Genomic DNA, 115,343 nt, shown 5'->3' on the forward strand with positions numbered 1-115,343 from the left:
CACCGCCTGAGCCCAAGCCCCGCGCGCCGGCGCCCAAGATCCCCGCGAGACACCAGAAAGAGCCCGGTTCCGGGTCCGAATGCTTGCCCCTTCTGGCTACTCGCGGCGATCTTGCGGGTCCGACGGAGCCGTCGAGCGCCACGATCACCGCGAGCGGGCATTTGTGGCGCGTGTGAGCTGCCGATTTGCGCCACGAATGCGTACTCGCGGGGATCTTGGGCCTGCGGCCGGTTAGGCAGAGCGCAGCGGGTTCTCCGCGCGGTGCCCGTCGGTGGCCGCCCGCGTGCCGCGGCGGGACCAGGGAGCGCCCTCGGACCCGCTACCCCAGTCCAACTTTGCCTACCGTCTAAATAGGGTATGCTGGCCGGGTGTTCGAGTGGCTGGATCCGGCGTTGTCCGTCGGCGGTCTGCTGGCGGGGCTTCTCGTCGGCCTCACCGGCATGGGCGGAGCTGCCCTCGTCACCCCGATGCTGGTGCTGCTGTTCGGCGTCCCCGCGACCGCGGCGGTCTCGTCAGACCTGGTGGCCTCGGCGGTCATGAAGCCCGTGGGTGCCGCGGTCCACGCGAAGCACGGCACCGTGCACTGGCGCCTTGTCTGGTGGCTGTCCGCCGGCTCAATCCCTGGGGTGCTGGTCGGGACGTGGGCGTTCGCCAAGGTCGTCGCCGGTACCGAGGCGGAGTCGGTCATCCGCACCTGGATCGGCGTCGTCCTCCTGCTCGCGGTCGCCGCGATGCTGGCCCGCGCCTGGGTGTCCGCCCGAGCCCGCCGCAAGAACGGCCCGCCGGAGCTGCACGGCCCGCACGCTCCCGTGAAGGTCGTCCGCACCGTGCTGCTCGGCCTGGTCGTCGGCGTGCTGGTCGGGATGACCTCGGTCGGCTCCGGCTCGCTCGTCATCACGACCCTGCTGCTGCTCTACCCGCTGCTGCGCCCCTCGGTCCTCGTCGGCACCGACCTCGCCCAGGCCGTGCCCATGCTGGCCGTCGGCGCAATCGCGCACGCCGGCCTCGGCGACGTCGACTGGGCCGTCACAGCGTCACTGCTGATCGGCCAGATCCCCGGCGTGTGGCTGGGCGCGCGCATGTCGTCGCGGTACGACGGCCACGCGCTGCGCTGGCTGCTGATGGTCGTGCTGGCCGCCACGGCGCTGAAGTTGCTCGGCGCTCCCGCAATCGTCGCCACGGCAGTCGCGCTCGGCGGCCTGGTCGTGGTCGGAGTCGCCGTCGCACGGGAACGCCTGGCAGCACGACGCAGCGACGACGGACCCGGCTCACCCGAGAAGAACGACATCCACGGCGAACTGGCCGCCGCGGCGGAGCCTGGCCCGGAAGCCGCGCGAGTCAGCTGACAAGGTCAGCCCTGCCGGGTGGAGAAGGCCGCCTTCCACGACACGTTGGTCTGCCCGTCGACCTCCAGCCACCACTCGAAGCGCTGGCCCCCCGGCAGCGGAAGGTTCGGCACGTTCACCGCGAGGGCGAACGGCAGCGGCGCCCCTTCCACGTGCTCCTGGACGCTCTCGAACTGGAACTCGGTGGCGACCTCGATGGCCTGGACGGAGCCGTCCGGCTGCTGGATCTGGACCAGGCGCCCATCCGCGTCCGTCAACCGAAGACGAAGGGCGTGCGCGCCGCCCCGCTGGTCCCACGGAACCTCGACAATCACCCCAATCCCTGCCGTGATCGGACCTGGCCCAGCGACGGTCCAGCCCCCGCCGATCACGTCGAGCTTGCCTTCGGACACGCGGGCGTAGTCGCCCAGGATCAGGGACGCCTTCATGACGCCATCCTCGCTCATGCGGATGCCGCGGGGAAACTCATGTCCATGGCGCATGGGCGGCCCGGGCCGCGGGGCCAGGGAGGCGGAGGGCAGCCGATAGCCTGGCGCCTCGACGCGGGGCCCACTCGCCCCCGGCTGGACCGACAGCGCGAGGAGCGAACGGACGTGGGCGACCGGCGCCGAGCACTGATCACGGGCATCACCGGTCAGGACGGCAGTTACCTAGCCGAGTTGCTGCTCGCCAAGGGCTACGAGGTTCACGGCCTGGTCAGGCGCTCCAGCTCCTTCAACCGCGGCCGCATCGACCACCTCTACCGTGACCCGCACGATCCGGAAGCACGACTGTTCCTGCACTACGCGGATCTCACAGACGGGTCCCGCTTGGTCACGCTGCTGGACCGCATCGAACCGTCGGAGGTCTACCACCTGGCCGCGCAGTCCCACGTGCGGGTCAGCTTCGATGAGCCCGACTTCACCGGAGACGTGACGGGGCTCGGGACTACCCGCCTCCTGGAGGCCATCCGGATGACTCAGGCCCCCGTGCGCTTCTACCAGGCGGGGACCAGCGAGATGTTCGGCGCCGCGCCGCCGCCGCAGCACGAAGGAACGGCGTTCCACCCGAGGTCGCCGTACGGCGCGGCCAAGCTCTACGCGCACTGGATGGTGCGCACCTACCGGGATGCCTACGGGTTGTTCGCCTGCAACGGGATCCTCTTCAACCACGAGTCACCCCGTCGCGGGGAGTCGTTCGTCACTCGCAAGATCACGATCGCCGCTGCTCGCATTGCGGCCGGGCTCGAGGACGAGCTCTGGCTCGGCAACCTGGAGGCGCGCCGTGACTGGGGATACGCACCTGAGTACGTCGAGGCGATGTGGCGGATGCTTCAGGCGGACGAGCCGGACGACTACGTAGTGGCCACGGGGACCTCGTACTCCGTCGAGGACTTCGCCCGGCTGGCCTTCGCGCACGTGGGCCTCGAGTGGGAGAAGCACGTCCGCTTCGACGACCGCTTCCTCCGACCCACGGAGGTCGACGACTTGGTCGGTGACGCGTCCAAGGCGAAGGAGCAGTTGGGCTGGACTCCGCGGGTTCTGACCCCGGAGCTGGCCGCCATCATGGTGGACGCCGACAGCAGACGCGTGCAGCAGCAGCTGCGGGCCGCCGGGCCCTGAGCAGTGACCACCGCACTCATCACCGGAGCAGCCGGTCAGGACGGCGTCCTGCTCGCCCGGGAGCTGGTATCGCTCGGGTACCGAGTCGTCGGGGGCGTTCGCCCCGGTACCGGCCAGGCCGCCCTGCTGGCCAACGTGGCCCCCGGCGTGGAGCCTCTCGACCTGGATATCACGGACGAGGAGTCCGTGGACCGAGCTCTCGGCGACGTGCTGCCGGACGAGGTCTACCACCTGGCCGGGGTTTCCTCCGTCGGGGCATCCTGGCGAGAGCCCGTTCGAACCATGCAGGTGAACGCTGTCGGAACCGCCGTTGTCCTGGAGCGCGCTCGTCGGTCCTCGTCGGGTCCTGCCGGAGACAATGGTCCGCGCGTGGTTCTCGCTTGCTCGGGTGAGGTCTTCGACTCCGACGCAGGGGTCGCATCGGAGGAGACCCCCTTTCGCCCGACGTCTCCGTACGCGGTCTCCAAGGCCGCGTGCTGGCAGCTCGGCCGCACCTACCGAGACGCCTACGGGATGCACGTCAGTACCGCGATCCTGTTCTCCCACGAGAGCCCGCTCCGGGACCCGGCGTTTGTCACCAGGACGATCACCAAGGGGGTCGCCGAGCTCGCCATCGGGCGCCGGCAGCGGCTCACGCTGGGCAATCTGGACGTGGTCCGCGACTGGGGCTGGGCCCCGGACTACGTGCACGCCCTGCGGCTCATGGCGGCGCAGCCCGATCCGGGGGACTACGTCGTCGCCACCGGGGAGGCGCATGGACTGAGCGATCTGCTCCGGGTTGCCTTCGACCACGCCGGTCTGGGTGACTGGCGTGCGTACGTCGACGTCGACGACAGCCGGCTGCGGCCCGCTGATCCGCCGGTCCTCATCGGCGATGCGTCCCGCGCCCGGGAGGACCTGGGCTGGGCGCCCACCCGGACCTTCGACGAGATGGTGTCGAGCATGGTCGACCACGACCTCGCCCTCATCCGTGATCCCTCCGCCACGTGGTTCGTATGACATCCGCCCGTGGGCGCCGGGGGGTCCTGGGACCCGTGCTCGTCGCCCTCCTCATGGCGTCCTGCACTGCGGGTGAGACAACCCCACCCAGAGACACCGCCACGGCACCGCCCCAGGTCAGCGCATCGCCGCAGTCGTCAGCGTCGGAACCGTCCAGTTCGCCGACCGCCACGCAGCGGTCCGCACCCTCACCATCGCCCTCTGCTCCAGCAGTCGTGGTGCCCGCGTCGGCGATCGGGGTCCACATCGAGGGAGTCCAGGGCGGCCGCTGGCCCGGGTGGCCGGTCGGCGGGATCCGTCTGTGGGACAACGGCACCTCCTGGAACTCCGTGCAGCCCGCTGCGGGGGTGTTCGACTGGTCGCAGCTCGACACCGCCGTGGCCACTGCGGAGAGCCAGGGTGTCGACGACATCACGCTCGTGCTGGCCGGCACCCCGGAATGGGCCGCCACCACGGTCTCCCCCGGCGACTACCCCGCCCCCGGTGCCGCGTCACCGCCCAGGGACCGCACCGCGTGGACGGACTACGTCGCCGCCGTCGCCGCCCGGTACGCCGGGAGGATAACCGCGTACGAGGTCTGGAACGAGATGAACCTCCGCGCGTTCTGGAACGGGACGCCGGAGGAACTGGCCGCGCTGACGAGGCTCGCGGCGGTCGAGATTCGCAAGGCTGACCCCGAGGCGCTCGTCGTCGGGGCCAGCGCGGGGATGCGCACCGACGCCTACCGCGTGCTCTACCCCCGATACCTAGCCGCGCTGGCCGAGCGGGACTGGCCGGTCGACGCCCTCTCTGTGCACACCTACCCCGCGGCCGGAGGGACACCGGCGGACCGGGTCAAGCTGATCCGGAGGGCGCTCACCGATATCCGTGCTGCCGGGGCGCCGGAGCGGCTCGCCCTGTGGGACACCGAGATCAACTATGGGCTCGCGGGACCCTTGCCCGAGGACACGCACCGTGACATCACCGGGTCCAAGGCCGCCGGCTGGGTCACGCGGACTTACCTCGACTCGCTGCGGTTCGGCATCGAGCGGACCTACTGGTACATCCAGACCGCAGCCCCCTACTCGCTTCTGGGCATCCAGACCGACGACGGCTCGCCGGGCGCTCGCGGCATGGAGACCGTCTCCGACTGGGTCGTGGGGGCCCGATGGGAGGGGTGCGACACCAACAGCCGGCTCGTGACGTGCCGTCTCTCGCGCGAGGGGGAGGTGTCGACGGTCGCCTGGGCCGACGGAGGGACCGCGACCTTCGAGATCCCCCAGGAGGCGGTCGAACTCTGCACGGCCATGGGCAGGTGCGCCGCCGTCGAGCCCGGATCGAGGGTCCAGGTCGCGGGGAGTCCCGTGATAGTGCGCCTCCAGCTCTAGCCCGCCGGCGACGCGAGGACGGGTGTGATGATCCAGAGGATCGCATAGAGACCGATGGCCGCGGAGCGGGCGCTGTCCCGGGTCATCGCCCGGAACAGGTGGCAGCCCGCGACTAGGTAGGCGGGGAGGACGGCCATCCCGTAGACCCGAGCGCCATCCAGGGTAAGGACGGTCGCGAGTGCAGGCAGTCCGATGACGGAAGCGCCGATCCAGAGGCGAGACCACCCCGGCGAGACAACGAGCAGTGCGAGAACCAGCAGCCAACCCACGCCGAGCCAGGACCAGGCGAACGTCGCCGGGTTGTCCATGGCGCGATGAAGGGAGGCTCCGAGGTACTCGGGAAGGACCGTGAGTCGGCTGCGGCCGACCCCGTTCAGTGAGAGCCACAACTGAACGGCGAGCCACACCGTTCCGGAGGTGGCCAGCGCGGTCAACGCGACCCGTCGCCAGTCCCGAAAGGCGGAGGCCCCTGACAGGATGAGGAGTGCGGCACAGGCCACAACCGCTTGCTCGGGGTTGCCCAGGGCCATGACGAGTGCCCCGAGGACGGCGGACGACCTGGAGGGGACCAGAACGATGAGGCAGGCGCCGACATAGGTCAGCGGGTCGTATCGCCCAACGGACCACAGGAGCGCGGGTGTTGCGGTGGCGCTGAAGAGCACGAGGACGGTGGTTGCCCGGTCGGTCAGGCGGGCACGGGACGCCAAGATGAGGCCAGCTGCGATGGCCGCGGCGACGAGTACGACATGGAGCTGAATCCAACTGCGAGGCGTGTCCACTCCGATGATCCGCGCGAGCGTGAGGTTGCCGACGGAGCCGCTGAACCAGTCGATGGGCCGCGGGAACGCCAACGCCGCAGGAAGGTAGGAGTCCTCCGCGTCGACGTAGTCCAACTGGACGGGGTTCTTGACCAACAGGATGAGGACGGGGATGGGCCAGCCCCACCGAAGCCAGAGTCGTCCGCACGCCTGAAGCGCCCGGACGAGGGGACCCGACAGGTCAAGGGTGTGGTCAGCTGACGGGCTTGGGTCGTGTGCCGACCCGTCACCGGGTGACCTTCGCTTGCGCATCTACTCCCCCCGAATATCCCGTGCATGATCCCGCGCCGCGCGCGCCTGCACGGCCGATTCGTGTCCGGATTCGGTGGCTGAGGAGGGCCGACGGAGGGCGTGTGACACTCTCAGGCCGTGGCTGAGTTCAACCTGGCGCGGGAGCGTCTGCGCACCGTGGCCACGACGGTGCGGAGGTCTGCCGAGGCCGCGTCCCTCGCCGTCCGGCAGCGCTCGTCAGATGCTCCGGGCGTCAATCTGGTGGGGCCGGCCCAGCGGGACTTCGGACTCGGGGCGATGACGGGCGAGCTCGCTCAGGCGCTGGAGTCAGCCGGGGTCAGTTCCGCCGCGTGGGAGTTCGACTTGTCCCCCCACGCGCGCCTGTCACGGCACCTGGACGTTGCGCCAAGCACGATTGCCGTCGTCAACTCGGGGCTGATCCCCGTCGCGGCCGGCGCCTACCCGCGGGCGTTCTCGCCGCGTCGCCACCGGGTCGGGCTGTGGCACTGGGAGCTCGAGCAGGTGCCGTTCAGCCAGCGACTCGGCCTCCCGTTGGTGGACGAGGTCTGGGCAACGAGCACCTTCGTCCAGGAGGCCTTCGGCGCCGTCACCTCCAAGCCGGTGCGACGGTTCCCGCTCCCGATCCGCCGGCTCGAGGGAGGAACCCCCGGTGAGGCCCGCCAGCACCTGGGGGTGGGCGACCGCGTGTTGCTGGCGTACCAGGTGGATCTCGGGAGCAGCGCACGCCGGAAGAACCCCGTCGCTGTGGTCGAGGCCTACAAGCAGGCGTTCCCCGCCGTTCAGTCAGATGTGCGCCTCCTGATCAAGAGCGTGAACGCGGACATGGCATCGGGAGCCTGGTCGACGCTCGAACGGGCGCGGGCGGGGCGTGAGGACATCCTGCTGGTCGATGCGCGGTGGCCCGGGTCGCTGGTGGCGTCGTTGTACGAGGACCTGGACTGCTACGTGTCCCTCCACCGCAGCGAGGGCTACGGACTCACCGTTGCCCACGCGCTGGCTGCCGGAAAGCCGGTGATCGCCACCGACTACGGGGGCACCACCGATCTCATCCGTCATGACCGCGGGACAGCGGTTCCCTACCGCCTGGTGCGGGTCGGGACCGATCCGAGCTACCCCGCGGATGCCTCCTGGGCGGATCCGGACCGCGATGCGGCGGCGGAGGCGATCAGAGACCTGGTCGATCGGCTGGATCACTATCGGGTCGCGGGCAGGGCCGCGGGGAAGTCCGCCGGCGCTGAGTTCTCCACCGAGCGCGCAGTCGACTGGCTGCGCGCTCGGATCGATCGCTGATGTGATCTCATGGCGGGCGCACCGGCGGCTTCGCCCCGGGAGAGGACGGTGACGGCGCTGTGGCCGCAGCAGGCTGGAAGGTCCGAGCCCATCGTGCGGCCTGGCGCCTGGGCCTGGACGTGCTGCCGGTCGGGCCCGAGTCGCGGGAGATCGACTCCCTCGAGGGTGAGGACGTCGTCCGGCTCCAGGGTCTGGTGCAGCGGGCCCTCGGCTACTCGCGCGACGTCGCGAGCTACGAACCGCCCGAGTGGCTTCCGCTGGTGTCAGACGCGCTCCGGTTGGCTGCGGAGGGTCACGTGCCCCGCGCGCAGATCCTGCAGGACGTCTGGGTGCTGCGTCAGACAGCCTTCGCTGCCAGCGGGTACTTCGTCGAGATCGGTGCCGCCGACGGCTACTACCTGTCCAACACGTGGCTGCTCGAGCACGACTACGGCTGGTCGGGCCTGTTGTGCGAGCCGAGCCCGGTGCTGGCGCGGACCGCACGGGGTCGGGGCAGGCCGCGCGCCGTGGTGGACGATCGCGCGGTGTGGTCGGCCACGGGGGACAGGGTGGAACTGCTGCTCGCGGATGAGCGCACCACGGTGGTGGAGTTGGGGGCGTCGGATGCCCACGCCGCCGCCCGCCGCCGCGCGGCGCGCGGACAGGATCGGGTGTCGGTCGCGACCGTGAGCCCGCAGGACCTCTTGGTGGAGCACGGGTCTCCCAGCTGGATCGACTACCTGTCCGTCGACACCGAGGGTTCGGAGCCGCTGATCCTTCGTAGCTTCCCCTGGAGTGACTACGGCGTCGGTCTACTGACCGTGGAGCACAACCATGTCCCTGGTCGGGTGGACGAGCTGGACTCGATCCTGCTCCCAAGGGGCTTCCGCCGGGAGTTGACCTCGTGGTCGGGGTACGACGCCTGGTACGTGCACTCGGACCTGTCCGCGCCCGCGTAGACGTGAGGGTCCCGTGAACCGGTCCCGCGCCCTGGTCGCGGGCTCCCTGGTCGTCTTTCTGGCGTGCGGCACCCTCCTGGTCCTGGCTGCCGCGCGACTGCTCAGCGCATCCGACTACACGGTGTTCGCCGCCTTCTCCGCGGTGTTCGGTTTCGCGGTGCTGGGCCCGGCGGGAGCACTGGAGCAGAGGGCGGCGGTCCTGGCCCGCCCGGGGACGAGCGGCACTGATGCCGCCCGCCATATGGCGCGGCCCGCGGCACTGACCACGCTGGCGGTAGTTGCGCTGGCGCTCATCCCGGTGGGGGGTTGGCAGCAGGCCCTCTTCGGCGAGCAGGACACCCTGGCGTCGGTGCTGCTTGCTGTGGGGACGCCAGTGGTTGGGGCGACGGCGGTGCTTCGCGGCGTTGCCTTGGGACAGGGGCGCAACGTCGCGCCCGCCGCGTCCAACGTGGGCACGGGACTCGCCTCCCTGGCTCTGACGGCTGCACTGGTGGGAGTCGGCGCGTCTCGCCTCGAGGCCTTCCTGGTCGGACCGGTGGCCGCCTGGATGCTGGCCCTGGTGATCATGGGCGTCGCGGAGGCCCGCGAGTCCCGGCGCGGCTCGGGTCGGCAGTCCCTGGCGGTTGACGCCCGCGGCCACCTGACCGCCAGCGCCTGGACCGTGACGGCGAACCTGCTCATGCTGGCGAACCTGCTGATCGTCCCCGCGCTCCTGCGTCTCCAGGTCGACGTCGTTGGTCCCGACGCTGTGGCGGCCACTCAGCTCTTGGTCAGCATGAGCAGGTTGGTGTCGAGCGTCATGCTCGGACTCGTCCCTGTGGAGATCGCTCATCTGGCGTCGCGGCAACCGGGCCCGAGCCAGCGACGGGTCGCGCGCGGGTGGGTGGCGGCCGCGCTGGCCGTGTCGGCTGCGGCTGTCCTGGTGTTGACCCTCACCGGAGGCCCGCTGGCCGCCTTCATCAGCGGGAAGCCGGTCGACGTCGGACCCGGCCTGGCGTTCCTCGCGGTTGCCCCAGTTCTCGCCCTGACACCGACCTTGGCGGCGGTCCCGGCCGGGTTGATCGCCGGGCGGGAGCGCCGCATCGCCTCCGGCTGGGCGCTCGGGCTCGCCGTGCTGCTCGGTGCCGCCGGCCTCCTGGCGGCGAGCGGCCTCGAGCCGCTCCTCCTGGCGGTTCTGCTGTCCGCGACGCTTCCCGCGCTGACGATCATTCCCCTGACGGGGAGCCTGGGGCGGAGGAAGACCCGCGTGCCATTCCGGAACGAGGACGCCAGCGCCGAGAGTCCCGGGTGATTGCGCTGCTACCGTCGGTTGCGGATCTGGGGCTCAACTGGTCACGGCTGGGACGGTCGGGAGGACATGGTGGCGGAGGACAGTCGTCCGATCCACTCGCAGGCATCCGCCGCCCCGGACGTCGCGACCGGTCGCTCGGAGCGCACTCGTCAGTCTGACGCCCCGTCACTGTCCCGCCCGGAGGCGTGGGGGGGCCCGCAGTTCCCGGCATCGCGCCCGCAGGCGCCCGACCCGCTCACTCCGTACGTTCATCGCGCAGTCGTCACGGACGCGATCGCGGTGGTCCTCTCCGTGGTCGCCGCCTACATCTTGCGCTGGACGCTCCCCGCGGATGTACCGCTGACCGAACCCGCCTACGCCGCCATGGCGTCCGGCCTCGTCGTGTCCTGGCTGGCGGTCCTCCTGGCCCGGGGCGCGTATGACACTCGCGTCATCGGGGTGGGGTCGGAGGAGTTCAAGCGGATCGTCTCCGCGACGCTGATCCTCCTGGGTGTGGTGGCGACCTGGAGCTACCTGCTCAAGCAGGAACTGTCGCGGGTCTTCATCTTGGTGGCTCTGCCGACCGGGCTCCTGCTCCTGCTGTTCGGACGGTGGCTGCTCCGGGCCTGGCTGCGCCGGAGTCGCAGGGCAGGTCACTCGTTGCACCGCACTCTCGTGGTCGGGTCGGGACTCCCAGCGGCGGAGCTGGCTGCGCTCCTGGACTACGACCCGGTCGCCGGCTTCGCGGTCGTCGACTCGGTGGAGGGGCCCGGGGCCGATCCGGACGCACTCGAATCCTGGCTGGACGAGGTGATGGACCGGATCCACCGGGACGCGGTGGACACCGTGGCGCTCGCAGAGTCCCCCACGATCGGGACGGTCGCGGTCCGACGGCTGGCGTGGCGTCTGGAGGGTCCGCGGATCGATCTCCTGGTCGCGCCTTCGCTCGGTGACGTGGCCGGTCCGCGCGTCACCATCCGACCCTCCGCCGACCTGCCGCTGCTGCACCTGGACGAGCCCCGTCTGACCGGGCCGGAGCGGGTGCTCAAGCGGGTCGTGGACCTCCTGGTGGCCGCGTTCCTGCTGGTCCTGACCGCCCCGCTGCTACTGGTTCTAGCCTTCATGGTCAAGGCGTCCGGAAGGGGCCCTGTCTTCTACCGCCAGGAGCGGGTCGGGCAGGGCGGCCGCCCGTTCACCATCCGGAAGCTCCGCACGATGGTGGACGGAGCGGACTCGCTGCGTGACGAGGTCATCGGGACCCCCGACGCGGGCATCACCGACCGCTACCGCACCGACCCCCGGATCACCCCGGTGGGGCGCTTCCTCCGTCGCTGGTCGCTGGACGAGTTGCCTCAACTGGTCAACGTGGTGGGCGGGTCGATGAGCATGGTCGGGCCCCGTCCGATGCTGGCGGACGAGCTCCCTCTCCTGGGGGACGCGGACCACCGCCGGCACCTGACCAAGCCGGGAATGACCGGTCTGTGGCAGGTGAACGGCCGCAAGGAGTCGGACTGGGAGGAGCGGATGCGCCTGGACCTGGACTACATCGAGCGCTGGTCGCCCTCGCTCGACCTGGTCATCGCGATGAAGACCCTCCGCGTCGTCCTGTCCGGCAAGGGCGCCTACTGACGGTGACCCGCTCGGCGGGGCCTGCGATGTGCGAGACCGAACCCCCCATCGGCTACCCTTCTCCGGTGTCTGCTGCCGACCAGATCGAGGAGGCCCCGGAGGTCGTCCTCCGCTACCAGGGAGGGCTACGGGCGGCCTGGCAGGACCTCACCGAAGGCGCTCGTCAGTGGCCGCTGTGGTGGTTGCTCGCCCTCCAGCAGGTCAAGTCGCAGTATCGCCGTACGGTGCTCGGTCCGTGGTGGATGACCATCCAAATGGCAGCCTTTGTGGCGGCGCTGTCGCTGCTTTTCGGCGCACTCATGGGCCGCGACATGCAGACGTTCGTACCGTATGTAGCCGTCGGCTACGTCTTCTTCTCCTTCCTCTCCGGCACGTTCATCAGCGGGTCGACAGCATTCACCGCGAATGCCGGGACCATCAAGGGCAGTCCGGCACCCCTGTCGACGTTCGTCTACCGGGGAGTGGCCGTCAATCTGATCCAGCTGGCGCACGACTTCGTGGTCGTCGTGATCATCTTGATCGTGTTCAGGGTTACGCCCACCTGGGAACTCGTCCTGTTCCCCCTCGGGCTCCTGTTCGTCGTGGTCAACGCGGTGGCGTTCGGACTCTGGCTCGGACCACTCACGGCCCGCTACCGAGACGTCGGCCAGGTCGTGCAGGCATTGGTCCGCATCCTGTTCTTCCTGACGCCCATCTTCTGGAACCCCAGCGACCTATCCAGTCAGCAGCGCGCCCTGCTGGCGGCCTGGAACCCCTTCGCCTACCTCCTCGCCATTGTCCGCAGTCCCCTGCTCGGTATGCCGGTGGAGATGCTGGTGGTGCTGGGCACCCTGGTAGTGACGGTGCTCAACGTGGTGGGCGGATTCTTCGGCTTCGCGGCGTCCCGCCGCTCGGTGCCGTACTGGGTGCAGTCGTGACGACCCTCATCCAGCTCCAGGACGTCAGCGTCCGCTACCGCCTGATGTCGACCCGCGAGCACAACCTGAAGCGCCAGGTGGCCAACTGGTTCCGTCACAAGCCGGACCGGGTCCGAACCGTGACCGCCCTGGACTCCCTGACCATCAACGTGGAGCATGGCGCCCGAGTCGGGCTCATCGGGTCGAACGGGGCCGGTAAGTCGACGCTGCTGCAGGTCATGGCCGGCGTGCTCCCCCCGACCTCGGGGGTCGCGCGGATCAAGGGCCGCCCGATGGCCCTGCTCGGTGGGGCGGCGGCAGGCCTGGACGGCGACGCCTCGGGGACGGACAACATCGTCGCGCTCGGTGTCCAGCTCGGTGCCACGCCGAAGCAGATGGCCGCCCTGATGGACGACATCGTCGAGTTCAGCGGTCTCGAGGCCAGGATCGACGACCCGATCTTCTCCTACTCCTCGGGAATGTCCGCCCGGTTGCGCTTCGCCACCCTCACCGCGCTGCGCCCCGACATCCTGCTCCTGGACGAAGGCATCGGCACCGCCGATGCTGCGTTCAACCTCCGCGCGAAGCACCGCCTGGACGAGTTCCTGTCGTCCGCCGGGGTGCTGGTGTTGGCATCCCATAGCGACGACCTCATTAGGGAGACGTGTTCGGAGGCCTTCTGGCTGGAGGCGGGACGCTTGCTGGCGCACGGACCCGTCGACGAGGTCTTGCAGCTGTATCGACAGGTGTGGAGCGATGACGCCTTGGCTGGCGGCTGACCTGAGAAAGTAGAAGACGCGCCGCCGTCCCCCGCCGGGGCGCGGCAACGACGGGGTCGACGAGGAGACACGGACGATATGGATCCACGGGCGCCGCTCACCGAGGACGAGGCGGCGGAGTTTGCCGTCAGGTTCAGAGCCCTGGCCGACTCCGTCAACGGCTTCATCCAGGGTAAGGCGTCCGTGGTGGACCTGGCCCTCACCTGTCTGCTTGCGGAGGGTCACCTGCTGGTGGAGGACGTCCCGGGAGTGGGCAAGACCAGCCTGGCCCGCTCGATCGCGGGGAGTCTCGGTGCGTCGTGGCAGCGCATCCAGTTCACGCCGGACCTGCTCCCGAGCGACGTCACGGGGGTGTCGGTCTACCACCAGGGGACGGGGGAGTTTGCCTTCCACCCCGGACCGGTGTTTGCGCACGTCGTGCTCGCTGACGAGATCAACCGAGCGTCTCCGAGGACGCAGTCGGCGCTGCTCGAAGTGATGGAGGAGCGCACCGTCACCGTCGACGGTGCTCCCAACAACGTGCCGCGTCCGTTCATCGTCATTGCCACCCAGAACCCGGTGGAGATGGACGGCACCTACCCCCTCCCAGAGGCGCAGTTGGACCGCTTCATGATGAAGACGAGTTTGGGATACCCGGACCGGTCCGCGGAGACGGCTGTGCTGGCCCAGCATCATGCCGGTCGGAAGGTCGCCGACGTCTCCTCCGTCAGTGACGCCGAGCACGTGGCAACGATGGTGGCGACGGCTGAGTCGGTGCACGTCGCCCCGTCGGTAATGGACTACGTGGTCCGGTTGGTGTCGGCGACCCGGGAACACCCACAGGTCCGGCTTGGCGCAAGCCCCCGCGGAAGTGTCAATCTGCTGCGATCGACGCGCGTCCGCGCCGCTTCCCTGGGGCGGCCCTACGTTGTCCCAGGAGACGTCCAGGAGCTGGCGCTGCCCGTGCTGGGGCATCGGATCGTGGCCGACCCCGCGGTGGAGGCTCGAGGCGGCGGCGTGGCCGACGTTGTCAGCGAGATCGTCGAGGGGACCCCGGCGCCACAGGGCTCGTTCGTCGGATGACCACCCGTGCCTGGGGGCTGCTCGCGGCCGCCGCGGTCATGGCCGTGGCGGGATGGTTGCGCGGGTGGTACGAACTCGTCGGTCTTTCCGCGGGAATCGTGACCCTACTCGCCATCGTGCTCGCGGTCGCCGGTCGGCGTCCTCGTGTCTCGCTGGAGATCATGCGCCCTCCCGTCCGGCTGACGCGCGACGACCCGGCGGAAGTGCGCCTGGTCGCGGGCTTCGCGGCAGGCAGTGGACGCGGGCGGTGGCTGTCGGTCGTCTCGGGCACGGACGGCCGAGAGACCCTGCTAGCCCGGCCAGCCACCGGCACGCACGCCCGCATGCTCGTGGGGGTCAACACGTCCCGCCGCGGTCCGCAGCAACTGGGGCCCTACTCGGTGGAGCAGCGCGATCCGTGGGGACTGCTCCGCCGCGTCGTGGCGGAGGCGCCGGCGACCGGCCTGACGATCTACCCCAGGGTGTACGAGGCGGAGGCGCGGCAGCTCCTCACTCGCGAACTAGGCATCTCCGCCAACCGTCAGCCGGGGGACGACCAGTTCCACGCGCTGCGAGAGTACGTCCTGGGTGACGAACCCCGGCTGATCCACTGGCGGTCCTCGGCGCGGGTCGGGCAGCTCGTCGTGCGACAGCACCTGGACTCGGCGTCGCACGGGCTCGTGCTGGCGCTCGACGTCGACGAGTTGGCGTACGTCCGGCGCAGCAGGCTCGACAACCAGCTCGATACGGCGCTGTTCGAGCGTTGTGTTGATCTCGTGGCCTCCTTGGGAGTGGCCGCCGTCGACTGGCGGATCCCGGTGACCCTGCTGACCACCGGCGGCTCCAAGGTCGTCTCCGCTGCGGGAGGCACTGGTTCGGGGCCGCTGATGGAGGAGCTCGCGCTGGTTGACCTCGTGGCACCGAGCGAGGCCACCCCCGCCTTGCTCCCTCGCCTTGCTCGCACGTCTCACACCGGCTACGTCGTGGTGGTTACAGGAACGCCAATGCCGGACTTGTTGCGGGTCATTTCCCGACTCGGTCGCAACACGCTGGTCGTTCGGATGGGGGATCCTGGCGGTGTTCCGCGCGGAGTGAGGGTACTGGAGATGCCGGCCCCGCTACGTCCGGAGGCAGCCGCATGATCCCCGGTGGACGGGCCGCGACACCGCCGGCGGTGCTGGCCCTGCTGCCGGTGCTCGCCGCTGTGCCTGCCTTCTACCCGCGTACAAGCGCGATGGGCCTCCTGGTCTTTGCGGTGCCCGGGGCACTCGTCGTGGCTACTCTTGCTCACACGGTTGCGAGAAGCACCAATGCTGCGTTCGCACTCACGGTCGCGCTACCGGCGTCCTTGGCCTGGGCCTGGGCAGCGAAGTGGCTGGCCGCTGAGTCTATGGGGTCGGTGGCACGAACCACGGCGGGAGTGTGCGGCGCGGCCGCCGTGGCCGCAGTGTTGGCGCTCAGCCGTGCTCCCGCGCTCGCTTTGCTGGCTCCCGTCGGTGTGCTGATGTACGGCTACCTCCTCGTCTCGACCAGTCAAACAGCGGTGTTGGCAGGCGTTGTTGTCGTCCTGACCTCTGCTCTGTATCTAGTGGCCCTACGTCGCGATGCGCGCCGACTCGATCGACCCGCTTCGATCATCGTGGTGACGCTCGCGGTTGCGCTCATGTCCGGGGGCATCCTGAGCGTGATATCGCGGGACCCTATTCAGGCGGAGCCCGCCCCCCCGGCAAGCACGTCGGCAACGCGACCAACCCCCTCCCCCTCCCCGACGAACCCGACTTCGGTGTCGCCGACCCCCTCGACAACCGCGTCCGCGTCCCCCGAGCCTGACTTCGCTCCCGACGAGAACCCGTCCGAAGGGGTCAACTTGTGGCGAGTCATCGCACTTGTGCTAGGGACGTTGACTCTGTTCGCCCTGTTGATCATTCTCGCGATCCGCGTCGCGGTTGCCTGGCGATGGTGGCGTCTTCAGAAGGCTTTGAAGAGAGGGTCGCCGAGTGAGCGAGTGGTAGGTGCGTGGTCGTGGTACCTAGCCCAGAGGCATCGTCAAGGGGACGCACTGCCGACGTCCGTTTCTCCGGACCGCCTGGGGGGACTGGCGTCAGGCGATGAGCATTCAGACCACCAGCGCCTAGGTGCCGCAACTTCGCTCGCCATGTTCGGAGCGGCGCCCATCGAGGACGCAACGCTCGCGGAGTCGTGGACGCTGAGCACGCGATTGTCGCGTGAAGAGTGGAAGGGCATGAGACGTGGAAAGCGATTGGTGGCGAAATTCCGCCCTCCGAGACGCGAACTCAACTCGCTCAGCCGCGGCGGCCCCAGGCCGAAATCATAAGGGAAGCCCTCGGTGTGGGTGGGGAGGCGGCCGTTACCCCCTGTTGATCATCGACGAAGTCGGCTTCATCCCCTTCTAGCCCGAAGCCGCCAACCTGTTCAACCAGCTGGTCAGCAACCGCTACGAACGAGCCTCGCGGATCGTGACCAGCAACAAGCCCTTCGGATGCTGGGGCGAAGTCTTCGGCGGCGACGTCGTGGCCGCCGCCATGATCGACCGCCTCGTCGACCACGCAGAGGTGGTGGCCATCAGGGGAGACTCCTATCGCCTCGAAGAGCCAGACCTCGGCCGCTTCTCCGAAGCTGAGAACGACGACCGCCAACGAGGTAGGAGGGTCAGATTTCAAACGACGCAAGAGGGTCAGCATTAGTCGTCGTTGACAGCCGGCAGCGCGATAGACACCCCAGACAGCACCGCCAGCACGATCCTGATCTTCTTCTCAGCCGGAATCACCGGCGGTCTGGACACCGAGATCGACTCCCTCCAGCCAGAACCGATCATCCACTAACCGGCCTGCCAGAAAGGATGACGCGCGACAGTACTACGTGGTGCTGCCATGACGCCCACCCTCTCGGGGCTTGGGATCCTCCATCAATCCCGGGGCGGTTCACTGTTCGGATCCTTGGGATAGATCAGTATCGTTGTGGATCGCTACGTCGGACACGGCTAGGGAGATGAGCATGCCCGCTGCTCAAGAACCGTCTCAGTTCGCACAAGAGATTCGTCCGTTCTTTGGGCAGCGAAGGATCTGCTACTTCGACGTAGGAGCGCACAAGGGGTTGGTCCTCCAGGACCTCGTCGATGCTGGAATCGCATTTCACCAGTGCCACATGTTTGAACCCCGGCAAGCCATGCATGGAATGCTGAACGAAGTGCTCTCTCAGATAGGCGGCTGCAAGCTGGGTATTGTTCACCCCGTTGCTGTCAGCGATTCCGGGGGAGAGGTGACTCTTCTTGATCAGGATGATATGTCGAGAATCCTGTCAGGCTCGGAAGTGGGTAGCAGCAGGATTGGCGCCCCATTAGTTCAGGTCCCCTCCGTCGGTCTCGATGATGTATGTGGTGAACTCGGCATAGACCGCATTGATTTGCTCAAGATTGATGTGGAAGGACATGAAATACAGGTACTGGAGAGCGCAAGAGGTTTGCTTGCATCTGGGAGGATTGATGTAATCAGAGTTGAGGCTGGATTCTCCTGCCACTCGGTTCAACAGACGCCCTTCTTTGCTCTCGATGAGTTTATGTCGAAGTTCGGCTATCGACTATTCCGCATCTACGAGCAGACGCCGGAGTGGATCGATGACAGTCCGTTGCTGAGACGTGTTGATGCTGTCTACATGACGGAGACTTTCGCGGCCAGGCACCCGCTATCATTGCTGCGAAGTCAGGAGGCATCTTGCGCCGAGGTGGCCGACCTGCGCGGCGAGTTGAGTCTGCGGGATGCCCGGGTCGCGTCGCTGGATGCCGAGGTGGCCGACCTGCGCGGCGAGTTGAGTCTGCGGGATGCCCGGGTCGCGTCGCTGGATGCCGAGGTGGCCGACCTGCGCGGCGAGTTGAGTAGTCGGGACAGCTACCTGTCCGGACTGCATGAGGACATCTCCCAGTTCATCGAGAACCACAGGGCACTCCTTTTGGCCGGAGCCGATGCGGCCGAGCGTGAGAAACACCTCCGAGTCGAGCTTGCCCGGGCGACCGCCAAAGTTGGTGAGGTGACGGACTTCCTCGAGATCAAGCGCCGGGTCGCGTCGACATTGGAGGGAACGGGCATTCCCAGTGACCCGATTGACGAGTCCGTGCAGATACTTCTGTCACGAGTCGTTGACTTGGACGCGACACTTACACAGGTGCTGAGCTCCCGAAGTTGGAGATATACGAGGTGGCTGAGAGTTGACTCAAGGGGAGAGCGCCCGGACGTGGAGCCCGCCAGATGATCCCAACGGCTCCTGAGTCACCTATCCATCAACTTGTCCTTGCGGTTAGTACATACGGTCGCCCTGACTACCTTGACGCCCTAATCTCCTCGTTCACGAAGACTCGAGACCCGGATCAGCGATGGACTGTGGTTATCGGCGACGACGGAGGACCGAAGCCGTCGGAGGATGCGGTAGCCTCTTTGCGGGAGCATGAGGTTCCATTTGTCTATCTGCGCCATTCCGGCTGGGAGATTGCCGCAGTTACAAACTCACTTCTGGATGTGAGCTTCGCTCTCGGCGCCCAAATCACGTTCGTCGCCAACGATGACCTGGTATTTTTAGCGAACGGTTGGGACAACCTCTACATTGAGGCTGCCCGCGAAACCGGGATTCAGCACTTGGTATTCTTTGACGACCGTTGGGCGCCTCCGCGACACGCTGCGCTTGAAGGCCCACTTCAATCAAAGACAGATGCGGCAAATGCGCAAGGAGCACTATTCACAGTCACCAGGGACGTCTTCAGATCGGTCGGCTACCTGGACGAGTATACCTTCTGGGGACGAGGATTCGCGCATCTGGATTACACGCGGAGGTGTTGCCTCGCTGGCTACAATTCGGAGACGACCCTCTGGGACGCTAGAAACAGCGGTGAATACCTGCGCCTAGCGCCACGGGACGAGTACCGGCCCGCAGTTGCCTGGCACGATCCGCGGGTCCAGATTTGCACTACCCCTAGAGAACGGCAGAGACGGCGAAGTGTCATTGATGGCCGCAAGCACCCTTTCATGGATTTCGCCCAAGCGCGACGCATTCGCACACCTCCAGAACTTGTCGCGTCCGGGGGGATACCCAGTGATTCGCTCCTGCAACTACGGAGACTCGGCCTAGCCAGAGAGGTGACTGTCCCGGGTCTTCCCGGCGTTGGTGCTTTCGTGATCAATCTGGCTCAGCATGGCCAAAAATGGGCGGCATCCAAATATCAACTGACGCGCGCTGGTATCCACGCTGATCGCTTCCCCGCCACGGACGGTAGGCACCCGGAAATGCTTCGAGAGTGGCAGGCCTACGCGTCGGACGCGCCAACGACAGATCTGGACAGACGGCTGGGGCGTCGAGCGATTGAGAGCCCAGGGGCCTGGGGCTACCTACGTACCCTAGAGCGACTCCTTGGGATGAGCGCCGTGCGACGCGACGTCGCAACTCTGATCTTCGACGATGACATCGTTCTGGCGCCTGAGGCGAGGGATGAACTCGCGCGCACCGTAGGCCTTCTCCCGGATGACTGGCTCGTGCTTTACCTTGGGTGCCAGCCGCAGCGCGCGTTGAGCGCCAATGGGTTGATCTCAGACCCGCTTGAGTCCGTGGGAGTCTGCAACGGCTCCTACGGGGTGCTCATTTCCAGTCGCGCTAGAGCGCTGCTACAGGAGCGGATTAGGCGGCTCGACGCGCCGTTCGACCAACTGCTCAGAGAAGTTGACGAGGCCCATCCCGGACGTTGTTTCGTGTCCAGTCCGAAGACTGTAATGCCGCTCGTGGAAAGAAGTTCCATTCGACAAGGTCGCTCTCAGATAGAGTACGTCGCAAAAGGCCTCTGGAAGTGGAGCGATTTCGCAGGTCCACTAATGGAGCTCCGAAGACGAAGGACAAACACATCCGGCGCCTCTGAAAGGGTCATCGTCAAGGTCGGACAGTTCAACCAACACCTATGGCTGTTGGCGGATCTGCTGAGTTCGCTACCGTCGGAGGCTTTCGAGCTAATCTGGGTTTGTGAGTGGCAACCCGCACTCGCCGGCTCACTCCGTGACCTTGTTCGGAGCGATCCGAGATTCCGGGGGGCAATGATCCATGGGGCTCTGACCGAGGATCAGTTGCTTGTATCTGCTTTCCCTACGTCGCAGCCGACAACCGTGTTTGTCGCCTCGGCCGAGAATCGGCGGCTCTTCTTGGATATCGAGGACCTGATGTATGGTGACGAGCCTCCGTCCATCTCGAGGCTTGCCGCAAAGAGTCCTGCCATCACGAAGTTGGGTTTCCTCGACGGCCCCCCGCTCAAGACTCGCTCAGACGGTCAGGAATCAACTAGTCCGTCGCTTCTGGGGACAGGCACGTCCTCCGAGGCTCCGGGGTATAGAACTGAGGGGCTGACTTCCTCGGTCTCCCTTGGCCGCGGTACCCTAGTCCTTATGGGAGCGGGAATGGCATTCCCACTGTCCGATTCTCAGTGGAGGAGTTGCTGACTGCCAGTCCTTAAGAACTGAGGGCCCCGACTGACTACCCTTCCGCGGTGTTCCAGATTCCGAGTTGTGGAGTGAGATCGATGGCGCCCTCAAGGTCACCGTCACAGGGAAGTTACGTGAGTGGTGAGTGAGATGGGAATATCAGGTCTCCGCACCGCCCCGGCAGGTTGGGAGGTTGCACCAAACGTCACGCTATGCGCAAGCCTGAGTTTGATCCTCAGTCTCAGTGTCGAAATCCATATGACGTGTCCTTCGGAGGCAGCGTGAGCGAAGATGGTGAAGCAACAGTTCCTTTCATTGTGGTTGGCCGCTCCCGGACCGGATCCAACCTGTTGATCGACCTCCTTCAGCAATCGCCGGATATTCAGGCACGCGGAGAGGTAATCAAGTTTCTTCATGGCAAACCGATCGCGTCAGCGATAGCTGAGGGATTTCGTCCGCAAGGTAGAACTACGAGGACGCGACGCGGCTTCAAGTTCTTCTACTACCACCCCTTGGATGGCGATCCGGCCGAAGCCTGGGCCTTGTTGCGGGACATACCCGACCTGAGAGTTATCCATCTGGTAAGACGCGATCTTCTGGCAACCGTCATCTCCCGCGCGGTTCTGAGTCGCACGAATCAGTCCCGAAGACTTGAAGGATCAGCTGCTGCCTTCGATAGTTCTCGCGGAGCACTTCGCCCGTTCAATATCGATCCGCAAGCTGCGGTAGACGAGGGACTTAAAACGATCGCATGGGAGAAGCAGGTTCGGCAGTTTTCGTGGCATCGCGACCCGATCGAGATCGCGTACGAAGACCTTGCGGGGGACATGAGTATGACCCTTCGCCGGGTCGCGCAGGAGCTTGATGTCGGGGTATGGCAGGCCCATCCGAGGCACCTGCGCCAGTCGAATCCAACGGACAGATCCTCTCTCGTTAGCAACTACGTCGATGTACTGAGGGCTTTCCGAAGTTCGCCGCTTCGCGAACGCGCACCTGGCGTCTGAAGGCTAACTAATCAAACTGATGCTGAGGCAATCCCAGCAAACGCGGGCCTCCGTCGACCAAGCGGGGTCGGCATGCGCTCCAACGGCACCCTTCCGGTTCGCTCGACTACCACGATTGTCCAAGGCTGAATAGACGGACTCCCCCTCGAAGTCCTGTCGGTGCGCATCTAATAGGAGTTGCCAATACTGAATTTTGGCAATTGTGTTACTCTGGACCTGAATCGAAATGGGACGTCATGTGTAGGAGCCACCGGCTAATAGTCGGGCACAGCCACATCCGATCCATCGAGGCGGCGGCCAATCTGTCGGGACCTGCCCACAGTACGCGCTTCATGGACATTCGACTGGCGTGCTCTGGGGCAGCCGCATACACAGTCGGCGACGCTATCGAGTTGAACCCTGGACTTAGAACCGCCCTTGCTGAACTCGGCGCGCTGTCCGACACCGTTGACGTCGCTCTGGCAGTAGGCGGAGCTAGGCACAACGTTCTAGGTCTGGCCAGACACCCCGAGCCGTTTCAGTTCCGCAACCCTTGGAAGAACGTCGTGCCAACGCCTGGCGTCCCGTTCCTCCCGTTCGAGGTTGTCCGCCGCGTGCTCGAGGACTCCCTCAGCTACCCACTTACGGTCCTCCGCGCGTTGGCTCGCTACCTCCAGAGGCCACTCGTACAGCTACAGTCGCCCCCACCGGTGCCCAGTGAAGAGTTCCTTCTAGCGACTCCCGGCGTCTATGGTGCCGCAATCAGAGAGTTCGGAATCGTCGACGCCGGGACGCGATATGCTTGGTGGCGCCTGCAATCTGATGCATACGAGCGTGTCGCAGCGGAAGAGGGCGTTGACTTCCTTGAGGTTCCCCAGGAGTGCGTCACGGAGGACGGCTTCCTTGTACGGGAGGCCTGGCGCGACCCGACACACGGAAACGCCTGGTATGGAATGCGCGTCTTACGGCAGCTTGACGAGTATTTTGAATCGCGGAGAAGGCAGTGAGGCTTTCTAATGCATCCCTACGAATCCCTTCCCGATCATGCGTTCTGGCGCCGCTCTGTCGTCGGCGCCGCGGAGGTTGACCCGGTCGTCGCGCCGCCATTTCTCATTTCACAAGATGAACTTATCGCAACAGCGGGTAGTTGCTTCGCACAGCACATAGCTCGGCACCTCAAAAGGCGCGGCTTCAAGTACTTCATAGCAGAGCCGCCGCATCCGCTTCTCAGCGACGATGCGGCCCGAGACTTCAACTACGGAACCTATACTTGCCGGTACGGCAACATATATACCAGTCTCCAGCTAAAGCAGTTGCTCCAGCGGGCGTACGGTGAGTTTGTTCCGGCGGAGCCAGAGTGGCAGGGGCAAGACGGCCGCTGGATCGATCCCTTCCGCCCGCAAATCCAGCCTCACGGATTCATGTCGGTCGAGGAACTGCGGGAAGATCGCGCCCAGCACCTTGAGGCCGTTCGATCGATGGTCGAATCAATGGATGTTTTCGTCTTCACTCTAGGATTGACTGAGTGCTGGCTCTCTCGCCAGGATGGCGCAGTGTTTCCTGTGTGTCCCGGCGTTGCCGGTGGCGGGTTCGATGATTCGAGGTATGTATTCCGCAACCTGTCGGTAGCCGCAGTTGTAGCTGACATGGAGTGGGTGCTTGACTTTCTCCGGAACGCTCGACCTTCACTGAAGGTGATTCTCACTGTTTCGCCCGTTCCTCTGATGGCCACCGCCGCCGAAGACCGCCACGTATTGACCGCCACTACCTACTCAAAGTCAGTGTTGCGAGTTGCAGCTGAGGAGCTTTCGCAGAATGATGAGGCCCTTGCATACTTCCCGTCGTTCGAAATAGTTACAGGCCCATCTTCTCGCGGCGCGTACTTCGCTGCCGATCTTCGGTCGGTGACTGAAACCGGGGTTGAGCACGTAATGCGAAGCTTTATTCGTAACTTCGCTGCCGAATTGCCACCAGGCGCAGAGGCGCCACCCGCAGGGGACGCCTACGTCGACACGATGGAGGCCGTTGTTCAGGCGAACTGTGACGAAGAGGCGTTGGACTGGGCCGGGTGAGAAGTCTTGTCGGCTACCAAACGGGGCGGTCCATTCAGGCGTTGCTGTGTTCTGGAGCCAACCGACTGGTCTGCGGTCCATCGGTCCCATAAACGCACAGGGCGCATCGTCAAGGTCTGGGACCGGATCGTCGCCTTGCAGCCCACTAGGCCGTCAGGGTGGAATCGTCTGGACGCCAATATCGCCCGCAGGTGCGAGGCCCGACTCGACAGGGGATCGTGGACCGGGCCCTTCTCGGTGCGCTGGTCTTGGCGACTCCTTTCGACCCCCGCTACCTTCCTGATGAACCCGAGCGCAGCGGTGTGGTCGAACGATGGAGCGTGACACCGAAGTACTAGTGCCTGTGGGCTGTCCCCTAGCTCGACGTCAACGACCTGCGCCCGGCCTTACTGACCTTCACCAACCGCTAGAACCGCTGGTCGCTAATGGAGAAGAATGGTCACCGCGTCAGAACGACAACTACCAGGACTGGTTTGCCGATGAGGAGCAAGTCGCGCGATAGACAACCCACCTGCCCAAGCCACGGCGGCGCGGTTCTAGTCGTGCAACGGCCACCTCGGGACCCAGCCCTCGGAGACGAAGTAGTTGTGATCGGTTCAGTACTCAGATTCTTCGAAGGCAGACGATCGTGGCTGCGCTAGCAGTTGTCGCCGCTCGAAACGAGGCCCCATTTCTTACTGTACTGCTGCCACTCTTGATCAAGGATGGCTTCGATATCGTCGTGTTGAACCATTCGTCGCGGGACGCGACGCGCGAGGTGGCCGAGTCGTTGCTAGGGAACGGGGTACTTGAAGTCATCGCGCTCCCGTGGCAAGGAAGTTTCGACCTCAAGCAAATCCTCAGCGTGAAAGCGACTGTCTATGAGCGATATCCACACGAGTGGCTGGCGCATTTTGATGCCGACGAGTGGCCTCGAGCTACGCAAGATGTGCCCCTCGTCTCATTGCTCGCAGAGGTTCGCGCCGGCGGATTCCAGTCGGTGAACTTCGATGAATTTGTCTTCGTGCCGAGGCCTGGGACGGATGCACTCGGAATGGACTTCAGACGGGTCATCACCGACTACTACTTCTTCGAGCCGCGTCCGGCGCGGCTTCAGCGCATTTGGCACCGGGACGCCGGAAGGTCGAACATGGCGGCGGCCGGCCACATCGCTCCCGTGGACCCCTCACGGGTCTGGCCGCAGTCGCAGTCGTTGCGCCACTACGTAGGGCTGAGCCAGAGTGCGGCGTATCTGAAGCGCGCGAATCGCGAATATCCCGACGAGGCCCTCGCTCGCGGGTGGCACTCGAACCGGCTTCGGGTGAGTAGTGCTCCGGTCGGTCACTTCCCAGGCATGCGTCGTTGTAGTCCGTGGGACGCACGTGAGCTCGATCGGTCCGAGCCTGTGCGTCGGCACTATTGGGAACCGTGAAACGGCAACGCTGCAGTGGCACTGCCTGATGCCCCATGACCCTGCCGCAGTACCCTGACCGGTCATGAGACCCACGAGACTCGGATGCTTCGTCCTCGCACGGAACGAATCTCCAATCCTTGACCCGTTCCTGGATCAACTCGAGGCGCTATTCGACGTGGTTGAGTTCGTTGACCACAGTTCCACGGACGACACGCCGGAAAAGGTCAGCCGACGCGACTCAACTCGGATCAGGGCGTCTCGGCTTGTTGCGAGCGGATACCCGCAATCCCAAGTTGCCACATTCTTCGCTCGGCGCATGATGGAGGACGGCTGCGATTGGGTCTTCTTCCTGGACTGCGACGAGTTCCTGCCCTTCGCGGCTCGAGAGGCACTTGACAGCTATCTGCTGAAACACTCCGGCGCGGATGTCATACGCCTCCCTTGGCTCAACGTTTGCCCGGCGGACTTGAGTGGAGTTGATATCTTCTCGGGAAGTTTTCAGACGTCTGGGACGCCGGACTCGCGGCACGCCAAGATTGCCCTCAGTTCTCGAATGGTCGTGAAAGCCCCGACATTTGTTGTCGAACAGGGCTATCACGGAGTCCGAGTTCCGCAGAGTCTGGGCCTGACAGTCGAGGACTGTTCAGACACCCACCTCGTCCACGTCCCAATCCAAAGTGAGGCACAGGCGGCCCTGAAGATCGCGAACGGTGCGAGCCGGATACGCCGAACTCCGAGTCTTCTCAAGCGGGGCCTGGGTGGGCACTGGGTGCACCTTGCGCAGGAGCTGCAGGTGCGCTCCGCGCGATCGTTCGACTGGCGGCGGGTGGCGCTCGGCTATCCGGATGAGGCCCCCGAGGACCTATCCGTGCAGGCATTGTCCTTCGATTTCCCATACGTATGTTCGCCATACCAGGAATCGTCAAGGCAAGTGGCGGACGCTGTGGCAGGCCTCCTTGCCGCTCAGGGCGAATCCTCGGGAGCAGAGGACACTACGTCCTTCTCGCTCACCGATTCGCAGGGCGCTGTGATCCTGAGCGAGGTGGCAGAATCCCCCGCCTGGGATCTCAGGTCCTTGTCGGCTCCATGGGGCATTGACTACACGCCAGGCAGCGCCCTTGGAGCAGAGTCGAGATTCACAGAGCTGGTGGAGCCGCTGTTCAATCTGCCGACCCGACTCCCAGTGACGGCGTGGAGCGGACACATTCCCTTCCTCTTTACTCTATTTGGTCTGATGCGCCCAACGACCTACGTTGAACTCGGAGTGCACAACGGGGCCAGCTTCATCGCTGCAGCAACCGCGGCTCGGACGTTCGACATTGACTGCCAGTTGTACGGAATCGACAGCTGGGAGGGGGACGCACATGCGGGACACTACGATGGCGACGCGGTGTACGCCGACCTCAAACGTCACATTGACGCGAACTTCAGTTCAACGGTATTGATGCGTAGCTTCTTCGACGACGCTCGGCAGGAGTTCCGGAGCGGCAGCATTGACCTGCTCCACATCGACGGGCTGCATACCTACGATGCCGTGAGTCACGACTTCGCTACGTGGCTGCCCGCCATGAAGCCGGACGGCGTTATCCTTTTCCACGATATCGCCGTCTACGAGCGGGGGTTTGGGGTTCACCGGCTTTGGGGGGAATTGAAGGAGATCTTCACGACCATAGAATTCCCCCACTCCTTCGGACTCGGGGTCGTCTTCCTCAACCCTGACCAGCCCCGTATCCGCCCTCTCCTGGAGATCGCCGACCACAAGACGGCATGGAGGGACTACCAGGAGTTGCTGAGTCTGCTCGGAGGCGTGGTCGAGGAGAGAATGGGCTACTTCACCCTGATGGAAACCAAGAATGACCTCGAGGGGCGCCTGAGAGAACTTGAGCACGAGTGTTTGGCGCGACAGTCCACCCTAGCGGAGGCAGTCCATTCGCGTAATGTTCTGGCACAACAGGTTCACGACATGTCGCGACTGGTCGCTGAGTTGGAGACCGAGCTCTCGCACCGGCGACTCGCCCTTGAAGCTGTCATGACTTCGCGGAGCTGGCGTCTCACCGCACCGTTGCGACGGGTCCGAGGTGGCTAGCAGACCCCGGATAGGAGTGGTTGGCCACTTCTCCTGGTTTGAGAACCACTTCCCAGAGGGCTGGCGAAGCGATCCGAATGTGCTGGCTGTCGATGTGGATGAACGGGACTACTCGTGGCTCCGGGTGCTCTACAACTTTCGCCCAAACATCACAATGTTCTTCCGACCGGAACTCTACCCTGGACACCTTGTTCGGGCTATTCCTGGTATCCGCGTCGCGATCCTCTCCGAGCCGATCGCCGCGATGAGTGCTGGGCAACTGCGCTTCACCGAAGAGTCCCGGCTGCGCCACCTGGTGTACTCGAACATGGATTGGCTCAGCTACCACTGGAGGGTCTACTACGACGAAGGACGACGCCCGGAGGCCAGTGCCCTCGGCTTCGTGATTGACGAGTTTCGACCGTTGCCCATCGACACCAGTGTCTTCCGGCCACCGCCTCCGGAGGCGGCCAGAGACATCGACGTCTTCTTCGTCGGCAAGGCGACTCCGCACCGGATCGAGACGCTGGACTTCCTTCGTCTGCATCCGGGCCGCTTCCTCTGGATAGCGCATGGGGTCTCGGGGAGCGAACTCGCTGCACTGCTCCAGCGGTCGAAGGTAGTCCTGAACGTACACGCTGACGGTGTGCCGGCGGCGGAGCCGAGAGTCCACCTGGCCGCAGCGTGCGGGGCGGTCGTCCTGAGCGAGCGGTTGAGTGCCCCCTCGGGTGCAGGCTGGCCGCACGTGCTCGAGGTAGATTCCATCACCCACGACGCGATCCGGCTTGCGAGTGATGCGGCAGAGAAGTCTCCGAAGTCAACGGCGCCCCTCAACCAACTCAGCGTTCGCAGTTTCCTCGCGGAGGTCATGGATCGATTCGCCCCGGGCGTGCTTGGGGGCCGGTAGTTCGCGAAGGGCAGGTCATGTGAGTCGCAATCAAGATCACGTAGTCTCAGTGATCGTGAACAGCCACCGGGAAAGTCGCTTTCTTCGATTCGAGCAGCGCTTTCTCGCCCGCCTTGGCTGGCCGAAGTGGGAAGTCGTCAGAGTCGCGGATGCGCTATCCATGTCCGAGGGCTACAATAGGGCTGCGGCCCAGGCTCGCGGCGATTGGTTCCTCTTCTGCCACGATGACATCGAGATTCTTGCCCTCTCAGCTCGCCGGGTCCTGAATCACGTAATGGCACGTTGCGATGTCTTCGGAGTCTGCGGCACACGGCGGCTCGTGTCCGCCAACTGGTATGACGCTGGTGTGCCATATACCTGTGGATCGATCGTGGAGCCAGACGCGACCAGAGTCGGGCGATTCGCTCTCGCACGATTCTCAGCAGATAGGGGGGAGCTTGTCACCGGCATCAAGAGCCTTGACGGCGTCTTCATCGGGATGCGCCGTGAGGCCTTCAACGCGCTCGGCGGATTCGACGAGAGTTACCGCGACTTCCACGGTTACGATGTTGACATCTCCTTTCGCGCGGCCCTCGCGCGACTCACGTGCGGAGTGGCTACAGGATTCCTCCTGCGCCACAACTCCGACATGCGCGACTTTACGGACGAGAAAGTTGAGGCCTGGAATGCAGCGCAGGCTCTCTTCGTGCAGAGACACCGGCGGTATCTGACGCCTGCGATCGGCGTTCGCGGTCATGAAGTCACGCCACTCGACTGCCCGGAGGATGCGGCCCGAGTGGCCCGACAACTTAGGGGGCGACCGCTTAGACTCAGTTGAGTTATCGGTCGGCGTACGATGCGTTGGAGTCGTCATTGGGGCTCGTGATTGCGGGCATGCACAGGTCGGGCACGAGTCTGGTGGCCGCACTGGCGGCGGACTACGGACTTCGCTGGGGATCTGGTTCGCGCTTCGAACCTGCGTACGACAACGCCGCTGGGTGCAACGAGCGCGTGGACGTGGCAGCGCTCAACGATGATTGGCTTTCCCGGTTGGGAGGGTGTTGGTGGGCCCCGCCCGCGACATCGACCGGAACGTGGCGCTCCATCGACGTGGCCGCGGTCGCGTCGACTCGTTCAAAGATCGACATCTTTGTCGACGGTTGTGACGACTGGGTCGTGAAGGATCCCCGGATCTCACTTCTGCTCCCCCTGTGGGACCGCCTGGCGCTGCGCCATCTGCCTGTGGTGATGTGCGTTAGGAGCCCGATGGGCGTGGCAGACAGTCTGTACCTTCGGGACGGGATCAGCGTCCGGCGCGGGCTAGGGCTCTGGTATTTCTACAATCACGAACTTTCCAAATGTCTGGCAGGGCGCGACTTTCTGGTCCTTGACTACGACAGCGTTGTCGACTCGCCGCGAGACAGCGTTGATTCCTGCGCTCAATTCCTGCAGAAGCTGGGGCAGCAGCCTCGTGAAGGCTGGTCGGCTGACACGTGCGCAGCACTTGCCGTTCGGAGTTACCGTCGCTCGGGTCAGTCGAGCCGGGCACGATCCTTGACCAGTTCCCTCCTCGCTGATTGCGAGTCCTTCTACAGTGACCTTCTACGTTCGGAACTGCGTCCCGACGCCACTACCCCTGAATGGGTAGTCGACACCGTCACGGAGCTTCGCGAGCTGCGGGAACTCGGGGCTGCGGCGGGGTGCCCGCCGCGGTTGCGACCGAATGAGTTGGAGGCCTTCGTCGTCAGTGAGCGAGAACGCGTGAACGCTGAGCGCGTCCACGCAACGTCCGAACTTGCTGATGCCCGCAGCGCGGCCATTTCGCTAGCGGAGCGACTTGAATCGCTGACGACCGAGGTGACCAGCGCTCGGTTGGCCGTGGCCGACTTGGAGGGTGAGGTGGGACGGCTTCGCGGGGACGCGGAGGTTCGCGAGGCAGAGGCGGCTACCGCTCGGTTGGCCGTGGCCGACTTGGAGGGTGAGGTCGGACGGCTTCGCGGGGAAGCAGAGGTTCGCGAGTCAGGCAACGCACTCGCCGTTTTGGCGCTGATGGTTGAGGACTACCGTCTCGGGAGATCCCTGTCGGCCGTGGAGTCGCTGGTGGCGGCGGAACTGATGGATCGTCGGCCTCGTGCGCGTCTTCGATTGCCCTCCTGGAGGGGAGGCGGACCGGCCATGACTAGCGAGTCCGCGTTGGAGGCCGGACAGCTCGGACGGGACAGCGCGCTTGTGGCGGCGTCTGGACTCTTTGAACGGGAGTGGTACTGGCGCTGCAACCCCGATGCAAGTGGTTTGACGGCCGACCCCCTTGTCCACTTCATGGTCATTGGTTGGCGCGAGGGCCGCAGCCCGTCACCTCACTTCGACACGGAGTACTACCTCCTCGAGAATCCCGACGTGGCCACCGCGGGGGTGAACCCACTGGTTCATTTTCTGACACACGGGTGGCGCGAACACCGTGACCCGTCCCCATCGTTCAGCGTCGCCGCCTATCTCGAGCGGTACCCTGAGCTGACCCAGTTGAACATCTGTCCCGTGACGCACCACCTCATTGCTGCGGAGCGCACAACGGCTGGCGTGGTGCACAACACCGCAATCGAACCGGGGTGGGAGCATCGGGGTGAGTGATGCAGTCCCCGATTCGCGACTACGCGAAGACAATGAGGCCCTGAGGGTACGCATCTCCCAGCTTGAAGCGGCCCTTGATTCGTTTCGCAGGCAGTTGGACGAGGTCCACCGCTCTACGTCTTGGCGGGTTACTGCGCCGCTAAGGGCTGCTGTATTCCACCGACGGAGGGTCTCTCGGAGGGTTGCGCAGTTGCGGCGTGGCCGACGCGAGCGACTCCGCGTCGGCCAAGGGCCGACGGCGGGTCTCTTCCCACCCGCCCTCAACCCGGCCAAGCCAGGCCATGACGCGACCGTTCGGCTTCTGACCCGACAGCCATCGGGGGCCAAGGCCGCCCCCCGGCTGCGAGAGGCGCAACCGAGCGACGCCCTCCTCGTCGTCGTTCATGTGCACTACCCCGAGTGCTGGCCCGACATCGCGGGACGCCTGGTCAACCTGACGGAGCCGTTCGACCTTCTAGTCACGCTGACTGATAGCGCGGCGCGGCTTGAGTCGGAGATCATCCGTGACTTCCCACGGGCGACGATTGAGCTGGTTCCCAATCGAGGCCGCGACATTGGGCCGCTCGTGTCTCTGGCCAACCGTGGGCTCTTCAGCGGCTACGACGCTGTGTTGAAGGTTCACTCCAAGCGCTCCCCGCACCGCCTTGACGGGGATGGCTGGCGGCTGGCGCTGCTCGACGGGTTGCTCCCCGACGCCCGCGCGGTTGACCGCGTGGTGAAGCTGTTTCGCGCCGACTCCGGTGCAGGGCTTGTTGTTCCCAGTGGCCATCTTGCGGGATCGGAGCATTGGGGCAGCAACCAGTCTCTGGTGGAAGCACTCGCGTCCAGGATCCCGTTGGCGTTCGATCCTGACCGCCTGCGATTTCCGGCGGGATCGATGTACTGGGTGCGGCCGTGGATCCTTGAACGGCTGGCGGACCTGGGCCTGGAAGACGAGGACTTCGAAGTCGAAGGCGGCCAGACCGACGGGACGCTGGCGCATGCCATCGAAAGGCTGATCGGCCTTCTATGTGAGGGCGGCGGGCTGGACATCGTCGAGACGCGTCATGTGCCGTCGAGGCTCCAGAAGTCAGGGCGGCCCGCTCCCCCCGCGAAGAGGATCGCCTTCTACCTGCCGCAGTACCACCCGATTCCTGAGAACGACGAGTGGTGGGGTGAGGGGTTCACTGACTGGGTCAACGTCGAGAAGGCTCGGCCGCTCTTCACCGGGCACAGACAGCCGCACCGGCCAGGCCCTCTCGGGTACTACGACCTACGGGATCCCGCCGTACTCAGGCGCCAGGCCGCTCTCGCCCGGGACATGGGCATCGATGGGTTCTGTTTCTATCACTACTGGTTCGGTGGCAAGCGGCTCCTGGAGACCCCTCTGGACAACCTCCTCGCCGATCCGTCGATCGACCTTCCTTTCGCGCTGTGTTGGGCCAACGAGTCCTGGACCCGCCGGTGGGACGGACTCGACCACGACACCCTGATCGCCCAGTCCTACCCCGACGGCTGGATGGATTCGTTCTATGAGGATGCCGTCCGAGCGTGGCGGGACCCACGCCACATCCGCGCCGGCGGGAAGCCAGTCTTCGTCGTCTACCGGATCGGCGCGATCCCCGACGCCCCCACGGCCCTGGACTACTGGAACCGGCGAGCGAAGGCGGAGGGGCTGGGTGGCCTCCACCGGCTCGCAGTCATCCCGTCCCGCGACTTCGAGACCCTACCCGCGGACGTCGTCCACCAGCTCGACGGCCTGGTGCGGTTCCCACCGGGCTCCGGCATCAAGCTGCAGTCGATTCGCTCCCTCGCCCCGGACCTCGACCCGGCCTTCACCGGCGACGTCTTCTCCTACGACGCGGCCGTGGACAGTGCCGACCTCACCACCCGCTCCCCGGAGGGCCTGCCGGTCCACCTCGGGGTCATGCCCGGGTGGGACAACACGGCCCGCCGCGGCACCGCCGCCTACGTGTTTCACAGCGGGAATGCCGTGTCCTACCGGCGCTGGCTCCGGCGCGCTGAGGACGCGACTGCCGCCGCCGGCCACGACTGGCCGGCCATCTTCATCAATGCCTGGAACGAGTGGGCGGAAGGAGCGCATCTCGAGCCGGGGACGGTGGAGATCGGGAGCCGAGCGAGTCAGACACCATCGCAGCAATAGCCGAGGACCCTGGTTCAGGACGCCGTCCCAGGGCGTCGCTTGGGCTCGGCTAGGGTCACCTCACGTTCGCGCGAGGGGAGGACCGGAATGACTGACGAGCAGGCGGCTGCTGCCCTCGCCGCTGCCGAGCACCGGGCCATCGCGGCTGAGCACGAGGTCCTTCGCGAACGGGATAAGGCCCTCGGGCTGTTGGCGCGGTTGGGACACATGCAGTGGGAGCTGGAGCACCAGCGTCAGCGCGCCGAGCAGGCTGAACGACAGCTCCGCGAGGTCCAGACGTCGCTTCGCTACCGGGTCGGCCGGGCCGTCGTATCCCCGGGCACCCTCTACCGCTCGGTCAAGGGACGGCAGGGTGCCTGAGCCGTTCGTCAGTGTCGTCACCCCGGTCTACCGGCCGAATCCTGAGCATCTGCGCGCCTTCGTCGCGTCGGTGCGTGACCAGACCCTGCAGGAGTGGCACCTTGTCCTGGTCGACGATGGGTCCGGAGCGGCCGAGGTGTCCGCGATCCTGTCGGAGGCCGACACCGATCCACGCGTCACGGTGGTGGTCCGCCCGGTCAACGGCGGGATCGTGGCTGCGACCAACGACGGGCTCGCAGCAGCGACCGGTGACTACGTCGCGTTCGCCGATCAGGACGACGTCCTCGCGCCACATGCCCTGGAGACCATGGTCACGGCCGCCCGGGCGAGCCCGACGGCGGAGCTCCTCTACAGCGACGAGGACAAGGTAGACGACCACGGGGAGTTCTCCGACGAGTTCCGCAAGCCCGACTACTCGCCGGAACGCCTGCGGGGGAACATGTACATGGGGCACTTGCTCATGGCTAGGCGGGAGGCAGTAGTCGCCCTCGGCGGAATGCGGGAGGGCTTCGACGGCTCCCAGGACCACGACCTCGCGCTACGGCTGTCCGAACGCGGCGCGCCCGTGATCCACGTCCCGGAGGTCCTCTATCACTGGCGTCGGCACGCGGGTTCCACGGCCGAGGTCGCCGGGGGGAAGCCCGAGGCCGTCCGGGCCGGGGTGCGCGCGGTCCAGGACCACGTGGACCGGCTGGACCTGCACGCCTCGGTTTCTGCGACTGACTACCCAGGGTTCTACCGGCTGGATCGCCACCCGAAGGCCGGATCGATGGTCAGCATCGTCATCCCCACCCGGGGCGGGTCCGGGGATGCCTTCGACCGGCGACGGTGCTTCGTGGTCGAGGCCGTGCGGAGCATCGAGGCGCACTCGTACGAGGTCGACTATGAGTACGTAATCGTCGCTGACGCACCGACTCGGTGGGTGGACGTGTCCTACCTCGACGACCTAGCCGGGATCGCCGGCCAGCGGCTCCGCGTCGTCGAGTACCGGGGGGACTTCAACTTCTCCGAGAAGGTGAACCTCGGCGCTCTCCATGCCCGGGGCGACCTGCTCTGCTTCCTCAATGATGATGTCGAGGTCATCAGCCCGCGCTGGCTGGACACCCTGGCTGCGATCGCGCAGCAGCCCGATGTTGGGGCAGTGGGGTGTCTGCTGCGGTTCGAGGACGGCACCCTGCAGCATGCGGGTCACCTCTACGGCAAGGGAGAGGCGACACACGCCTACTTCGAGTCGGGTGACCGCACCGGCTACTTCGGTGACCTGCTGCTCGACCGCGAGACCATCGGCGTCACGGCGGCATGTCTGATGCAGCGCCGGGACGTGTGGTGGGAGGTCGGCGGGTTCACCGAGACCCTGCCGGTGAGCTTCAACGACGTGGACTTCTGCCTGAAGATCCAGGAAGCGGGCTACCGCGTCGTCACGGCCGCGTCGGTGGAACTGCTGCACTTCGAGAGCAGGACTCGGTCGCGACGCGTACGGGCGTGGGAACCCACTCGGCTGCGCGCCCGCTGGCGTCACCGCCTGGAGCACGACCCCTACTCCCCCTATCTCTCCGAGCGGATCGGAACCTGACGCTATGCCCGTCCCGCTCCTCAACAGCGCCGTGTCGGCGTGGCGCCGTCCTCCCGCCTGGATCGCCGGCCTGCTCGTGGGACTTCTGCTCTTCGCTGTGGGTGTCGGATGGGCGTTGAGTTCCCCCCAGGGCTCCAGCCCCGACGACGACTTCCACCTCGCCAGCATCTGGTGCGCCCGAGGGAACAGCGAAGGGCTGTGCGACCTGCAGGGCCCGGGGGCGAATCCGGGTGAGCGGAACGCCTTCGTGCCACAGGACGTCGTCCGATCGCCCTGCTTCGCCATGGACGCCACTCAGTCCGGCATCTGCGAGGCGGAGCTCGGCTCGGAGCCGACGCCAGCGCGCGTCAACGACGGCGTCTACCCGGGTGCCTTCTACAGCGCCATGCACGCCTTCGTCGGTGACTCCGTCGCCCGGTCGGTGCTGGCGATGCGCCTGGCCAACCTCCTGCTCGCCTCCCTCCTGGTGGGAGCCGCCATTGCGCTGGCACGGCCGTTGGCACGTCGCGCCGCGGTGCTCGGCTGGCTCGGGACCCTGGTGCCGCTCGGACTCTTCGTGATCCCCTCCACGAACCCCAGCTCCTGGGCAGTGGCGGGCGTGGGCACGTACTGGGTGTTCCTGCTGCGTTGGTGCCGCGGCCCGAGGGGTGGCGTACGCGACGTCGGGCGGTGGATCGCCGGGGTTCTGGCCGTCGTCTCGGCGGCGTTGGCCGTGGCCGGGCGTGGAGATGCTGCGGTCTACCTTGCGGTCGCGACTGCGGCGGTCCTCCTACTCTCCGTTCCGTCATGGCGGGCGCTCGCAACCTGGCCCATGGCCCTGCCGGCCGCGGTCGTGGTCCTCGCCGCCGTGATGTTCCTCCGGACCGGCCAGAGCGGTGCCCTGTCCGGGATCGGCGCGGGCACCGGTCGGGTCGGCTGGGGTTTGCTTCGGGACAACCTGCTGGACCTCCCCACCTTCTTCGCCGGGGTGTGGGGGCTGGGCTGGGGACTCGGCTGGCTCGACACGCCGGTCTCGGGTGGCGCCGCGGGACTCGCCGTTGCCCTCGCCGGAGTCCTGGCTGGGCTGGGGCTCGCGGCGTGGTGGTGGCGCAAGGGCCTGGCGATCCTCCTCCTCCTCGCGTCCCTCGTGGCCGTGCCGCTGTGGGTGCTGCAGAGGGGGGGCAACGTCGTCGGGGAGAACGTCCAGCCCCGCTACCTCCTGCCCCTCGTCGTGGTGACAGCGGGCGTCGTCCTGCTGGCCAAGGACGCCCGGGGCACGTCGTCATGGACGCTGCGCACTCCGGTCGCGATCCTGGTCGTGCTGCTCTTCTCGGTCGCACAGCTCCTCGCGCTGCGCGATCAGATGAGGAGATACACCACCGGAATCGATGCCGTCGGCTCGGACCTGTCCGGTGCCGAGTGGTGGTGGGAATCGCCCGTCCCGCCCCCCTCCACCTGGCTCGTCCTCGGCGGCCTCGCCGGCGTCGCCTTCGCGGTCGTGGCGGTGGCCGTCGCCCGTGGCGCTGAGCGGGAAGCCGCCGACACCGTCGGACCAGACGCAGAGCCGTCAGCCGTCGAGCAGGGACAACAGGTAGCGCCCGTAGCCGCTGGCGAGCAACCGGTCCCCCAGGACTCGTAGCTGGCCGTCGTCGATCCAGCCGTTCCGCCAGGCGAGTTCCTCCACGCATCCCACCTTGGTCCCGGTGCGGTCCTCCAGGACCCGGACGAACTCCCCGGCGTCCTGGAGTGTGCGGAACGTCCCGGTGTCCAGCCAGGCGGTCCCCCGCGGCAGCACGGTGACGTGCAGACGGCCCTGCCGCAGGTACTCCTCGTTGACGGAGGTGATCTCGAGCTCGCCCCGCGCGCTCGGTTCGATCGATTTGGCGATCTGCACCACGTCGGAGTCGTAGAAGTACAGTCCGGGCACGGCGTACGAGGACTTTGGCCGCGCGGGCTTCTCCTCCAGGGAGATCACGGTGCCGTCGTCGGAGAACTCGACGACGCCGTAGTCCTGGGGGTTCGAGACGCGGTAGGCGAAGATGTGGCTGCCGTCCTCGGTGGTGAGATCCCGTAGCCGCCGCCCGAGTCCGTACCCGTGGAAGAGGTTGTCCCCGAGTACAAGAGCCGCGCGGTCGCCATCCAAGAAGTCCTCACCGATCAGGAACGCCTCGGCCAGCCCCCGGGGCGCGGACTGCACGGCGTAGTCGATGCGCATGCCCAGTTCGACGCCGCCGTTGAGCAGTCGCTTGAAGGCGTCCTGGTCCTCCGGCGTGGTGATGACGAGGACCTCGCGCAGGCCTGCGGCGATCAGCGTGGCGAGCGGATAGTGGATCATCGGCTTGTCGTAGACGGGCAGAAGTTGCTTGCTCACTCCGCGGGTGAGTGGCCACAGCCGCGATCCCGTACCCCCGGCGAGGATGATCCCCCGCATCGTCGCCCTCCTTGCCGCATGCTGGCTGTCCTGGCGCTCCGGGACGCGGCGAACCGCATCGGGGAGCCCGGCAAGGCTACGTGGTCATGTATCAAGGAGAAGAAGGAGGTGCGGTGCGCGCAACCACGGCCACTCGGCAGCGAGCTCGGCGGGCAGCAGCCGCGACCCTGTCCGCGTCCCGCCTGGCGCTTCCGGCCAGCGCTGCCTTCCGGCCCCGCCACCGTCGCGAGATCGAGGACCGGGTGCACTGGGCGCCCGGCTCGCGGAGCGGTCACCGAGACAGCCTCGCGGTCGTGGCGCACTGGGACTCGCAGGGCGTGGTGTCGGCAGCTGACCGGGGACTGATCCACGCCGTGAGCTCGTGCGGTTTCGACGTGATCGTGGTCACCACGGCGGACTGCCGGCCGGGGGAACTGTCCGGCCTCCTGGGCGAAGGGGTCATCGCAGCTGGGTCCCGGGACAACATCGGCTTCGACTTCCTCAGCTGGTCGCGGGGGCTTGACGCCTGGGCGGATCTCCCTCGGCTGCGCCGCCTCTTGCTGCTCAACACCAGCGTCTACGGCCCGGTGCGACCCTTCGGCCGGTTCCTTGACCGGGTGTTCGACGGGACCACGGACGTGGTCGGCTTCACCGGCTCTCGGGAGCTGCTGCCGCATGCGCAGAGCTACGCGCTGGCGTTCGGACCTGCCGCGATCGGGTCGAGTCAGTTCGGCGACTACTGGGCAAGGGTCAGGCCGTCACGGGCCAAGTGGGGCACGATCCTGGGCCACGAGCTTCGCTGGCAACGGGACCTGACCGGGCCCGGGCTGCGCGCTGGTGTGGTCGTGCCCGCGCCACCCCGGCCGGTCAACCCCCTCACGCTGCACTGGCGCGACCTGGTGGAACACGGCTTCCCGTTCCTGAAGAAGTCCCTCTTCACCGTGAACTACGACGACGTGGACATGACGGGATGGCGGGACCAGGTCGGGATCGGACATCCGGTGGTCGAGATGATCGAGCACGATCTGCACCGCCTCGGCCACCCCGTTCCGTAGTGGTTCGCCTGCTAGGACTCGGAGCCGTCCGCCGTCTGCCCGTTCGGGCCCTCCCCCGCGCGGGCCGCCTCATCGAGCGCGATCCGCCGCGCCAGCACGGTCACCTGATCCCGGACATCCCGGAGCTTCAAGTACGTCGTGATCGCCAGGTACAGCACCGCCACGGTGAGGGCGTACACGAGCAGGTCCGTGCCACGGCCGACCCCCACGGCGTTAGCCGCCGCCGTCAACAGCTCGGGGCTGATGACCGCCACCACGAAGCCGACGAGCAGCAGGAAGAGCATGACCCGCGCGAAGGCGCTGGAGCGGGGACCACGGCCACGGAGGAGTACGAACGCCAGCGCACCCGCGCCGGCCAGCAGAAGAAGCCGGATCCCCACGTCAGTTCCTGCGCAGCATCAGGTCGAAGGCGATGTTGATGGAGTTGACCAGGGGCTGGCCCTTGCTGCGCGAGTAGTCCGTGTAGCGGACGACGACGGGCACCTCCGTGTAGCGCAGATGCTCACGGCCGATGATGGTGACGATCTCCGAGGCGTGGGCCATGCCGGACATCCGGAAGTCCAGCGTGCGGGCGGTCGACGCCGTCATCGCACGGAGCCCGTTGTGCGCATCCGTCAAGCGGACCCCCGTCACCAGCCGGCTCTGCAAGGCCGCAGCCCTCAGGACCAGCCTGCGCGCCCGGCTCATCGTGGTGCGGTCGTCCAGGAACCGGGATCCGAGGACAATATCCACGTCGCCGTTGCCCAGGCGCTCCACCAGGCGGACCGCGTCGTCGGGGTCGTGCTGGCCGTCGGCGTCGAAGGTGACGATCACGGCCGTACGCGGATCGGTGAGCGCAAACTCCATGCCGGTGCGAAGGGCCGCGCCCTGCCCCAGGTTCAGCGGGTGGCGGACGACGCTCCCGCCCGCCGCCCGTGCGTTGTCACCCGAGGCGTCGCTGGACCCGTCGTCGACGCACACCACGCGGGCGAACCGCTCACGCAGGGCCGTCACCACGGAGCCGACGACGGTCTCCTCGTTGAACACGGGGACCACCACCACGACCGACTGGTCGAGCATGAATCCCCCTCGGGCCCGCGGGTGGTGTCGCCGTGTCCGTACCATGCTACGGGCGCGAGGCGAAGGCGTGGCGACGGGCGAGAGGCGGGGGCCGGTGGATCTGGTCCCTGACGTCACCGTGGTCGTGCTGGCCTACGGCCCCGAGGCGGGACTGCGGGAGTGCCTGCTCAGCGTCCTCGCGTCGCGGGACGTCTCCGTCGACCTCGTGGTGGTCGACAACGGGTGCACCAACCCGGAACTGGCGGAGCTGAGATCGCTCCCGGGGACCCGCTGGATCGAGCCTGGCCGCAACACCGGGTTCGCCGGGGGGTGCAACCTCGGTGCCTCCGCCTCATCGGACCACCTGGTCCTCCTCAACTCCGACGCCCAGGTCGAGCCGGACGCGATCCGTCGGCTCGTCGAGGTCATCGCGGACCCGACCGTCGGCCTCGTCACCGGCCTGCTGCTGCTGGAGCAGGAGCCCGACCGGGTCAACGCCGCGGGCAACCCGATCCACTGGAGCATGGTGTCCTGGGCCGGCGGCTACGGCGATCCTCGCGAGAGCCACTCGCAGGGCCGTGACTCCGCCGGTGCCTCGGGGGCCTTCCTGGCGCTTCGGAAGGAGACCTGGGACCTCCTCGGTGGGTTCGACGAGGCCCTGTTCGCCTACCTCGAGGACGCCGAGCTGTCCATGCGGTGCTGGCTGGCCGGCCTGAGGGTGCGTTACGAACCGACCGCGGTGGCCTACCACCGGTACGAGTTCGCGCGGAACGCCGACAAGTTCTATCTGATCGAGCGGAACCGGCTGGTCAACCTGCTCACGATCTACGAGCGGCCCACGCTGGCTGCACTCGCGCCCGGCCTGGTCCTCCTCGAGGCCGCGATGACCTTCGTGGCGGTCCGCGACGGCTGGTTCGCGAGCAAGCGGGCGGGCTGGGCGTGGATCTGGCGCAACCGCGGACTGATCGCGGAGCGGCGGCGGCACAACCTGCTTCGGCGGCGACGGCACGACGCGGCGCTGCTGGTCCGGCTGGACGACGAGATCCGGCCGTCGCCCGAGACGGGCCAGCGCGTGCCGCAGGCCCTGAACGCGGTCCTGCGGGCCCAGGGGCGGCTGGCCCGTCGGCTGCTCGGTGCCGCCGACTCAGGTGAGTGACATGCTCGGCTACGGTTCACCCGTGTCGCATGCGTACGACCTGTCGGGGGTGATCGCTCCCGCGACCTGGTGCCTTGATCTGGCGGAGGTCTCCGACCACGGGGAGCTCACTGTCGGCGCTTGGGCGGTTCCCGCCGACGGCCGACCGGTGAGCCTTCGGGTCAATGGTCGGGCGTTCGAGCATGAGGCGACGGCGCTCGCCCGACCCGACCTGGTCCCGGTGTTCTCTCTGGTGGCGGATGCCTCGCACGCGGGCCTGTGGTGCCGGACCCCGCTGACTGACGACGAACGTGACGGATCGCGCACGATCAAGATCGAGCTCGTGGACGCCGAGACCGGCGAGCCGCTGCGCGCTGAGCAGGCGATGTACGTACCGGTCAGCTCCGACGAGAAGTGGCCCCTGCCCGATGCGTCAAGGATGCTCCGCGTCCACGGTGACGACCGTTCGGCCGGCTTCGCCCTCAGCGGCTACTCGACCTATCGCAAGCTGGACGACGTTCTCCGCCAGGTCACGGGATCGGGGTTCCAGGGCCGCCGGCAGGTCCTCGACTGGGGTTGTGGCTCCGGCCGCTTGCTGCGCTACCTCGGCCAGGTGGAGGGCGTCGAGGTGACCGGCGTGGACGTGGACGGCGACAACGTGGGTTGGTGCGCCGACCACCTTCCGTTCGCCCGCTACCAGACCATCCCGCTCCACCCCCCGACCGCGCTGCCGAGCAGCGCCTACGACGTGGTCATCGGGATCTCGATCTTCACCCACCTGAAGCAGGACGTGCAGACCGAGTGGCTGCGAGAGCTGAGGCGCGTGGCCACGGCCGACGGACTTCTGCTGATAACCATCCACGGGCCGGCGGTGACCGCGATGACCGGTGACCGCGAGCTCTGGGACCGAGTGCAGCGGGACGGCTTCGCCGACGGCTGGAACCCGCTGTTCGACGACGTCCTCGATGAGCCGGACTACTACCGCAACACGTTCCAGACCCATGAGCAGGTGCGGCGGGACTGGTCGCGATTCTTCGAGATCGTCGACATCGTGCCCGCATGCATCGGCAACTTCCAGGATCTGGTCGTCATGCGTCCGCTGCCGGAGTGATGGCGAACGCGCGTCGAACGGACGGGCTGCGGCGGGCTCTCCCGCCCGGCCGGGAACGGTGTGGGGGAGGGCGAGCGCAGTGAGGGACGGCGTGCTCGTGCTCGGCTCGGGCTTCCTGGGCTCCCGCATGTCGGCTGCGCTGGTTGAGGCGGGGCATCGGGTCATCGTCGTCACGCGCTCGCATCCGCCCGGAGGAGCTCCGTCGGGGGCCGCGCTCGAGCTCGCCGATCTCGGGGCCCCCGAGACCGCTGAGAGGCTCCGCTCACTCGTCGGGAGGGTGGGAGCCGTGGTCTATGCCGTGGGCTCGCTGTACCCGGCCGAGACGGTGACCCGGCCCTGGCTCGACCTCTACTCGTCCTTGCCCCCCTTGTTCGCCACGCTGGAGGCGATCGATCGGGAGCCGGGCGCCCGCCTGCTGTTCCTGTCCTCCGGCGGCACCGTCTACGGCGATCACGGGGAGTTCTCGGTCGCGGAGTCGGCGTGCCGTGAGCCGATGTCGACCTACGGGATCTCGAAGCTGGCGGCCGAGCTCTACCTTGCCGAGCACGCCGCGCGCGTGGGCACGTCCGTCACGACCGTGCGGGTGGCCAACGCCTACGGGCCCGGGCAGCGCACCGACCGGGGGCAGGGCGCGGTGGCCGCGTTCCTGGCCGCGGCGCGCTCCGGCCGCCCAGTCCCCTTCTACGGCGACGGGAATCTGACTCGCGACTACGTCCACGTCGACGACGTCGCCGCCGCCGTTGAGCGGCTGATCTCCCAGGAAGTGGCGCCGGCCTCGCTCAACCTCGGCACCGGGGTGGGGACCACGCTGAACCAGCTCCGGGAACTGGTCGAGTCGGTGACCGGTCGGCCGGTGCCGGTCGAGCGACATCCCGACCGCCCCATCGACCTGCCGTACAACGTCTTGGACGCGCGCTTGGCTGAGCGGGTCGTGGGCTGGGACCCGCGACCGCTCGACCGGGGCCTCGCGGACACGTGGGCGGTCCTGGCCGCCGAGGGGTCCCTTCCATGACGACCGCGCCGGCCCCCGAGGTTCTCGTCCCCTCCCCGGTGGAGTGGACCGGGGACGCTGTCGGCGTCGTGGACACGCCCAGCCCCGGCGGGGCGGTACGGGCGCCCGGGGTGCAGGTCACCGGGTGGGTCCGGTTCCCCCTGGGCCCGGTGGAGTCGGTTCGGGTTTCCGTGACCTGGCCGGACGGCCGTGGACGGACAGTCTCCGCCCGGCCCTACGTGCCCCGCCCCGACGTGGCCGCCCTCGAAGGATCGACCGGGTTCTTCACTGGCTTCAGCGCCTGGGTTCCGGTGCGCGAGGACCGTCCGGCCCACGAGCGCGGCGCGCTGGAGGTGGTCGCACGGTCGGCCGACGGCGCGGAATGGCGGACTGAGCCCCGAAGCTTCGTGCTGGCCGCCTCGCCGATGGCCCCCTCGGGGCAGCGCCGCGCCGCGGCGGACGCGCTGCGGGGGCCCGCCCGATGGCGCCGGGGCGACCCGAGCCGCGTGTTCGTCGCGACGCACCACCTCGGGCTGGGCGGCGGCCAGCTCTACCTGCACGAACTGCTACGCGGGCTCGTCCATGGCCACGGCATGACGGCCACCGTGGCAGCGCCCGAGGACGGCCTGCTTGCCGACGACCTGACCAGGTGGGGGTGCGAGGTCGCCGAGGTCGGCCCGTACCCGGTGAATGACGTCGACCGGTACGTGGCCTTCGTACGCCACCTGGCCTGGCGCATGCGGCGGTCCGGTGCCGGGTCCGTCCTCGTCAACACCCTCGGTGCGATGCCCGCCGCCGAGGCGGCCCGGGTGGCCGGGCTTCCCGCGGTCTGGGCGGTGCACGAGAGCTTCGACCTCGGCCACTACTCGGCGATCGTCGCACCGCCCAGCGGAGGTCCCGCTGCGCTGCGCTCCCGCTGGCCGGTGGCGCTCCGGTCCGCGGCAGCCGTGGTCTTCGAGGCTCATGCCACGCGCGAGCTGTTCGCCGGGCACACCCGGCGGGGGAGGGGGGTCGTGATCCCGTACGGGGTCGACACCTCGTCCTTCCCGGACCCAGGGACCGCGACGCGGCGCGCCCCGCGGCTGCGCGCCACGCTCGGCCTGCCTGTCGCCGCGGACGTGCTGGTCTCGGTGGGCACATTCGAGCAGCGCAAGGGCCAGGCCCTGCTGGTGGAGGCATTCGCGCAGGTGGCGGCAGACCATCCGAACGCCGTCCTGGTCCTCGTCGGCCGGACGGATGACGCCTACTCGCGTGCCTTGGAGCGGCGAGTGTCGGAGCGGGACCTGGCAGATCGGATCCGGCTCGTGCCCCTCACGCCGGACCTTGATCCCTGGTATGCCGCTGCGGACGTGTTCATCAGCGTGTCCGACGTGGAGTCGATGCCGCGGACGATGCTCGAGGCGATGGGCCACGGTCTGCCGGTCCTGTCGACCGGGGTCTTCGGTGTCCCCGAGTTGGTCCGCGACGGCCGGGACGGCTGGCTGTTCGAAGCCGACAGCCTCGGTTCCCTCATGGAAGCGCTCGATCGAGTCCTCTCACTTCCCGCCGAGGAACGGGACGCTGCCGGGCGGTCGGCCAGCCAGCGGGTCCACGAGTGCTACGACTCCGCGGGCTACGTCACCGCGTTCGCCCGGCTGCTCCCCGGCCTCGCGACGGACCCGGACGTTTTGCCGGGTGACCTGCTCGGGTCGTCGGGGAGGCCGGGCGCATGACCGCCGAGGTGGTGTTCGTGCACCCGCCGGGATCGAGCTTCTTCATGCGGGAACTCGGCGCGGTCGTGGTCGATGCGGTCCAGCGCGCGGGAGGACGGGCCCGGCTTGTCACCGGCGCCCTGCCGCCATCGGTGGATGACGCCGGCGAGCCCGTCGTTCCCGTCGTGATCCCGCACGAGTTCCTCGCGCTCGGAGGCTCCGGGGTGGCCCCGGACCGTCTCCGGACGTCCATCGCCCTGAACGTCGAGCACCCCGGCTCGGACACCTTCGAGCGAGCCGCGCGCGGGGCTGGACTGTTCGGCGCCGTCTTCGACATCAACGAGCAGTCCCGCGACGAGCTGCGATCCCGCGGACTGCGGGTCGAGCCCTTCCAACTGGGCTGGAGCCCGGTGTGGGACCGGTGGGGCGGGCAGAACACAGACCGCCCGGTCGACGTCGTGGTGCTTGCTACCCACGACCGGGCCAGGGATGCCCGGCTCGGCCCGATCCTGCTCGACCTGGCCGACCTGGAGCAGCGCGTGGTCATGGCCGCGGACGAGGTCGTCGTCGAACCGGGCGGCGAGGCTGTCGGTGCCGAGGCCAAGTGGTCGCTGCTCGCGTCGTCCCGGGTCCTCCTGAATGCGCATCGGGCCGGGACGGAGTCCTTCGAGTGGGTGCGTGCGCTCGAGGCGATGTGCAACGGCGCGGTCGTGGTCACCGAGCCCAGCACGGACCTCGCCCCAGCGCGCCCGGGTGAGCATCTGCTGGTCGCTTCGGGACAGGAAATGGCGGCCGCCGTTCGCGGCCTCGTGGAGGACCCTGACGCAGCGTTGGCGGTGCGTTCGGCGGCGTACGACCTCGTCCGCGGCCTCGACGTCCGGAAGGCCGGCGCACGCCTGGCCCAGGCGGCGGACGACCTGACGCGACGTCGGTCACGCCGCGGGGGTCGGCGCTCGCGGAGGGGGATCGCCGACCGTCCCCAGCCGCCGACCGATGGGGCTCCCTCCTCGCAGCCGCCAGTGTGGACCCCCGCCTCGTGGCTCCCCGGCAGCAAGTTCACCGCGCCCCACGTTCGGGTACCCGGGTCTTTGGAAGTCCTCGACCGGGTGGGGGCGGCGGCCGCCCGGCGCGCGCGCTGCAGCGGCGACCCAGCGCCCGACCGCGTCCTCCGACCCTTTCGAGGGCACCGCAGCGTGGCCGTGGTCCTCGTGGCCAACACCGGGTCGGAGGTCCCGCGCTCGGTGGTCGATGCGTTTGTCGCCGGCACGCTCATCCCGGGGTTCTTGGTCATGGGGGCCGCGGACGACGACCGAGGGGCCGGCTGGACCCGGAACGCCTGGATCCGTCGCCTGCCCGAGTCGGTGACCTGCGTCCAGGTGCAGGACGGGTCGCTCCTCCCGGTACCCGACGCACTGCGGCAGCTGGTCGGCGCGCTGGCGGAGCCGGGAGCCGACGTCGCGTACGGCGCCGTCGTCGAGCCCGACGGCATCTCGGCGACCCTGGACCCCCTCCCGCACCGGCTCGCGCGACACGCCTACCTCGACGGTCCCGGGCTGTGGCGACGTGAGGTGCTCCATCGCTTGGGCGGCTTCGCGGTGGACCCGTGGGTCGATGGCCTCGAGGACCACGATCTGTGGTGCCGTGCCGTCGACCATGGCTCACGCCATGTGCGACTGGGCCGGGTGCTGTGGGAGCGGGTGGTGGTCGCAAGCCCCTGGGCTCCGTATGTCGACGACCCGGAGACGGTCCTCACGGTGCTGGAGGAACGCAGTCCCTGGGTGATGCGAAGAGACCCCTACCTGTACCAGCGGTCGGAGGCTACGACCGCTCCCTCCCCCAGGACCGTCCGCGGCGCAGCGGTGCCGTGACGCGCCAGCTGCGGGAGGCGAAGACCTCCTCCAGCATCCGCGCCAAGTCGGCGGCGCGTTCACGCGACGCACGGAGTTGCTCCTCCACGGCGAGCCGCGTTGCGTTTTCGGCGGCCAGCAGTTCCGCGAGCTGCTGGTTGGCGAGTCGGTCGTGACGCGCAGCCGCCAGCAGCACCTCCCGTTCGAAGGCGGTTGCCTCCGCCTCGGACCCGGCCATGACCGCCCGGTCCTCGGCAGCCAGCAGTGACCGCGCCGCCTGGTCCAGTAGGCGCTCCACCCCGACGCCCCGGGGCTGCCCGTCCTCCGACGGGCCGACCAGCCGGGCCTCGGCGAGGAGGCGGGAGGCGGTGACGGCCAACTCGAATCGGGACCCCTCCCCCTCGCCGGTCTCGAGGAACGCGATCACCTCGGCCCACCGGTCCACGGCCGGACCGAGCCACTCGCCGGTGAGGCCGACCGCCGCGGCGAGGAACTCGGCGGCCTCGGCCCCGAGGGCGCTGTCGCCATCGAAGCCGGCAAGCGCCATCTCCACGCAGGCCCGGGCCATGGCGGCGTCACGGCCTCCCTCCACGACGACCTCCTGGTCGGCGGCGACGAGTCGACCCTCCGTCTCGTACAGCCGCAGTGGGCTCAAGTCCCCTGCCTCGTCGGCCTCGACGGATGTGGCGTGGGTGCGCCACACGCCCAGGGCTCTGGCCTTCGATTCGTCGGCCCCCGGGCCGCTCCCGGGTTGGATCAACCGGTCTCCCACAGACCAGTCCAGATCTGGCTCGGGTCCCGGGAGCCGGACCTCGACGCCGAGCGAGGGGGCCGTGTGGACCCCGTCGGGGACCAGCCACGAGGTCCGCCAGGGCAGGGGGCCGTCGGCGACCTCGGTCACCGTCGCCAGGCTGGAGGCCCGCCGCAGGGTGACCGCCGCCCCGCGACGCGCCGGCGGCCAGACTGTGTTGCTCGGGTCACGCTCGGCGACGATGAGCCAGCCGCCCGGAGCCGTGAGCGGGGGCAGCCCCGCGCGACGCAGCAGCCGGGCCAGCCCCGGCGGGGTGAGGGCCGTCTGATCGCCGACGGCCTGAGCGAGGATCGGGTCCGGCCAGACACTCAGGACCGACACCCGGCGGCCGGAGGACGCCAGAGCTGTCGACAGGCGTACGGCCGATCCTGAGCCGGGGGAGCCCCCGCCGAACACCGCGACCGCGGCTGAGCCCGTGCCCAGCGCCCACTCGGCTACTCCGGGGGGCTCGTCGCCGTCGCCGACTCGCGCCACGATGAGGTCGGCTTGCAGTTCCGGGAGCGACCTGGCCACAGTCACGTCGAGGCCCGTGCAGCGGGCGCTGACGGCCGCCCCCTCCGCTTCCGAGGATCGGACCGCGGTGACCTGCCCGCCACGCTCGGCGAGGCTGCGGGCAGTCGCGCCGAGGTCACCGCTGAGGTCGAGAACCCGGCAGCCGGGCCAGACATCGAGCATTCGCGCCAGCCCCGCTCGTCGACGGTCAAGCTCGTCCGCGAGGGCCTCGGGGAGACGGGGACGGAGCCGGTGCAGCTCGTCGCTGTGACTGGTGAGGTCACGGGCGTCCGCCAGGAGCGGGAGCACCCACCGACGGATTGCCGGATCCTCCGCCACGGACACTCCCTTTACCGGTCACCCCGACGGATGGGCCGGGACGCTGGTCAGAGGCTACTGGCGCTGCGCAGTCGGACGGTCGGACGGGGACGGCGCCCGGCCCCCGTACAGTTCTCGACCGTGCGCTACTTCGTCACCGGCGCGGCCGGGTTCATCGGGTCCCACTACGTCCGTGAGCTGCTGGCCGGTCGCCTCGCCTCGGGCGCCGTCACTTCGGTCACCGTGTACGACAAGCTCACCTACGCGGGTAACCCGGCAAACCTCGCCGCGGTGGCCGACGATCCCCGGTACACCTTCGTCCGCGGGGACATCTGCGACGGTCCGCTCCTGGACGAGGTGCTCCCCGGACATGACGTGGTCGTCAACTTTGCGGCCGAGACCCATGTGGACCGGTCAATCCACGGCCCGCAGGACTTCGTGGTGACCAATGTGGTCGGGACCCAGACCCTGCTGGACGCCTGCCTGCGCCACGGCATTCCCCGCACCGTCCACATCGGGACCGACGAGGTGTACGGGTCGATCGAGGTCGGGTCGTGGACCGAGGACGCCCCGTTGCTCCCGAACTCCCCGTACTCGGCCGCGAAGGCCGCGGCGGAACTGCTGGTCCGCGCCTACCACGTGACGTACGGCCTGAACGCATCGTCGACCCGCTGCTCGAACAACTACGGGCCGCACCAGTTCCCGGAGAAGGTCATCCCGCTCTTCGTGACGAACCTCATCGACGGCAAGCCCGTTCCTCTCTACGGGGACGGCCTCAACGTGCGGGACTGGCTGCACGTCGACGACCACTGCCGGGGGATCCAGATCGTCGTCGAGAAGGGCGAGGCGGGACACGCGTACAACATCGGCGGCGGGGAGGAACTGACCAACCGGCAGCTGACCGAGGCCATCCTCGCCGCCATGGGCGCGGACTGGTCGACCTCCGTGGAGTACGTCGCCGATCGCAAGGGACATGACCGGCGGTACTCCGTCGACGACGGGCGCATCCGCGGGCTGGGCTATGAGCCCCGGAAGTCGTTCGAGGCGGGGCTGGCCGAGACGGTTGCGTGGTACCGCGGCCACGAGGTGTGGTGGCGCCCACTCCTGTAGGTCGGGTCGGAGCCGAGGTCCTCGAGGTCGGTCACCGGGCGTCCCGGATGAGACACTCGTGAGGACATCTGCCGCGGAACCGCGACTGGGGGGCCGCAGCAGCGTCTCAACGTGTGAGCGGCGCGCGGGCAGCGGGCCTGACCGAGCAGGACTGACGATGAGCGGTGTGGACCAGACCGGCGGCGGGGCGCAGCCCACGCCGTTCGATTCGGCTGCGCCCGGCGACCGCCCCATGGACCATCGTCTCGGCACCGACCCCCGCGACATCGCGTCTCTGTACGTATCGCACCGTCACTCCCTGGCGGTCCTGGCGCACCGCTACCTGAACAACCCCTTCGACGTGGACGAGGTCGTCCAGGAGGCCTTCCTCCGGCTCGTGATGTCCATGCCGGAGCTCGAGACCGAGGCCCAGGCGGTCGCGTACGCCCGCCGCACGGTGACGAACCTGTGCTTCGACCGGATCCGGCGCAACGGCCGGACCCCGGCGTCGACGCCGCTGGACGAACTGGTCGTGGACATCCCCGCCGACGACGGGGATCTCGAGGATCCGATCCTGGCGGCGGAGGACGCGGTCATCGTCCGCTCCGCGCTGGCGCGACTCGCCCCGACCCAGCGGCGTGCGCTGATCGCCTGGGAGGTCGAGGAGAAGCCGGTCCCCGAGATCGCCGCCGAACTCGGCATCGACGAGTCGGCGGTCAAGCACGTCCTCTTCCGGGCCAGGAGGACCCTGCGCCGCCTCCTGGTCGGCACCGCGGTGGACCCAAGCGTCGACCTGCTGGAGCTCTCCGGACCCGAGGTATGGGGGATAGCCGGCCAGCGCGCGGCACGCGGAGCACAGCGTCTCGGTGTGCTCCTCCTCCTGCTCGCGCTGCCGGCACTTGCGGTAATGGCGATGCTCCGGTCGACGGACGAGGCGCCGTCCACGGTCGTCGCGGTTCCGCCAGCCGAGGTGGGTGGCGGGCTACTGGAGGCTTCTCCGCCGTCGACCGTGCCCGCTCCCGTGCCCGTTCCTGGCACCCCGGCACCCTCGGTGACCTCGTCCGTGAGCCCGGAGGGCCAGCCGGCCCCGGTAGGCGATGGGCCGTCCGCGGCTGCCGTGGACGGCGGCGAGCCGGTGGGGACGAGAGAGCCGGCAGCCGGATCCTCGGTGGCCGCGCCCGCCGCCGGGACTCCTCAGCCCAGCTCGACGAGCGACCCCGGCCGGCCGTCTTCGTCGCCGGAGGAGGAGGGGTCCAGCCCGTCGACGTCGACCTCACCCACGCAGTCCGAGCGGCCGTCGTCCACGAGCCCAACTCCCGTCGACTCGGGTGCCGTACCCAGGGGCTTTGCGGTGGTGGGGGACCTGACCTCCCAGGATGCCGGCGCGGTTGTCGTTGACAGCCAGTCCGCTGGCGACGGTCGACCCGCGGTCTCCAGCGACCTGGCCTTCATCGCCAACACCCGCCTGGGTTCCCTGAGAGTCGACGTAGCCATCGATGCCAGCACTCCATTCCTTCAGATAGTGGCGGTGCCGACTCTCCCCGTGCAGGGTGCAAGACTGCGTTTTGACCCTGTCACGATGTCCGTGCGCAAGACTGTCGTCGATGATGCGGGGAGCCTCCTCGTGGACATCACCTTGGGCTTGTCCGGTGCGGGCAGAGTGCTCGGACCTGCTGACGGGCCAGGACTTGCCGAGAAGCCGAGTAGTGTGCGCTTGGTAGTGGTCCTTTCGCCTCGTTTTGACCGCATTGTGTCCGGTCGTCTTGCGGTGTCCGGCGTTCAGGCTGGTCCGGCCACCGCGTCTGCGCGTCCGACCACGCCTCCGTCTTCCAGTTCGTCTGCCGTTCCCTCCCCGTCGGGGTCCGCTTCCGCGGCCTCTGCCAGTCCGCCGTCGTCCGACGCCTCCGACGTGCAACCAGCGTCCGCCCCGAGCGGAACGAGCGCGGCAGTAGGCTCTGGAGCGACTAACGACCCTTCGACGGGCGGGCCCTTGGTCCCGAGCGCGGGGTGAGCGGACCGTTCGCAACAGGCGGGACGCCCCCTCAGTGTGGTCATAGATTACGTGGAGTGCGTCACCCCCCACGCGTCGTGACAATCTCACTCGACACATCTGTCACAGACACACCACAAGTTTCCCGAAATACCAGCGCGACCCGGCTAGGGTGGCGTCGTCTCTAGAGACAGAGTCGCGCACGCTATGCGGCTCTGGGTCCGTGCACGGATCCGCCGGTTCCACCTCACAAGGAGATGGAACCCGGGGGAAGCCTTCCCCCACTTCTCGAGAAGGGAATCTCGACGCATGTCGAAGACTCAGACGAGCAGCCGCAAGCGGCTGATCGCCCTGGGGTCGGCGGTTGCGCTCGGGGCCGGGATCCTGGTGCCGCTGGCAGCAGGCCCCGCCTCCGCTGCTGCGGTGTACACGGCCAGTGGCCCGAGTGCCGTACGCGCTGCGCTGCCGACCAGCACCACCCCCGTGTCCATCACCTCCACCGAGGCGCTGTCCACCGCCACTACCCCCGCGTCGTACGGCCTCGTGTACGTGTCGAGCACCACGGCCGGTGCAACGGTCAACGGCCTCGGCCTTGGTCAGCCCGTGGGCAACCGGGTTCAGCCGGCCAATGACGCGATGTCGGCCGACATCGGCCCCGCGCTGACCTTCTCCGCGGTCGGCGACTACACCCTGGGCGTCTGCCGAGACGCGATCCCGCCGATCGGCCTCACCGGGTGTGACCCCACTGACCCGATCGTGGCCTACGTGTCGATCAAGGCGGGCGGGCAGATTGCGTCCTTCAGCGTTGTCCCGTCCAGCGCCTCCGTGCCGGACAACACCACCTTCCCCGTGACGCTGTCCTACAAGGACCCTGCTGGGACGCCGACGCTGCCCAACGGCTTCGACACCGTGTCCGTCTCGTGGACGGTCAACGGCGGATCGGCTACGGTCAACCAGCTCACGCCTCTCGTCGTTCCGATGACCAGCGGGGACCCGCTTGAGGCGGGCGTCACTACTATGACCGTTCGTGTTGCGCAGGGCGGCGCTAGCCCGGCGAATGCGGTCTTCACGTTTACGCCGTCCAACAACACTGTGCCGACTGTGCAGGCCGTGTACAACACCGTTCCGCGGGTTGTGAACCTGGCGGCGGACCTCACCAACTCCTCTGACATTGTTCTCGCTGCCGGCAACTGCGCGGTGGTGAATGTTGGGTGTGACTACTTCGCCAACCCGACCGTGACCAAGTTCAACGTCACCGCGACCGGCACCCCCAATGGTGGGACCGCGTTTGTGAGCTACCCGGCGGACGCAGGCTTGACCGTGACTGGCCCGTCGACCGTGACTCTGGGTGCCACCGGAACAGCGAGCTTCGAAGTTACCGTCCAGGGCGCAACGAGTGGTCGCGCCTTCGACGTGCTCTTCAGCTACGGGCCGACGCCGACCAACTTCTCGCTTGGAGTGATCTACCAGGCTCCGGCACCGGCTGACATGGTCATCAACCCGCCGGACACCTCAGTGGTGTTCGCTGCCGCGGGCGGAAACGTTCCGGTTGATGTCCAGGTCTTTGACCAGTACGGCAACCTCTTCACTGGCGGCGCCTTCGCCACGCTGTTCCGCACGACCGGCGGCCCGGCTGTGCCAATTGCCTCGATCTCGCTCCCGAGCGGCTCTGGAAGCATGTCCACGACCGCCACGAGCGCAACGGCCACGCAGGACACGTTTGACGTCATCGCGTACGCCACCGGTGGTGCCTTTGACACGGACTCCTTCACCGTCCGCTACGGAGTCACGCCCACGCTGACCGTCGTCTCAGGTGTGACGACCACCACGGCCACGGTCAAGACGGTCGTGCCGGGTAACGGCAAGGTCGAGAACCCCACCGCGGTCTCTGGCCCGGTGGCCAACACTTGGACTCCCGTCGGCGTCCAGGTTTCTGTCAACGGCATCGTGGTGCCGAACGCCTTCGTCAGCTTCAGCGGGTCGGAGGGTGTCGGGTTCGCCAGCTCCAACGGGATGGCTGTGACCTCCGGGGCGAAGACCGGCGGTGCGCTCGCGAACGCGGCCGGTGTCGCCACGGCGACCGCGTACTCCACCAAGACCGGCACGGCGACCGTGAACGCGGCTGCCGGGTCCGGAACCGCAAGTGGGTCGTGGACCGTCGTGACGGACCCGGACTTCGCCCGCGACCTCGCCGTTGACCCGGCCACGGGTTCTGCGAAGGTCGGCGGCGCGCAGAAGGTGACCGTCACCGCCAAGGACGGTTTCGGCAACGGTGTCGCCGGAGCCTTCGTCAACGGTTCGATCACGGGCGTTGGACGGTTCCTGTACTCGGGCAACTCACTGCTGACTGGTTTCGTCACCTCCACTGACGGGATCGGCATGGTCGAGGTCAGCACTCTGCCCAGCGAGGAGGGGACTTCCACCGCAACCTTCGAGCTGTTTGGTGCCCAGGCTGGCGATGCGGCGAACGTGCCGGCAGGCAGCGGCTTCGCGGCCTCGTCACCGAGCGGTGAGTCGAAGTTGGCGTGGACGAGCGGCGGCGCCGTTCAGATCGTCTCGCCGGCTCAGGGTTCGGCGATCTCGTCCGGTGGCTACTTCGGTGTGTCGGCGACGAGCTCGCTCGCCGAGGGCACTGAGGTGTTCCTGACGCTGGACGGCCGGGCCAAGGCCAAGACCACGGTCCAGGCCAACGGCAACATCCGGTTCGAGAAGATCCCGGCCCAGCCGGGCAACTACGCGGTCCGCTACGGCGAGGCGGGTTCGTACATGTACTCGAACGAGGTGTCGCTGGACATCCGCCTGTTCAGCATCACGCGATTCCAGGAGAACGTCAGTGGCGACACCGACAACTTCCAGATCGCGACCGGCAACTGGTCTCGTGGCACCACCATCAACCTGACCCGCAACGGCATCTCCGTCGCTGCGGTCAAGGTGGGCGCCCCGGGTCAGCCGGTGGCCGTGAAGCTGGTCGCCAAGCCGGGCACCTACCAGGTTCGGGTCAACTCGAACCAGGGCTACGTGTACGGCGACGCGAACGGCCAGGTCGTCATCAAGTGACGATCTGATTGTGAGCACTCCGGCCAAGGCCGGTAGCTAGCACAGGGCGGGGCCCCTCCTTCGGGAGGGGCCCCGCTCTGCATATCCCGCGAACGTGTGCACTCTTCGGACGGACGCCCGCCCCACGTGCTTGGGTAGGGAGCAAAGGATCGACCCACAACCCATCCCCGAATCCCGGGGTCCGCTCGGAGGTCTCTGCATGATCTTGCGACGTTCTCGACGGGCTGCACTGGTCGCTGGCATGGGGGCGCTCGCGCTCGTCGCGACCGGTGCCCTCGCCGCACCCGCGACGGCGGCCGGTGAGTACACGCTCAGCTACGAGGGGCCGTTCCCCGCCGTGGTGGGACAGCCCGAGAACTTCCTGCTCTCCAACCCGTCGTTGCCTCCCGGTGGTCTCTACTGCCTCGTGGCAACCGGCCCAGCGACCGTCTCCAGCTCTGGTAGCACCCCGATCGGGACGCAGACAACGTTGACGTTCCCCGCAGCCGGGTCCTACTCGGTGCAGGCCTATGAGGGCCTCCTTGGCGGCGCCTGCGGTGGTGGGTCCATGCTCGGATCACCCGTCCAGATCGGCGTGGCCGGGAGTAGCGCGGCGGACTTCAACTTCACCCCGTCGTGGCAATCCGCCGCGGTCAACCAGTCCGCGTCGTACTCCGTCACTCCGGTCGACGGAAACGGCAATCCGACGACCCTCGGGCCGGGACAGTCGATCTTCGTGAGCGCTCCCGGCTACTCGGGGGTGTCTTTCACCCACAACGGCATCACCTCGTCGTCGGTCACGCTGACAGGGGCCTCGCCCACGTTCTACTTCTCGGCGCGGAACTCGGTCGCCCAGACGGCGGTCCTACTGGGTTCGCTGACCGGTGGCGCGTCGGAGACGGCCCAGCTCAGCACCATCGCGACCGGCTCCATCGCGGTGACACCGAAGGCGGCCACGACGCCCATTGGAGGGTCCACCACGTTGACGGTGTCGCTGGTCAACGGCATCGGTCTTCCGTTGTCGGGGGTCCCCGTCACCGTCTTCTCGTCGGGCCGCAACACCTTCGGCTCGACGATTGCAGGCACGACGAACGCGGCCGGTCAGGTCGTCTGGGTCCAGAAGGACAACGCGCCCGCGGGTAGCCCGAACTTGGTGGACCAGGTGACCTTCTCGGCCAACGGGTGGACGACGCAGGCCACGATCACGTACGTGGGCGGGTCCTTGACGGTGGCACCTGCGACCGCCTCGGCCAACTTCGGTGGGTCGACGCAGTTGACGGTGACGCTGGTGAACGCTGCGAACGTTCCCATTCCCAACCAGCCGGTGACCGTGTCCTCTACCGGCCGCAATGTCTTCGGTTCCACCAGCGCCGGCTCCACCAATGCCAACGGCCAGGTCGTCTGGACCCAGAAGGACAACGCCCCCGCCTCGAACCCGGCCAACCAGGACGTGGTGACGTTCACTGCGAACGGGCTCAGCGCGACCGCGACGATCAACTACTCGACACCGCCGCCCGCTGCCACGGTGACGGTGACCTCGCCGTCCAACGGGTCGTCGATCTCGTCCGGCGGCCTGTTCGGGGTGTCGGCGCAGTCCACCGGAGTCGCTGCGGGCACGACGGCGTACCTGACGCTGAACGGATCGGCCAAGGCCTCGTCGACGGTGCAGGCGAACGGGTTCATCCGCTTCGACAACACCTCGCTCGGCGGCGGCCAGTGGATCCCGGCGCAGGCCGGCAACTACGCGGTCCGGATCTGCGGCGGGACGTGCGGCCCGGTCCAGGCGACCAGCCAGACGTTCTCGCTGAACATCATCCCGTTCCAGATCGTCGGCCAGCCCGAGCCGGGTGCCGGGCAGCTGGACTTCACGGTGGCCACGGGCAACTGGCAGCCGGGGACGACGATCTACCTGACCCGCAACGGGATTTCGGCCGCGACCGGCCGCGTGCAGCAGGTGGGCCAGCAGATCGTCATCCAGACCCGGAACCTTTCGGGTAAGTACCAGGTCCGGGTCAACTCCAACCAGGGCTACGTGTACGGCAACCAGGCCGGGGTCGTGACGATCCCGTAGCCCCGAACAAGTAGTCCCGAGCGCAGGCGAGGGGCGGCTCTCCACTTCCGGAGGGCCGCCCCTCGTCTTTGCGCAGCACGGACCTTCGCCTCCGGAGGGGATCCCGGCCCGGGGCTACGTTCGAAGCGTCGACGACCTCGAACCGGAAGGAGCAGTGGTGACCGTGCGCACGCGCCGATGGCTGGCCGCGATCGTGACGCTCGTCCTGGCAGGTGCGGCCGCCCCGCTTGTCGCCACGCCCGCCGCTGCCGTGCCGACCTACGGCCTGCAGGGCCCCACGCAGATGCGCGAGGGGCAGGCGGGCACCTTCGTCCTCACCATCGACGCGCTGGAGGCGCAGACGAGCTACTGCGTCTCCGTCGACGCCGCGCAGGGACTGACCTCGGCGGCTGACCCGCAGACCGCTGACCCGGGTGACTCCCAGCTGGTCTTCTCGGTGATCGTCACCGCGGCGACACCGCCCTGGGACGGGGCGACCGTGGCGTTCTCGGCGTATGAGTCTGCAGGTCCCTGCTCCTTGACCACGCCCGGTGGTGCAGTCGCCTCCACCTCCCTCCACGTCTCAGGGGCCCCGACCGCGCTGACCATGTCGCCCGGGACGCAGACGGTCCCCGTCGACCAGGCGACCACCATCACGTGGGCCGTCACGGACGAGAGCGGTCAGCCGACGTACCTCGTGGCCGGTGAGGCCCTGTACGTCATCTCCGACCGCGCGACGTTGACGTTCAACGGGACCTCGCTGACCAGCCTGATCCTCGGGCCGGGCTCACCCGGGTCCTTCACCGCGCAGAACTCGGTCGCTCAGAGCGCCGCCATCAGCGGCAGCGTCGATTCGGCCGCCGGGCCGCCCGACCCCAGTGACCAGGTCACCCTGGTGACGACCTCCGTCGTGTCCCTGGCGGTGACGCCGACGAGTGCCACCACGGCCGTCGGCGGGACGACGACCTTCTCGGTGACCGTCACGGGTGCCGGCAGCACCCTGCTGCCCGGGGTGACGGTCTCGGCGGCGGTCGTGGGGCGCAACCCGCGCGTGTCCGCCCCGATAGGTGTCACCAACCAGGCCGGATCGCTCACCTGGACCCTGACGGACACCAACACCACCAGCCCGCTGACCACCGACACGGTCACCTTCGCCGCGAGCGGCTCCAGCCAGGTCGCCGTCGTGACCTACGCCGCGGCGGCGTCCGTGACCGTGAGCCCGACGAGCATCACGACGCCGGTCGCCGGGACGACCGCGTTCACCGTGACGGTGAAGCAGCCCAATGGATCGGCCTTGTCGAAAGCCGCGGTCTACGTGACTGTTGCGGGCCGCAACCCGCGGGCCTCGACCCTGGTCGGCACCACCGACAAGGACGGGGTGATTACCTGGTCGCTACGTGACCTGAACACCTCCAGCCCGCTGAGCCAGGACACTGTGACGTTCACTTGCGTGGGCGGGAACGCGAGCGCGGTCGTCACCTACGTCACGGTCGGATCCGTCACAGTCACACCGGCGACGGCTGCGACCGCGATCGGTGGCAGCACGACCCTCACCGCCACCGTGCGCACGACGGCCAACCAGGTGGTCGCCGGCATGCCCGTCACGGTCGCCTCGACCGGCCGCAACACGTACGCGGCGCAGAGCGCCGGGACGACGAACGCCGCCGGGCAGGTCACCTGGGTGCAGAAGGACACTGCTCCGGCGTCGAGCACGGCCACGACGGACACGGTGACCTTCTCTGCCGGCGGCAAGAGCGGTCAGGCCGTGATCACGTACTCGGCCCCCGCCTCCGTGGTGGTGACGTCGCCGTCGAACGGATCGGCCATCTCCAGCGGCGGCCTGTTCGGGGTGTCCGCGCAGGCGACCGGCGTGGCCAGCGGCACGACCGCGTACCTGACCCTCAACGGCCTCGCCAAGTCCCGCAGCACCGTCCAAGCCAACGGCTTCATCCGCTTCGACAACACGACCCTCGGCGGCGGGCAGTGGATCCCGGCCGAGGCGGGCAGTTACGGCGTGCGGATCTGCGGCGGGGCCTGCGGTCCCACCATCTCCACCAGCAGCACGTTCTCGCTCACGATCATCCCGTTCCAGATCGTGGGCCAGCCGGCCGTGGCCGGGAACCGACTCGTCTTCACCGTGGCGACCGGCAACTGGTACCCCGGAACGCGGATCTACCTCACCCGCAACGGTTTCGCCACCGCGTCCGTCGTGGTCGTTCGTACCGGTCAGCAGGTCTCGGTCGCTGCGGGCAACCGGCCCGGCCAGTACCAGGTGCGGGTGAACTCCAACCAGGGCTACGTGTACGGGAACCGGTCCGGCGTGGTGGTCATCCGGTAGGGAGAAGGGCGGTGGGCCGCGGCGGACGCCGGCGCGGCCCACCGTGTCCGATTCGTCACTCGTTCGGTCCGCCATCACGGGCCTCCGGGGGCTACGTTCCGAGTATCGGTGCCCTCGAAAGGAGCCCTGCATGACCTCGACCCGTTGGTGGCGGCGCGGACTCGCCGCCGCCGCGGCGACCGCCCTCGCGGCCGCCACGCTCCCGCTGCTGGCCACCTCGGCCTCGGCGACCACGACGTACAGCTTGAACGGCCCGAGCACCATCGTCGCGGGCTCTCCCGTGACCATGTCGGTGTATGCCCAGGACCAGGGCGCCTCGGCCGGCGGTCTGTGGCCGGCGGCCCCCGGCTACTACTGCCTGGCTTCCTCGTACGGAACGCCCGACCTCACGGTGAACGCGGCCCAGGTCACCGACCCGTTCCAAACGCAGCTGCAGTTCCCAAACGTCACCTTCTCGGGCAGCGGCGACACTGAGGTCGACGTCTTCCCCGTGAATAGCGCGGGACCATGTCCTGGTGATCCTCCGCTGGGGGCCAACATCCTCACCAGCAAGTACTTCTACGTCACGTCGGGCGGCGCCACCCAGATCAGCCTGACGCCTGCGTTCAACCAGAGCAGCGTCAACGTCCCCGTGTCCATCACGTGGACGGTCAGTGACAGCACGGGACTACCCGTTCCGCTGGGTCCCGGCCAGTCCATCACCGTGGTGGCCAACCGTTCCACCGTGCTCTTCAACGGCTCCGTGACCACGCTGACCATCTCGCCGGGGTACCCGAACACGTTCACGGTGCAGAACTCCGTCGCCCAGAGCGCCAGCATCACCGCGACCCTGAACGGTGCCGGCACACCGCAGCCCAAGGACACGGTGTCGCTGTCGACGATCGCCTCTGGCGCCCTCACCGTCTCCCCGGCGACCGCGACCACGCCGACCGGAGGCTCCACCGGCCTGACGGTGACGTACATCAACTCCGGCGGCTACCCGGTCAGCGGGATCCCGGTGACCGTGTCGTCGACAGGTCGTAACACCTTCGGTGCGACCAGCGCCGGCTCGACGAACGCCAACGGCCAGGTCTACTGGGTCCAGAAGGACACCGCCGCTGCGACCAGCACGGCCACGCAGGACTACGTGACGTTCAGTGCGGCCGGCCTCACCGCGGCGGCGACGATCACCTACATCGGCGGCAAGCTCACCGTCGCGCCAGCGTCTGCGTCGGCCAACTTCGGCGGCTCCACCTCACTGACGGTGTCCCTGGTCAACGGCGCCAACCAGCCGCTGGCCAACGTCCCGGTGACCGTCAGCGTGACCGGCCGTAACCCGCTGGCCAAGACCAGCGCGGGCGCGACCAACGCCAACGGCCAGGTCGTGTGGGTGCAGAAGGACACCGCGGCGGCGACCAACCCGTCCAACCAGGACGTGCTGACGTTCACCGCCAACGGACTCGCCGCCTCGGCGACGATCACGTACGTCGCAGCACCGCCGCCGCCGGCCCCCACCGGGGTCACCGCGGCCGCGGGCAACGAGTCCGCGACCGTGAGCTGGAACCCGCCGACGATCCCCGCCGGCACCGCGCCGGTGTCGTCGTACACGGTCCAGCAGTCCACCAACGGCGGAGGCACCTGGTCGAACAGCGGCACCACCGCCGGGACGTCGCTGGTCGTCAACGGTCTCGATAACGGTGTCCCGGTCACGTTCCGGGTCGCTGCGACCAACTCGGCCGGGATGGGGTCGTTCTCGGCGCCCAGCGTCCCGGTGACCCCGCAGAACCCCATCACCGAGCCGGGTCAGGTCCGCAGCCTCAAGGCGGTCTCCAACAACCGCGGCAAGGCCACGGTCAGTTGGAAGCCCCCGAGCAGCGGTAGCCCGGTGACCACGTACAAGTACCGCTGGAAGAAGGGCAACGGGAACTACACGTCCTGGAGGAGCACCAAGTCCCTGAGCGTGAAGTTCAACAACCTGACCCCGGGCAAGCAGTACACCTGGCAGGTCAAGGGCCTCAACAAGGCCGGCCCCGGTCCAGTCGACTCGGTGTCGCGGGTGATCGCCACGTAGCACCGCCGTACCACCCCGGAGGGGGTCCGCCACCACGGCGGGCCCCCTCCGTCGTCGTGCTCGGATTGCCGTGTTCGGATCGGGTAAGTGATCCGGCGCGCGCCCCGGGCCGACGTAGGTTCGTGGGTGGCGGAGACCGAACCCCACCCACTCCCAGGAGGAGTACGCATGTCCCTGTCCCTCGGCCGACCCGGGCGCATCGGCGCCGCGACGGCCGCCGTCGCGCTCGGCGCTGGGCTGCTGCTCGCGGCACCGGCACAAGCGGCCCTGCCCGGCGGCTACACCCTCACCGGTCCGGCGACCACCACCGTCGGAACGCCCACGAAGTTCACCATCGCCAACGCCAGCATCGCCCCCGGCACCGGGATCCCGGCCGGGATGTACTGCGTCGCCGCCGACCCCGGCCAGGGCGCGGCCACCACGGCCACGCCCACCCAGCAGCTGCCCGGTCAGGGCAACTCCGCGGACGTGACCGCCACGTTCACCGCCGGCTCTGGTCAGGTCGCGGTCACGGCGTTCTCGTACTCGGCGCTGCCGGGCAACTGCCCCACGACCACGCCGTACGGTGACGCCAACGCCACGATCCTCGCCCACACCAACATCACCGTGGGCAACGCGGCCACCGGAATCTCCATCACGCCGGTCGCCCAGTCCGCCGCACCCGGCGCGCCTGCGGCCTTCACGCTGACCTACACCGGCGTCGGTGGCGTACCCGTCAACCTCGGTCCCGGCCAAGTGGCCACGGTCACCTCGAGCAACGCGGCGGTGACGTTCAACGGGACGCAGCAGCTGATGCTCACGTTCACCACCGCAACGCCGGAGACCTTCACCGTCCAGGCCGCGACGGCCAACGTGTCCGCCGTGCTGACAGCGTCGCTGTTCAACGCCGGCTCGGGCACCCCGGTTGCGAGCGCCCAGGCCAACTTCGGCACCGCGCCCCAGGGGACGCTCGTGGTGGTTCCTACTGTCGCCTCGGCGGACTTCGGCGGCAGCACCACGTTCACGGTCACCTTCACGAACCTCTCCGGCACTCCGGTGCCCAACGTGCCTGTCACCGTCGCGTCCACTGGACGCAACACATTCGCGACCACCAGCGCCGGTTCGACCAACGTCAACGGGCAGGTCCTGTGGCGGCAGGTGGACACGGCCCCGGCATCGAGCACAGCAACGAAGGACACGCTCACCTTCACTGCGCAGGGGGCGTCCGCGACGGCCACGGTGGCCTACTCCGCGCCGCCGCCGGCGGCCTCGGTGACCGTCACGTCGCCCTCGAACGGTTCGTCGATCTCGTCCGGCGGCCTCTTCGGGGTCTCGGCCCAGTCGACCGGCGTCGCGGCGGGCACGACGGCGTACCTGACGCTCAACGGATCCGCGAAGGCTTCGTCGACGGTGCAGGCGAACGGGTTCATCCGGTTCGACAACACCTCGCTCGGCGGCGGCCAGTGGATCCCGGCGCAGGCCGGCAACTACGCGGTCCGCATCTGCGGCGGCTCGTGCGGCCCGGTGCAGGCAACGTCGCAGACTTTCTCGCTGAACATCATCCCCTTCCAGATCGTCGGCCAGCCCGACCCGGGCGCGGGCCAGCTGGACTTCACGGTGGCCACGGGCAACTGGCAGCCGGGGACGACGATCTACCTGACCCGCAACGGCCTGTCCGTGGCCACGGGCAAGGTGCAGCAGGTGGGCCAGCAGATCGTGATCCAGACCCGCAACCTGTCCGGCAAGTACCAGGTCCGGGTCAACTCCAACCAGGGCTACGTGTACGGCAACCAGGCCGGCGTGGTGACCGTCAGTTGACTTGCTGACTCCCGGGTCAGGGAGGGGGTCCGCCGTTCGGCGGACCCCCTCCTGGCTGTCCGGGTGCTCGTCGCGACTCCGCGATTGTGCCGGTGTAGGAACGGGAATGGCACTGCCAGACGCCGCGGCGGCCGCGACCGTGCCCCATCGGGGGAGCACGACGGCGACGCGGGGAAGGAGCACCCCCATGTTCTCGTCGAAGGCCGCCCGCAGGAGTCTCGCGGCCGTCGGCGCCGGCGCCCTGGTGGCCGCCGTCGCCCCGTTCGCCGTGGCCCCCGCGTTCGCGGCCACCGGCTCCTACACGCTGACCGGTCCCTCGACCGTCAGCGTCTCCTCGCAGCAGACGTACTACCTCAGCAACGCCAGCCTCGGTCCCTCCGGACTGCCGGACGGCTCGTACTGCCTGGCCACCGTGAGCGGCAGCGGCTCGCCGGGTGCCATCTCCGCGACCACCGGGCAGGTCCTGCCCGACACGCCGACCACGTCGCTGGCGCTGAAGGCAACGTTCCCCGCCGCGGGTACCTACCAGATCGGCGTCGTCCAGGGTGGCGGGCTCGGCTTCAGCTGCCCGTCGTCGGTCACGTACGGGCAGGCCCTCACCACCGAGTACGTCACGGTCAACGGCAACGCGGCTGCCTCCGTCCAGCTGTCGCCGGACAACGCCACCGCGCAGGTCGGCAACCCCAGCCAGTTCTCGATCACGGTCCTCGGGTCCGCCGGCTACCCGACCCAGCTCGGGTCGAACCAGACGATCACGGTGACGTCGAACTCGCCGACCGTCACGTTCAACGGGGCCAGCCAGACCTCGCTGCTGATCTCCCCGGGTGGCAGCCTCTACTTCACGGCGCGCAACTCGACCGCGAACCAGAACGCGCTCATCACGGCGACCCTGCGCACCGGGAACGCCGTCACGAGCCAGACCACCGCGCACCTGTCGACGCTTCCCTCCGGCTCGATGTCGGTGGCTCCAGCCGTCGCCAGCACGCCGTCCGGCGGCTCCACCGCGTTCACGGTGTCGATCCGCAACGGCGCCGGCCAGCCGTCCTACGGCATCCCGGTCTCCGTCACCGTGACCGGCCGGAACCCGTTGGCCTCGAACGTGATCGGGACCACCAACGCCAACGGCCAGGTCGCGTACACGCTGACCGACAAGAACCCCTCGTCGTCGATCTCGACCGACGCGCTGACGTTCACCGGTGGCGGCCTGACCGCGACCGCCAAGGTCACGTACGCCGCCCAGCCGGCCCCCGGTGCCCCCACCGGCGTGGGCGCGGCTCCTGGCAACGGGCAGGCGACCGTGTCGTGGCAGGCCCCGGCCCCCAACGGCGGCCCGGCGGTCACCTCGTACACCGTGCAGTACTCGCTGAACAACGGCGGTGACTGGTCCAACGCCCCCGGCTCGCCCACGGCCGGCACCACCCTGGTCGTCGGCGGCCTGCCGAACGGCACCCCGGTCACCTTCCGGGTCGCCGCGACCAACTCGGTCGGCACCGGCTCGTTCTCCGTGCCGTCCGCCGCGGTCACCCCGCAGCAGACCGTCGTGAAGCCGGGCAAGGTCGTCGAGCTCGAGGCCGTGTCCAAGAACAAGGGCAAGGCCACCGTGAGCTGGGACGCCCCGTACGTCGGCGGCCAGCCCACCGGCTACCAGTACCGGATCAAGAAGGGCACCGGCTCGTACGGGCCCTGGAAGTCCCTGGCCCAGTCCACCCGGACGGTGAAGTTCACCAACCTGAAGTCGGGCGCGAAGTACACCGTGCAGGTGGCGGCGAAGAACTCCGCCGGCGCCGGCCCGGCCGCGGGCGTCACCTTCAAGGTCAAGTGACGATCCACGGATCCACCCGGACCTGAGCACGACACGGCGGCGCCTCGTTGCCTACGGTGGCAGCGGGGCGCCGCCCTCGCGCGCCCCGGAGGGGAGCGGTGTCATGCGGTCGTGGCGTGTCCTGGTCGGAGCGGTGGCGGGATCCCTGGTCGTGGTCGGGATGGTCGCGGTCGCTCCACCGGCGGCGGCGATCGACACGTACGTCCTGACCCCGGCGGTCTCGGCGGACCCGGTGGTGGGCACACCGGCCACGTACGTCCTGACCACGCCCACCACGGGGCCGGCCGGGATACCGGCCGGGACGTACTGCCTGGCCGCCCAGCTGGGGCAGACGGGTACGACGGCCACGCCGGTGGCACTGTCCGGCCAGCTCGCCGCGAACCTGCAGGTGACGTTCAACGCGGCTGGCTCGTACACGCTGGTCCTCTTCACGGTGACCGCGGGCACGACGACGTGCCCGGGGACGACCCTGCTGGGGACCAGCCCGCTGACCACGCTGGCGGTGACGGCGATGGCTCCGACGACGTACCAGCTCGCGGTCGATCCGGTGACCGTGACGACGACGATCGGGGGCAAGACCCAGTTCGCACTGACGCTGTCCTCGACCGGGGGCGGATCCGTCAACGGCGTTCCCGTCCTGGTGTCCTCGACGGGTCGCAACACGTTCAGCAACCAGGCGGCCGGAACCACGAACGGCGCGGGGAAGCTCAACTACTCGTTCCAGGACAACGCTCCCGCGCTGTCCGTCCCGCTGACCGACACGGTCACGTTCAGCGTCCAGGGGGTGTCCGCGCCGCCCGTCACGGCCACGATCACGTACCGCCCGGCCGCGTCGGCCAAGGTGACCGTGGTATCGCCGGCGAACGGCTCGGCGATCTCCTCCGGCGGGCTCTTCGGCGTCTCCGCGACGACGTCGGGGATCACGCCCGGGACGATCGCCTACCTGACGCTCGGCGGGTCCGCCAAGGCGCAGTCGACGGTGCAGGCCAACGGCAACATCCGCTTCGACAACACGTCGATCGGCGGCGGCAAGTGGATCCCGGCGGAGGCCGGGCAGTACGCGGTGCGGGTGTGCGGGGGCGCGTGCGGGCCGACGCAGGCGACAAGCAACCCGTTCGCGCTGACGATCATCCCGTTCCAGATCATCCCGCCGGCGTCCGTGAAGTCGGGCAAGGCGTCCTTCACCGTGGCCACCGGGAACTGGGCCGTGGGAACGACGATCTACCTGACCCGCAACGGGAACGCGGTGAAGAAGGCCCAGGTGGTAACCAAGGGCAAGCAGCTGGTCGTCACCGCGAAGGCCGTATCGGGCAAGTACCAGGTGCGCGTGAACTCCAACCAGGGCTACGTGTACGGCAACCAGGCCGGCGTGGTCACCCTGAAGTAGCGGGTGCGCCGGTGCAGCCGCGGCACAGAAGTGAGCCGAACGGTCGCTACCCGGGGCGGATCGCCCCTGTGATGTCTCACGACTTACCGGACAGTTCTGTCTCATGAGTTACCGGACAGTCCGGTGGCGTGACGGATGACCATCGCATCCCGGTTCATGTCCGGTTGGCGATCGCGAACTGGCCCGAGGACGCTCCGTGGGGGGCGGTGTCGGCGTTCTGCCGGCAGCATCGGATGTCGCGGTCGTGGTTCTACGAGCTGCGCCGCGTCGCGGCGCGGGAGGGGCCGCTGGCGGCGAGCCGGCGACGGTCCACCGCGCCCCAGCGGCCGGCCGGCGGCACCCCGGCACCGGTGGTGGCGGCGGCGCTGGCGATGCGGGCGGAGTTGATCGCCGAGGGCGGCTACGGCGGGCCGATCAGCGTGCGGCACGCCCTGCTCGCCCGGGGGCTGCCGTCTCCGTCGCGGGCCACCCTGGCGCGGATCTTCACCCGGGCCGGGGTGGCCCAGACCAACCCGCGCAAGCGTCCGGCGACCCGGCACCGGTTCACCTACCCGGCGCCGAACGAGTGCTGGCAGCTGGACGGGTTCACCCACCCACTGGGTGACGGGACCACTGCGACCGTGCTGCAGGTCCTCGACGACCACTCCCGCCGGGTCCTAGCCTCCCGCGCCGCCCCGGGAGAGACCACCACCGACGTCCAAGCCGTGCTCGCCGCCGCGATCAACCGCGCCGGTGTCCCCCAACGGTTCCTGTCCGACAACTCCGCCGCGATCAACCCCGCCCGCCGCGGCCGACGCGGCGTGGTGGAGACCTGGCTGCGCAGCCAGGGAGTCCAGGTCATCTCCTCCACCCCCGGACACCCCCAGACCACCGGCAAGAGCGAACGGCACCACCAGACCAGCCAGCGTTGGCTGGCCGCCCGACCCGCCGCGGCCACCCTGGACGACCTGCAGCACCAGCTCGACGCCCTGCAGGACTACTACAACCACCGCCCCCACCAGGCCCTGGACATGATGACCCCACTGCAGGCATGGGCCGCGACCCCGGTCGCCCCACCCCCACCGAAGCCGGACGGTCCCGGCGACGGCTACGACCCCACCGGGGACGCGATCATCACCCGCACCGTCACCGGCCAAGGCGTCGTCCGCCTCGGCAACGTGCGGATCATGCTCGGCGTCCAGCACGCCCACGCCACCGTCCTGGGCACCTTCGACCACGACCGCATCCACGTCTGGGACCGCGACGGGCTACACATCCGCACCATCACCACCACCCCCGGCCGCCGCTACTACGGCAACGGACGACGACCCGGCCGCCCCAAACCACCCAGCCAACTGTCCGGCAAGTGATGAGACATACAAACCGTCCGGAAGGTCATGAGACATCGCAGGGGCGGATCGCCCCCGGATACGACCACTGGGCTCACTTCTGCGTCGGGCACGGGTCGGCGCGGGTCCGGGAGTGGTGCGCGAGACCCGGGGGTCGGTGCGCCGCGTGGCGGGGGTGGCGAGGCATGCTGGGTTGCATGCGACGCCCGGTGCCCGAGACGTGCGCCCTCGTGGTCTGCGCGGGCCTGGTTGCGACGGGCCTGGCGTCTCCCGGGTCGCCCGCGGCGGCCTACTCCGGTGACGCCCTGACCTCGCGGGCCGGCTACCTCACCACCGCCGAGATGTGCCGGGCCATCGCGACGTTGGCCCCGTGCACGTCGGCGCTGTCCGGCGGCTGGCTGGGGCCGTACTCCGGGGCCGCCGACGGCTTGGTGTACGGCTCCCTGTCGGCGATCCCGCGGTACGCGGGCGGCGGTGCCACAGCGGCCGCGGCCCCGCGGCTGGTCACGTCGGTGTACGCGTACCTCACCCCCGGCGGGGCAGACCAGGGCTGGGCCCGGCAGCGTGCCGACGCCCGCGCCCAGGCCGCGGCGTCCGCTTCCTTCACCGTCGTGGCGGACACCGCAGACCGGCTGGTGTTCGCCGTCGGCCCCGACCCCTCGCCGTCCGGACCGATCGTCGTCAGCACCGAGCTGCGCGCGGGCGGAGACGCCTGGGTGGCCGGGCGCTGCTACGTCGCGCAGCCCACCTGGTCGACGGCCGCACGTATCTCGTACGGCGCCGAGTGCTCGGACCTGGTAGCCCGCGCGCAGGTCGCCAAGTGGACCGGGGTGGAACCGACCCTGACCCCGCAGGCCGCTCTGAGCGCCGTGCCGCCGAAGGCCCTGCTGGCGTCCTTGTTCACCGCTGCCCAGGTGCGGTCGGCCCTGGGACGGGCGGCCACGCGCGTGACCCCGCCGCGCAAGAAGCAGACGTTCGCGTGGCTGACGTACGCACCCGACGTGCGGTCGGGGTCGTGGACCTACCGGGTCGTCCTCACCGTCGCCAAGAAGCGGATCAGCCCCCGGCTGTCGGCACGGGTCTACCAGGGCCTCACGGGCCCGGAGGTGGACGACAAGGCGGCAGCGGCGTGCGGCATGGGTCCCAAGGCCACGGTCGGGGTGAAGGGAGCCACGGCCTGCGCTCGCCGGGGGCCGTTGCTGGTCACGGTGACCGCAAGCGCGAAGAAGGCGGTCCCGGCCGCACGCACGCTGGCAATCCGGCAGCTGCAGGCTCTGAAGGGCAAGGCCGTCCCGATCGGCTGAGCCTTGCCACCGCTGTGTGCGCCCGTTACACCAGCGCTGCTCCGGACGGGTGAGGTCGTTGGGCCTGGCATTCCTGACGTTCGGGTGGTCTGTGGCGCAACGGGTTTACCGGATCCGAACATGCGGGATGCCTCCGGTGTCGCCATCACAGCGAACCGCCGGACAGGCCGGCGGACCGACCCGAGGAGGTCGTCATGGCCGGCACCAGCACCCACAGCATCGCCACCGTCTCCGCGGCCGGGATCCTCGGCCTCGGGCTGCTCGCCCCGGCCGTCCTGGCCCCGGCAATGGCCGCCCCGACTGCGCCGGCGCACGTCGCGACCGCGAAGGCGACCGGGTACCAGCACCTCAGCCCGGCGCAGCTGAAGAAGGTCGTCGTCAACCCCGCGCAGGACGCACCCGCCGGATTCGGCCCGGTCGAGGTGAACCTGTACGGCACGGACTCCGGACCGTCGAGCCGGCCGGTGGTGTGCTGGTCGAAGGGCGGGGCCCCGCGCTTCCTGCCGGCCGGTGAGGAGGGCCTGCTCGGCTACCAGATGGGGCAGTCGACGTCCCTGGGTGTCGCGGTGGTGCAGTACCCCTCCGCCGCCGAGGCGAAGGCCGCCGGCCAGCAGCTGAAGACCATCGTCACCCACTGCCCCGAGGTCGCGAAGATCAAGGTCGAGGTCGGGGACCCGGGTCGCCCGACTAAGCAGACCGGCACCCTGCTTCCCTCGGCGTACGGGACCAAGGCCGTCGTCACGTACACCTACAACGAGGGAGGCCCGGGTCTGTACGTCAGCGGCTTCCAGCAGGTCGGCAACGTCCTGGTGCACGTGACCGGCGCCTCTCCGCACCAGAAGTCCCCGAAGATGGCGAAGACGGTCCTGCAGACGCTGGACACCGTGACCGCGCGGTACGTCCAGGAGGCGCACGCCTGACCGAGTGGCTTCCCCTCAGCCCCTCCACCGACACCGTCGCTTCCGAGCCCGACATCCGGGCCGGAAGCGACGGTTCGGTGTGTTGTGCGGACGGTGCGCCGCGGCTGCTCCGGACGGGTGAGGCCGTTGGACCCGGCATGCCGGACGTTCGGATGGTCTGTGCGGCAACGGGTTTGCCGGATCCGAACACGCGGAATGCCTCCGGTGTCGCCATCACAGCGAACCGCCGGAGATGCCGGCGGACCGACCCGAGGAGGTCGTCATGGCCGGCACCAGCACCCACAAGATCGCCACTCTCTCCGCCGCCGCGGTCCTGGGCCTCGGCCTGGTCGCCGGGCCCGCCCTGCTCGCCGCGCCCGCGCTGGCTGCCCCGACGCCGAGCGCCGCCGTACCCGTTCCCGCTGGCGACGCCGTGCCGACGTACAAGCAGCTCACCAAGGCGGAGCTGAAGAAGGTCGTCGCCAGCGCGAAGCAGGCCACGCCCCACGGAATGCCCATGACGAACTACTCGTACTCGTACTTCGCCCAGGGCCAGTCCGGGTTCGGCTTCACGGCCAACAGCTCGATCCAGGAGTTCCCCGCCGGCCCGACCGGGACCAGCTCCCACATCATCGGGACCCCGCCCCAGCACGCGTCGTTGATCGTCTGGGTGACGCAGTACCCGACCACTGCGCAGGCGAAGGCTGCCGGCGCCAAGCTCACGTACTTCGTCCACACCACCCCGACCAAGATCATGCTGAAGGACTCCCCGGATGAGCAGGGCACCCCTGCCAAGCAGGTCGCGTCCTTCCTGCCCGCTCCGTACGGCGGCGTCGGCGCCAAGACGATCACGACGGCCGTCTACCCCCACGGGGACAAGGTCACCGACATGACCGCCGCGACCCAGATCGGCAACGTGCTGATCACCGTGGGCAGCGCGATGCCGACGCAGAAGTCCGCGCAGTACCAGCAGGTCGTCCTGCAAACGCTGTACACCGTGACCGCGTCCTACCTCCAGCACGCGGCGTAGTCCGTTCATTGCTCAGTTGTCGTCGTTTACAGTGACTGGAAACGACGACAACTGAGCAATTGACGTGTTGAGCGCCGGGGCGTACTGGTCGAGCTGGGCCCAGCGCGGCGGGGTCAGCGGAAGGCGCGGGAGAGCCGGTCGAGGGCCTCGTGCAGGACCTCGGGGCGCTTGCAGAAGGCCCACCGCACGTACGGCGCCCCCACCTCCGGGTCGTCGCAGAGCAGCTGCTGCGGGATCGCCACCACACCCGCGCGGCCCGGCAGGTCCCGGCAGAACGACAGCCCGTCGGAGTAACCCAGCGGCCGCACGTCGGTGGTCGCGAAGTACGTCCCCTGCGGCTCGATCACCCCGAACCCCAACGAGTCCAGCCCGCTGCACAGCAGGTCCCGCTTGGCCTTGAGGTCGCCGCGGAACTGCCGGAAGTACTCGTCCGGCAGCTGCAGGCCGTCCGCGATCGCCCACTGGAACGGCCCGCTGGAGACGTAGGACAGGTGCTGCCGGACCACACGCACCGCGCCCACCAGGTCGGCCGGTCCGGTGCACCAGCCCACCTTCCAGCCGGTGAAGGAGAACGACTTCCCGCCGCTGCCCACCGTGAGCGTGCGCTCCCACATCCCGGGCAGCGTCGCGATCGGCACGTGCCGGTGGTCGTCGAACCACAGGTGCTCGTACGCCTCGTCGGAGACGACCAGCACGTCCTTCTCGACCGCGATCCGCGCGATCTCCGTGAGCTCCGCCGGCGTGAACACGACACCGGTCGGGTTGTGCGGGGAGTTGACCAGGATCAGCCGGGTCCGCTCGTTCACCGCCGCCCGCAGAGCGTCGAGGTCGGGTCGGTAGTCCGGTGCCTTCAGCGGCACCGCCACCCGGGTCCCGCGCGCCAGCGCGATCCCCGCGGCGTAGATGTCGAAGTACGGCTCGAACACGACGACCTCGTCGCCGTGGTCGACCAGCGCCAGCAGCGCGGCCCCGAGCGCCTCCGACGCACCGGTGGCGACCATGACCTCGGTCCGCCAGTCCGGCGTCATCCCGTAGAACCGTTCTTGGTGGTGCGCGATCGCGCGGCGAAGCTCGGGCAGCCCGTGCACCGGCGGGTACTGGTTGCCCCGGCCGTCCCGGATCGCCGCAATGGCAACGTCTTTCAGCTCCTGCGGTCCGTCGGTATCCGGGTACCCCTGTCCCAGGTTGATCGCCCCGGTCTCCGCCGCGAGCGCGGACATGCCCCCGAAGATCGAGGTCTCTTGGTCGCGCATCCGCGGGACCAGCGGCGGCATACGGCGAGTCACGGACGAACCCTCACGCCGTGATCCCCGCCTCGAACGCCTCGCTCAGCGCGACCCGCCAGTCCCGCATCGGTGAAAGCGACGCGCGCATCCACGCGTCGTGCCCGAGCACGGAGTACGCCGGACGCGGGGCCGGCCGCGGGAACGCCTCCGTCGTCGTCGGCCGCACCCGCGCCGGGTCCGCCCCCGCGAGCCGAAACACCTCGCGCGCCAGGCCATACCACGTGGTCTCGCCGGAGTTCGTCCCGTGGAACACGCCCGCCGGCGGCCGCCGGTCCACCAGCGCCAGGATCTGCCGCGCCAGGTCCCGGCTCCAGGTCGGCTGGCCCCGCTGGTCGTCGACGACGTCGAGGGTCTCCCGCTCGGCCTCCAGCCGCAGCATCGTGCGGACGAAGTTGGCGCCGTTGAGCCCGTACAGCCAGGCGGTGCGCACGACGTACGACGAGTCCGGGAGCGCGGACCGCACGGCGACCTCGCCCGCGAGCTTCGTGCGCCCGTACGCCGATCGGGGGTCCGGCACGGCGTCCTCGGCGTACGGCGACGTCACGGAGCCGGAGAAGACGTAGTCCGTGCTGACCTGCACCATCACCGTGCCGGGGGATGCTGCGCACGCCGCGGCCAGCACCCCCGGGCCGTCGCCGTTGACGGCCAGCGCCGCGGACTCGTGGCTCTCCGCGTCGTCGACCGCGGTCCACGCCGCGCAGTTCACGACCACGTCGGGAGCGGCGGCTGCGAACGCGTCCGCCACCGACGACGGCGACGTGATGTCCAGGTCCGGCAGGTCCAGGCCGACCGCGGTGTCGCCGGGGCGCGCCGACAGCAGGTCCATCAGGTCGGACCCGAGCTGCCCGCGGGAACCAGTCACCAGCCAGCGCACGGCGGCCACCCTACTGACGCGCTACCGTCGGCCCCGTGGCGGCGCCGACGACGAAGGGGAGCCAGGCGTTCCCCGACTCCGACCCGGTCGGCGCCAGTCTGGGCACCGCCGACCACCGCCACGCCGTTGTCGCGCGGGACCTGGTGCGCGACCTGCTCGCGCCCGGCGCGTTCGTCGCCGACCGTGACGGCCTGCCCCGCGCCACCCTCGACGCGCTCGGCAACGCCGGGCTGATGGGCATGTCCGCGCCAGCCTCGTACGGCGGCACCGCGGACGGCACTCCCGCCAGCGTCGCCCGGGAGGTCGGCGAGCTGATCGCCGGCGGCTGCGGCACAACCTGGTTCTGCTGGGTGCAGCACCAGAACCCCACGCGAAACCTGGCCACCGCGGCCCCCAGCGACCTCGCGCCCCACGTGGACGAGCTGCGCGACGCGCTCCTGCCCGGGCTCGCCAGCGGCGACCTGGTCAGCGCCATCGCGTTCGCCCACGTACGCAGACCCGGACCTCCGCAGCTCACCGCCCGCCGCGACGGTCCCGGCTGGCGGCTGTCCGGCTCGCTGGACTGGGTCACGACGTGGGACATCGCCGACGTCGTCATGGTCGTGGCCGCGGCCGAGGAGCCGTACGACGACCGCTTCGTCCTCGGCTTCCTCGACACGGCGCCGCAGCCCGGGCTGGAGCCGGGGCCGGTGCTGGAGCTGCTCTCCATGGGCGGCACGCACACCCGACCGGTCCGGCTGGACGAGGTGTGGCTGTCCGACCACCGGGTCGTCGCGGTCGACGAGCGCGCGGACTACCTGGGCCGCGACCTGGCCAAGACGGTCAACGCGTCACCCCCGGCATTCGGCATCACCCGCGCGGCCGTGGCCGAGCTCGCCGCCACCGGAACGGCCCGCAGCGACAGCGTCATGCGAGACCTCGCCGACGCGCTGGCCGAAGAGTGCCGCGACGTGCGGTCCCGCGCGTACGACCTTGTGGACGGCATCGCCCCCGGCGGCAACGAGGCGCGCCTGGCGCTGCGGGCGCACTCCCTCGACCTGGCCGTACGCAGCACCCAGGCCCTGGTCACCGCGCAGGCGGGCGCGGCGATGGCCGCCAGCAGACCCACGGGGCGCTGGGCGCGGGAGGCGCTGTTCTACCTGGTGCAGGCGCAGACCGCCGCCACCCGGGAGGCCCAGTTGCTGAGGCTCGCACGAGCCAGCGGCATTGCCTGACTCCTAGGTCAGCGGGCGGGCCTTCACCGGCTTCGACACCGAGGTGCCGGCGGCGTTGGACGCCTTGGCCACGCACGAGTAGGTCCGCTTCGGTGACATCCGCTGCACGACCGCCGTCCCCTTCGTCACCGTGGCGGCACGGGTCGCGGCGCCCTTCGTCGAGCACTCCACCCGCAGCCAGGTGATGGTCGACCCGTTGGCCCACGGCCGCTCCACCTTGAACCACACCCGGCCGTCGGTCATCGGCACCCGGCGCTGGATCACCGGACGCTCCGGCGGGCCATAGGGGTTGGCCTGCACCGCTTTCGACGGCGCGGACGTCCCGGCCTCGGTCACGGCGAGCGCGGTAAGCCGGTAGGTCACGCCGGGCCGCACCCCGTACACGGTGCACAGCGGCTTCTCCGGCGTCGCCGTGCAGGCGGCGTCGGGCGCCACCGCCGACAGCGCCTTGGCGGTCACGGTGTAGGAGGTCACAGGGGACCCGCCGTCGTCCACGGGCTTGCCCACCCGAACGTGCAGGTGACCCTGACCGGAGGACACGTTCACGATCCGCGGCGGCGACGGGAGCCCGGTCAGGTCCAGGCCCGCGTTGCGCAGGAACGTCGTGTACTGCGACACCCGGGTGTAGACGCCGGGGGTGTCGCGGGCGCAGCCCTCGCCCCAGCTGACGATGCCGATCAGCCGCGTCTCGTCGCCGTCGGGCACCGTGAGCGGGCCGCCGGAGTCGCCCTGGCAGGTGTCGATGATCTGCTTCTTCGCGGTGACCCCGCCCGCGCACAGCATCGTCTCGGGGTCGGCTTCGGACTGGTCGAAGCCCTGGAACCGCACGCCGTTCAGTGTGTACGGCTTCCCGCCGCCGCACGTGGCGGGCGGGAACAGCACCAGGTCGGCGACGCGGAACACGTCGGGGTACGTGTTGACGCCCTCCCGCAGAGCGCCCCAGCCGGCGGACTCCACCGCGGTCCCGGTGACCTCGAGCCGGGAGGCGTCCTGGGCCATAACGGGCTTCGCCACCGGGACACCCTCGATCGGGGTGGCGAGGGTGAGCGTGGCGATGTCGCCGGAGCTGCGCATCGGCTCGTACGTCGGGTTGACGTTCACCGCCGTGACGTCGATGACGCGCGGGTTGGGTGCGGCCAGGTCGCGCACCGCAGCCACCAGGATCGCCGACGGGGGAGCGACGATGACGTCGTCGCCGGTGGGCTCGGTCAGGCAGTGCGCGGCGGTGACCACGATCGTCGGGGACACCAGCGTGCCGCCGCAGAACTGCGCCTGGAACAGCCCGCGCTCGGTGTAGGTCGCGCGGTCCGCGAGCGCCACCAGGAACGGGAACTCGCCCGCCTGCGGCGCGCGACCGTGCACGATCCGCTGCTGCACCGCACCGTCGCCGAACGTGCCGGTGCCGACGGGTACGGCCCCGGTCGGGACGACCGTGCCGACGACCAGCGCGGCGGCGCCCGCGAGCGCGCCGGTGGCCGCCAGCCGGGTCCTCATGGCGCTCACGGTAAGTCGCCGGCTGCGGCGATGACGAATCCGGGGGGCGTCGTCCGCGTCACGGCCGGGCGACGACGTACGCCGGCAGGGACGCCGTCGACCCCGCGGCGTTGGTCGCCCACGCGACACAGCGGTAGCGGGTGCCGGCGACCAGCCCGCTCACGGTGGCCACGCCGGAGCGGACCGGGGCCTTGCGGGTGGTGCGTCCGGGGGCGCTGCACTTGACGGTCAGCGAGGTGATCCGGGCGCCGTTGTCCGGCGGGGTGGTGACCTTCAGCCGGGCCTTGCCGCCCGCGAGCGCCTTGGCGGAGGTGATCCGCGGCTGGCCGGGGCGCCCGGCGGCGGTCGCGGTGACCGGGGCCGAGGGCACGGACGTGCCGACGGCCGAGGAGGCGGTCGCCGTCAGCGAGTACGCCTGCCCGTTGACCAGGCCGGTCAGGGTGCACGCACCCACGCCCGCCTCGCTGGCCGCGGCGGTGCAGACGGAGACGACGTCCGGGCCTGGGAGGCCGCCGACGATCGCGCGCGCGGACACGGAGAACGAGGTGACCGGGGGCGTGCCGGTGACGGTGACCCGCAGCCAGCCGTCGCCGGGAGTCGCGGCGGTGATCCGCGGTGCGACCGGCGGGTCGGCGTACGGAACCCCGACCGCGCGCAGGAAGTCCTCCATGGCCGAGACCCGGGTGTAGACGCCGGGCAGCGTGCCGGCGCACTCCTCGCCGAACGACACGACGCCGGCCAGCCGCAGGAACGACCCGGCGCGCACCACCAGCGGCCCCCCGGAGTCCCCGATGCAGGTGTCGACGACCAGCGGCGGCGCCGACGTGGTGACGCCGTCCGCGCAGACCATCGTCGCCGGGTCGGCGGGCGGCCCCCAGCCGGCGAATGTCACGCCGTCCAGGGCGTACGACGCGCCGCCGCCGCACGCGTCGTCGGGGAACACGGTCATGTCCGCGACCGAGAACGAGTCCGGCCAGACGGGGTTGGCGATGCTGGTGGTCGACCCCCAGCCCGCGGACCAGGTGGGCGCGCCCGCGACGACCGACGTCTGCGCCTGCGTCGTGGTGATCGGGCGGATCGTGGGCACCCCGGTGAGGGGGGTCGTGAGCCGCAGCACCGCGATGTCGTTGCTGTTGGTCTGGTCGTCGTACCCGGGGTGCACGACGATCGACGACACGCTCGCCACCTGGGCGTCGGGCGAACTCAGCGCCACCGTGGACGCGGCCACGATCGCGATCGGGTCGATGACGAAGACCTCGCCCTGGTCGTCGCGGAACTGCACGCAGTGGGCCGCGGTCACCACCAGGGACGAGGAGACCAGGGAGCCGCCGCAGTACTGCGCGTCGATCAGCCCGGTCTGCTCGTAGACCGAGCGCACCGCCAGCGCGATCAGGAAGCCGAACTCGCCCTCGGTGGGCGGCCGGCCGTTGACCACCTTCTGGTGGAGGGCGGCGACCCGGTCCTGCGGAGGTGCGGCGGCGGGGCCGGAGCCGTCGTCGGCCGCCGCCGGGGTGGTGCCCGCGAGGACTCCCCCGAGCAGCGCCGCGGCGGCCAGGGCGGCGAGGGTCCGGCGCGCGGTCTGCGTCATGGTCCGCACGGTAGGCCCCTGGGTGCAACAGATGTGAGCCGACCGGTCGTTTCCGGGACTGCAACCCGGGCACACGATCCGCTTAGCGGATCGTGTGCCCGGGTTTCGGCCGGGTAACGCCCGTTCGGCTCACAAACGCGGGGGGGCGGCCGAGGGGGCGGGAGACCGCGAGACTCGCGGCATGGCGATGGACCGGGACGTGTCGGAGCCGGGAGCGCGGGACCGGGCGGGGCGGGCCTGGTGGTGGGGGGTGCCCGCGCTGGTCCTACTTGCGGTGGTGCTGGCCGTCGTCGCGACCCGTGCCGCGATGCTGTGGGCCAACCACCCCGCCTACCCGCTGACCCTGCTGGCCGCGGCGGTTCTCGCGGGCGTGGTGGGCGGGCTGGGCTGGCGCCGCCGGACCCGCACCACGACCCCGGCGCGCATCGTCGGACGAGTGGCCGGCGCGCTGGCGCTCGTCGTCCTCGCCGCCGGCCTGTGGTGGCTGCGCTCGGCCCCGGCCGAGCCGGTGGCCCTCGACGCGGTGAGCGCGCCGGTGTCGTCCCCCGCCGGGAGCGCCGGCGCCGAGGGTGCGTACGACGTGGAGGTCACCCAGTCGCGGACCCGGATCGAGTTCCGGCCGGTGAGCCCGGACCAGCCGGAGTATCGGCCGTCGACCGGCTGGGTGTTCTGGCCGGGGGCGCTGGTCGACCCGCGGGCGTACTCGGCCCTGCTGCGCCGCGTCGCCGCGGACGGCGTGCTCGTGGTGGTCGTCAAGGAGCCGTACGACATCGGGTTCCTCGACCCCGACGCGGCGTCGTCGGTGCTCGCGGCGCATCCCGAGGTCCCCGACTGGTACGTCGGCGGGCACTCGCTGGGCGGGGTCGTGGCCGCGTCGTACGCCGCCAACCACCGGGACTCGGTCACCGGGCTGGTGCTGTGGGCCTCGTACCCGGCGGGTGACCTCAGCCAGGAGCTGGCCGGCGCGCGGGTGCTGTCGGTGAGCGCGAGCAGCGACGGGCTGACGACGGTGGCCGACGTCGAGGAGTCACGCGCGAACCTGGCGGCGGACACCGAGTTCGTCGTGGTCGAGGGCGCCGTGCACAGCTACTTCGGCGACTACCGGGAGCAGCGCGGCGACGGCACTCCGACGGTGCCGCGGGACGTGGCCCAGGCCGAGATCGTCGCCGTCACCGCGGCCTTCTTCACCGACGCGCAGATGTGAGCCGAACGGTCGTTTCCCGGCCCCGCCGGCCCCGGGAAACGACCGTTCGGCTCACATCTGTGCGGGCGCGGGCCAGGATCGGGGGGTATGAGCACCGCGCTGATCACCGGCCCCACCTCCGGCATCGGGCGGGCCTTCGCCCGGGCCCTGGCCTCCGACGGGCACGACCTGGTGCTGGTCGCCCGCGACCGGGCCCGGCTGGGGGAGCTGGCCGACGAGCTGCGGCACGCGTATCGGGTGGACGTGGAGAGCCTGCCGGCGGACCTGGCCGACCCCGGCCAGCGGGCGGCGGTCGAGCAGCGGGTCGCGGCCGACGGCCCCACGCCGGTGGAGATCCTGGTGAACAACGCGGGGTTCGGGCTGAAGAAGCCGTTCGCGGCCACCTCCCTCGAGGACGAGCAGCGGCTGCTGGACGTCCTGGTCACCGCGCCGATGCGGCTGACCCACCTGGCCCTGCCGGGGATGCTGGCCCGCGGCTCCGGGCTGGTGCTCAACGTGTCGAGCGTCGCCGCCTGGACCACGGGGGGCACGTACTCCGCGGCCAAGTCGTACGTCCTCGTCTTCAGCGAGGGGCTCAACCACGAGCTCGCCGGGACCGGGGTGCACGTGACCGCGGTGTGCCCGGGGTTCGTGCACACCGAGTTCCACCAGCGCGCCGAGATGAACATGTCCAGCGTGCCCGAGTGGCTGTGGCTGACCCCGGATCAGGTGGTGGAGCAGGCGCTGCGGGACGCCCGCAAGGGCCGGCCGGTGAGCGTGCCGGGCGGGCAGTACAAGGCGTTGTCGACGCTGGCCCGGTACGCCCCGCGGCCGCTGGTCCGGCGGGCCTCCGCGGCCCGGCCCAGCGGCCCCCGCCGCCAGGCCCGGACCGAGCACCCCTCCGGCTGAGAGTCCCTGCACCGTCACCCTTGGTATCCGACACGCCGCGCAACCCGGGCACACGATCCGCTAAGCGGATCGTGTGCCCACGCGGAGAGGGGTCAGCGGCGGGCGACGGCGACCACGGCGGCGGGGACGTCGGCGTCCTCCACCACCTCCCAGCCGCGCAGCCGGGCCTGCAGGGCCTCCGCACGCACCTCGTCCGAGGCGGACGTGGAGACCAGCGCCACCACCGGCGCGTCCGGCCAGTCCGGCGCGATCCCGTGCCGGGGCAGGGTGCCGTCCACCAGGACGTAGCCGCAGACCGAGCGGCGTGCCGCCCGCTGGGAGAAGCCCAGCGCCGGCAGCATCGGTCCGCCCGCGCCGTGCGCGACCAGCAGTACGGGCTCCGCCGGCCGGGCGGACCCCAGGGCCACCGCGAGCTCGGCCACCCAGTGGGCGGTCGCCACCGCGATCCCTCGCTCCGCCACCTCGTCCTCGAGGTCCGGAACGTCGGGGGCCAGCACCGCGATCCCCGCGGCAGCGAGCGCCGCGGCGACCGAGGCGCGGTCGTACGGCGGGGCGCCCGGCGCGGGCGGGCAGAGCACGACGCAGCCTGCGCCGCCCTGCACCGCTCCGGGGATCGTCATGCGCGCAGCCTTCCACGCCGTCGGACCGGCGCTGCGAGCGACGGCCCGGCCGCGCCGGGGAAGGTGACTCCCAGTGACGGGACGTCCGGCCCTCATGGGCCGGGCGGACCGGGCCGATACTCCGAACGTGACGCGCCGGACGGCGGGGGCGAGCGCGCCGACCGGGTCCGCGCGGCCACGGCCGGCGCTGCCGCTGCGCTGGGGCCTGGCCGCGATGGTGGCCGCCGTTCTGGTGTCGTTCGCCGCGGTGGCCCTGCTGACCATGAGCGCCGCCTCCTCGGTCGCCGAGGCCGAGACGCGACTGGCCCTGGTCACCCAGGCCCAGGAGGAGGTCTCGCGCGCCGCCGCCGGGCTGGAGCGGGCCCGAGCCGACCTCGCCGCTGCCCTCGCCACCGGGGTCGGCGGCAGCAGCGTCAGCGGTGACATCGCGGGCGAGATCGACGACGCGCACGCGGTGATCGAGGAGGCGGGCGCTCTCGACCTCCCCCGGGCCCTGGCCGCCGACGTCGCCACCCTGCACGAGGTCATGGACACCCTGAGCACCACCCTCGACGTGGGCCTCAGCCGCCTGGACGGCGGGGACCCGACCGCGGCCAAGGCCAGCCTGCTGGAGCTGCGCCGGGTCGGCTCGGACCTGCAGGCGTCGTGGGACTCGACCGCCGCCAGCCTGGCGAGTGCGGCCACCCAGGCCCAGGCGGACCTGGACTCGGCCCGGACGTCGGCCGCGGTGCGCGTGATGGCCGGTGCCGCCGGAGCCGCGCTGCTCGTCCTCGGCGTGGGGCTGCTCGTGGTGACCTCCGTACGCAAGCGGCTGCGCCTCATCGCTGCCGTCGCCACCCAGGTCGGCGAGGGGGACCTGGAGGCCCGCGCCTCGGTTCGCGCGCGCGACGAGATCGGCCGGATCGCCCAGGCGCTCAACGCCGCCGTCACGGTCCAGCGCGACCTGGTCGAGCAGCTGGAGACCGAGGCGGAGCGGGTGAAGTTCGCCGGCGCCGTCGCCGAGGCGTTCGAGATGGTCGACCGCGAGCCGGGGACGTACGACGTCGTCGGTCAGGCGTTCGCGCGGATCCTGCCCGGCCACCCGGCGGAGTTCCTGCTCGCCGACTCCTCCCGAGCCCACCTGCGCACCGCCACCGCGACGACGGACCCGCCGCCGCCGTCCTGCCCGGTCGAGGCGCCGTACGACTGCGTCGCGGTCCGCCGGGGGTCCGCGGCCGTGTTCCCCGACAGCCACGAGATCAACGCCTGCCCGAAGCTGCGTGAGCGTGACTGCGGACCGTGCTCGGCGGCGTGCGTGCCGGTGTCGTTCATGGGCCGCGCCCTGGGCGTCCTGCACGCCACCGGACCGGTGGGCGCCGACTGGGACGCCGAGAAGGTGGCCCTGCTCGCCCAGGTCGGCTCGCTGGCCGGGTCGCGGATCGGGACGATCCGCACCTTCGAGCGCACCCAGGTGCAGGCCTCCACCGACGGCCTGACCGGGCTGGCCAACCGCCGCGCCTTCGAGACCGAGGCCCGCCGGATCCTGCACGGCGGCCAGCCGATCACCCTGGCTCTGCTCGACCTCGACCACTTCAAGCTGCTCAACGACACGTACGGTCACGAGGCCGGCGACCGCGCCCTGCGGGCCTTCGCGCGCATCGTCGCCTCCGGCCTGCGGGACGGTGACCTGGCCGCGCGCGTCGGGGGCGAGGAGTTCACGATCGTGCTGCCGCACACCGACGTGAAGACCGCCGGCCACGTGCTGGACCGGATCCGCTCGCGTCTGGTGGAGACCGCGTCCGGCGACGCCCCTCCGGTGACCGTCAGCGCGGGGCTGGTGGTGCGCGAGGACGGCGACTCGCTGGACGACCTGCTGCGGTACGCCGACCGGGCGCTCTACCGGGCCAAGGAGAACGGCCGCAACCGGGTCGAGGTCGCCGGGCCCGAGGACCGGACCGCGGCCGCCCGGCCGGAGGAGGAGCGCTGGTCGCCGGTGGTGGAGGACCACGACGAGGACGCGATCCTGCCGACGCCGGTCCGCACCACCCCGCTGTACCGGGCCGCGATCGACGACCAGGACCGCTCGCCGGACGACCAGGCCTGAGGCCGGCCCGGCCGGGGGTCCGGACGGCGGCGCCCCTCCGTAGGCTCCGGCGCATGACCGATGCCCCGGCCGCCACCGTTCACGCCGATCACGCCGACCACGACCGCGAGGCCCTGCGCGCCCAGATCGTCGGCAAGGCCGTGGTCCACGGCCGCGTGGTCCTGTCCTCCGGACGCGAGGCGGACTACTACGTCGACCTGCGCCGGGTGACCCTGGACGCCGAGGCCGCGCCGCTGGTCGGCCGGGTGATGCTCGACCTCACCGCGGACCTGGCGTACGACGCCGTCGGCGGCCTCACCCTGGGCGCCGACCCGGTCGCCACGGCGATGCTGCACGCCGCCGCCGCCCGGGGGCGGCGGCTGGACGCCTTCGTCGTACGCAAGGAGGGCAAGGCGCACGGCCTGCAGCGGCGGATCGAGGGCCCGGACGTGGCCGGGCGCCGGGTGCTGGCCGTGGAGGACACCTCCACCACCGGCGGCTCGGTGCTGACGGCCGTGGAGGCGCTGCGCGAGGCGGGCGCGGAGGTGGTCGGGGTCGCGGTGATCGTCGAGCGCGGGGCCGCGCCGGCGGTCGCGGCAGCCGGCCTGCCGTACCTGGCTGCCTACTCGCTGACCGACCTCGGGCTGGCCTGAGCGTCGTCGCCGGGCTCGTCGGCCGGCGCGGGTGCGGACGCGGGCCCGCCCGCCGCTGCGAGCCGCGCCTTCTCGCGCTTGTGCCGCCAGTACTCGATGACGATCGGGATCACGCTCACCACCACCACGGCGATGAGGATGATCTCCACGTTGTCCTTCACCCAGGGGATGGTGCCCAGGTAGTAGCCGGCGAGGGTCACGCCGCCGGCCCACAGCACGCCGCCGATCGCGGAGTACGTCATGTACCGGCGGAAGTCCATCCGGGCGACGCCGGCGATCGCCGTGATGAACGTCCGCACGATCGGGACGAACCGGGCCAGCACGATCGCGCGGGCGCCGTACCGCTCGAAGAACTCGTGCGTCTTGTCGACATACTCCTGCTTGAACAGCCTGGAGTCCGGCCTGCGGAACAGTGCGGGGCCGACCTTGTAGCCGATCCAGTAGCCGGTGGCGTTGCCGAGGATCGCGGCCGCGATCAGCAGGACGACCGCGACCCAGATGTTGAGCGTGATGTAGCCCGACGCGATGAACAGGCCGGTCACGAAGAGCAGCGAGTCGCCCGGCAGGAAGAACCCGATGAGCAGGCCGCACTCGGCGAAGATGATGCCCAGCACGACCCAGAAGGCGATGTCGCCGAGGGTCGTCAGCAGCGTCTCGGGGTTCAGCCAGTCCGGGCCGAGCGCCACCACCGCGGCGAGGAGGTCCACCCGATGAGGCTATCCGGCCGTGCCCGACGACGCCGATTCGAGGCGGGGCGCCGGTGACCGGGCCGACCGGGGACGCCGAGGGGCCGTCGGCGGTCGTCGGCGTCGGCCCGTGGCAGGGGCAGTGGCCGGACGACCCGCGCTACGACCGCGAGCTGCTCGCCGACGGCGACCGGCGCAACGTCGCCGACCGCTACCGGTACTGGACCGTCGACGCGATCGTCGCGGACCTGGACACCCGCCGGCACCCCTTCCACGTGGCCGTGGAGAACTTCGCCCACGACCTCAACATCGGCTCCGTGGTGCGGACCGCGAACGCCTTCCTGGCCGCCGAAGTGCACATCGTCGGCCGGCGTCGGTGGAACCGGCGCGGGGCGATGGTGACCGACCGCTACCAGCACCTGCGCCACCACGACTCCGTGGCCGACCTGGCGGCATGGGCGTCCGGCGCCGGGCTGCCCGTGCTCGGCGTCGACAACCTGCCCGGTGCGGTGCCGCTGGAGACGTATGACCTCCCCGCGGCCTGCGTGCTGCTGCTGGGTCAGGAGGGCCCGGGGCTGTCCGAGGAGGCCCGGGAGGCGTGCGCGGACGTGCTGTCGATCGCGCAGTACGGGTCCACCCGGTCCATCAACGCCGGGGCGGCGGCGGCCATCGCCATGCACGCCTGGGTGCGGCGGCACCTCTTCGACCAGCCGGTCGGCTAGCGTCGTCCGACGTGACGGCGCCGGGCAGCGACTCCGCGCCGCGTTCCGGCGACGGCGGCGCGGCCGGGCTGGCGCGTGTTGGGGCCGCCGCACTGCCTCCCGCCACTCCGCCCGAGGGGCCGGACGGCCACCGCTGGCGGGCCGACCTGTCGCTGCTGCGCGACCGCGACTTCGCCCTGCTGTTCCTGGCCCGGGTGGTGTCGGTCTTCGGCGGCGCGCTCACCCCGATCGCGCTGGCGTTCGCGGTCCTCGACCTGCCCGGCGGTGACGCCTCGAGCCTGGGCCTCGTGCTGACGGCGCAGGCGGTCCCGCAGATCGTGTTCATGCTGTTCGGCGGCGTGCTGGCAGACCGGTTCCCCCGCGCCCGCGTGATGATGGCCGCCGAGCTGCTCGCCGGCGCCGTCACCCTCGCCGCGGCGCTGCTCCTGCTCACGGGCAACGCCACGGTCTCGGCGATCGCCGCGCTGGCCGCCCTCAACGGCGTCGCCGTCGCCTTCCTGTTCCCCGCACTCACCGGGATCGTCCCCGACATCGTCGAGCAGGGCCGGCTGCAGGCCGCCAACGCGCTGCTCCGGCTGGCGACCAACGTGGCGCGCATCCTCGGGACGGCCGCCGCGGGCGTCCTCATCACCACCCTCGGCGCCGGCTGGGCGGTCCTGGTGGATGCCCTCACCTTCTTCGCCGCCGCGGTCCTGCTGGTCGGCATCCGGTCCCGGCACGCGTCGCGCGAGGGGTCCTGGGCGCCGCTGCGCGAGCTGCGCGGCGGATGGCGGGAGTTCTCGTCCCGCCGCTGGGTCGTGGTGGTCGTCGTCGGCTTCGCGTTCGTCAACCTCGGCCTGGCCGCCGGGCTCGGCGTGCTCGGGCCGGTGCAGTCCAACGAGGTGCTCGGCGGCGCCGGGCCGTGGGCGGTGCTGCTCACCGCGGAGGCCGTGGGCACCGTGCTGGGCGTGTTCGTCGCGATGCGGCTGCGGCCGCGGCGGCCGATGTTCGTGGCGGTGGCCGCGGCCCCGCTGGTGGCTGTGCCGTTCGCCCTGCTGGCCATTCCCGCGCCGCTGTGGCTCATCGCGGTGACCGCGTTCGTCGCTGGTGTCGCGATCGACGTGTTCTCCGTGCTGTGGGACACCGCGCTCCAGCAGAACGTGCCCGAGGACTCGCTATCGCGGGTGTCCGCATACGACTGGCTCGGCTCCTCGCTGCTGCAGCCGGTGGGCCTGGCGATCGCGGGGCCGGTGGCGCTGGCGCTGGGCACCGGGTCCGCGCTGTGGCTGTGCGCCGCGGTGATCGCGGTCCCGCTGCTGCTGGCGATGCTCGACCCGCAGGTGCGACGGCTGCCCGCGTTCCACTACACCGACGCGGCGACGCCACGGGCCGCGTCCACCTGACCCGCTGACAGCGGCGGGGTCCCGTACGACGATCGAGGCATGACCGCCTCACGACTCGTCGTCATCGGCGCCGACGCCGCCGGCATGTCGGCCGCCTCCCAGGCCCGCCGGCGCCGACGCGACCCCGACGACCTGGACATCGTCGCCATCGAGCGCCAGCCGTGGACGTCGTACTCGGCCTGCGGCATCCCGTACTGGGTGGCCGGCCAGGTGGCCGGACCGGACGCTCTCATCGCGCGCACGCCGGAGCAGCACCGCGCCAACGGGATCGACCTGCGGACCGGGCAGGAGGCGGTGGCGATCGATGTCGACCGCGGCCGGGTGCGGGTGCGCGACCGCGTGGAGGGCTCCGAGTACGACCTCGACTACGACGACCTGGTGATCGCGACCGGGGCGGTCCCGGTGCGCCCGCCGGTGCCGGGGATCGACGCGCCGGGGGTGTACGGCGTGCAGACCATCGACGACGGGCTCGCGCTGCTGGACGCGCTGGCGGAGTCGCCGCAGCGGGCGGTCGTCGTCGGCGCGGGGTACATCGGGATCGAGATGGCCGAGGCCATGTGCGACCGCGGGCTCACGGTGACCGTCGTCGACATGGCGGACGAGCCGATGAGCACGCTGGACCCGGACATGGGCCGGCTGGTGCGCAAGGCGATCGAGGGGATGGGCGTCACCGTCGCGTCCGGGCACCCGGTGCGCGAGATCGCGGTCGGGCCGGACGGGCGGGCGCGGGCCGTGGTCACCGACTCGGGGACGTACGAGGCGGACCTGGTCGTGCTGGGGCTGGGTGTGAAGCCGAACACCGCGCTGGCGGAGGCGGCCGGGCTGCCGCTGGGGCCGCACGGCGGGCTGGTCACCGACGTGCGGCAGCGGGTCGTCGGCCACCCGACGGTGTGGTCCGGCGGGGACTGCGTCGAGTGCCGCGACCGGGTGACGGGGGAGCTGGTGCACGTGCCCCTCGGCACGCACGCGAACAAGCAGGGCCGGGTGATCGGGGTGAACCTCGGCGGCGGGTACCTCACCTTCCCCGGCGTGGTGCGCACCGCCGTCAGCAAGGTGTGCGACCTGGAGATCGCGCGGACCGGGCTGCGGGAGGTGGACGCGACGCGGGCGGGGTACGAGTTCGTCACCGCGTCGCTGGCGTCGACGACTCGCGCCGGCTACTTCCCCGGCGCGCAGCCGATGACGACCAAGGTGATCGCGGAGAGGCGCACCGGGCTGCTGCTCGGGGCGCAGATCGTCGGGCGGTCCGGTTCGGCGAAGCGGATCGACACCGCGGCGGTGGCGCTGTGGAACGGGATGACCGTGGAGGAGGTGGCGGGGCTGGACCTGGCGTACGCGCCACCGTTCTCCCCGGTCTGGGACCCGGTGCTGATCGCCGCGCGCAAGGCGGCCGACCTGGTGGCCGCGGGCGCCGGCGCCGGGGGCGACGCGGGCGGCTGACGGGCCTTCGTCCAGGGGAGCGCCGGTGTCGGGCTGGGGGCCGGCGTACGGAGCGGACGTGTCGGGCTGGGGGCCGGCGTACGGAGCGGACGTGTCGGGCTGGGGGCCGGCATCCGGAGCGGACGTGTCGGGCTGGGGGCCGTGGTCCGGCGGGGAACGAGCGGGCTGAGGTCCCGTCGCTGGTGGCCGGACGTCCCCTCCCGCCCTGCCGGGTTCTGTGGAAGGGTTGTCCGCCAGTGACCGGGGTCCGCGCCCCGGTCGGACCCCTGTCACCGCAGGCACCCAGGAGCTGAGAACCGCATGCCCATCGCCACCCCCGAGGTCTACGCCCAGATGCTCGACCGGGCCAAGGCCGGTCACTTCGCCTACCCGGCCATCAACGTGACCTCCTCCCAGACCGCCATCGCCGCGCTGCGCGGCTTCGCCGAGGCCGAGAGCGACGGGATCATCCAGTTCTCGTGGGGCGGCGCGGAGTTCGCGTCCGGCCAGATGGTGAAGAACATGGTCTACGGCGCCGAGGCGCTGGCCGACTTCGTGCACTCGATCGCCAAGCACTACCCGATCAACGTGGCGCTGCACACCGACCACTGCCCGAAGGACAAGCTGGACGGCTACATGCGCCCGCTCATCGACATCTCCCTGGAGCGCGTGGCGCGCGGCGAGCAGCCGCTGTTCCAGTCCCACATGTGGGACGGCTCGGCCGTGCCGCTGGAGGAGAACCTCGACATCGCCGAGGAGCTCCTCGACAAGTGCCACCGGGCCAACATCATCATGGAGCTCGAGATCGGCGTCGTCGGCGGCGAGGAGGACGGCGTCGAGGCCAAGCACGACGCGAAGCTGTACTCCACCCCCGAGGACGGCCTGGCCACCGCGGAGAAGCTCGGCCTCGGCGAGCGCGGGCGCTACATGGTGGCGGCGACGTTCGGCAACGTGCACGGCGTCTACAAGCCCGGCAACGTGGTGCTGACGCCGTCGATCCTGAAGGAGATCCAGGACGCGGTCGGCGCGAAGTACGGCGTGGAGAAGCCGTTCGACCTGGTGTTCCACGGCGGGTCCGGCTCGCTGCTGTCGGAGATCCGGGAGGCGCTGGACTACGGCGTGGTGAAGATGAACGTCGACACCGACACGCAGTACGCGTTCACCCGGCCGATCGCCGGCTGGATGATGACGAACTACGACGGCGTGCTCAAGATCGACGGCGAGGTCGGCAACAAGAAGAAGTACGACCCGCGCGCGTACGGCAAGGAGGCCGAGGCCTCGATGGCCGCCCGCGTGGTCGAGGCCTGCCAGGACCTCCGCTCCGCCGGCACCGCGATGGGCTCCTGAGCCCTGTGCCCCGCTGGTCCGCTTGACCTGCTGGTCCGGCTGGTCTGGCCGGCCCACCCGCGTTTGTGAGCCGAGCGGTTGCTACCCGCCCCGGTCGGGGCCGGGTAACAACCGCTCGGCTCACTTCTGTGGGGCCCGGGGCCTGTGGACGACGGCTGGTCGGGATCCGTACGACCCGGCAGGGTGCGGCACATGCCGCGCATCCGTGCCCCGCTGGACACCTCCGCCGGGCTGGCCGCGGCGTTCGGCGACCGGCCGTTCGCCGTCGCGGAGGCGTTCGCGGCCGGGTGGACCCGGGGCCAGCTGCGCGCAGCGGTCGCCCGCGGCGGGGTCCGGCGGCTGGGGCGAGGCCTGCTAGTCGTCGAGCCTGCCGGGGTGGCGGAGGCAGTGGGGCTGGCTGGGTCGGCTGAGTGGGCGGGCCGGTCCGGGCCGGGTCCGGGACCCGTGACCCTGGGCCGGGTGCGGGCCCCGTCGCGGCCACGGACGGGCGTACGGCCCCCAGCCACGCGTCCGCGGTCCTGGTGCACGGCGTGACGCAGCCGGCGCTGCACCCGGCCGACCTGCCCACCGTCGTGGATCTGACCGGCACCGGCGGCGCCGTGTCCGGGAGCCGGCCGGAGGAGGGGTGGCGCCGGTGGCGCCGGGACCTCCCGCCGCACCACCTGACCGAGGTCGACGGCCTGGCGGTGACAACCCTGGCCCGCACCGCGATCGACGTCGCGTGCACCCGACCGCTGCCCGAGGCGCTCATGGTGGTCGACGCGGTGCTCCGCCGCCTCGTGCTGGCGGACGCGGGATGGGGCGGCCATGCAGGCGCTGATCCATCGTCCGATCCGTGGTCCGGCTCGTGGCCCGACCCGTGGGTCGACCCGTCCTGGGAGCGGGCGGTGGTCCGGACGGCCTCGGCGGTGGAGCCGCAACGGGACCTGCTGCGCCGTACCGCCCGTGAGGCGGGGCCGATCTGGGGGATTGCGGCGGCGCGACGAGCTGTGGAGTTCGCCGATCCGGCGGCCGAGAACGGGTTCGAGTCCTGCTCGCGCGGGGTACTGCTGCTGGCCGGGTTGCCCAGGCCTGAGGTGGGCTACCCGGTGACCGGTGACGACGGCCGGCGGTACTGGTCCGACCTCGGCTGGCCGCATGTCCGGCTGCTCGGGGAAGCCGACGGCAGCCTGAAGTACACCGACGCCCGGGCCCTCTACGCGGAGAAGCGGCGGCAGGAGTCGCTGGAGCGGGCCGGCTGGGTCTTCGTGCGCTGGGGCTGGGAGGACGTCGCATACGACCGGGCCGGCCTGTGCCGGCGGGTGCTGCTGGCCCACGCGCGCGCCGCGGACCGCGCCGCAAGCGGCTCCGCGGTTTCGCGGGCCGCCGTCCCGCACTCCGCCCGGGCTTCGTGATCACAGAAGTGAGCCGAACGGTTGTTACCCGGCCCCCGATGGCCCGGGTAACAACCAGTCGGCTCACTTCTGCGGGGATGGAGGCCGAGACCGGGAGTGCCGGACCGGGGGGCGCCCGCGGGGCCGGGGGTGGAGGATGGCGGGCGTGACGGTGCACGAGAACCTGCTCGGCGGCCCGCCGCCCACGCTGCTGCCCGCGGACCCCGAGGCCGAGGCCGAGATCTACGCCGGCGACGACCCGGCCGCGGTGGCCGCCCGCCACCCGGCGTCCAGCCTGGCCTGGGCCACGCTGGCCGACCGGGCCTGGGACGCCGGCGAGGTCATCGCGTCGTACGCGTACGCCCGGGTCGGCTACCACCGCGGCCTGGACGCGCTGCGCCGCAACGGCTGGAAGGGCGCCGGCCCGGTGCCGTGGGAGCACGAGCCGAACCGCGGGTTCCTGCGCTCCCTGGCCGCCCTCGGCCGGGCCGCCGCCGCCATCGGCGAGGACGGCGAACCGGAGCGGGTCGAGGCGTTCCTGCGCGACTGCGACCCGGTCGCCGCGGCCCAGCTGCGCTGGTCCTGACGGATCCGAGCCGCCCGTGACCGACGACCCCGCCCCGCCCCCCGGACCAGCCGGGCCGGCCGGTTCGTCCGGACCAGCCAGCCCGCCGTCCGATACCGCGCCGGTCGTGGTCGTGGGCGGGGGCATCGCGGGGGCCGCCTGCGCCACCGAGCTCGCGCGCGCCGGGGTCCCCGTGCGCCTGTCCGACCGGGGCCGCCGCTGGGGCGGCCGGCTGGCGGTGCGCACGCTGCGCGACACCGGCACGCCGTACGACGGGCACGCGGTCGACCTCGGCGCCTCGTACCTCACCGCGCACGACCCCGACTTCCGCGCGCTGGTCGACGGCTGGGTGGACCGAGGGCTGGCCCGGGCGTGGACGGAGACGTTCGCGGTCGCCGGGCCGGAGGGGCTGCGCGGCACGACGACGGGGCCGTTGCGCTACTCCGCCCCGCACGGCCTGCGCTCCCTGGTCGAGGCCATGGTCGGCGACCTGCCCGAGGACGGCGTCACCCTCTGCCCGCACCACGAGGTCGGCGCGGTCCGGCTCGGTGACGACGGCCTGCCGAGGGTGGACGACGAGCCGGCGGCAGCGGTCGCGCTGTGCATGCCCGACCCACAGGTGCGGCGGCTGATCGAGCCGGGGAACCCGGCCTTCCGCCCGACCCGCCGCGCCACCGAGGGCGTGCTGTGGGAGCCGGTCATCGCGCTGGTCGCGGTGTACGCGGAGCGCTGCTGGCCGGAGCTGGACGGCGTCTTCGTCAACGACGACCCGGTCGTCACGTGGATCGCCGACGACGGCCGTCGCCGGGGGGACGACGCGGCGGTGCTGGTGGCGCACGCGGACCCGGTCGCGAGCGCCCGGTACCTGCGCGAGCCCGAGACGATCGCGCCGGCGATGCTCGCGTCGATCCGTCGGGTGCTCGGCGCCACCGCCGACCCGGAGTGGATCGAGGTCAAGCGCTGGACGTACGCCCGCCCGGTGACCGCGTGGCCCGAGCCCTACCACCTCGACCCCGACACTCGGGTGGCGCTGGCCGGGGACGGGTGGCACGCCGGCCCCCGGGTCGAGTGCGCCTGGCTGTCCGGCCGCGACCTCGGCCGGGCGCTGGTCGACCTGGTGCGCGCGGGCTGACCGCGCGCGCCGCTCTCGTACGGGAAGGCTGCGCAGCGCGCCGCTCCGGTAGCCTTCCTGCCCGTCCCGGTCCGCCAGGGGGAGGAGCCCACCCATGCCGGCGATCGTGCTCGTCGGTGCCCAGTGGGGCGACGAGGGCAAGGGCAAGGCGACCGACCTGCTCGGCGGCCGCGTCGACTACGTGGTGCGCTACCAGGGCGGCAACAACGCCGGCCACACCGTCGTCATCGGCGACCAGAAGTTCGCCCTGCACCTGCTCCCCAGCGGCATCCTCACCCCCAGCGTCGTCCCCGTCATCGGCAACGGCGTCGTGGTCGACCCGGCCGTGCTGATGGAGGAGATCGCCGGGCTGGAGGCGCGCGGCGTCGACACGTCCGCGCTGGCGCTCAGCGCCAACGCGCACCTCATCACGCCGTACCACGTGACCCTCGACAAGGTCACCGAGCGCTTCCTGGGCCGCAACAAGATCGGGACGACTGGCCGCGGCATCGGGCCGACGTACGGCGACAAGGTCGCGCGCCTCGGCATCCGGGTCCAGGACCTGTTCGACCCCGGGATCCTCCGGCAGAAGGTCGAAGGCGCCCTGCACAACAAGAACCAGATCCTGGTCAAGGTGTTCAACATCCGGGCGATGGATGTCGACCGCGTCGTGGACGAGCTGCTGGCGTACGCGGACCCGTTGCGGCCGTACGTCCAGGACACCTCGCTGCTGCTCAACCGGGCGCTGGACGAGGGCCGGGTCGTGCTGCTCGAGGGCGGCCAGGGCACGCTCCTCGACGTCGACCACGGGACCTACCCGTTCGTCACGTCCTCGAACCCGACGGCCGGAGGTGCCTGCGCCGGAGCGGGTATCGGCCCGACGAAGGTCACGCGGGTCATCGGGATCCTCAAGGCCTACACGACCCGCGTGGGCTCGGGGCCGTTCCCCACCGAGCTGTTCGACGACGACGGCGAGCGGCTGCGGGAGATCGGCGGGGAGCGCGGCGTCACCACCGGTCGCCCGCGCCGGTGCGGCTGGTTCGACGCGGTCATCGCGCGTTACGCGACTCGTGTCAACGGGTTGACCGACTTCTTCCTCACCAAGCTGGACGTGCTCACCGGGTTCGAGCAGATCCCGGTGTGCGTCGCGTACGACGTCGAAGGAACGATCGTCGACGAGATGCCGGTGACGCAGACCGAGTTCCACCACGCGAAGCCGGTGTACGAGTACCTGCCCGGCTGGTCGGAGGACATCTCGACGGCGAAGACGTTCCAGGACCTGCCGCCGAACGCGCAGGCGTACGTGCGGTTCCTGCAGGACGCCTCGGGTGCGCCGATCAGTGCCATCGGAGTGGGCCAGGACCGCAACGCGACCATCGCGCTGCGTGACCTGATCTCCTGACCTGCGAGTCAGCGGTGTCGACGCCGGGTGGGTGGGTACTGCGGCGGCCCCTGCCCGAGGACCACGCGCGCGTGGCCGCGGTCGTCGACGAGTGGTGGGACGGCCGCCCGATGGCGGCGATGCTGCCGAGGCTGTTCTTCGAGCACTTCGCCGGGACGAGCCTGATCGCGGAGTCGCGGTCTGGTGACCTGCTCGGGTTCCTCGTGGGCTTCACGTCCACCGACGCCCCGGACGAGGGCTACGTGCACTTCGTCGGCGTCGCGCCGTCGGAGCGCGGCAGCGGGCTGGGGCGGCTGCTGCACGACCGGTTCGCGACCGAGATGGCGCTGGGCGGGCGACGCACCGTGCGCTGCGTGACGTCGGTGGTCAACGAGGAGTCGGTGTCGTTCCACGCGGAGATCGGCTTCGGGGTCGACGGGGAGCGGGACGGCCTGGTGCTGATGTCGCGGTCGTCGTCGGCGCTGTGGGAGTCGGTGGCCGTCGCTGATCCGCGCGAGGTGGCGTGGCCGGTCCCGGTGTGGCCGCCTCCGGACGGCTCCGTGCTGCGCGGGCGCTACGTGGAGCTGACGGCGTCCGACCCCGACCGCGACGGCGACGAGCTGTTCGCGGCGCTCGACCACGACGCGGTGTGGGCGCACGTGGCCGGGCGTCCGGCCGACCCGGCCGGGATGCGCGCGCTGATCGAGGGCAAGCGGGCCGACCCGGCCTGGTTCCCCTGGACCGTGCGGCTGCGCGTACCCCTCGGTGACCGGGCAGCCGGCGAGGTCATCGGCACGACCTCGTACCTCGAGGCGGCGCCGGGCGACGCACGGGTGGAGATCGGGTCGACGACCTACGCGCCGGACGTGTGGGGCACGGTCGTCAACCCCGAGTGCAAGCTGCTGCTGATGGCGTGGGCGTTCGAGGTCGGCGGGATGGGTCGGGTGCAACTGAAGACCGACATCCGCAACCACCGGTCGCAGGCGGCGATCCGCCGGCTGGGGGCGCGGTACGAGGGCGTGCTGCGGTGGTACCAGCGCCGCTCGGACGGGACGCTGCGGGACACGGTGCTGTTCTCCGTCGTGGCTGCGGAGTGGCCGGTGGTGCGGGCAGGGCTGGTCGCCCGGGTGGCGGCTTCCCCGGGCGCCGAGGCCTGCGAGCGCCGACCCGCCGACTGACACTGTGTCCGGCGACGGCCGTACGCCCTGACAGGCTGGCGGGGTCGGGGGTGCCGCGCGCTGCCTACGCTGGGCGGCGTCGGCGCGTGGCCCGCGTACGCGGACTGCATGCGCGCGTCGACGACCCGTGTCCGGACCTGCCAGGGAGCCTTCCCATGACCGTCACCCCCGACCCCGCCCAGGGCGCCCGCGTCCTCGAGCTCGACCGCGCGCACGTGTTCCACTCGTGGTCGGCGCAGGGCGCGCTCAACCCGCTGTGCATTGCCGGGGCCGAGGGCAGCACCGTCTGGGACTACGAGGGCAACCGATACCTGGACTTCTCGTCCCAGCTGGTGAACGTCAACATCGGGCACCAGCACCCCAAGGTCGTCGCCGCGATCCAGGAGCAGGCGGCCAAGCTGGCCACCATCGCCCCGCAGCACGCCAACGACGTGCGCGGCGAGGCGGCGCAGCGCATCGCCGACCTGTCCCCGGCGGGCATGAACAAGGTCTTCTTCACCAACGGCGGCGCCGACGCCAACGAGAACGCGGTCCGGATGGCGCGGCTGCACACCGGCCGCCGCAAGGTGATGTCGTTCTACCGCTCGTACCACGGCAACACCGGCGCGGCGATCGTCGCGACCGGTGACCCGCGGCGCTGGCCGAACGAGTTCGCCGAGGACCACGTGCACTTCTTCGGCCCCTACCTGTACCGCACGTCGTTCTGGGCGACGACCGAGGCCGAGGAGTCGGCGCGGGCGCTGCAGCACCTGGAGCAGGTCATCCAGTTCGAGGGCCCGTCGACGATCGCGGCGATCCTGATCGAGACCGTCGTCGGGACCGCGGGCGTGCTGGTGCCGCCGCCGGGATACCTGGCCGGCGTGCGCGAGCTGGCGACGAAGTACGGGATCATGCTGATCCTGGACGAGGTGATGGCCGGGTTCGGCCGCACCGGCGAGTGGTTCGCGTTCGACCACTGGAACGTGGTGCCGGACCTGATCACGTGGGCGAAGGGCTCCAACTCCGGATACGTCCCCGTCGGCGGCGTGGTGATCTCCGACGAGATCGCGGCGACGTTCGACGAGCGGGTGTTCCCGGGCGGCCTCACGTACTCCGGGCACCCGCTGGCGGCGGCGTCGATCGTGGCGTCCATCGACGCGATGCGCGAGGAGCGGATCGTGGAGCACGCCGCGGCGATCGGCGAGGACGTGCTCGGGCCGGGGCTGCGCGACCTGCAGGAGCGGCACCCGGTGATCGGCGAGGTCCGCGGCCTGGGCGTCTTCTGGGCGCTGGACCTGGTGAAGAACCGGGAGACCCGCGAGCCGTTGGCGCCGTACGCCGGCACCTCGCCTGCGATGGTGCAGCTGCAGGCGGAGTCGAAGAAGCGCGGGCTGCTGCCGTTCGCCAACTTCAACCGGATGCACGTGGTGCCGCCGTGCGTGGTCACCGCGGAGGAGGCCAAGGAGGGTCTCGCCATCCTCGACGAGGTCTTCACCCTGGTCGACGCCCACTACGAAGGCTGAGGTCGGGCCGTCCCGCTTGTCACTCTTGGGCACACGATCCGGGTGATGTGACGGCTGGGGCGCGGGTGGCGTCAGCCGGCGGGCGACGCGGGGGCCGCGGATGGCGCGAGGGGCCGCGGATGGCGCGAGGGGCCGCGGGTGACGCGGCCCTCGGGGTGAGCGGCCCCAGGGTGAGCGGTCCACTCAGCGGGGCCCCTGCGGCTGGCCGCCCCACCGGACTCACCCGTCCCACCGTCCGGATCGTGTTCCCGGGCCTGGGCCCGACACGCCGCACCCCAACGGCACACGATCCGCATAGCGGATCGTGTGCCGTTGGGGTGGGGTGTGGTCGCGAACCTACCCCCGGTGCCCGGGGCGTGGCGGGCGGGGGGCGTGGGGGTCCGGGCGAGCGTCGGTAGGGTCGGCGCCGTGAAGGTGCTGGTCATCGGGTCGGGGGCGCGGGAGCACGCGCTGGTGCGGTCGCTGCTCGCCGACGACGACGTGTCCGAGGTCGTCTGCGCGCCCGGCAACGCCGGCATCGCCCGCGACGCCGAGACCGTGCCGGTCGACGCGGCCGACCCCGAGGCGGTCGCTCACCTGGCGACCACCGTCGAGGCCGACCTGGTCGTGATCGGCCCCGAGGTACCCCTCGTTGCTGGCGCCGGGGACGCGGTGCGCGCCCGCGGCATCCCCTGCTTCGGCCCGAGCCGAGCCGCCGCCCAGATCGAGGGCAGCAAGGCCTTCGCCAAGCAGGTCATGGCCGAGGCCGGCGTACCCACCGCGATGTCCCACCTGTGCACCACGCACGACGAGGTCGCCGCGGCGCTGGACCAGTTCGGGCCCCCGTACGTGGTCAAGGACGACGGCCTCGCCGCCGGCAAGGGGGTCGTGGTCACCGACGACCGCGACGCGGCCCTCGCGCACGCCGATGCCTGCCTCGCCCGCGGCGACGGCGCCCAGGTGGTGGTCGAGGAGTACCTGGACGGCCCGGAGGTGTCGCTGTTCGCCGTCACCGACGGGACCACCGTCGTGCCGCTGCAGCCGGCGCAGGACTTCAAGCGCGTCGGCGACGGCGACACTGGCCCCAACACCGGCGGCATGGGCGCCTACTCGCCGCTGCCCTGGGCGCCCGACGGGCTCGTCGACGAGGTCGTCGATCGCGTGCTGCAGCCGACCGTCGACCTGATGCGGCACCGCGGCACGCCGTTCGATGGGCTGTTGTACGCCGGCCTCGCGCTGACGTCCCGCGGCCTGCGGGTGGTCGAGTTCAACGCCCGCTTCGGCGACCCGGAGACGCAGGTGGTGCTGGCCCGGCTCTCCACGCCGCTTGGGCAGTTGCTGCACGCCGCCGCCACGGGAGCGCTGGCCGAGGTGGGTCCGCTGCACTGGCACGACGGGGCCGCGGTCACCGTGGTCATCGCGTCGGAGGGCTACCCGGCGGCGCCCCGTACCGGCGACCCGATCGAGGGGCTGGACGAGGCCGAGGCGATGGACCACGTGTCGGTGCTGCACGCGGGGACCGCTGCGGGCCCGGACGGTGCGGTGCTGTCCGCCGGCGGCCGCGTGCTGTCGGTCACTGCGGTCGGCGACGATCTGGCCCAGGCCCGGGAGCGTGCGTACGAGGCGGTCCGGCTGATCCACCTGCCCGGCTCGCACCACCGCACCGACATTGCCGCCGCGGCCGCCGCCGGGACGGCGGGCACCCCGTGAGCCGCGCTTCGGTCCCCGATGTCCTGGCGGCGAGGTACGCCTCCCCGGCGATGACGGCGATCTGGTCCCCGGAGCACAAGGTGGTGCTGGAGCGCCGGCTGTGGTTGGCCGTGCTGCGCGCCCAGCGCGACCTCCGCGTCGACGTTCCGGACGAGGCGATCGCGGCGTACGAGGAGCACGTCGACGATGTCGACCTCGACTCCATCGCCGCCCGCGAGCGGGTGACGCGGCACGACGTCAAGGCACGGATCGAGGAGTTCAACGCCCTCGCCGGCCACGAGCACGTGCACAAGGGCATGACCTCGCGCGACCTGACGGAGAACGTCGAGCAGCTCCAGGTCCGCTCCGCCCTGGAGCTCGTACGCGACAAGACGGTCGCCACGCTGGCCCGGCTGGCGCAACTCGCGACGACGTACGCCGACCAGCCGCTGACCGGCCGGTCGCACAACGTGGCCGCTCAGACGACCACGCTGGGCAAGCGGTTCGCGTCCGCGGCCGACGAGCTGCTCGTCGCCTACGAGCGCCTCGACGACCTGATCGCCCGCTACCCGTTGCGCGGCATCAAGGGACCGGTCGGCACCGCGCAGGACATGCTCGACCTGCTGGACGGTGACACCGAGCGACTCGCGACGCTGGAGTCCCGGGTCGCGGAGCACCTCGGCTTCGAGCGCGTCCTCACCAGCGTCGGCCAGGTCTACCCGCGCTCGCTCGACCACGACGTGCTGTCCGCACTCGTCCAGGTCGCGGCCGGACCGTCCAGCCTGGCCACCACGATCCGGCTCATGGCCGGCAACGAGCTGGTGACCGAGGGGTTCAAGCCCGGCCAGGTCGGCTCGTCCGCCATGCCGCACAAGATGAACACCCGGTCCTGCGAGCGGGTCAACGGGTTCGCGGTCATCCTGCGCGGCTACGCGTCGATGACCGCGGAACTCGCTGGGGCGCAGTGGAACGAGGGCGACGTCTTCTGCTCCGTCGTGCGCCGCGTCGCGCTCCCGGACGCCTTCTTCGCGATCGACGGGCTGTTCGAGACCTTCCTGACGGTGCTGGACGAGTTCGGTGCGTTCCCCGCGGTCATCGAGCGGGAGCTCGAGCGTTACCTGCCGTTCCTCGCAACGACCAAGGTGCTGATGGCCGCGGTGCGTCGGGGGGTCGGGCGGGAGACCGCGCACGAGGCCATCAAGGAGCACGCGGTCGCCGTCGCGCTGCAGATGCGCGAGGAGGGACTCGCGGACAACGACCTGTTCGACCGGCTGGTGTCCGACCCGCGTCTCGGCCTGGACCGCGCGACGCTCGATTCCCTTGTGGCAGAGCCGATCGAGTTCACCGGAGCCGCACGGGACCAGGTGGCCGCGATCGCCCGCCGCGTCTCCGACATCGCCGCGCAGCACCCGCGCGCCGCCGCCTACACCCCCGGGGACATCCTGTGAGCAGCAGCGACCGCACCGCCGGCCCCGCTCCCTCGTACGACCTACCGAACGAGTACGAGCACGTCTACGCCGGCAAGGTGCGCGACCTCTACGGCACCCCCGAGGGCCGGCTGCTGTTCGTCGCGAGCGACCGGATCTCCGCGTACGACTGGGTGCTGCCGACGGTCATCCCCGACAAGGGTCGCATCCTGACGGCGCTGTCGCTGTGGTGGTTCGAGCGGCTGGAGGACCTCGTACCGAACCACGTGCTGTCCACCCAGGTGCCCGACGCGGTTGCGGGGCGGGCGATGCTCTGCGAGCCGCTGGACATGTTCCCCGTGGAGTGCGTTGCCCGCGGCTACCTCGCGGGCTCGGGGCTCACCGACTACGTCGCCAGCGGATCCGTCTGCGGCGTGGGTCTTCCGCCGGGCCTCAAGGACGGCTCGCGGCTGCCCAAGCCCATCTTCACCCCGGCGACGAAGGCCGCCCTCGGTGACCACGACGAGAACGTGACGTACGACGACGTCGTCATCACCATCGGGCAGGAGGAGGCGCAGGAGCTGCGCCGCATCACCCTTGCGGTCTACCGGCGCGCGGAGGAGACCGCGCAGCAGCGTGGGCTGATCCTCGCCGACACCAAGCTGGAGTTCGGCGTCGGCCTGGCCGGACGGCACGCGGGGCGGATCGTGCTGGCCGACGAGGTGCTCACGCCCGACTCCTCGCGCTACTGGCCGCTCGACGCCTGGGAGCCGGGGCACGCGCAGCCGTCGTTCGACAAGCAGTACGTCCGCGACTGGCTGACGTCGGCCGAGTCCGGGTGGTCCCGCGACTCCGGTGAGCCGCCGCCCGCGCTGCCGGAGGACGTGGTCGAGCGGACCCGTGCGAAGTACGTGGAGGCGTACGAACGGCTGACCGGGGAGGCGTTCGCCTGATGACCACTTGGCTGCTCACCGGCGGCGCCGGCTACATCGGGGCGCACGTGCTGCGCGCGCTGCGAGACTCCGGGCGCGACGTCGTGGTGCTGGACGACCTGTCGAGCGGCGTCGCGGCGAAGGTGCCGGAGGGCGCGCCCCTGATCCAGGCGTCGGTGCTGGACCGGGCGGCCGTGGCTGGTGCGCTGTCCGACTACGACGTGACCGGAGTGGTCCACCTCGCGGCGCGCAAGGCGGTGGGGGAGTCGGTCGAGCGGCCGCTGTACTACTACCGGGAGAACGTCGACGGGGTCCTTTCGCTGCTGGAGGCGATGGCCGAGACGGGGGCGCGGTCGCTGGTGTTCTCGTCGTCCGCCGCGGTGTACGGGCAGCCCGACGTGGACCTGGTCCGCGAGGACTCCCCGACCGTGCCGGAGTCGCCGTACGGGGAGACCAAGTTGATCGGGGAGTGGGCGGTGCGCGACGCCGCCCGGGTGCTCGGGCTGTCGTGGACGTCGCTGCGGTACTTCAACGTCGCCGGCGCCGGGGCGGACGACCTGGGCGACACCGCGGTGTTCAACCTGATCCCGATGGTGTTCCGCGCGCTGTCTGAGGGGCGGCGTCCGCAGGTGTTCGGCGACGACTACCCGACGCCGGACGGGTCCTGCATCCGCGACTACATCCACGTGGTGGACCTGGCGTCGGCGCACGTGGCCGCGGCCGCGCAGTGCGAGGCCGGCGGGGCGGCCGAGGTCTACAACGTGGGCCGCGGCGAGGGGTCCTCGGTGTTCGAGGTGATGGACATGGTGTCCCGGGTCATCGGGCACGACGTGGCCGCCGAGGTCGCGCCCCGGCGGCCCGGTGACCCGGCCCGGCTGGTGGCCTCGGCGGACCGGATCCGCGAGCGGCTCGGGTGGAGCGCCACCCGGGGGCTGGAGGACATGGTGGCCTCGGCCTGGTCCGCCCGGCAGGCCGGCCACGGGGAGTAGCCACGGGTGGCCGGACCGGCCCCGCCAGCCCGATCTCGCATGAGTGTGACGTTGTGCTGAGACACGCCGGCGTGTCTCGGCGCAACGTCACCACGGCGGTGGCACGAGTGACGGGTGGTGCGAGGCGGGGGTGCCGTACGCCGCGAGCGAGTCCGGGCGGGAGTGACAGCGGCCGGGCCGGGTGCAGCACGGGCCGGGCGGGTGCGGCGGGGGCAGGTCCGGCGCCCCCGACTACGCTGGCGGCCATAGGAACCAGGCCTGGACCCACCACACCCGCAGGAGCGTCCCCGTGGCCCGCGTCGTCGTCGACGTCATGCTCAAGCCGGAGATCCTCGACCCGCAGGGCCGCGCCGTGCAGGGTGCGCTGACCCGCCTCGGACTGGAGGGGGTGACCCACGTCCGCCAGGGCAAGCGCTTCGAGATCGACCTCGACGGCGACCTCGACCTGGAGCGGATCAACGAGGTCCACCGCCTGGCTGAGCAACTGCTGTCCAACCCGGTGATCGAGGACTACGAGCTGCACGTGGTCGACGAGGGCGGGGTCCAGCAGTGACCGACGGCGCCCCGACCGCGGCCGGCGCCCGCATCGGCGTCGTCACGTTCCCCGGCTCGCTGGACGACCGCGATGCAGCCCGCGCGGTTCGGCTCGCCGGCGGGACCCCCGTACCCCTGTGGCACGGCGACGACGACCTGTCCGGTGTCGACGCCGTCGTACTGCCCGGCGGGTTCTCGTACGGCGACTACCTGCGCTGCGGTGCCATCGCCCGCTTCGCCCCGATCATGGGCCCGCTGGTGGCCCGCGCCGAGCAGGGGCTGCCGTTGCTGGGCATCTGCAACGGGTTCCAGATCCTGTGCGAGACCCATCTCATCCCGGGTGCGCTGACCCGCAACGACTCCCTGCACTTCGTCTGCCGGGATCAGAGGCTGCGGATCGAGTCCACGGACAGCGCCTGGACCAACGGGTACGAGCCCGGCGAGGAGATCGTGATCCCGCTGAAGAACGGCGAGGGCGGCTACGTCGCTGACGAGCGAACCCTCGACGAGCTCGAGGGCGAGGGTCGCGTCATCGCCCGCTACCTCGAGGTCAACCCCAATGGCAGCTACCGCGACATCGCCGGGATCCGCAACCCGCGTGGCAACGTGGTCGGACTGATGCCCCACCCCGAGCACGCGGTCGAGCCGCTCACGGGGCCGACGACCGACGGGCTGCGCTTCTTCACCTCCGTCCTCTCCGCGCTGGTGGCGTCATGACGCGCCCCGTCGACTCGGTCGACCACGCCGAGGAGCAGCCCGACACCGATCAGCCGTACGCGGAGCTCGGGCTCAAACCCGATGAGTACCAGCGGATCCGCGACATCCTGGGCCGTCGCCCCACCAGCAGCGAGCTGGCGATGTACTCGGTCATGTGGAGCGAGCACTGCTCGTATAAGTCCAGCAAGGTGCACCTGCGGCAGTTCGGCGACAAGAAGCCGGAGACGGACGCGCTACTCGTCGGCATCGGCGAGAACGCCGGCGTCGTGGACATCGGCGACGGATGGGCTGTGACGTTCAAGGTCGAGAGTCACAACCACCCGTCGTACGTGGAGCCCTACCAGGGCGCGGCCACCGGCATCGGCGGGATCGTGCGCGACATCCTGTCGATGGGTGCCCGACCGATCGCGGTGATGGACCCGCTGCGGTTCGGTGCGCCGGACAACCCCGACACGAAGCGCGTGCTTCCGGGCGTTGTCGCCGGGATCGGCGGCTACGGGAACTGCCTGGGGCTGCCCAACATTGGCGGCGAGGTGGTCTTCGACCCGTCGTACGCGGGCAACCCGCTGGTCAACGCGCTGTGCGTCGGCGCGATGCGCCACGAGGACATCCATCTGGCCTCGGCGCGCGGCGTCGGCAACCTGGTCGTGCTGTACGGCGCCCGCACCGGCGGCGACGGGATCGGCGGCGTCAGCGTGCTGGCGTCGGAGACCTTCGACGAGGGCGGTCCCGCCAAGCGGCCCAGCGTCCAGGTGGGCGACCCGTTCATGGAGAAGCTGCTCATCGAGTGCACGCTCGAGGTGCTGCACGCCGGGCTGGTCGAGGGCATCCAGGACCTCGGTGGCGCTGGAATCTCCTGCGCCACCAGCGAACTCGCCTCCAATGGCGAGGGCGGCATGCACGTCTGGCTGGACCGGGTCCCGCTGCGCGACTCCACGCTCACTCCCGAGGAGATCCTCATGAGTGAGTCGCAGGAGCGCATGTGCGCGATCGTGACGCCGGAGCACATCGACGACTTCATGGCGATCTGCCGGCGCTGGGACGTCGAGGCCGTCGTCATCGGCGAGGTCAACGACTCCGGCCGGCTCACCATCGACTGGCACGGCGAGCGGATCGTGGACGCCCCGCCGCGCACCGTCGCGCACGAGGGCCCGGTCTACCAGCGCCCGATGCAGCGCCCGGCCTACCTCGACGCGCTCCAGGCGGACGGCCCGGCTGGTCTGGCGCGCCCCAGCGCGCCGGACGAGCTGCGCGCCACCCTGCTCCGGATGGTTGCGTCGCCCAACCTCGCGTCGAAGGCCTGGGTCACCCAGCAGTACGACCGCTACGTGCTCGGCAACACCGTGCTGGCCCAGCCCGAGGACGCCGGCATGGTCCGCGTCGACGAGGAGTCTGGCCGCGGCGTCGCCATCAGCACGGACTGCAATGGCCGGATGGCCAAGCTGGACCCGTACGAGGGCGCGCGACTCGCGCTGGCGGAGGCCTACCGCAACGTCGCCGCCAGCGGCGCGGTTCCGCTGGCGGTCACCAACTGCCTGAACTTCGGGTCCCCGGAGGACCCGGAGGTGATGTGGCAGTTCGCGGAGGCCGTCCGCGGGCTGGCCGACGCGTGCCTCGAGCTGGGCGTACCCGTGACCGGCGGGAACGTGTCCTTCTACAACCAGACCGGCGACACGGCGATCCACCCGACCCCGGTCGTCGGGGTGCTGGGCGTCATCGACGACGTGGACCGGCGCACCCCGATGTCCTGGGGTCCGGACGGCGAGCTCATCTACCTGCTCGGCACCACCGGCGATGACCTCGCGGGCTGCGAGTGGGCGCACGAGGTGCACGGTCACCTCGGCGGCCGGCCCCCGACGGTGGACCTGGACCGGGAGCGCGTGCTGGCCGAGATCCTCGTCGCGGGCTCCCGCGACGGGATGCTGACGGCGGCGCACGACGTGGCCGACGGCGGTGTGGCGCAGGCGATCGTGGAGATGGCGCTGCGATCCGGCGTGGGTGCGCGGATGTGGGTGCCGGACGGGCTGGACCCGTTCGTGTTCCTGTTCTCCGAGTCCCCGACCCGTGCGGTGGTCGTGGTGCCGAGGTCGGAGGAACTCCGGTTCACCGAGATGTGCGCGGCCCGGCAGATGCCGGCGGCGCGGATCGGCGTCGTGGACTCCGGGCTCGGCGAGGACGCCGGCCACGCTCCGGGGACTCAGGTGCTCGCGCTCAACGACCTCTTCACGGTCACGCTCGACGAGCTGCGCGAGGCGCACAACCGCACCCTCCCCGCCCTCTTCGCCTGAGCCGCGGGCTGCGACGGCGACCGCCGGCCGTCGCCCCGGCCCCCTCCACCGACGCGGCACCGTCTTCGCGAGCGCTCAGTTGTTGTCGTTCCCGCGCGCGAGAAACGACAACAACTGAGCACTCGGCGATGTGGGTGGGTCCGAGGAGCGGCGTCCGTGCGCCTGGCCGGGAAGTAGCGTGCGTGCGTGCCGGAGGAGGGTGTGCGTCACTCCAGGAAGAAGGTGGGGACGACGGAGCCGGCGCCGGAGGTGACGTTGGTGATGCCGCTCTCGCTGAGCCGGACGAAGTAGCCCACGATCCGGCCGTCGGCCACGATCGGGTTGTGGTCGTCGTGGTACGTCCGCGGCGCGAACCCCGGGGCCAGCTCCGGGAACTCGTCGGTCGTGAGGTCGATCTTCGCCTGCACGATCCAGGTCCCGGAGCCCATCGCCGTCTCGACCGCGGCCCGCCACTGCTCCGGGGACTGCTCCCAACCCAGCGTCACCCCGGCGCCGCCGAAGCCGTCGGACGGCTTGAGCACCAACGAATCCCGGGCGCCCGCGACGTAGTCCAGCAGCCGCACTCGCGACCCCGCCGGGTCGGTCGTCGACACGTCCTCCATCAGCCGGCTCCACGGCAGGTGCGCCATCGCCAACGACCGCGCCTCCGCCGGCACGTCCAGGTCCACCGCCGGGTCGGTCACCAGCGCGAACAGCGACTTGTGCCCGAACAGCCCGGATCGGTACGAGGTGATCAGGCAGACGTCGCCCGCGCGGGCCGCGGCGTTGAGCGCGTCCAGCCGCGATCCGAGCGCCTGCAGCATGGTGGTGAAGAACACCCGCACCACCAGGTCCACCCGCGCGCCGTCGAGCGTGAGACCCGACGAGGGTGCGTACGACAGCGCACCCGGGTCGGCCACCCGCACCGACAGCCCCTCGGCCGCGGCGACGTCGAGCATGTACGCCAGCGACTGCGCGAGGAAGTCCCGCAGCTCGTCGGGCACCGCGAAGACGACGGCCGGCTCGCCGGTCCCGCCGAACCCGGCCCACGTGGACCGCACCCCGGCCACCACCTCGGCCCCCACCTGCGGGATGCGCACGGGGAACCGGGACGCGAGCCGCTCGTACGGCGACCACGTCCGCATCACCGACGCCGAGCCGTCCGTCGGCAGGACGCCGCCGGGCAGCCCGCCGTTGAACTCCATGACCCGCAGCCCGTCCGGCGACCGCACGCCGTCGAACCGGCCGACGCTGATCTCCTGCGGGTATCCCGACGGCATCCGGAACAGGTCGGCGTACGGCGAGTCCTCCAGCCACTCGCCCAGGTAGCGCCGGCTCAACCCGGCGTCCGACAGCACCAGCCCACCGGCCGCGACCAGGCAGGCCCCGGCGGCGGAGACCACGGCCTGGTCCTTCGCGCACTCCTCCGCCGAGAGGATCCGCGGGCGGGCGACGCGCACGGACAGCACGCCCTCGTGCACCAGCCGGGCGTCGGTGAGCTGCTGCACGGCCTCCGCGACCCAGGTCTCCTGGTCCGACACCTCCGCCAGTGCGTTGTCCCAGAGCGCGATGGCCTCGCGGTCGGGTCGGGTGGTCTCGCTCGGGCTCACGGCACTCCTCCGGGCTCGCTGCGGGGCTGGGCATCGTCGGATTCGGGCAGTTCCTCGACCGCGTCCTCGAGAACCTCGTCCTCGAGCACCTCGTCCGCAGGCACCGACGGCGCGCCCGGGGCGGCGACGGCCACCAGCACGGTGACCAGGGCCAGCACGACGGCCGCACCGATCAGCGCCAGCTGGAAGCCGGACATGAAGGAGTCGCGGGCGGCGGACACCAGGGCCTCGCCCGTGGACCCCCCGACCTCCTGCGACACCCGGATCGCACCGCCGAGGCTGTTGTCGGCCAGGTCCGCCTGCGACGACGACAGCCCGTCCAGCGACGGCGCCAGCGAGGTGGCGTACCGAGCGGCCATCACGGTGCCGAAGGCCGCGACGCCGAACGCCAGGCCGAACCGCATCGCGACGCTGTTGATCGCCGAGCCGATCGTGCGCCGGCTCTCCGGGTACGAGTCGACCGCCAGGTGCGTCATCAACGCGGGCGCGACGCCCATGCAGCCCACCAGGACCAGGCCGACCACGAGCACGACGTACATCGGGTCCAGCGAGCTGGTGCTCACCAGCAGCAGGCCGATAGTCGCGGCACCCAGGCCCAGTGCGGCCACGAGGCGGGAGCCGAGCCGGCGCGCGGTCAGACCCGCGGTCGCGGACACCACGATCCACGCGCCCAGGGCCGGCAGCAGGAAAGCCCCGGCGGCGAACGGGCTGAAGCCCAGCGCCAGCTGCACGTACTGCGTGTTGGCGAACATGATCCCGCCGAGCACGAACTGGACCAGCAGGATCGTCAGCGTCGGCACCCAGAACGCGCGGGTGCGCACCGACGCCCACACAAAGATCGGGTTGGGGCAGCGTCGCTCCCACCACACCAGCGCGACGACGGCCAGCACGCCGATCCCCGCCGACACCGCCGCGACGACGTCCTGGTCGTCGCTCCCCGCTGAGGCGGTGACCGCCCCGTACAGCAGGCCGACCGCCGCGACCGCCATCAGCGTCGCGCCCCAGACATCCATCGGCTCCCGGGTGGCGGACGGCAGCGGCGTGTCCTTCGGGATGTAGAAGTGGGCCAGCAGCACCGACGCCAGCAGCAGCGGCGTGACGGACAGGAAGGCCGAGCCCCACCAGAAGTACGTGAGCAGCAGTCCGGCGACCGCGGGCCCCAGCAGCGACCCCACGGCCTGCATCGCGCTGATGATCCCGACCGCCGTCCGCCGCGACGCCTCGGGCACCACGTGGAACGCCAATGCCAGCGCGGCGGGCATGGTCAGCGCCGAGCCGACGCCGGTCAGGCCGCGCAGGATGATCAGCTGGACGATCGACGTCGACAGGGCCGACAGGACCGCGGCGACCAGGAACACCACGATCCCGATCTGCAGGAGCCGCTTGCGGCCGAACCGGTCACCCCATGAACCGGCGAACAGGATCAACGCGGCGCTGGCCAGCGCGGTGATGTTGACGACCCACACCAACTGGGACGCAGTGGCCTGCAGGTCGGTGGACAGAGTGGGCAGCGCGACGCTGGCGACCGTCATGTTCATCGCGACGGCGAGGTACGTCAGGGCCAGCGGCCAGAACGCCAGCGGGAGCCCTCGCTTCCCGGCCGCCGACGGGGGCGCGGCGGAGGGCTGCGGCATGCCTCCGATGCTAGGCCGCGACCGACCTCGCCGAAGGGGTTCTGCCGGGCGGGACGGCCGGGTACGGTCGGGCGGCATGACGGACGTCGACACCTCCATCCACACCACGCCCGCCGACCTCGGTGACATCGCCGCGTTCGCCGACGGGACCGTGGTCACCGACTGGTTCCTCGCCGCGGTCCGCGAGAACCCCGACGCCCCCGCGCTGCGGGCGAAGTCCGGCGACGACTGGGTCGAGACGACCTGGGCGGAGTACGCCGACCAGGCGACCCGCGTCGCGGGAGCGCTGAAGGCCCTCGGCGTCGGCGTCGGCGATCGGGTGCTGCTCATGCTGCGCAACCGGCCGGAGTTCCACGTGTGCGACGTCGCGTCGATGCTGCTGCGGGCGACGCCTGTGAGCATCTACAACTCGTCGGCACCGGAGCAGATCGAGTACCTCGCCCGGCACTGCCAGGCCAAGGTGGCGATCGTCGACGGGCCGGACTTCCTGGCCCGGCTGCTGGAGGTGCGCGAGTCGCTACCGGACCTGTCCGCGGTGGTGACCATCGACCAGGGGGACACCGGCCGGCCCGACGGGGTGCTCGGCTGGAACGACCTGCTGGACGGCGACCCGGTCGACCTCGAGGCGAGCGTCGAGGCGCAGGAGCCGACCGACCTGATCACGATCATCTACACATCCGGCACGACGGGTAACCCCAAGGGCGTCATGCTCGACCACGCCAATGTCGCGTGGGAGGTGGCCGGCTACGCGGACCTGGTCGCCCAGGGGCGCGCGATGCTCCAGGGCTTCGAGGACCAGCCGCACGTGGACCTGCCGATGGTGGGCTCCTACCCCGTGGGCATGCGTTACGTGTCGTACCTGCCCATGGCGCACATCGCGGAGCGGATGGTGACCCACTACGGGACGCTGTTCCTGCGCGGCACCGTGACCACCTGCCCGGACCAGCTGCGGCTGGCGGAGTACCTCGTCGGCACCCGGCCGAACGTGCTGTTCGGGCCGCCCCGGGTGTGGGAGAAGCTGCGCAGCGGCATCCTCGCCGCGGTCAAGGCCGCGGGGCCGGAGAAGGAGGCCGGCTTCGGGATGGCGCTGCAGGTCGGCGAGAAGTACGACGAGCTGCAGCGCGCGGGGGCCGAGATCCCGGAGGAGCTGCAGCAGCAGCACGACTTCCTCGCGCCGATCGCGTACGACCCGCTGCTGCAGCGGGTTGGACTGGACCAGGCGATCATCTGCTTCTCCGGCGCGGCGCCGCTTCCCAAGGAGGTGGCGGTCTTCTTCCGCTCGCTCGGGGTCAACTTCTCCGAGGTGTACGGCATGAGCGAGAACACCGGCGGGATGACGTGGTCGCCGTTCTCCGCGGTGCCCGGCACGGTCGGGAAGCCGTGGCCTGGCACCGAGATCCGGCTCGGCGACGACGGCGAGGTGCTCGCCCGCGGCGGCATCGTGTCCCGCGGTTACCTCAACGACCCCGAGCGCACCGCGGAGACGTTCGACGACGAGGGCTGGCTGCACACCGGCGACATCGGCGTGTGGACCGACGACGGCGACCTGCGCATCGTCGACCGCAAGAAGGAGCTGATCATCACCGCCGGTGGCAAGAACATCTCGCCGGCGAACCTCGAGGCCCGGCTGAAGATGATCCCGCTGGTCGGGCAGGCCGCGGTCATCGGCGACGGGCGGAAGTTCCTGTCCGCGCTGCTGGTCCTCGACCCGGACGCGGCCCCTGTCTGGGCGGCGGGCCAGGAGGTCGCGTTCACGTCGCTTGCGGATCTCGCGGCCGACGAGCGGGTGCTCGCGGCGGTGCAGGCCGGCGTTGACGAGGTCAACCAGCATTTCGCCAGCGTCGAGCAGATCAAGAAGTTCGTGCTCGTGGGCGACGAGTGGGTGCCCGACTCCGAGCAGCTGACCGCGACGATGAAGCTGAAGCGGCGTGGCGTCAACAAGGTCTACGCCGAGCTGATCGAGTCGATGTACGCCGACGACTGACGTCGTCCGGGTGCCCGCCGGGTCGCGCGGACCTCGCGGGCACCCGCGCGTTCAGCGTGGGCGCGACCTCACAGCGGCAGCGTCGCGGTGACGAGCGTGCCGAGGTCGCGGACCGACACCACGTCGAGGGTCCCGCCGGCGTCGGTCACCGTGTCTCGCAGCAGTTTCTGGCCCAACCCGCCGGTGTTGGCGGCGGCGGAGTCGAAGCCGACCCCGTCGTCGCGGACCTGCACGACCAGCCACTCGTCGTCCTGGGTCAGGCGGACGTCCACGTTGTGCGCCTGCGCGTGCTTCACCACGTTGCGCAGCGACTCGCGCACCACCCGGAACGCCAGCCGCGCGGTCACCGCTGACGGCGTGAGCGGCTCGTCGATGTCCAGGCTGACCCGGGTGTCGCCGTACGCGTCCTGGCCCACCAGCTCCTCGATGGCGTGCGCGAGGCCGAGGCTCTCCAGGTCGGGCGGGTAGATGTCCGTCATCAGCGTGCGCAGCGACGCCACATCCTGCTGCACCGTCCCGCTGGCCCGCAGCAGCGAGGTGCTGACCTCGTCCTCGGGGACGCGGCGGGACAGTGAGGCCAGGGCGTAGCTGACCCCGGCGAGGTCCTGGATCACTCCGTCGTGCAGGTCCTGCGCGATGCGGCGGCGCTCCAGGTCGGACGACTCCACCGCGTGGCGCAGCAGCAGCTCGCGGTCGCGCTGCTGCTGGTCGATGCGCCGGGCCATCGAGATAGCCAGCGGCAGCATCACCAGGGCCAGCACGGCGAGCGCGCCCAGCATGATCGGCAGCAGCCACGAGATGAGAGAGCCGTACTTCGCGGCCAGCGGCGCGGTCGGGAGGTAGGCCTCGAAGATGAGGGCCCGCCCGGAGCTGTCGTTGAACCCGGTGTAGACCTCGACCAGCTCGCGGTCCCCGCGCTCTCCCACGTTCTCGTCCCGCTGCAGGTCGGACAGTCGGGCGACGGAGCCCATCGTCCGGAACAGGGCGTAGTCCTCGGGCATCATCGGGAAGGTGTGACCGACGATGGCCGGCTCGTCCGCCCACAGCACCCGGCCGGACCCGTCGCCGGCGTCGGCCCACACCTTGACGTAGAGGATCGAGCCGTCACGCTTGCGCGCCTGCAGCGCCTGGCCGAACTCGGCCCTGGCCGACTCCACGCCGGCATGGAAGGCGGGGGTGGACAACGGGGCGACGATCTGGGTCGCGACCGCCTCCGCCGCGACCTCGGCGTCCTCGAGGGCCTGCTGCCGGGCCAGGAACGTGCTGAGGAACGCTGCGATCACGGAGACGAACACCAGCGCACCCAGGCTCCACGCGACGTACAGCACGACGGCGCGGCGGACGAACCCGGCTCGGGGGCGGCTGGGGTCCGCGGTCGGAGGTGTGGGCTCCTCCGCGGCCACCGGATCGTGATCCCGCACGGTGTCAGACATGGCGGTAGCCCTCACTCAGCAGTCCGATCCGCGAGGCGCGGACGACGGCCTCCAGTTGGGAGTGCACGCCCAGCTTGGCGAGCACGGCCTTGATGTAGCCGCGGCAGGTGTTGAGCGAGATGCCCAGCTCTCGGGCCACCGCGCGCGGGTCCTTGCCCTCCGCGAGCAGTCGCAGCACTGCGAGTTCGCGCGGGGTGAGTCCGGCGTCCGGCGGGGACACGCGGCCGGGCTCGTCCGACTGGGCGCGGAAGTGGGCGACGACGGACGACGGCAGGACCAGGTGGCCCCGACGAGCGGTGCGGACCGCGGTGAGCACCTCGTCCAGGGCCCCGTCCTTGGCCAGGAACCCGCTGGCGCCGGCGGCACCCGCCCGCGCCATCTCGGTGGGGTTGGGGTGCGCGGTGAGGACCAGGACGCGAATCCCGGGGTCCTCGCGCAGGATCTGCGCGGTGGCGTCGATGCCGTCGCCGTCCGGCAGTTGAAGGTCCATGAGCACGACGTCGGGGCGCTCGCGCCGGACCGCCAGGCGCCCTTCGGCCACGGACTGGGCGTGAGCGACGCAGGTGAGGTCCGACTCGGCCTCGAGCGCCAGCGAGAGGAGTTCGGCGAACGTGCGGTGGTCGTCCACGACCACGATCCGGATGGTTGCCTCCGGGGCTGCGGTGCGCGCAGGCGTAGCGTCCATCGGCAACCCCTCCTCTCGCCGAGGTGTTGACGGTAGGCGCTCTTTCAGCGTGGGCCAAGTTCTCGAGCGGAATGCGACCTGAACGGACGAGCGCGATCGACGGAATCTCACGGGCCATCACGCCTCGACTACGCGTAGTAGTCAGCCTCCCTCATTTTGGGGGTGGCGCTGCCGTGGATTGGGTCCCAGATGGGGGATCCCCTCGCGAACTGCTCCGCTTACCGTCGCGGAGGTCGCTACTGCGCGTAGCGGCGCGCGGTGACCGCTGCTGGAGGGGTAAGCGGGTCGCGTGAGGGGCTAGGTGGAGAACTCATGGAACTCATCCGAACGTCCCGCGCCACCCGGCGCGGCCGACGGCGGACGCTGGCCGCAGGCACAGCGCTCGCCGTCGGTATCGGCATGCTCGCCGGAACGACGGCGCTGACTGCCCCCGCGGCGCAGGGGGCCGGCGTCGGCGCCGGCCTGCTGGTCACGGAATCCGACGTGCAGTTCATCCTCGAGCAGATCCAGATCGCCGAGGCGCACGCGACCAAGGCTGGACCGGGCCTCGGCCAGGTCATCGCCCCCACGGCGCAGGACGACTGCACCGTCCTCCCCTGCGTGACCGACAAGACCCTGCCGCACGGTCTGCGGATGGTCGACGGGCGCGGCAACAACCTCTTCCAGAACGCACCGGTGCGTCCGGCGATGGAAGCGGCCGCCGCCGAGGACGTCGGTGCCGCCGACCGCCCGTTCCCCCGGCTCGTGGGACCCAACGGTCAGGTCGCGCCCGACAACTGGCGGACGACCGACCCGGGGACGGTCCCGCTGCCCGGTGGGCTCACCTACGCCAACGGCGGTGGAGCCACCACATACCAGGACCGTGGTCCCGGCAGCGTCCAGGACAACCAGATCCGGATGATCAGTAACCTGATCGCCGACCAGTCCGAGGACAACCCGGCGGCCGTGGCGGCCGCCGGCGGACTGGGGGCTCCGCGGGATGGCTCGACGACGCCGCCCACCATGTTCATCCCCAATGTCCCGCCGGGCGGCGTGGTCGCTGGCCTGCCGGCGCCCCAGCCGACCAGCGGGATGTTCACGCTGTTCGGGCAGTTCTTCGACCACGGTCTCGACCTGGTCGCCAAGAACGGGACCGAGTTCGTGGTCATGCCGCTTCCCGACGACGACCCGCTCGCGCCCGGCAGCTTCATGGTCCTGAACCGGACCGTCCTCGACGGCAACCTCGGCGTCAACTCGACGACGCCGTGGATCGACCAGAACCAGACCTACGGCTCGCACGGGTCCAAGCAGGTGTTCCTCCGCGAGTACGTCGACGAGGACAACAACCCCGCGACGCCCAACGCCAGCGGGCCGCTCGACACCGGGCGCCTGGTCGACTCGTCCGACGGGCTGGGCTACATCGCCAACTGGGGCGAGGTGAAGCAGCAGGCGGCCAACGTGCTGGGCATCAACCTCGTCGACAGCGACGTGTCCGCAGTGCCGCTGCTGCTGACCGACGAGTACGGCAACTTCCTGCCGGGCCCGAACGGCTTCCCGCAGATGGTGACGACGGCCTCCGGGGACGGCGGCGCCACCTACGGAGTCCTCGAGGGCAACCCGGCGTCGCCGATCTCGACGGCCACCGCGGTCCGGACGGGTCACACGTTCCTGGACGACATCGCCCACAACGCCGTCCCCACGCTCTCGGGCGGCGTCCTCAACCCCGACACCGACACTGTCGTGAACGGGACCGGCCCGCTGACGACCTGCGCAATCCCGGGCTGCTACGACGATGAGATGCTCGCCCAGCACTTCGTCACCGGTGACGGGCGGGGCAACGAGAATCTCGGCCTGACCGCGATCCACACGATGTTCCACAAGGAGCACAACCGGCTCCGCGACGACATCAACGGCATCGTGCAGGCGAGCCCGACCCTGCTGGCCGGGTTCACGGCTGCTGGGTGGACCTACGAGCAGCGGCTGTTCCAGGCGGCGCGCTTCGTGACGGAGAACGAGTACCAGCACGCGGTGTTCGAGGAGTTCGCCCGCACGCTGTCGCCCGCGATCCGTCCGTTCGCGGCGTACGACCCGCTTCTGCCCGCGGACATCTCGGCCGAGTTCGCCCACGCCGTCTACCGGTTCGGGCACTCCATGCTGCGCGAGGACGTCGCACGCACGCGTCCCGATGGCACCGACGAGAGCCTGCCGCTGTTCGACGCCTTCCTGAATCCGCCGTCGTTCCGCTCCGGCTTCGCTGACGCGTCGGCGTCCGCGGGCGCGGTCGCGCGCGGCATGAACCTGCAGCGCAGCAGCGAGATCGACGAGTTCGTGACCGGCGCGCTGCGCAACTCGCTGCTGGGCCTCCCGCTCGACCTGCCCGCGCTGAACCTGGCGCGCGGCCGGGACACCGGGACGCCCTCGCTGAACCAGGTCCGCGCCGCCTACGGGCTCGTGCCCTACGCGAGCTGGACCGAGTTCGGCAACGGCCTGCGGCACGCGGAGTCGCTGCAGAACTTCATCGCGGCGTACGCGCCCGATGACCTGCTCTCGGGCACAGTCGTTGCCCCAAACCCGCCGCTCAACCTCAACTCCGAGGCCGAGCGCTTCGCGGCCGCGGGCATCCTGATGACCCAGCAGGCGTTCATGGGCGGCCTGGCCAGCCAGACCGGCGTGGACGACGTCGACCTGTGGATGGGTGGCCTGGCCGAGCGGCCGCGCACCCCCGCCGCCGGCGGCGGGTTGCTGGGCGACACCTTCAACCTGGTCTTCCAGACCACGCTGGAGAACCTGCAGGAGGGTGACCGCTTCTACTACCTGGACCGGCTGGCGGGCCTCAACCTGTTGCAGTCGATCGAGGCGAACACCCTCAGCGAGATGTTCATGCGCAACACCGACGCCGAGGCCCTGCCCGCGGCGCTGTTCCTGGTGCCGAGCCTCACGCTCGACATGAACGTCAGCGGTCCGCAGGTCGGTCTCCCCGCCTACCCGGACACGGGCGGTGACGGCACGGTGACCGAGCCGGCGATCGCGGCTCCGTTCAACCGAACCCTGACGTACGGGGGCGGCGGTCTGCTGAACGTGACGATCAGTGGGTCCGCGGGGAACGACCAGATCCAGTCGGCCGCGGGTGACGACACCATCCGGGGTAACAATGGAAACGACCGGATCCAGGGTGGCGACGGCAACGACGTCACGGTCGGCGGCAACGGGGACGACATTCTCCTCGACACCAGTGGTGCCGACAACATGATCGGCGGCCCGGGCAACGACGCGTTCAGCGGTGCCACGACCGGCGACGTGATGCACGGTCTCGGCGGCGACGACTTCATGCTCGCCGGGCTCGACGGTGCGGTGGCTGCCGGTGGCACCGGCAATGACCGCCAGCTCGGTGTTGCCGGTGTCGACAGCCTCACCGGCGACGACGACAACGACTGGCTCGAGGGTGGTGCCGGTTCCGATGCTCTTACCGGTGACACCGTGGCGCCGTTCGGGGTCGACATCAACGCACCGGGCGAGGACGTCCTCATCGGCGGTCCGGGTACGGCCGACGTCATCGACGGCGGTGGCCGGGCCGACATCGCCGTGGGCGAGAGCAACGTGGCGCCCAACGGGACCGTCATCCCGCAGCAGGACGACTACGCGGGCGGCCTGGGCTTCGACTGGGTGACCTACGTCGGTTCGGAGACCCCGGACGCCGACCTGGCCAACTTCGTCGCCGCCCTGCCGCCGAACGACCCGGGGGCCCTCCTCGACAGCTTCATCGACTTCGAGGCGCTCTCCGGTGGCGACCTGGACGACACTCTCCGGGGTGACGACCGGACCACGCTGGCCATCGCGGGCAGCGTGGCGCCGATCACCGACGAGTTGTTGGCGACCGACATCCCGCAGATCGAGAACCTCGCCGGGCTGCTGCCCGCGGGGGCGACCGGGTTCGACGGCAACATCCTCATCGGCGGACCGGGCAGCGACACGCTCGAGGGCCGGCTCGGCGACGACCTGATCGACGGCGACGCCTACCTGATGGTGGCCCTGTCCGTTCCGCAGAGCGGCGCCACGACGACGCCGCCCAGTGCGCGTATCGAGGTCAGCGGGCTGTCGGCGAATCTCGGCGGTCTGACGGTCGCGCAGCACATCATCAACGGCGACCTGAACCCGTCCGACATCATTCCGGTGAAGCGGATCGTGCTGGGTCCGGCGGCGGGTACCGACGTGGCATTGTTCTCCGGTGCCCTGGCGGACTACACCGTCACGGACAACGGGGACGGGACCGCGACGGTCTCCGGTCCCGACGGCAACGACATCGTGCGCAACGTCGAGTTCCTGTCCTTCGGCGGCGCGCAGGTGACGGTGGCGGACGCCATTGCGGCGACGACGCCGGCGGGTCCGAGCGCACCGACTGCTCCGCAGAACGCGGTGGCGGTGGGCGGCGTCGGCACGGCGACCGTGACGTGGGAGGCTCCGGCCTCCGACGGCGGCTCCGCGGTCACGCAGTACGTGGTCGAGGTGGCGGTCAGCTCGGTCAACGGTGGTGCCTTCGGCAACCAGACCACCGTGGCGGCCGGTGGCACGCTGACCCGGCAACTGACCGGGCAGACCGCGGGTGACCAGATCCAGTTCCGCATCGCGGCGGAGAACTCCGCGGGCGTGGGCGCGTTCGTGAACTCGAACACCGTCACCGTCCAGGCGAGCGCTCCGCTGCCGCCCCCGCCGCCTCCGGCACCGGCTCCGGCTCCGGCTCCGGCTCCGGCTCCGGCTCCGGCTCCGGCTCCGGCTCCGGCTCCGGCTCCGGCTCCGGCTCCGGCTCCGGCTCCGGCACCGGCTCCTCCGGCACCGGCTCCTCCGGCTGACGGTGGCTCCGCGCCTCCGGCTGACGGCGGCAGCACGCCTCCCGACACCCAGGGCGGCTCCGGCGGCGGCGGCGTGGTCGTCCCGACGGTGCAGCTGACCGTCCCGACGCAGTCGATGGCCATGTCCAAGGGCGCGTTCCACGTGGTCAAGGGCAAGACCTCCCTGCCTGAGGGCGTCCAGGTGGCCCTGGTCGTCGACGGCAAGGCGGTCGCCAAGGCCCGCGTCGCGGCGGACGGGTCCGTGGTGTTCCCGAAGATCCGGGCCAAGGCCGGCGTGTACGCCATCCGGTCCGGCAGCCCGGGCAGCTACGAGTA

At 70.2% G+C, this 115,343-nt stretch carries 88 protein-coding genes (2 of these 88 running past the window's edge); 71 read left to right on the forward strand and 17 right to left on the reverse strand.

The window, feature by feature from the left end:
- A protein-coding gene (locus tag R2737_14800) for a glycosyltransferase (protein ID MEZ5117527.1) crosses the window boundary here: on the forward strand, nt 1-10 show its final stretch. 947 nt of this gene lie to the left of the window's left edge; only the last 10 of its 957 coding nucleotides appear in the window; its start codon lies off the left edge, out of view; it ends in the stop codon at nt 8-10.
- A gap of 358 nt (nt 11-368) precedes the next feature.
- Nucleotides 369-1,346, forward strand: a complete 978-nt coding sequence (locus R2737_14805) for a sulfite exporter TauE/SafE family protein (protein MEZ5117528.1) — start codon at nt 369-371, stop codon at nt 1,344-1,346.
- A 5-nt stretch (nt 1,347-1,351) separates the two neighbouring features.
- On the opposite strand, the gene R2737_14810 is transcribed toward R2737_14805, so the two are convergent.
- Nucleotides 1,352-1,774: a hypothetical protein gene (locus R2737_14810; protein MEZ5117529.1), complete on the reverse strand. Its 423-nt coding sequence runs from the start codon at nt 1,772-1,774 to the stop codon at nt 1,352-1,354.
- Nucleotides 1,775-1,939: 165 nt separating this feature from the next.
- Here R2737_14810 and gmd point away from each other — a divergent pair, with 165 nt between their 5' ends.
- The 3 genes from gmd to R2737_14825 all read left to right on the forward strand — a co-directional run bounded on the left by gmd (nt 1,940) and on the right by R2737_14825 (nt 5,313).
- Nucleotides 1,940-2,947, forward strand: coding sequence for a GDP-mannose 4,6-dehydratase (gene gmd, locus R2737_14815; protein ID MEZ5117530.1), 1,008 nt, complete (start codon nt 1,940-1,942; stop codon nt 2,945-2,947).
- Between the two features lie 3 nt (nt 2,948-2,950).
- Nucleotides 2,951-3,946, forward strand: a complete 996-nt coding sequence (locus tag R2737_14820; GenBank protein ID MEZ5117531.1) for a GDP-mannose 4,6-dehydratase — start codon at nt 2,951-2,953, stop codon at nt 3,944-3,946.
- A gap of 218 nt (nt 3,947-4,164) precedes the next feature.
- Nucleotides 4,165-5,313 (forward strand): hypothetical protein, encoded by a 1,149-nt coding sequence (locus tag R2737_14825; GenBank protein MEZ5117532.1) that lies wholly within the window; start codon nt 4,165-4,167, stop codon nt 5,311-5,313.
- Here R2737_14825 and R2737_14830 read toward each other — a convergent pair.
- Entirely contained in the window at nt 5,310-6,206 is an 897-nt protein-coding gene (locus R2737_14830) for a hypothetical protein (protein ID MEZ5117533.1), read from the reverse strand. The two genes, R2737_14825 and R2737_14830, sit on opposite strands and share 4 nt — an antisense overlap.
- 294 nt (nt 6,207-6,500) lie before the next feature.
- Between R2737_14830 and R2737_14835 the strand changes: the two genes are divergently transcribed.
- The 17 genes from R2737_14835 (at nt 6,501) to R2737_14915 (ending at nt 28,113) form a co-directional block, all read left to right on the forward strand.
- Nucleotides 6,501-7,673: a glycosyltransferase gene (locus R2737_14835; GenBank protein ID MEZ5117534.1), complete on the forward strand. Its 1,173-nt coding sequence runs from the start codon at nt 6,501-6,503 to the stop codon at nt 7,671-7,673.
- 59 nt (nt 7,674-7,732) lie between these two features.
- Nucleotides 7,733-8,611 (forward strand): FkbM family methyltransferase, encoded by an 879-nt coding sequence (locus R2737_14840; GenBank protein ID MEZ5117535.1) that lies wholly within the window; start codon nt 7,733-7,735, stop codon nt 8,609-8,611.
- 13 nt (nt 8,612-8,624) lie between these two features.
- Nucleotides 8,625-9,902, forward strand: a complete 1,278-nt coding sequence (locus R2737_14845) for a hypothetical protein (GenBank protein MEZ5117536.1) — start codon at nt 8,625-8,627, stop codon at nt 9,900-9,902.
- A gap of 66 nt (nt 9,903-9,968) precedes the next feature.
- On the forward strand, nt 9,969-11,510 hold the full coding sequence (locus R2737_14850) for a sugar transferase (protein ID MEZ5117537.1): 1,542 nt from the start codon (nt 9,969-9,971) through the stop codon (nt 11,508-11,510).
- A 65-nt stretch (nt 11,511-11,575) separates the two neighbouring features.
- Nucleotides 11,576-12,427, forward strand: coding sequence for an ABC transporter permease (locus R2737_14855; protein MEZ5117538.1), 852 nt, complete (start codon nt 11,576-11,578; stop codon nt 12,425-12,427).
- Entirely contained in the window at nt 12,424-13,185 is a 762-nt protein-coding gene (locus R2737_14860; protein MEZ5117539.1) for an ATP-binding cassette domain-containing protein, read from the forward strand. The genes R2737_14855 and R2737_14860 overlap by 4 nt, the downstream gene beginning before the upstream one ends.
- A gap of 78 nt (nt 13,186-13,263) precedes the next feature.
- Nucleotides 13,264-14,247 (forward strand): MoxR family ATPase, encoded by a 984-nt coding sequence (locus R2737_14865; protein ID MEZ5117540.1) that lies wholly within the window; start codon nt 13,264-13,266, stop codon nt 14,245-14,247.
- Nucleotides 14,244-15,368 (forward strand): DUF58 domain-containing protein, encoded by a 1,125-nt coding sequence (locus R2737_14870; protein ID MEZ5117541.1) that lies wholly within the window; start codon nt 14,244-14,246, stop codon nt 15,366-15,368. Before R2737_14865 ends, R2737_14870 begins: the two co-directional genes overlap by 4 nt.
- 1,287 nt (nt 15,369-16,655) lie before the next feature.
- Entirely contained in the window at nt 16,656-16,931 is a 276-nt protein-coding gene (locus tag R2737_14875) for an ATP-binding protein (protein ID MEZ5117542.1), read from the forward strand.
- Between the two features lie 304 nt (nt 16,932-17,235).
- Entirely contained in the window at nt 17,236-18,492 is a 1,257-nt protein-coding gene (locus R2737_14880; protein MEZ5117543.1) for an FkbM family methyltransferase, read from the forward strand.
- A 1,163-nt stretch (nt 18,493-19,655) separates the two neighbouring features.
- Nucleotides 19,656-20,711 (forward strand): hypothetical protein, encoded by a 1,056-nt coding sequence (locus tag R2737_14885; GenBank protein MEZ5117544.1) that lies wholly within the window; start codon nt 19,656-19,658, stop codon nt 20,709-20,711.
- Nucleotides 20,712-20,974: 263 nt separating this feature from the next.
- Nucleotides 20,975-21,697, forward strand: coding sequence for a hypothetical protein (locus R2737_14890; GenBank protein MEZ5117545.1), 723 nt, complete (start codon nt 20,975-20,977; stop codon nt 21,695-21,697).
- Between the two features lie 332 nt (nt 21,698-22,029).
- Nucleotides 22,030-22,683 (forward strand): hypothetical protein, encoded by a 654-nt coding sequence (locus R2737_14895; protein MEZ5117546.1) that lies wholly within the window; start codon nt 22,030-22,032, stop codon nt 22,681-22,683.
- A gap of 9 nt (nt 22,684-22,692) precedes the next feature.
- Nucleotides 22,693-23,748 (forward strand): GSCFA domain-containing protein, encoded by a 1,056-nt coding sequence (locus R2737_14900; GenBank protein MEZ5117547.1) that lies wholly within the window; start codon nt 22,693-22,695, stop codon nt 23,746-23,748.
- 628 nt (nt 23,749-24,376) lie between these two features.
- Nucleotides 24,377-25,159: a hypothetical protein gene (locus R2737_14905; protein MEZ5117548.1), complete on the forward strand. Its 783-nt coding sequence runs from the start codon at nt 24,377-24,379 to the stop codon at nt 25,157-25,159.
- Between the two features lie 64 nt (nt 25,160-25,223).
- On the forward strand, nt 25,224-27,227 hold the full coding sequence (locus R2737_14910; GenBank protein MEZ5117549.1) for a class I SAM-dependent methyltransferase: 2,004 nt from the start codon (nt 25,224-25,226) through the stop codon (nt 27,225-27,227).
- A gap of 79 nt (nt 27,228-27,306) precedes the next feature.
- Entirely contained in the window at nt 27,307-28,113 is an 807-nt protein-coding gene (locus tag R2737_14915; GenBank protein ID MEZ5117550.1) for a hypothetical protein, read from the forward strand.
- Between the two features lie 418 nt (nt 28,114-28,531).
- Here R2737_14915 and R2737_14920 read toward each other — a convergent pair whose 3' ends face one another.
- Nucleotides 28,532-28,849, reverse strand: a complete 318-nt coding sequence (locus tag R2737_14920; GenBank protein ID MEZ5117551.1) for a hypothetical protein — start codon at nt 28,847-28,849, stop codon at nt 28,532-28,534.
- Between the two features lie 161 nt (nt 28,850-29,010).
- Between R2737_14920 and R2737_14925 the strand changes: the two genes are divergently transcribed.
- The 5 genes from R2737_14925 to R2737_14945 all read left to right on the forward strand — a co-directional run bounded on the left by R2737_14925 (nt 29,011) and on the right by R2737_14945 (nt 36,414).
- On the forward strand, nt 29,011-30,720 hold the full coding sequence (locus R2737_14925; protein ID MEZ5117552.1) for a hypothetical protein: 1,710 nt from the start codon (nt 29,011-29,013) through the stop codon (nt 30,718-30,720).
- Complete coding sequence (locus tag R2737_14930) at nt 30,713-32,863, forward strand: glycoside hydrolase family 99-like domain-containing protein (GenBank protein ID MEZ5117553.1); 2,151 nt, start codon at nt 30,713-30,715, stop codon at nt 32,861-32,863. The genes R2737_14925 and R2737_14930 overlap by 8 nt, the downstream gene beginning before the upstream one ends.
- Before the next feature lie 87 nt (nt 32,864-32,950).
- Nucleotides 32,951-33,223: a hypothetical protein gene (locus R2737_14935; GenBank protein ID MEZ5117554.1), complete on the forward strand. Its 273-nt coding sequence runs from the start codon at nt 32,951-32,953 to the stop codon at nt 33,221-33,223.
- Nucleotides 33,216-34,796: a glycosyltransferase gene (locus R2737_14940; protein MEZ5117555.1), complete on the forward strand. Its 1,581-nt coding sequence runs from the start codon at nt 33,216-33,218 to the stop codon at nt 34,794-34,796. The genes R2737_14935 and R2737_14940 overlap by 8 nt, the downstream gene beginning before the upstream one ends.
- A gap of 4 nt (nt 34,797-34,800) precedes the next feature.
- On the forward strand, nt 34,801-36,414 hold the full coding sequence (locus R2737_14945) for a DUF2142 domain-containing protein (GenBank protein ID MEZ5117556.1): 1,614 nt from the start codon (nt 34,801-34,803) through the stop codon (nt 36,412-36,414).
- Here the strand turns inward: R2737_14945 and rfbA are convergent.
- Complete coding sequence (rfbA, locus tag R2737_14950; GenBank protein MEZ5117557.1) at nt 36,343-37,206, reverse strand: glucose-1-phosphate thymidylyltransferase RfbA; 864 nt, start codon at nt 37,204-37,206, stop codon at nt 36,343-36,345. The genes R2737_14945 and rfbA overlap by 72 nt on opposite strands.
- A 293-nt stretch (nt 37,207-37,499) precedes the next feature.
- On the opposite strand from rfbA, the gene R2737_14955 reads away from it, so the two are divergent.
- Nucleotides 37,500-38,240: a rhamnan synthesis F family protein gene (locus tag R2737_14955; protein MEZ5117558.1), complete on the forward strand. Its 741-nt coding sequence runs from the start codon at nt 37,500-37,502 to the stop codon at nt 38,238-38,240.
- A gap of 11 nt (nt 38,241-38,251) precedes the next feature.
- Here the strand turns inward: R2737_14955 and R2737_14960 are convergent, their stop codons facing one another.
- Nucleotides 38,252-38,620: a DUF2304 domain-containing protein gene (locus R2737_14960; GenBank protein MEZ5117559.1), complete on the reverse strand. Its 369-nt coding sequence runs from the start codon at nt 38,618-38,620 to the stop codon at nt 38,252-38,254.
- Between the two features lies 1 nt (nt 38,621).
- Complete coding sequence (locus R2737_14965) at nt 38,622-39,299, reverse strand: glycosyltransferase family 2 protein (GenBank protein ID MEZ5117560.1); 678 nt, start codon at nt 39,297-39,299, stop codon at nt 38,622-38,624.
- 94 nt (nt 39,300-39,393) lie between these two features.
- Between R2737_14965 and R2737_14970 the strand changes: the two genes are divergently transcribed.
- The 5 genes from R2737_14970 to R2737_14990 are packed head-to-tail and all read left to right on the forward strand — an operon-like array spanning nt 39,394 to nt 46,074.
- The gene (locus tag R2737_14970) at nt 39,394-40,434 is read left to right on the forward strand and encodes a glycosyltransferase family 2 protein (GenBank protein ID MEZ5117561.1); all 1,041 of its coding nucleotides are present in this window, start codon (nt 39,394-39,396) and stop codon (nt 40,432-40,434) included.
- 22 nt (nt 40,435-40,456) lie between these two features.
- Entirely contained in the window at nt 40,457-41,524 is a 1,068-nt protein-coding gene (locus tag R2737_14975; GenBank protein ID MEZ5117562.1) for a class I SAM-dependent methyltransferase, read from the forward strand.
- Nucleotides 41,415-42,536, forward strand: coding sequence for an NAD-dependent epimerase/dehydratase family protein (locus tag R2737_14980; GenBank protein MEZ5117563.1), 1,122 nt, complete (start codon nt 41,415-41,417; stop codon nt 42,534-42,536). The genes R2737_14975 and R2737_14980 overlap by 110 nt, the downstream gene beginning before the upstream one ends.
- Nucleotides 42,533-44,227: a glycosyltransferase family 4 protein gene (locus R2737_14985; GenBank protein ID MEZ5117564.1), complete on the forward strand. Its 1,695-nt coding sequence runs from the start codon at nt 42,533-42,535 to the stop codon at nt 44,225-44,227. Before R2737_14980 ends, R2737_14985 begins: the two co-directional genes overlap by 4 nt.
- Entirely contained in the window at nt 44,224-46,074 is a 1,851-nt protein-coding gene (locus R2737_14990) for a glycosyltransferase (protein MEZ5117565.1), read from the forward strand. Before R2737_14985 ends, R2737_14990 begins: the two co-directional genes overlap by 4 nt.
- Here R2737_14990 and R2737_14995 read toward each other — a convergent pair.
- Nucleotides 46,025-47,695: a hypothetical protein gene (locus R2737_14995; protein MEZ5117566.1), complete on the reverse strand. Its 1,671-nt coding sequence runs from the start codon at nt 47,693-47,695 to the stop codon at nt 46,025-46,027. The genes R2737_14990 and R2737_14995 overlap by 50 nt on opposite strands.
- A gap of 120 nt (nt 47,696-47,815) precedes the next feature.
- Here R2737_14995 and rfbB point away from each other — a divergent pair, with 120 nt between their 5' ends.
- From rfbB to R2737_15060, 13 genes are all read left to right on the forward strand, one after another.
- Entirely contained in the window at nt 47,816-48,784 is a 969-nt protein-coding gene (gene rfbB / locus R2737_15000; protein ID MEZ5117567.1) for a dTDP-glucose 4,6-dehydratase, read from the forward strand.
- Nucleotides 48,785-48,950: 166 nt separating this feature from the next.
- Nucleotides 48,951-50,774, forward strand: coding sequence for a sigma-70 family RNA polymerase sigma factor (locus tag R2737_15005; GenBank protein MEZ5117568.1), 1,824 nt, complete (start codon nt 48,951-48,953; stop codon nt 50,772-50,774).
- A 288-nt stretch (nt 50,775-51,062) separates the two neighbouring features.
- Complete coding sequence (locus R2737_15010) at nt 51,063-53,810, forward strand: hypothetical protein (protein ID MEZ5117569.1); 2,748 nt, start codon at nt 51,063-51,065, stop codon at nt 53,808-53,810.
- A gap of 241 nt (nt 53,811-54,051) precedes the next feature.
- Nucleotides 54,052-55,860, forward strand: coding sequence for an Ig-like domain-containing protein (locus R2737_15015; GenBank protein ID MEZ5117570.1), 1,809 nt, complete (start codon nt 54,052-54,054; stop codon nt 55,858-55,860).
- Between the two features lie 157 nt (nt 55,861-56,017).
- Nucleotides 56,018-58,177: a hypothetical protein gene (locus tag R2737_15020; GenBank protein MEZ5117571.1), complete on the forward strand. Its 2,160-nt coding sequence runs from the start codon at nt 56,018-56,020 to the stop codon at nt 58,175-58,177.
- 130 nt (nt 58,178-58,307) lie between these two features.
- Nucleotides 58,308-60,227, forward strand: coding sequence for a fibronectin type III domain-containing protein (locus R2737_15025; protein MEZ5117572.1), 1,920 nt, complete (start codon nt 58,308-58,310; stop codon nt 60,225-60,227).
- A 168-nt stretch (nt 60,228-60,395) separates the two neighbouring features.
- Complete coding sequence (locus R2737_15030; GenBank protein MEZ5117573.1) at nt 60,396-62,024, forward strand: hypothetical protein; 1,629 nt, start codon at nt 60,396-60,398, stop codon at nt 62,022-62,024.
- Nucleotides 62,025-62,211: 187 nt separating this feature from the next.
- Nucleotides 62,212-63,846 (forward strand): fibronectin type III domain-containing protein, encoded by a 1,635-nt coding sequence (locus R2737_15035; protein MEZ5117574.1) that lies wholly within the window; start codon nt 62,212-62,214, stop codon nt 63,844-63,846.
- A 103-nt stretch (nt 63,847-63,949) separates the two neighbouring features.
- Nucleotides 63,950-65,233, forward strand: a complete 1,284-nt coding sequence (locus R2737_15040; GenBank protein MEZ5117575.1) for a hypothetical protein — start codon at nt 63,950-63,952, stop codon at nt 65,231-65,233.
- 128 nt (nt 65,234-65,361) lie between these two features.
- Nucleotides 65,362-66,582 carry an integrase core domain-containing protein gene (locus R2737_15045; GenBank protein MEZ5117576.1) on the forward strand — a complete coding sequence of 407 codons (1,221 nt, stop codon included), beginning with the start codon at nt 65,362-65,364 and terminating at the stop codon, nt 66,580-66,582.
- A 176-nt stretch (nt 66,583-66,758) separates the two neighbouring features.
- A complete protein-coding gene (locus tag R2737_15050) occupies nt 66,759-67,865 on the forward strand; it encodes a hypothetical protein (protein MEZ5117577.1) in 1,107 nt (368 codons plus the stop codon).
- 194 nt (nt 67,866-68,059) lie between these two features.
- Nucleotides 68,060-68,785, forward strand: coding sequence for a hypothetical protein (locus R2737_15055; protein ID MEZ5117578.1), 726 nt, complete (start codon nt 68,060-68,062; stop codon nt 68,783-68,785).
- Nucleotides 68,786-69,047: 262 nt separating this feature from the next.
- Entirely contained in the window at nt 69,048-69,794 is a 747-nt protein-coding gene (locus tag R2737_15060) for a hypothetical protein (protein MEZ5117579.1), read from the forward strand.
- Nucleotides 69,795-69,907: 113 nt separating this feature from the next.
- Here R2737_15060 and R2737_15065 read toward each other — a convergent pair whose 3' ends face one another.
- Complete coding sequence (locus tag R2737_15065) at nt 69,908-71,080, reverse strand: pyridoxal phosphate-dependent aminotransferase (protein MEZ5117580.1); 1,173 nt, start codon at nt 71,078-71,080, stop codon at nt 69,908-69,910.
- A gap of 10 nt (nt 71,081-71,090) precedes the next feature.
- Complete coding sequence (gene rfbD, locus R2737_15070; protein ID MEZ5117581.1) at nt 71,091-71,954, reverse strand: dTDP-4-dehydrorhamnose reductase; 864 nt, start codon at nt 71,952-71,954, stop codon at nt 71,091-71,093.
- A 35-nt stretch (nt 71,955-71,989) separates the two neighbouring features.
- On the opposite strand from rfbD, the gene R2737_15075 reads away from it, so the two are divergent.
- The gene (locus tag R2737_15075; protein ID MEZ5117582.1) at nt 71,990-73,168 is read left to right on the forward strand and encodes an acyl-CoA dehydrogenase family protein; all 1,179 of its coding nucleotides are present in this window, start codon (nt 71,990-71,992) and stop codon (nt 73,166-73,168) included.
- A 3-nt stretch (nt 73,169-73,171) separates the two neighbouring features.
- On the opposite strand, the gene R2737_15080 is transcribed toward R2737_15075, so the two are convergent.
- Together R2737_15080 and R2737_15085 are read right to left on the reverse strand one after the other, a co-directional pair.
- On the reverse strand, nt 73,172-74,662 hold the full coding sequence (locus tag R2737_15080) for a trypsin-like serine protease (protein ID MEZ5117583.1): 1,491 nt from the start codon (nt 74,660-74,662) through the stop codon (nt 73,172-73,174).
- A 58-nt stretch (nt 74,663-74,720) separates the two neighbouring features.
- A complete protein-coding gene (locus tag R2737_15085) occupies nt 74,721-76,250 on the reverse strand; it encodes a serine protease (protein ID MEZ5117584.1) in 1,530 nt (509 codons plus the stop codon).
- Between the two features lie 181 nt (nt 76,251-76,431).
- Between R2737_15085 and R2737_15090 the strand changes: the two genes are divergently transcribed.
- Both R2737_15090 and R2737_15095 read left to right on the forward strand, forming a co-directional pair.
- The gene (locus R2737_15090; GenBank protein MEZ5117585.1) at nt 76,432-77,454 is read left to right on the forward strand and encodes an alpha/beta hydrolase; all 1,023 of its coding nucleotides are present in this window, start codon (nt 76,432-76,434) and stop codon (nt 77,452-77,454) included.
- A gap of 87 nt (nt 77,455-77,541) precedes the next feature.
- Nucleotides 77,542-78,342, forward strand: coding sequence for an SDR family oxidoreductase (locus R2737_15095; GenBank protein MEZ5117586.1), 801 nt, complete (start codon nt 77,542-77,544; stop codon nt 78,340-78,342).
- A gap of 92 nt (nt 78,343-78,434) precedes the next feature.
- On the opposite strand, the gene R2737_15100 is transcribed toward R2737_15095, so the two are convergent.
- Nucleotides 78,435-78,962, reverse strand: a complete 528-nt coding sequence (locus R2737_15100) for a hypothetical protein (protein ID MEZ5117587.1) — start codon at nt 78,960-78,962, stop codon at nt 78,435-78,437.
- 127 nt (nt 78,963-79,089) lie between these two features.
- Here R2737_15100 and R2737_15105 point away from each other — a divergent pair, with 127 nt between their 5' ends.
- Both R2737_15105 and pyrE read left to right on the forward strand, forming a co-directional pair.
- Nucleotides 79,090-81,045 carry a diguanylate cyclase gene (locus R2737_15105; protein ID MEZ5117588.1) on the forward strand — a complete coding sequence of 652 codons (1,956 nt, stop codon included), beginning with the start codon at nt 79,090-79,092 and terminating at the stop codon, nt 81,043-81,045.
- 53 nt (nt 81,046-81,098) lie between these two features.
- On the forward strand, nt 81,099-81,677 hold the full coding sequence (gene pyrE, locus R2737_15110; protein MEZ5117589.1) for an orotate phosphoribosyltransferase: 579 nt from the start codon (nt 81,099-81,101) through the stop codon (nt 81,675-81,677).
- Here the strand turns inward: pyrE and R2737_15115 are convergent.
- Nucleotides 81,647-82,384: a VTT domain-containing protein gene (locus R2737_15115; protein MEZ5117590.1), complete on the reverse strand. Its 738-nt coding sequence runs from the start codon at nt 82,382-82,384 to the stop codon at nt 81,647-81,649. The two genes, pyrE and R2737_15115, sit on opposite strands and share 31 nt — an antisense overlap.
- Before the next feature lie 53 nt (nt 82,385-82,437).
- Between R2737_15115 and R2737_15120 the strand changes: the two genes are divergently transcribed.
- The 18 genes from R2737_15120 (at nt 82,438) to purL (ending at nt 102,877) form a co-directional block, all read left to right on the forward strand.
- Nucleotides 82,438-83,085, forward strand: coding sequence for an RNA methyltransferase (locus tag R2737_15120; GenBank protein ID MEZ5117591.1), 648 nt, complete (start codon nt 82,438-82,440; stop codon nt 83,083-83,085).
- Between the two features lie 11 nt (nt 83,086-83,096).
- Nucleotides 83,097-84,467, forward strand: a complete 1,371-nt coding sequence (locus R2737_15125; protein MEZ5117592.1) for an MFS transporter — start codon at nt 83,097-83,099, stop codon at nt 84,465-84,467.
- Nucleotides 84,468-84,506: 39 nt separating this feature from the next.
- On the forward strand, nt 84,507-85,907 hold the full coding sequence (locus tag R2737_15130) for an FAD-dependent oxidoreductase (protein MEZ5117593.1): 1,401 nt from the start codon (nt 84,507-84,509) through the stop codon (nt 85,905-85,907).
- A gap of 300 nt (nt 85,908-86,207) precedes the next feature.
- The gene (fbaA, locus tag R2737_15135) at nt 86,208-87,233 is read left to right on the forward strand and encodes a class II fructose-bisphosphate aldolase (protein ID MEZ5117594.1); all 1,026 of its coding nucleotides are present in this window, start codon (nt 86,208-86,210) and stop codon (nt 87,231-87,233) included.
- Nucleotides 87,234-87,425: 192 nt separating this feature from the next.
- A complete protein-coding gene (locus R2737_15140) occupies nt 87,426-87,767 on the forward strand; it encodes a hypothetical protein (protein MEZ5117595.1) in 342 nt (113 codons plus the stop codon).
- Nucleotides 87,764-88,627, forward strand: a complete 864-nt coding sequence (locus tag R2737_15145; protein ID MEZ5117596.1) for a hypothetical protein — start codon at nt 87,764-87,766, stop codon at nt 88,625-88,627. The genes R2737_15140 and R2737_15145 overlap by 4 nt, the downstream gene beginning before the upstream one ends.
- Nucleotides 88,628-88,772: 145 nt before the next feature.
- Nucleotides 88,773-89,192, forward strand: a complete 420-nt coding sequence (locus R2737_15150) for a DUF3151 domain-containing protein (GenBank protein ID MEZ5117597.1) — start codon at nt 88,773-88,775, stop codon at nt 89,190-89,192.
- Between the two features lie 106 nt (nt 89,193-89,298).
- The gene (locus R2737_15155; GenBank protein ID MEZ5117598.1) at nt 89,299-90,303 is read left to right on the forward strand and encodes an FAD-dependent oxidoreductase; all 1,005 of its coding nucleotides are present in this window, start codon (nt 89,299-89,301) and stop codon (nt 90,301-90,303) included.
- 94 nt (nt 90,304-90,397) lie between these two features.
- Nucleotides 90,398-91,684 carry an adenylosuccinate synthase gene (locus tag R2737_15160; GenBank protein ID MEZ5117599.1) on the forward strand — a complete coding sequence of 429 codons (1,287 nt, stop codon included), beginning with the start codon at nt 90,398-90,400 and terminating at the stop codon, nt 91,682-91,684.
- Nucleotides 91,685-91,755: 71 nt separating this feature from the next.
- Nucleotides 91,756-92,841: a GNAT family N-acetyltransferase gene (locus tag R2737_15165; GenBank protein MEZ5117600.1), complete on the forward strand. Its 1,086-nt coding sequence runs from the start codon at nt 91,756-91,758 to the stop codon at nt 92,839-92,841.
- Nucleotides 92,842-92,996: 155 nt separating this feature from the next.
- Nucleotides 92,997-94,343 (forward strand): aspartate aminotransferase family protein, encoded by a 1,347-nt coding sequence (locus R2737_15170; protein MEZ5117601.1) that lies wholly within the window; start codon nt 92,997-92,999, stop codon nt 94,341-94,343.
- 408 nt (nt 94,344-94,751) lie between these two features.
- Nucleotides 94,752-96,032, forward strand: a complete 1,281-nt coding sequence (gene purD, locus R2737_15175) for a phosphoribosylamine--glycine ligase (protein MEZ5117602.1) — start codon at nt 94,752-94,754, stop codon at nt 96,030-96,032.
- A complete protein-coding gene (gene purB, locus R2737_15180; GenBank protein MEZ5117603.1) occupies nt 96,029-97,459 on the forward strand; it encodes an adenylosuccinate lyase in 1,431 nt (476 codons plus the stop codon). Before purD ends, purB begins: the two co-directional genes overlap by 4 nt.
- The gene (locus R2737_15185; protein ID MEZ5117604.1) at nt 97,456-98,370 is read left to right on the forward strand and encodes a phosphoribosylaminoimidazolesuccinocarboxamide synthase; all 915 of its coding nucleotides are present in this window, start codon (nt 97,456-97,458) and stop codon (nt 98,368-98,370) included. Before purB ends, R2737_15185 begins: the two co-directional genes overlap by 4 nt.
- Nucleotides 98,370-99,338 (forward strand): UDP-glucose 4-epimerase GalE, encoded by a 969-nt coding sequence (gene galE, locus R2737_15190; protein ID MEZ5117605.1) that lies wholly within the window; start codon nt 98,370-98,372, stop codon nt 99,336-99,338. The genes R2737_15185 and galE overlap by 1 nt, the downstream gene beginning before the upstream one ends.
- A gap of 289 nt (nt 99,339-99,627) precedes the next feature.
- On the forward strand, nt 99,628-99,891 hold the full coding sequence (gene purS, locus R2737_15195; protein MEZ5117606.1) for a phosphoribosylformylglycinamidine synthase subunit PurS: 264 nt from the start codon (nt 99,628-99,630) through the stop codon (nt 99,889-99,891).
- A complete protein-coding gene (gene purQ / locus R2737_15200) occupies nt 99,888-100,589 on the forward strand; it encodes a phosphoribosylformylglycinamidine synthase subunit PurQ (GenBank protein MEZ5117607.1) in 702 nt (233 codons plus the stop codon). Before purS ends, purQ begins: the two co-directional genes overlap by 4 nt.
- Nucleotides 100,586-102,877 carry a phosphoribosylformylglycinamidine synthase subunit PurL gene (gene purL, locus R2737_15205; protein MEZ5117608.1) on the forward strand — a complete coding sequence of 764 codons (2,292 nt, stop codon included), beginning with the start codon at nt 100,586-100,588 and terminating at the stop codon, nt 102,875-102,877. Before purQ ends, purL begins: the two co-directional genes overlap by 4 nt.
- A 206-nt stretch (nt 102,878-103,083) precedes the next feature.
- On the opposite strand, the gene R2737_15210 is transcribed toward purL, so the two are convergent.
- The gene (locus R2737_15210; protein ID MEZ5117609.1) at nt 103,084-104,466 is read right to left on the reverse strand and encodes a hypothetical protein; all 1,383 of its coding nucleotides are present in this window, start codon (nt 104,464-104,466) and stop codon (nt 103,084-103,086) included.
- Entirely contained in the window at nt 104,463-106,100 is a 1,638-nt protein-coding gene (locus R2737_15215) for an MFS transporter (protein MEZ5117610.1), read from the reverse strand. The genes R2737_15210 and R2737_15215 overlap by 4 nt, the downstream gene beginning before the upstream one ends.
- A 76-nt stretch (nt 106,101-106,176) precedes the next feature.
- On the opposite strand from R2737_15215, the gene R2737_15220 reads away from it, so the two are divergent.
- Nucleotides 106,177-108,084 (forward strand): long-chain fatty acid--CoA ligase, encoded by a 1,908-nt coding sequence (locus tag R2737_15220; protein ID MEZ5117611.1) that lies wholly within the window; start codon nt 106,177-106,179, stop codon nt 108,082-108,084.
- A gap of 68 nt (nt 108,085-108,152) precedes the next feature.
- Here the strand turns inward: R2737_15220 and R2737_15225 are convergent, their stop codons facing one another.
- Nucleotides 108,153-109,517, reverse strand: a complete 1,365-nt coding sequence (locus R2737_15225) for a sensor histidine kinase (GenBank protein MEZ5117612.1) — start codon at nt 109,515-109,517, stop codon at nt 108,153-108,155.
- Nucleotides 109,510-110,202 (reverse strand): response regulator transcription factor, encoded by a 693-nt coding sequence (locus tag R2737_15230; GenBank protein MEZ5117613.1) that lies wholly within the window; start codon nt 110,200-110,202, stop codon nt 109,510-109,512. Before R2737_15230 ends, R2737_15225 begins: the two co-directional genes overlap by 8 nt.
- A 312-nt stretch (nt 110,203-110,514) precedes the next feature.
- Here R2737_15230 and R2737_15235 point away from each other — a divergent pair, with 312 nt between their 5' ends.
- On the forward strand, nt 110,515-115,343 hold the 5' portion of the coding sequence (locus tag R2737_15235) for a peroxidase family protein (protein MEZ5117614.1). 283 nt of this gene lie beyond the right edge of the window; 4,829 of the gene's 5,112 nt are visible here — the first part of the coding sequence; it begins with the start codon at nt 110,515-110,517; its stop codon lies off the right edge, out of view.

This window comes from Candidatus Nanopelagicales bacterium, from assembly GCA_041393815.1.
In the GTDB taxonomy this organism is placed as follows: Bacteria; Actinomycetota; Actinomycetes; order S36-B12; family JAWKJK01; genus JAWKJK01.

Coding starts and splice junctions, on each gene's coding strand:
- R2737_14810 (MEZ5117529.1), bottom strand. CDS start 1,774: ATGAAGGCGTCCCTGATCCTGGGCGACTACGCCCGCGTGTCCGAAGGC.
- R2737_14850 (MEZ5117537.1), top strand. CDS start 9,969: ATGGTGGCGGAGGACAGTCGTCCGATCCACTCGCAGGCATCCGCCGCC.
- R2737_14865 (MEZ5117540.1), top strand. CDS start 13,264: ATGGATCCACGGGCGCCGCTCACCGAGGACGAGGCGGCGGAGTTTGCC.
- R2737_14870 (MEZ5117541.1), top strand. CDS start 14,244: ATGACCACCCGTGCCTGGGGGCTGCTCGCGGCCGCCGCGGTCATGGCC.
- R2737_14880 (MEZ5117543.1), top strand. CDS start 17,236: ATGAGCATGCCCGCTGCTCAAGAACCGTCTCAGTTCGCACAAGAGATT.
- R2737_14895 (MEZ5117546.1), top strand. CDS start 22,030: ATGGACATTCGACTGGCGTGCTCTGGGGCAGCCGCATACACAGTCGGC.
- R2737_14900 (MEZ5117547.1), top strand. CDS start 22,693: ATGCATCCCTACGAATCCCTTCCCGATCATGCGTTCTGGCGCCGCTCT.
- R2737_14910 (MEZ5117549.1), top strand. CDS start 25,224: ATGAGACCCACGAGACTCGGATGCTTCGTCCTCGCACGGAACGAATCT.
- R2737_14920 (MEZ5117551.1), bottom strand. CDS start 28,849: ATGACCGCGAACGCCGATCGCAGGCGTCAGATACCGCCGGTGTCTCTG.
- R2737_14935 (MEZ5117554.1), top strand. CDS start 32,951: ATGACTGACGAGCAGGCGGCTGCTGCCCTCGCCGCTGCCGAGCACCGG.
- R2737_14945 (MEZ5117556.1), top strand. CDS start 34,801: ATGCCCGTCCCGCTCCTCAACAGCGCCGTGTCGGCGTGGCGCCGTCCT.
- rfbA (MEZ5117557.1), bottom strand. CDS start 37,206: ATGCGGGGGATCATCCTCGCCGGGGGTACGGGATCGCGGCTGTGGCCA.
- R2737_14965 (MEZ5117560.1), bottom strand. CDS start 39,299: ATGCTCGACCAGTCGGTCGTGGTGGTGGTCCCCGTGTTCAACGAGGAG.
- R2737_14980 (MEZ5117563.1), top strand. CDS start 41,415: ATGAGCAGGTGCGGCGGGACTGGTCGCGATTCTTCGAGATCGTCGACA.
- R2737_14985 (MEZ5117564.1), top strand. CDS start 42,533: ATGACGACCGCGCCGGCCCCCGAGGTTCTCGTCCCCTCCCCGGTGGAG.
- R2737_14990 (MEZ5117565.1), top strand. CDS start 44,224: ATGACCGCCGAGGTGGTGTTCGTGCACCCGCCGGGATCGAGCTTCTTC.
- R2737_15010 (MEZ5117569.1), top strand. CDS start 51,063: ATGTCGAAGACTCAGACGAGCAGCCGCAAGCGGCTGATCGCCCTGGGG.
- R2737_15015 (MEZ5117570.1), top strand. CDS start 54,052: ATGGGGGCGCTCGCGCTCGTCGCGACCGGTGCCCTCGCCGCACCCGCG.
- R2737_15025 (MEZ5117572.1), top strand. CDS start 58,308: ATGACCTCGACCCGTTGGTGGCGGCGCGGACTCGCCGCCGCCGCGGCG.
- R2737_15030 (MEZ5117573.1), top strand. CDS start 60,396: ATGTCCCTGTCCCTCGGCCGACCCGGGCGCATCGGCGCCGCGACGGCC.
- R2737_15035 (MEZ5117574.1), top strand. CDS start 62,212: ATGTTCTCGTCGAAGGCCGCCCGCAGGAGTCTCGCGGCCGTCGGCGCC.
- R2737_15040 (MEZ5117575.1), top strand. CDS start 63,950: ATGCGGTCGTGGCGTGTCCTGGTCGGAGCGGTGGCGGGATCCCTGGTC.
- R2737_15050 (MEZ5117577.1), top strand. CDS start 66,759: ATGCGACGCCCGGTGCCCGAGACGTGCGCCCTCGTGGTCTGCGCGGGC.
- R2737_15055 (MEZ5117578.1), top strand. CDS start 68,060: ATGGCCGGCACCAGCACCCACAGCATCGCCACCGTCTCCGCGGCCGGG.
- R2737_15060 (MEZ5117579.1), top strand. CDS start 69,048: ATGGCCGGCACCAGCACCCACAAGATCGCCACTCTCTCCGCCGCCGCG.
- R2737_15080 (MEZ5117583.1), bottom strand. CDS start 74,662: ATGAGGACCCGGCTGGCGGCCACCGGCGCGCTCGCGGGCGCCGCCGCG.
- R2737_15085 (MEZ5117584.1), bottom strand. CDS start 76,250: ATGACGCAGACCGCGCGCCGGACCCTCGCCGCCCTGGCCGCCGCGGCG.
- R2737_15090 (MEZ5117585.1), top strand. CDS start 76,432: ATGGCGATGGACCGGGACGTGTCGGAGCCGGGAGCGCGGGACCGGGCG.
- R2737_15095 (MEZ5117586.1), top strand. CDS start 77,542: ATGAGCACCGCGCTGATCACCGGCCCCACCTCCGGCATCGGGCGGGCC.
- R2737_15100 (MEZ5117587.1), bottom strand. CDS start 78,962: ATGACGATCCCCGGAGCGGTGCAGGGCGGCGCAGGCTGCGTCGTGCTC.
- pyrE (MEZ5117589.1), top strand. CDS start 81,099: ATGACCGATGCCCCGGCCGCCACCGTTCACGCCGATCACGCCGACCAC.
- R2737_15130 (MEZ5117593.1), top strand. CDS start 84,507: ATGACCGCCTCACGACTCGTCGTCATCGGCGCCGACGCCGCCGGCATG.
- fbaA (MEZ5117594.1), top strand. CDS start 86,208: ATGCCCATCGCCACCCCCGAGGTCTACGCCCAGATGCTCGACCGGGCC.
- R2737_15140 (MEZ5117595.1), top strand. CDS start 87,426: ATGCCGCGCATCCGTGCCCCGCTGGACACCTCCGCCGGGCTGGCCGCG.
- R2737_15160 (MEZ5117599.1), top strand. CDS start 90,398: ATGCCGGCGATCGTGCTCGTCGGTGCCCAGTGGGGCGACGAGGGCAAG.
- R2737_15170 (MEZ5117601.1), top strand. CDS start 92,997: ATGACCGTCACCCCCGACCCCGCCCAGGGCGCCCGCGTCCTCGAGCTC.
- galE (MEZ5117605.1), top strand. CDS start 98,370: ATGACCACTTGGCTGCTCACCGGCGGCGCCGGCTACATCGGGGCGCAC.
- purL (MEZ5117608.1), top strand. CDS start 100,586: ATGACGCGCCCCGTCGACTCGGTCGACCACGCCGAGGAGCAGCCCGAC.
- R2737_15215 (MEZ5117610.1), bottom strand. CDS start 106,100: ATGCCGCAGCCCTCCGCCGCGCCCCCGTCGGCGGCCGGGAAGCGAGGG.
- R2737_15220 (MEZ5117611.1), top strand. CDS start 106,177: ATGACGGACGTCGACACCTCCATCCACACCACGCCCGCCGACCTCGGT.
- R2737_15225 (MEZ5117612.1), bottom strand. CDS start 109,517: ATGTCTGACACCGTGCGGGATCACGATCCGGTGGCCGCGGAGGAGCCC.
- R2737_15230 (MEZ5117613.1), bottom strand. CDS start 110,202: ATGGACGCTACGCCTGCGCGCACCGCAGCCCCGGAGGCAACCATCCGG.